The organism is Pseudomonas sp. P20 (assembly GCF_016463925.1).
Lineage (GTDB): Bacteria > Pseudomonadota > Gammaproteobacteria > Pseudomonadales > Pseudomonadaceae > Pseudomonas > Pseudomonas aeruginosa.
In genome coordinates, this window is sequence record NZ_JAEMVM010000022.1 from 54,904 (window position 1) to 168,129 (window position 113,226).

The 113,226-nt window shown below is 67.9% G+C and carries 98 protein-coding genes and 1 pseudogene (2 of these 99 cut by a window edge); 64 read left to right on the plus strand and 35 right to left on the minus strand.

The window, feature by feature from the left end; genetic code table 11:
* On the plus strand, positions 1-256 hold the final stretch of the coding sequence (locus tag JHD77_RS23250) for an SDR family oxidoreductase (RefSeq protein ID WP_003113039.1). The gene continues 434 nt to the left of window position 1, outside the view; only the last 256 of its 690 coding nucleotides appear in the window; its start codon lies beyond the left edge, outside the window; its stop codon occupies positions 254-256.
* A gap of 14 nt (positions 257-270) precedes the next feature.
* On the opposite strand, the gene JHD77_RS23255 is transcribed toward JHD77_RS23250, so the two are convergent.
* From JHD77_RS23255 to JHD77_RS23285, 7 genes are all read right to left on the minus strand, one after another.
* Positions 271-915, minus strand: coding sequence for a response regulator transcription factor (locus JHD77_RS23255; protein ID WP_003093364.1), 645 nt, complete (start codon positions 913-915; stop codon positions 271-273).
* A 644-nt stretch (positions 916-1,559) separates the two neighbouring features.
* Positions 1,560-2,705, minus strand: coding sequence for a fimbrial protein (locus tag JHD77_RS23260; RefSeq protein ID WP_003158814.1), 1,146 nt, complete (start codon positions 2,703-2,705; stop codon positions 1,560-1,562).
* Between the two features lie 99 nt (positions 2,706-2,804).
* Positions 2,805-5,861, minus strand: a complete 3,057-nt coding sequence (locus tag JHD77_RS23265; protein ID WP_031755677.1) for a two-partner secretion domain-containing protein — start codon at positions 5,859-5,861, stop codon at positions 2,805-2,807.
* Between the two features lie 87 nt (positions 5,862-5,948).
* On the minus strand, positions 5,949-6,689 hold the full coding sequence (locus JHD77_RS23270) for a fimbrial biogenesis chaperone (RefSeq protein WP_012613602.1): 741 nt from the start codon (positions 6,687-6,689) through the stop codon (positions 5,949-5,951).
* Complete coding sequence (gene cupB3, locus JHD77_RS23275) at positions 6,686-9,154, minus strand: fimbrial biogenesis outer membrane usher protein CupB3 (RefSeq protein WP_014833886.1); 2,469 nt, start codon at positions 9,152-9,154, stop codon at positions 6,686-6,688. The genes JHD77_RS23270 and cupB3 overlap by 4 nt, the downstream gene beginning before the upstream one ends.
* Positions 9,155-9,541: 387 nt before the next feature.
* Positions 9,542-10,288, minus strand: coding sequence for a molecular chaperone CupB2 (cupB2, locus tag JHD77_RS23280; protein ID WP_003118217.1), 747 nt, complete (start codon positions 10,286-10,288; stop codon positions 9,542-9,544).
* Positions 10,289-10,318: 30 nt separating this feature from the next.
* A complete protein-coding gene (locus tag JHD77_RS23285; RefSeq protein ID WP_003111034.1) occupies positions 10,319-10,888 on the minus strand; it encodes a fimbrial protein in 570 nt (189 codons plus the stop codon).
* Between the two features lie 470 nt (positions 10,889-11,358).
* Between JHD77_RS23285 and JHD77_RS23290 the strand changes: the two genes are divergently transcribed.
* The 6 genes from JHD77_RS23290 to hpaC all read left to right on the plus strand — a co-directional run bounded on the left by JHD77_RS23290 (position 11,359) and on the right by hpaC (position 17,108).
* Positions 11,359-12,183 carry a molybdenum cofactor biosynthesis F family protein gene (locus JHD77_RS23290; protein ID WP_003121942.1) on the plus strand — a complete coding sequence of 275 codons (825 nt, stop codon included), beginning with the start codon at positions 11,359-11,361 and terminating at the stop codon, positions 12,181-12,183.
* Positions 12,184-12,191: 8 nt separating this feature from the next.
* On the plus strand, positions 12,192-13,577 hold the full coding sequence (locus JHD77_RS23295) for an aspartate aminotransferase family protein (protein ID WP_003104538.1): 1,386 nt from the start codon (positions 12,192-12,194) through the stop codon (positions 13,575-13,577).
* A complete protein-coding gene (locus tag JHD77_RS23300) occupies positions 13,574-14,335 on the plus strand; it encodes an SDR family oxidoreductase (RefSeq protein ID WP_191519400.1) in 762 nt (253 codons plus the stop codon). Before JHD77_RS23295 ends, JHD77_RS23300 begins: the two co-directional genes overlap by 4 nt.
* Before the next feature lie 212 nt (positions 14,336-14,547).
* A complete protein-coding gene (locus tag JHD77_RS23305) occupies positions 14,548-14,838 on the plus strand; it encodes a DUF2218 domain-containing protein (RefSeq protein WP_003093387.1) in 291 nt (96 codons plus the stop codon).
* 165 nt (positions 14,839-15,003) lie between these two features.
* Positions 15,004-16,566, plus strand: coding sequence for a 4-hydroxyphenylacetate 3-monooxygenase, oxygenase component (gene hpaB / locus JHD77_RS23310; RefSeq protein WP_023091037.1), 1,563 nt, complete (start codon positions 15,004-15,006; stop codon positions 16,564-16,566).
* 29 nt (positions 16,567-16,595) lie between these two features.
* Positions 16,596-17,108: a 4-hydroxyphenylacetate 3-monooxygenase, reductase component gene (hpaC, locus tag JHD77_RS23315; RefSeq protein WP_003093392.1), complete on the plus strand. Its 513-nt coding sequence runs from the start codon at positions 16,596-16,598 to the stop codon at positions 17,106-17,108.
* 43 nt (positions 17,109-17,151) lie between these two features.
* On the opposite strand, the gene JHD77_RS23320 is transcribed toward hpaC, so the two are convergent.
* The gene (locus tag JHD77_RS23320; RefSeq protein WP_003111029.1) at positions 17,152-17,931 is read right to left on the minus strand and encodes a helix-turn-helix transcriptional regulator; all 780 of its coding nucleotides are present in this window, start codon (positions 17,929-17,931) and stop codon (positions 17,152-17,154) included.
* Between the two features lie 569 nt (positions 17,932-18,500).
* Here JHD77_RS23320 and JHD77_RS32450 point away from each other — a divergent pair.
* Both JHD77_RS32450 and JHD77_RS23330 read left to right on the plus strand, forming a co-directional pair.
* A pseudogene (locus JHD77_RS32450) lies at positions 18,501-18,992 on the plus strand (flavin reductase family protein); the annotation flags it as partial.
* Between the two features lie 118 nt (positions 18,993-19,110).
* Positions 19,111-20,223 (plus strand): Rieske 2Fe-2S domain-containing protein, encoded by a 1,113-nt coding sequence (locus JHD77_RS23330; RefSeq protein WP_003119104.1) that lies wholly within the window; start codon positions 19,111-19,113, stop codon positions 20,221-20,223.
* A gap of 9 nt (positions 20,224-20,232) precedes the next feature.
* Here the strand turns inward: JHD77_RS23330 and JHD77_RS23335 are convergent, their stop codons facing one another.
* Both JHD77_RS23335 and JHD77_RS23340 read right to left on the minus strand, forming a co-directional pair.
* On the minus strand, positions 20,233-20,649 hold the full coding sequence (locus JHD77_RS23335) for a PaaI family thioesterase (RefSeq protein WP_003104529.1): 417 nt from the start codon (positions 20,647-20,649) through the stop codon (positions 20,233-20,235).
* Positions 20,650-20,696: 47 nt separating this feature from the next.
* Positions 20,697-21,656: a helix-turn-helix domain-containing protein gene (locus JHD77_RS23340; RefSeq protein WP_003093398.1), complete on the minus strand. Its 960-nt coding sequence runs from the start codon at positions 21,654-21,656 to the stop codon at positions 20,697-20,699.
* A 318-nt stretch (positions 21,657-21,974) separates the two neighbouring features.
* Here JHD77_RS23340 and JHD77_RS23345 point away from each other — a divergent pair, with 318 nt between their 5' ends.
* From JHD77_RS23345 to JHD77_RS23370, 6 genes are all read left to right on the plus strand, one after another.
* The gene (locus JHD77_RS23345) at positions 21,975-22,508 is read left to right on the plus strand and encodes a 2,4'-dihydroxyacetophenone dioxygenase family protein (RefSeq protein WP_191519399.1); all 534 of its coding nucleotides are present in this window, start codon (positions 21,975-21,977) and stop codon (positions 22,506-22,508) included.
* Between the two features lie 70 nt (positions 22,509-22,578).
* Positions 22,579-23,838, plus strand: coding sequence for an MFS transporter (locus JHD77_RS23350; protein WP_003113027.1), 1,260 nt, complete (start codon positions 22,579-22,581; stop codon positions 23,836-23,838).
* Positions 23,835-24,893 carry a 2,3-butanediol dehydrogenase gene (locus JHD77_RS23355; RefSeq protein ID WP_023090343.1) on the plus strand — a complete coding sequence of 353 codons (1,059 nt, stop codon included), beginning with the start codon at positions 23,835-23,837 and terminating at the stop codon, positions 24,891-24,893. Before JHD77_RS23350 ends, JHD77_RS23355 begins: the two co-directional genes overlap by 4 nt.
* Positions 24,894-24,907: 14 nt before the next feature.
* Positions 24,908-25,633: an SDR family NAD(P)-dependent oxidoreductase gene (locus tag JHD77_RS23360; RefSeq protein ID WP_031755685.1), complete on the plus strand. Its 726-nt coding sequence runs from the start codon at positions 24,908-24,910 to the stop codon at positions 25,631-25,633.
* Between the two features lie 84 nt (positions 25,634-25,717).
* Complete coding sequence (locus tag JHD77_RS23365; protein ID WP_003093407.1) at positions 25,718-27,022, plus strand: carbohydrate porin; 1,305 nt, start codon at positions 25,718-25,720, stop codon at positions 27,020-27,022.
* A 154-nt stretch (positions 27,023-27,176) separates the two neighbouring features.
* A complete protein-coding gene (locus tag JHD77_RS23370) occupies positions 27,177-28,856 on the plus strand; it encodes a GMC family oxidoreductase (protein ID WP_003118209.1) in 1,680 nt (559 codons plus the stop codon).
* On the opposite strand, the gene JHD77_RS23375 is transcribed toward JHD77_RS23370, so the two are convergent.
* The gene (locus JHD77_RS23375) at positions 28,857-29,117 is read right to left on the minus strand and encodes a DUF2790 domain-containing protein (protein WP_031755687.1); all 261 of its coding nucleotides are present in this window, start codon (positions 29,115-29,117) and stop codon (positions 28,857-28,859) included.
* 356 nt (positions 29,118-29,473) lie between these two features.
* Between JHD77_RS23375 and bfmR the strand changes: the two genes are divergently transcribed.
* The 4 genes from bfmR to JHD77_RS23395 all read left to right on the plus strand — a co-directional run bounded on the left by bfmR (position 29,474) and on the right by JHD77_RS23395 (position 32,815).
* On the plus strand, positions 29,474-30,214 hold the full coding sequence (bfmR, locus tag JHD77_RS23380) for a two-component system response regulator BfmR (protein WP_003113023.1): 741 nt from the start codon (positions 29,474-29,476) through the stop codon (positions 30,212-30,214).
* Positions 30,211-31,515, plus strand: a complete 1,305-nt coding sequence (locus tag JHD77_RS23385; protein WP_031755688.1) for a sensor histidine kinase — start codon at positions 30,211-30,213, stop codon at positions 31,513-31,515. The genes bfmR and JHD77_RS23385 overlap by 4 nt, the downstream gene beginning before the upstream one ends.
* 129 nt (positions 31,516-31,644) lie before the next feature.
* Positions 31,645-32,274, plus strand: a complete 630-nt coding sequence (locus JHD77_RS23390) for a ferric reductase-like transmembrane domain-containing protein (protein ID WP_031755690.1) — start codon at positions 31,645-31,647, stop codon at positions 32,272-32,274.
* A 31-nt stretch (positions 32,275-32,305) separates the two neighbouring features.
* A complete protein-coding gene (locus JHD77_RS23395) occupies positions 32,306-32,815 on the plus strand; it encodes an HvfX family Cu-binding RiPP maturation protein (RefSeq protein ID WP_003113020.1) in 510 nt (169 codons plus the stop codon).
* A gap of 252 nt (positions 32,816-33,067) precedes the next feature.
* Here JHD77_RS23395 and JHD77_RS23400 read toward each other — a convergent pair whose 3' ends face one another.
* The 3 genes from JHD77_RS23400 to JHD77_RS23410 form a co-directional block, all read right to left on the minus strand.
* Positions 33,068-33,823 carry an HvfC family RiPP maturation protein gene (locus JHD77_RS23400; protein WP_003118207.1) on the minus strand — a complete coding sequence of 252 codons (756 nt, stop codon included), beginning with the start codon at positions 33,821-33,823 and terminating at the stop codon, positions 33,068-33,070.
* Positions 33,816-34,646 carry an HvfB family MNIO-type RiPP peptide maturase gene (locus JHD77_RS23405; protein WP_003118206.1) on the minus strand — a complete coding sequence of 277 codons (831 nt, stop codon included), beginning with the start codon at positions 34,644-34,646 and terminating at the stop codon, positions 33,816-33,818. The genes JHD77_RS23400 and JHD77_RS23405 overlap by 8 nt, the downstream gene beginning before the upstream one ends.
* 74 nt (positions 34,647-34,720) lie before the next feature.
* A complete protein-coding gene (locus JHD77_RS23410; RefSeq protein ID WP_003118205.1) occupies positions 34,721-35,188 on the minus strand; it encodes an HvfA family oxazolone/thioamide-modified RiPP metallophore in 468 nt (155 codons plus the stop codon).
* Positions 35,189-35,511: 323 nt separating this feature from the next.
* Here JHD77_RS23410 and JHD77_RS23415 point away from each other — a divergent pair, with 323 nt between their 5' ends.
* Positions 35,512-36,756, plus strand: coding sequence for a cyclic di-GMP phosphodiesterase (locus JHD77_RS23415; RefSeq protein WP_031756284.1), 1,245 nt, complete (start codon positions 35,512-35,514; stop codon positions 36,754-36,756).
* Positions 36,757-37,077: 321 nt separating this feature from the next.
* Positions 37,078-37,299: a hypothetical protein gene (locus JHD77_RS23420; protein ID WP_003101293.1), complete on the plus strand. Its 222-nt coding sequence runs from the start codon at positions 37,078-37,080 to the stop codon at positions 37,297-37,299.
* A 16-nt stretch (positions 37,300-37,315) separates the two neighbouring features.
* On the opposite strand, the gene ampR is transcribed toward JHD77_RS23420, so the two are convergent.
* Entirely contained in the window at positions 37,316-38,206 is an 891-nt protein-coding gene (ampR, locus tag JHD77_RS23425; protein ID WP_003101291.1) for a LysR family transcriptional regulator AmpR, read from the minus strand.
* Between the two features lie 148 nt (positions 38,207-38,354).
* Between ampR and JHD77_RS23430 the strand changes: the two genes are divergently transcribed.
* The gene (locus tag JHD77_RS23430) at positions 38,355-39,548 is read left to right on the plus strand and encodes a class C beta-lactamase PDC-8 (protein ID WP_003118203.1); all 1,194 of its coding nucleotides are present in this window, start codon (positions 38,355-38,357) and stop codon (positions 39,546-39,548) included.
* 64 nt (positions 39,549-39,612) lie between these two features.
* Positions 39,613-40,011, plus strand: a complete 399-nt coding sequence (locus JHD77_RS23435) for a hypothetical protein (RefSeq protein WP_003118202.1) — start codon at positions 39,613-39,615, stop codon at positions 40,009-40,011.
* 163 nt (positions 40,012-40,174) lie between these two features.
* Here JHD77_RS23435 and JHD77_RS23440 read toward each other — a convergent pair whose 3' ends face one another.
* The 3 genes from JHD77_RS23440 to JHD77_RS23450 all read right to left on the minus strand — a co-directional run bounded on the left by JHD77_RS23440 (position 40,175) and on the right by JHD77_RS23450 (position 46,409).
* Positions 40,175-44,428 (minus strand): PAS domain-containing hybrid sensor histidine kinase/response regulator, encoded by a 4,254-nt coding sequence (locus JHD77_RS23440; protein WP_003101286.1) that lies wholly within the window; start codon positions 44,426-44,428, stop codon positions 40,175-40,177.
* A gap of 127 nt (positions 44,429-44,555) precedes the next feature.
* Entirely contained in the window at positions 44,556-45,746 is a 1,191-nt protein-coding gene (locus JHD77_RS23445; protein ID WP_003101284.1) for a sugar transporter, read from the minus strand.
* 153 nt (positions 45,747-45,899) lie between these two features.
* The gene (locus JHD77_RS23450) at positions 45,900-46,409 is read right to left on the minus strand and encodes a GNAT family N-acetyltransferase (RefSeq protein WP_003101282.1); all 510 of its coding nucleotides are present in this window, start codon (positions 46,407-46,409) and stop codon (positions 45,900-45,902) included.
* A gap of 419 nt (positions 46,410-46,828) precedes the next feature.
* Here JHD77_RS23450 and ppnN point away from each other — a divergent pair, with 419 nt between their 5' ends.
* The 4 genes from ppnN to JHD77_RS23470 all read left to right on the plus strand — a co-directional run bounded on the left by ppnN (position 46,829) and on the right by JHD77_RS23470 (position 51,780).
* Positions 46,829-48,214 (plus strand): nucleotide 5'-monophosphate nucleosidase PpnN, encoded by a 1,386-nt coding sequence (gene ppnN / locus JHD77_RS23455; RefSeq protein WP_003121931.1) that lies wholly within the window; start codon positions 46,829-46,831, stop codon positions 48,212-48,214.
* 117 nt (positions 48,215-48,331) lie between these two features.
* On the plus strand, positions 48,332-48,919 hold the full coding sequence (locus JHD77_RS23460) for a biliverdin-producing heme oxygenase (RefSeq protein WP_003159301.1): 588 nt from the start codon (positions 48,332-48,334) through the stop codon (positions 48,917-48,919).
* Positions 48,920-48,946: 27 nt separating this feature from the next.
* Positions 48,947-51,133 (plus strand): bacteriophytochrome BphP, encoded by a 2,187-nt coding sequence (gene bphP, locus JHD77_RS23465; RefSeq protein WP_003454244.1) that lies wholly within the window; start codon positions 48,947-48,949, stop codon positions 51,131-51,133.
* Positions 51,134-51,210: 77 nt separating this feature from the next.
* Complete coding sequence (locus JHD77_RS23470; RefSeq protein WP_003101275.1) at positions 51,211-51,780, plus strand: hypothetical protein; 570 nt, start codon at positions 51,211-51,213, stop codon at positions 51,778-51,780.
* Between the two features lie 123 nt (positions 51,781-51,903).
* On the opposite strand, the gene JHD77_RS23475 is transcribed toward JHD77_RS23470, so the two are convergent.
* Both JHD77_RS23475 and hpaA read right to left on the minus strand, forming a co-directional pair.
* A complete protein-coding gene (locus JHD77_RS23475) occupies positions 51,904-52,710 on the minus strand; it encodes an APH(3')-II family aminoglycoside O-phosphotransferase (protein WP_049950167.1) in 807 nt (268 codons plus the stop codon).
* Positions 52,711-52,761: 51 nt separating this feature from the next.
* Positions 52,762-53,673, minus strand: coding sequence for a 4-hydroxyphenylacetate catabolism regulatory protein HpaA (gene hpaA, locus JHD77_RS23480; protein ID WP_003113010.1), 912 nt, complete (start codon positions 53,671-53,673; stop codon positions 52,762-52,764).
* Positions 53,674-53,892: 219 nt separating this feature from the next.
* Between hpaA and JHD77_RS23485 the strand changes: the two genes are divergently transcribed.
* The 8 genes from JHD77_RS23485 (at position 53,893) to hpaI (ending at position 61,294) form a co-directional block, all read left to right on the plus strand.
* Positions 53,893-54,552 (plus strand): fumarylacetoacetate hydrolase family protein, encoded by a 660-nt coding sequence (locus tag JHD77_RS23485; protein ID WP_003093446.1) that lies wholly within the window; start codon positions 53,893-53,895, stop codon positions 54,550-54,552.
* A 10-nt stretch (positions 54,553-54,562) separates the two neighbouring features.
* Positions 54,563-55,342 carry a fumarylacetoacetate hydrolase family protein gene (locus JHD77_RS23490; protein ID WP_031756869.1) on the plus strand — a complete coding sequence of 260 codons (780 nt, stop codon included), beginning with the start codon at positions 54,563-54,565 and terminating at the stop codon, positions 55,340-55,342.
* The gene (gene hpaE / locus JHD77_RS23495; RefSeq protein ID WP_009877075.1) at positions 55,339-56,799 is read left to right on the plus strand and encodes a 5-carboxymethyl-2-hydroxymuconate semialdehyde dehydrogenase; all 1,461 of its coding nucleotides are present in this window, start codon (positions 55,339-55,341) and stop codon (positions 56,797-56,799) included. Before JHD77_RS23490 ends, hpaE begins: the two co-directional genes overlap by 4 nt.
* 131 nt (positions 56,800-56,930) lie before the next feature.
* Positions 56,931-57,854, plus strand: a complete 924-nt coding sequence (gene hpaD, locus JHD77_RS23500) for a 3,4-dihydroxyphenylacetate 2,3-dioxygenase (protein WP_003093449.1) — start codon at positions 56,931-56,933, stop codon at positions 57,852-57,854.
* Between the two features lie 10 nt (positions 57,855-57,864).
* On the plus strand, positions 57,865-58,257 hold the full coding sequence (locus JHD77_RS23505) for a 5-carboxymethyl-2-hydroxymuconate Delta-isomerase (protein ID WP_003101265.1): 393 nt from the start codon (positions 57,865-57,867) through the stop codon (positions 58,255-58,257).
* Between the two features lie 92 nt (positions 58,258-58,349).
* Positions 58,350-59,654 carry an MFS transporter gene (locus tag JHD77_RS23510; RefSeq protein ID WP_003101263.1) on the plus strand — a complete coding sequence of 435 codons (1,305 nt, stop codon included), beginning with the start codon at positions 58,350-58,352 and terminating at the stop codon, positions 59,652-59,654.
* 17 nt (positions 59,655-59,671) lie between these two features.
* Entirely contained in the window at positions 59,672-60,475 is an 804-nt protein-coding gene (gene hpaH / locus JHD77_RS23515; RefSeq protein ID WP_003101261.1) for a 2-oxo-hept-4-ene-1,7-dioate hydratase, read from the plus strand.
* 12 nt (positions 60,476-60,487) lie between these two features.
* Positions 60,488-61,294, plus strand: a complete 807-nt coding sequence (gene hpaI / locus JHD77_RS23520; RefSeq protein ID WP_003101259.1) for a 4-hydroxy-2-oxoheptanedioate aldolase — start codon at positions 60,488-60,490, stop codon at positions 61,292-61,294.
* 81 nt (positions 61,295-61,375) lie between these two features.
* Here the strand turns inward: hpaI and JHD77_RS23525 are convergent, their stop codons facing one another.
* Both JHD77_RS23525 and JHD77_RS23530 read right to left on the minus strand, forming a co-directional pair.
* Positions 61,376-61,864 (minus strand): DUF934 domain-containing protein, encoded by a 489-nt coding sequence (locus JHD77_RS23525; RefSeq protein ID WP_003101258.1) that lies wholly within the window; start codon positions 61,862-61,864, stop codon positions 61,376-61,378.
* Positions 61,861-63,534 (minus strand): nitrite/sulfite reductase, encoded by a 1,674-nt coding sequence (locus JHD77_RS23530; RefSeq protein WP_003101256.1) that lies wholly within the window; start codon positions 63,532-63,534, stop codon positions 61,861-61,863. The genes JHD77_RS23525 and JHD77_RS23530 overlap by 4 nt, the downstream gene beginning before the upstream one ends.
* Before the next feature lie 105 nt (positions 63,535-63,639).
* Here JHD77_RS23530 and ccoG point away from each other — a divergent pair, with 105 nt between their 5' ends.
* The 4 genes from ccoG (at position 63,640) to JHD77_RS23550 (ending at position 68,891) form a co-directional block, all read left to right on the plus strand.
* The gene (gene ccoG, locus JHD77_RS23535; protein WP_074231300.1) at positions 63,640-65,361 is read left to right on the plus strand and encodes a cytochrome c oxidase accessory protein CcoG; all 1,722 of its coding nucleotides are present in this window, start codon (positions 63,640-63,642) and stop codon (positions 65,359-65,361) included.
* 97 nt (positions 65,362-65,458) lie between these two features.
* Complete coding sequence (gene mapR, locus JHD77_RS23540; RefSeq protein WP_003101248.1) at positions 65,459-66,874, plus strand: GntR family transcriptional regulator MpaR; 1,416 nt, start codon at positions 65,459-65,461, stop codon at positions 66,872-66,874.
* A gap of 263 nt (positions 66,875-67,137) precedes the next feature.
* Positions 67,138-68,565 carry a cytochrome-c oxidase, cbb3-type subunit I gene (gene ccoN / locus JHD77_RS23545; RefSeq protein WP_003093467.1) on the plus strand — a complete coding sequence of 476 codons (1,428 nt, stop codon included), beginning with the start codon at positions 67,138-67,140 and terminating at the stop codon, positions 68,563-68,565.
* An 83-nt stretch (positions 68,566-68,648) separates the two neighbouring features.
* Positions 68,649-68,891, plus strand: coding sequence for a hypothetical protein (locus JHD77_RS23550; protein ID WP_003093468.1), 243 nt, complete (start codon positions 68,649-68,651; stop codon positions 68,889-68,891).
* A gap of 15 nt (positions 68,892-68,906) precedes the next feature.
* Here JHD77_RS23550 and hpaR read toward each other — a convergent pair whose 3' ends face one another.
* Together hpaR and JHD77_RS23560 are read right to left on the minus strand one after the other, a co-directional pair.
* Positions 68,907-69,329 carry a homoprotocatechuate degradation operon regulator HpaR gene (gene hpaR, locus JHD77_RS23555; protein WP_031756871.1) on the minus strand — a complete coding sequence of 141 codons (423 nt, stop codon included), beginning with the start codon at positions 69,327-69,329 and terminating at the stop codon, positions 68,907-68,909.
* Positions 69,330-69,414: 85 nt separating this feature from the next.
* The gene (locus JHD77_RS23560) at positions 69,415-70,623 is read right to left on the minus strand and encodes a Bcr/CflA family multidrug efflux MFS transporter (protein WP_023085635.1); all 1,209 of its coding nucleotides are present in this window, start codon (positions 70,621-70,623) and stop codon (positions 69,415-69,417) included.
* Positions 70,624-70,987: 364 nt separating this feature from the next.
* Between JHD77_RS23560 and JHD77_RS23565 the strand changes: the two genes are divergently transcribed.
* Positions 70,988-72,244: an OprD family porin gene (locus JHD77_RS23565; RefSeq protein WP_003105682.1), complete on the plus strand. Its 1,257-nt coding sequence runs from the start codon at positions 70,988-70,990 to the stop codon at positions 72,242-72,244.
* 28 nt (positions 72,245-72,272) lie between these two features.
* Here JHD77_RS23565 and tyrS read toward each other — a convergent pair whose 3' ends face one another.
* On the minus strand, positions 72,273-73,511 hold the full coding sequence (gene tyrS / locus JHD77_RS23570; RefSeq protein ID WP_009877078.1) for a tyrosine--tRNA ligase: 1,239 nt from the start codon (positions 73,509-73,511) through the stop codon (positions 72,273-72,275).
* 758 nt (positions 73,512-74,269) lie between these two features.
* Here tyrS and JHD77_RS23575 point away from each other — a divergent pair.
* The 7 genes from JHD77_RS23575 (at position 74,270) to JHD77_RS23605 (ending at position 83,025) form a co-directional block, all read left to right on the plus strand.
* Positions 74,270-74,569 carry a hypothetical protein gene (locus JHD77_RS23575; protein WP_003093477.1) on the plus strand — a complete coding sequence of 100 codons (300 nt, stop codon included), beginning with the start codon at positions 74,270-74,272 and terminating at the stop codon, positions 74,567-74,569.
* Positions 74,570-74,700: 131 nt separating this feature from the next.
* Positions 74,701-76,494, plus strand: a complete 1,794-nt coding sequence (locus JHD77_RS23580; protein ID WP_003113002.1) for a cholesterol oxidase substrate-binding domain-containing protein — start codon at positions 74,701-74,703, stop codon at positions 76,492-76,494.
* Positions 76,495-76,802: 308 nt separating this feature from the next.
* Positions 76,803-77,102 carry a DUF5862 family protein gene (locus JHD77_RS23585; RefSeq protein WP_003093484.1) on the plus strand — a complete coding sequence of 100 codons (300 nt, stop codon included), beginning with the start codon at positions 76,803-76,805 and terminating at the stop codon, positions 77,100-77,102.
* Between the two features lie 96 nt (positions 77,103-77,198).
* The gene (locus tag JHD77_RS23590) at positions 77,199-78,455 is read left to right on the plus strand and encodes an HlyD family secretion protein (RefSeq protein WP_004351723.1); all 1,257 of its coding nucleotides are present in this window, start codon (positions 77,199-77,201) and stop codon (positions 78,453-78,455) included.
* A gap of 9 nt (positions 78,456-78,464) precedes the next feature.
* Entirely contained in the window at positions 78,465-80,624 is a 2,160-nt protein-coding gene (locus JHD77_RS23595; RefSeq protein ID WP_023083974.1) for a peptidase domain-containing ABC transporter, read from the plus strand.
* Positions 80,624-82,039, plus strand: coding sequence for a TolC family protein (locus JHD77_RS23600; protein ID WP_031756874.1), 1,416 nt, complete (start codon positions 80,624-80,626; stop codon positions 82,037-82,039). Before JHD77_RS23595 ends, JHD77_RS23600 begins: the two co-directional genes overlap by 1 nt.
* Before the next feature lie 95 nt (positions 82,040-82,134).
* Positions 82,135-83,025, plus strand: coding sequence for a LysR family transcriptional regulator (locus tag JHD77_RS23605; protein WP_003093500.1), 891 nt, complete (start codon positions 82,135-82,137; stop codon positions 83,023-83,025).
* Here JHD77_RS23605 and JHD77_RS23610 read toward each other — a convergent pair.
* Both JHD77_RS23610 and JHD77_RS23615 read right to left on the minus strand, forming a co-directional pair.
* Complete coding sequence (locus JHD77_RS23610) at positions 83,012-83,623, minus strand: LysE family translocator (RefSeq protein WP_003104796.1); 612 nt, start codon at positions 83,621-83,623, stop codon at positions 83,012-83,014. The genes JHD77_RS23605 and JHD77_RS23610 overlap by 14 nt on opposite strands.
* A 204-nt stretch (positions 83,624-83,827) precedes the next feature.
* The gene (locus JHD77_RS23615; protein ID WP_003104795.1) at positions 83,828-85,705 is read right to left on the minus strand and encodes a sigma-54-dependent Fis family transcriptional regulator; all 1,878 of its coding nucleotides are present in this window, start codon (positions 85,703-85,705) and stop codon (positions 83,828-83,830) included.
* 331 nt (positions 85,706-86,036) lie between these two features.
* Here JHD77_RS23615 and JHD77_RS23620 point away from each other — a divergent pair, with 331 nt between their 5' ends.
* The 6 genes from JHD77_RS23620 to JHD77_RS23645 are packed head-to-tail and all read left to right on the plus strand — an operon-like array spanning position 86,037 to position 92,137.
* Positions 86,037-86,837: an SDR family NAD(P)-dependent oxidoreductase gene (locus JHD77_RS23620; protein ID WP_003104791.1), complete on the plus strand. Its 801-nt coding sequence runs from the start codon at positions 86,037-86,039 to the stop codon at positions 86,835-86,837.
* Positions 86,834-87,874, plus strand: coding sequence for an ATP-NAD kinase family protein (locus tag JHD77_RS23625; protein ID WP_031756875.1), 1,041 nt, complete (start codon positions 86,834-86,836; stop codon positions 87,872-87,874). The genes JHD77_RS23620 and JHD77_RS23625 overlap by 4 nt, the downstream gene beginning before the upstream one ends.
* 22 nt (positions 87,875-87,896) lie before the next feature.
* Entirely contained in the window at positions 87,897-88,871 is a 975-nt protein-coding gene (locus JHD77_RS23630; RefSeq protein ID WP_003093507.1) for a thiamine pyrophosphate-dependent dehydrogenase E1 component subunit alpha, read from the plus strand.
* Positions 88,872-88,903: 32 nt separating this feature from the next.
* Positions 88,904-89,923, plus strand: a complete 1,020-nt coding sequence (locus tag JHD77_RS23635; protein ID WP_003104786.1) for an alpha-ketoacid dehydrogenase subunit beta — start codon at positions 88,904-88,906, stop codon at positions 89,921-89,923.
* The gene (locus JHD77_RS23640) at positions 89,920-91,032 is read left to right on the plus strand and encodes an acetoin dehydrogenase dihydrolipoyllysine-residue acetyltransferase subunit (protein WP_016562280.1); all 1,113 of its coding nucleotides are present in this window, start codon (positions 89,920-89,922) and stop codon (positions 91,030-91,032) included. Before JHD77_RS23635 ends, JHD77_RS23640 begins: the two co-directional genes overlap by 4 nt.
* 43 nt (positions 91,033-91,075) lie before the next feature.
* Positions 91,076-92,137: a 2,3-butanediol dehydrogenase gene (locus tag JHD77_RS23645; protein ID WP_223656448.1), complete on the plus strand. Its 1,062-nt coding sequence runs from the start codon at positions 91,076-91,078 to the stop codon at positions 92,135-92,137.
* A gap of 83 nt (positions 92,138-92,220) precedes the next feature.
* On the opposite strand, the gene JHD77_RS23650 is transcribed toward JHD77_RS23645, so the two are convergent.
* The 3 genes from JHD77_RS23650 to JHD77_RS23660 form a co-directional block, all read right to left on the minus strand.
* Positions 92,221-92,889: a TIGR04211 family SH3 domain-containing protein gene (locus tag JHD77_RS23650; RefSeq protein WP_003104779.1), complete on the minus strand. Its 669-nt coding sequence runs from the start codon at positions 92,887-92,889 to the stop codon at positions 92,221-92,223.
* A 437-nt stretch (positions 92,890-93,326) separates the two neighbouring features.
* Positions 93,327-94,634: an NtaA/DmoA family FMN-dependent monooxygenase gene (locus tag JHD77_RS23655; protein ID WP_003104777.1), complete on the minus strand. Its 1,308-nt coding sequence runs from the start codon at positions 94,632-94,634 to the stop codon at positions 93,327-93,329.
* Between the two features lie 67 nt (positions 94,635-94,701).
* Entirely contained in the window at positions 94,702-96,786 is a 2,085-nt protein-coding gene (locus JHD77_RS23660; RefSeq protein WP_023083970.1) for a TonB-dependent receptor, read from the minus strand.
* A 255-nt stretch (positions 96,787-97,041) separates the two neighbouring features.
* Here JHD77_RS23660 and JHD77_RS23665 point away from each other — a divergent pair, with 255 nt between their 5' ends.
* On the plus strand, positions 97,042-97,830 hold the full coding sequence (locus JHD77_RS23665; RefSeq protein WP_003119004.1) for an IclR family transcriptional regulator: 789 nt from the start codon (positions 97,042-97,044) through the stop codon (positions 97,828-97,830).
* A 6-nt stretch (positions 97,831-97,836) separates the two neighbouring features.
* On the opposite strand, the gene JHD77_RS23670 is transcribed toward JHD77_RS23665, so the two are convergent.
* A complete protein-coding gene (locus JHD77_RS23670) occupies positions 97,837-98,634 on the minus strand; it encodes an ABC transporter ATP-binding protein (RefSeq protein WP_003093530.1) in 798 nt (265 codons plus the stop codon).
* A gap of 126 nt (positions 98,635-98,760) precedes the next feature.
* Between JHD77_RS23670 and fepB the strand changes: the two genes are divergently transcribed.
* Genes fepB through JHD77_RS23685 form a run of 3 tightly spaced genes read left to right on the plus strand, consistent with a single transcriptional unit; the run spans position 98,761 to position 101,747 of the window.
* Complete coding sequence (gene fepB, locus JHD77_RS23675; protein WP_003093531.1) at positions 98,761-99,666, plus strand: Fe2+-enterobactin ABC transporter substrate-binding protein; 906 nt, start codon at positions 98,761-98,763, stop codon at positions 99,664-99,666.
* A gap of 30 nt (positions 99,667-99,696) precedes the next feature.
* A complete protein-coding gene (locus tag JHD77_RS23680; protein ID WP_003118181.1) occupies positions 99,697-100,719 on the plus strand; it encodes a FecCD family ABC transporter permease in 1,023 nt (340 codons plus the stop codon).
* Entirely contained in the window at positions 100,716-101,747 is a 1,032-nt protein-coding gene (locus JHD77_RS23685) for a FecCD family ABC transporter permease (protein WP_012613559.1), read from the plus strand. The genes JHD77_RS23680 and JHD77_RS23685 overlap by 4 nt, the downstream gene beginning before the upstream one ends.
* Before the next feature lie 9 nt (positions 101,748-101,756).
* Here the strand turns inward: JHD77_RS23685 and JHD77_RS23690 are convergent, their stop codons facing one another.
* Positions 101,757-102,473, minus strand: a complete 717-nt coding sequence (locus JHD77_RS23690; protein ID WP_003101310.1) for an SDR family oxidoreductase — start codon at positions 102,471-102,473, stop codon at positions 101,757-101,759.
* A gap of 304 nt (positions 102,474-102,777) precedes the next feature.
* Here JHD77_RS23690 and JHD77_RS23695 point away from each other — a divergent pair, with 304 nt between their 5' ends.
* Complete coding sequence (locus JHD77_RS23695; protein WP_003101313.1) at positions 102,778-104,487, plus strand: amidase; 1,710 nt, start codon at positions 102,778-102,780, stop codon at positions 104,485-104,487.
* Positions 104,488-104,548: 61 nt separating this feature from the next.
* Positions 104,549-104,875 carry a gamma-glutamylcyclotransferase family protein gene (locus JHD77_RS23700; protein WP_003093540.1) on the plus strand — a complete coding sequence of 109 codons (327 nt, stop codon included), beginning with the start codon at positions 104,549-104,551 and terminating at the stop codon, positions 104,873-104,875.
* A 15-nt stretch (positions 104,876-104,890) separates the two neighbouring features.
* On the opposite strand, the gene pdxR is transcribed toward JHD77_RS23700, so the two are convergent.
* Positions 104,891-106,381, minus strand: coding sequence for a MocR-like pyridoxine biosynthesis transcription factor PdxR (gene pdxR / locus JHD77_RS23705; RefSeq protein ID WP_023083969.1), 1,491 nt, complete (start codon positions 106,379-106,381; stop codon positions 104,891-104,893).
* A gap of 131 nt (positions 106,382-106,512) precedes the next feature.
* On the opposite strand from pdxR, the gene JHD77_RS23710 reads away from it, so the two are divergent.
* The gene (locus JHD77_RS23710) at positions 106,513-106,971 is read left to right on the plus strand and encodes a GNAT family N-acetyltransferase (protein ID WP_003101319.1); all 459 of its coding nucleotides are present in this window, start codon (positions 106,513-106,515) and stop codon (positions 106,969-106,971) included.
* A gap of 49 nt (positions 106,972-107,020) precedes the next feature.
* On the opposite strand, the gene dkgB is transcribed toward JHD77_RS23710, so the two are convergent.
* On the minus strand, positions 107,021-107,839 hold the full coding sequence (gene dkgB, locus JHD77_RS23715; protein ID WP_016263076.1) for a 2,5-didehydrogluconate reductase DkgB: 819 nt from the start codon (positions 107,837-107,839) through the stop codon (positions 107,021-107,023).
* 342 nt (positions 107,840-108,181) lie between these two features.
* Between dkgB and JHD77_RS23720 the strand changes: the two genes are divergently transcribed.
* Positions 108,182-110,590 (plus strand): TonB-dependent siderophore receptor, encoded by a 2,409-nt coding sequence (locus tag JHD77_RS23720; RefSeq protein WP_003093547.1) that lies wholly within the window; start codon positions 108,182-108,184, stop codon positions 110,588-110,590.
* Positions 110,591-110,654: 64 nt separating this feature from the next.
* Here the strand turns inward: JHD77_RS23720 and JHD77_RS23725 are convergent, their stop codons facing one another.
* Positions 110,655-111,083 carry an Rrf2 family transcriptional regulator gene (locus tag JHD77_RS23725; RefSeq protein WP_031756877.1) on the minus strand — a complete coding sequence of 143 codons (429 nt, stop codon included), beginning with the start codon at positions 111,081-111,083 and terminating at the stop codon, positions 110,655-110,657.
* Positions 111,084-111,163: 80 nt separating this feature from the next.
* On the opposite strand from JHD77_RS23725, the gene JHD77_RS23730 reads away from it, so the two are divergent.
* The 3 genes from JHD77_RS23730 to xth form a co-directional block, all read left to right on the plus strand.
* Positions 111,164-112,096 (plus strand): NAD(P)/FAD-dependent oxidoreductase, encoded by a 933-nt coding sequence (locus JHD77_RS23730; RefSeq protein ID WP_003118999.1) that lies wholly within the window; start codon positions 111,164-111,166, stop codon positions 112,094-112,096.
* A 135-nt stretch (positions 112,097-112,231) separates the two neighbouring features.
* The gene (locus JHD77_RS23735) at positions 112,232-112,795 is read left to right on the plus strand and encodes a type 1 glutamine amidotransferase (protein ID WP_003118177.1); all 564 of its coding nucleotides are present in this window, start codon (positions 112,232-112,234) and stop codon (positions 112,793-112,795) included.
* A 22-nt stretch (positions 112,796-112,817) separates the two neighbouring features.
* Positions 112,818-113,226 carry the 5' portion of an exodeoxyribonuclease III gene (gene xth / locus JHD77_RS23740; RefSeq protein WP_003101332.1) on the plus strand. The gene runs 392 nt beyond the window's last position, so only the first 409 of its 801 coding nucleotides appear in the window; its start codon is at positions 112,818-112,820; its stop codon lies beyond the right edge, outside the window.

The window sequence follows — 113,226 nt, forward strand, 5'->3', positions numbered from 1 at the left end:
GGCCACGATGCCGCTCTACGGCGCCAGCAAGGCGGCGCTGAACAGCCTGGTACGCAGCTGGGAGGGCGAGTTCGAGGAGTTGCCGTTCAGCCTGTTGCTCCTGCATCCCGGCTGGGTGCGTACCGAAATGGGCGGCGACAGCGCGCCGCTGAGCGTCGAGGAAAGCGCCGCCGGACTGGTCGCGGCGGTGGAGGATGCCGCGGGCGTGAATGCCTGTCGCTTCGTCGATTATCGGAACCAGCCGCTGCCCTGGTGAAGCGGGCCGATCCGTCAGGGCATCCGGCAATAGCCCTCGGCCGCATACCTGATGAGGTCGGCATCGCGCTTGATGCCGAGCTTCTTCATGGCACTGACCTTCTGCGTACTGATGGTCTGCACGCTGCGATGCGAGCGCTCGGCGATCTCGGTGATGGTCAGTCCGGAGCCGAACAGACGGACGATTTCCGCCTCCCGGGGCGTCAGCCGTTCGTTGTGCGAGGAAAGCACCTGGTTGACGAAGATGTCCCTGATCGACGGCGAGAAATACTGGTTTCGCGAATAGGCCGCGCTCACCGCCGCCAGCAGGTGACTGGTCGAGTCGGACTTGCTGAGGATGCAATTGATACCCTGCTTGAGAATGGCCCGGATAAGGCCCGGATTGTTCAGCATGGTAAAGACAACCAATTGCAGATGCGGATAACGTCGCCGCAGCAATGACAACAATGCCAGTCCATCGCCATATTTCCCGCCCGGCATCGTATAGTCGACGATAACGACATCGCAGTCGCCTTCGTCGAGCCGGCCGATCAACTCGGTAGAATTGGAAACTTGACCGAGCATCTCCAAAGAACCGCACTGACTCAGTTCGTAGGAAATACCCAGCGAAATGGCGGGATGATCATCCGCAACCATTACGCGAATGCGATGTAGGGACATCCTTGCGTCTCCTTAAGCGGTACACGGCAGGCGAAAGCGTTACCAGGAAACCTGTGGTCTCGGTCATGCCTGCCGCAGGCAGGCGGCCGCCGCTCGGCCGGCAAGGAGGAAAGCGCGGTCCGGAATCCGCCGACGCCACTGCCCCGGTTCAAAGTGAACATGTGTATTTTCTAGTGAAACCGACGATATTTAATATAGTAAAACTACTATTTTTTCGCCTCGTAAACTAACAACAAAGACACTTGAAACAGCCCCCGAAAAACGTCTACGTAGACACTTATGAAAAACGATGAAATACGAAACGGACAAGCCAGAGCAGCAAAAAGTTTGAAAAAAGAGTTCCGCGACAAGCTGAAACTATCGCCTGGAAAATAGCGTTCGTTTATTTGCGCGAAATCCTACCAAGGAAACTTGCATATCCCTCAGAAAGCCTTCGCCCATACGCAATATCGGTATTCCGTGTGCGGGAATGGCATGTGCGCACGAGACCCAGGACGAGCAGCGGAGCGATATGCAGAGCGCCTTCGGCGATCTGCAACCACTGGAGGTGAGGGGCCGAGCCTTCGCGAGGGCTGGCGCGAAAGCGGCCGACGGCGCTTCCCGAGGCGGGGCGGGAAACGCCGGGGAAAGAGCGGCGGCGCCGCTCAGGGGAAGGTAAACGTGAACTCGGCGGCGCCGTCGGCGACCCCGGCCTTCAATTCGCCCTCCGCGCCGATACGGATGTAGGCGGCACTCAGCGGGAGGTCGGCGCTGTCGCCGACACGCCGCATCGGGTAGGGCGTGCCGTCGAAACGTATCCGCTGCTGGTCCAGGCCGTTCTTCACGACGATGCCGAACCCCGCCGCGCCGCCGCTCTTCAAGCTGAGGATCGTCGGGTCCGCTTGCTGCGCCGAGACATACTTGTCGCGGAAAGCGATTTCCGGCTTGGCCAGCGCCGCACACTCGCTGAGAGAGATATCGAAGGAGCGCTCCGTGGAGGTGTCGTTGACCCGCGGGAAGTTCTTCAACGCGACGCTACCCAGTTTGACGTTGATTTCCCGTCCCACCTCGACCTTGCATTTCTTCGGGATCGGCGGCGGCGGGGGACCGCCGCCGATCCCGATGGAGGCCGGGCCGATCAGCGAATAGGGCTTTCGGCAAACCCCGGTGGGGTAGTTGTCCGCAGGCACCGCCAGGACGCTGCCGATGGACGCTTCGCCCTTCAGCCTGTCCACCGCCCAGAGATTCAGGGTGGCGCTGCCGGATACGCTGGTTACCTTCAGGTCGCCGGCAGGCAACTCGCCGGGGTCGACCGTCAGGACCAGTTCCTGCAGGTAGTCGCTGGTCGTGCTTCCGGAAAAGCTCGTGACTCGCTTGTCCAGCGCATGGGGCTGGTTGTCGACCGGAATCACCCGCTTGACGCCGTCCTGGGCATCCACCGAGATCCGATAGCCGATGCCTTTGACGTCGGACGCCACCGTGCCGTAAGGCCCCGGAAAGCCCACCCCGGACCAGTTCCCCCCGATGACCAGCTCATGCGCCTCCTGGGAAGCCTGGGGCTTGTAGTTCAGGAACAGGCTCACCGGCCTGGCGAACAGCACCGTGCCTTTCGCCGTGCCGCTGGTCAGCTCGTTCACCACACGCCAGGGCAAGCCTTTGCCATTGCCGAACGAGCAGTTCAGGGCGACCTCGTTCAGGGCCCAGGCCTGGCCGCCGGTCAGGCAGCAGAGGCCGAGAACGAGCGCCTGCCGAGCCTGCGCGCCAGGCCGGCGGCGCAGGGAAACGCGGCCGGGAAATAACCTCATGCTCATGGAACTCTCCAAGATTGCGCCTGCGGAAGAGGGCCACACTCCAGGCGAGAGCGGCCCCGGCCGGGAAGGGAGGTCCGCCAGGGACCTCCCCTGCCGGCCTTACCAGATGTTGCCGTAGTCGATACCGGCAGGCGGCAGGAGCGCCGCCTCGCCGATCACGTAGTTGCCGCCCAGGACCCCATGGTTCTCGCCGACCTGCGCACCGTAGATCTGGCCGTAATGGGACTGAGGCTTGAAGTCGATCTTGCCGCTGACGCCGGAGTACTCGATCGATCCCAGGTTGACGCCGGCCAGCCCGCCCATGGAGACGTAGTAGTCGCCACTGACGGTGCCTTCCGACATGGACGAAACGATGCGTCCCTGGATCTGGTTCTCGCCGACCAGGCCGCCGATGCGGCTGCGCCCGCCGCTGTTGACGGTACTGCTGCTGCGCGCCGACAGGATCGAACCGGCGTTGCTGCCGACCAGGCCGCCAACCGACGCACTCGCAGCGGCGCTGACCCTGCCGCTGGTATCCACGTTGACCAGTTCGCCGCCGTTGTGGCCGACGAGCCCGCCCACCAGGCTGTTGAACCCGCCGCTCACGTCGCCGCGCGAGATCGCATGGGCGACGGAACCGCCGAGGTTGTGTCCAATCAGCCCGCCGACGCGACTGTTGCTGCCGCCGCTGACCTTGCCCGTCGCCTCGGCGGTCTCGATGGCGCTCTGGCTATTGTTGCCGACCAGCCCGCCCAGATCCGCGCCGCCCTGGTCCGTGACGCTGCCGCTGGCTTTCAGGTTTCCGAGCATGCCGTTGCCTTCTGCCTTGCCGATCAGCCCGCCGGTCGCCAGGCCGCCCTTGCTGTACACCGACCCGCTCGCCTGCGAGCGGAATATCTCGCCGCCGGAACTCAGGCCGACCAGCCCGCCGGTATTCCCCGCGCCGCCGGCCTCCACCTGGCCGCTGGCGCTACTATCGGAGACGTGGCCGAACATGTTGTAGCCGACCAGGCCGCCGACGTTCAGGCCGGGCCGGTAGGTCTCGACCTTCCCCTGGCTGCCGGACGCCCTGATCATGCCCTTCGCATTCAGTCCGACCAGGCCGCCGACGCCGCCCAGGCTGTTGCGCTCGGTGGACTGTGCAGCCACATGGACGTTGCTGTGGGCGTTCTCGATGACCGCCTCCGGCCCCCAGGCAGTGGTGAAGTTCTCCCCCACCAGACCGCCGACCGCCGTGCTCGCCGCATAACCGGTGACGCCGCCGCTGACGGATGCGTTCGCGATCTGCCCGCTGATATTGCGCCCGACCAGGCCGCCCAGTGCGTTGGAGCGCAGTCGGCTGCCGACGACCGAGACCCCGCTGGCGCTGACGTTGGCGATGCGGCCGCTGTTGATCCCGACCAGGGCGCCGAGCGAAGACGGTCCGGAGCCGTAGGTGTTATCGGATACCCGCAGGTTGTTCAGCTTCAGGTTGCTCAGGGTGCCCGAGGAGCGGGCGAACAGCCCGACATTCGGCCCGGTGTTGCTGATCGAGAGATTGCCGATGCTGTTGCCGAGACCGTCCAGGGTGCCGCTGAAGACGCCGGCGGGCCCGCCGATGGATTGCAGCGCCGTGCAGTAATAGCTGCCGCCCAGGATATTGCCGCCGAGCACGTACAGGCCGTCCAGGTTCTTGTTGATCGCCTGCAACTGCGCCAGGTTCTGCACCACCGTGTAGTAATAGCCGCCGGAGACGTAGGTCGCGTTGGCCCCGGCCAGGGAGACCGACGCCGTGCCGTTCACCCGGTGGCCTTCGCCGGCATCCATGGCCAGCGCGCTGCCAGCTCCGCCGAGAACGATCTTGTCATTGATATCGATAGCGCCTTCGGCCTTCAGCTCCAGCCCAGCCTTGGCACCACTGGCATTCAGCCTGCCATTCAGCGTCAGATCGGCCGCGGAGCCCAGCCCCAGCCGGTTGCCCGATGCCCAGCTCACCGAGCCGTCGAGGTCCAGGTCGCCCTTGGTCGAAACCAGTTCGATATTGGTGCTCGCCAGGTTCCGCGACAGGGTGTCGGCATGAACGGTGACGCCATCCGACACCGTCGATGGGCGCACGTCGATCTTGTCGGCGGCAATCTTCCAGGTGCCGTTGAGGCCATTGCTGGCGAGCGTGTTCACCTGGGTGCCCAGGGCCACCTCCACCGCCTGCCCCCGGACCTCGACCGTGCCGCCGTGCCCCGGTCCGTTCAGCGCATTGGCGGACAAGGCGCCTCCCACCATGACCTTGCCGTCCGGGCCGCCATCGAGCACGATCCGCCCGTTCTTGCCGCGCAGCGAACGGGCCTCGATGGCACCCTGGGAGTTCACCACCGTGTTGAGCAGCGCATTGGCGGTCCTGGCCGCCATCAGGACTCGCCCCCCGTCGGCCTTGAGCAGGCCGCCGTTGCTTGCCAGCGCATTGGCGACCCCGGCGTCGACGCGGATGTCGAGCAGCTTGTTGCCGTCGAAATTCAGCGTCAGGTCGCTGCCCGCGCCGAGCCCGACACCGCCCATCTGCGCCAGGACCGTCCCGCGGTTGTCGACCTGCGCGCCCAGCAGGGCGATGCTGCCGCCTTCTGCCGCGGTGATGGCGCCCCCGTGGTTGAGGACACCGTTGGTAGAGGGACCCGTGAAACGGTATCTGGAGGAGTTGCCGTTGAACTCGGCATCCGTGATGTCCAGCGTGGAAGCCACCAGGCCGCCGACATTGACCTGGGCACCGCGACCGAAGAGCACGCCGTTGGGGTTGACCAGGAAGACCTGGCCGTTGGCATCGATCCGACCCTGGATATCGCTGGCCTTGGTGCCGATCACCCGATTCAGGGCGATCGAGCTACTGCTCGGCTGGTTGAAGATCACCCGCTCGCCGGCGGCAACGCTGAAGGAATCCCAGTTGGCGATGAGCTTGTCGACCTTCTGGTTGACCGACAGGCTGTTGCCGCCCGACAGGTGTATCTCCCCGTTCGCGCTCCCGCCGACCACCGTTCCCCCGCTTGGCAGCGCATAGGCCGGAGCCAGGGCCGTGGCGCCCAGCAGGGCCAGGGCGGAGGCGATCGCCGCCTTGGCGCCGGCGGGCTTGCCGCGCCTGCGACTGCCTTCGCTGACGACGTTCCAGCAGCCCTGGGATACGTTCCAGACCAGTGCATAGCATTTGTTCATGTGCTTCCTTCCTCCAGTGAAACCCCGCGACCTATTCGCAGGGCCGTGCTACGGCAGGAGCCCAACTCCCCGGGCCCTGCCGAACTCCTACGGGTATCTCTCTGCCGGCGCGTCGCCACGCTCGATCTGGCCGTCATCCCCCACCGCATCGAAATGGACCCGCGCCGCCTCGCCGGGCACGGCCGGCAGACTCAACGGGGTAAGGGCGAAAGGCGGCAGGGTGACGCTGCCGAGGGACATGGCGAGGTCGCCCTCGCCCAGCTCCAGGCGCACCAGGGAAACGTGATAGGGACTGCGGTTGTCCGCCTCCAGCAGCGCCCGCTGCCCCGGCCGTACCGCCGGACGCAGGCGCCAGACGACCTGGCGCGCGGCGGCTCGCGGATCGCCGGCCAGACCCTGCGGACGGAACAGGAGCTTCATCCGCAGGCGGTAGCTCACCAGCAGCAGGTTGCCGCTGCCGTCCTCCCGCCCCGGCACCTCCAGCAGGTTGACCCAGAACAGCGATTCCCGGTCGTCCGGCAGCGGCTCGCCGGTATGGCGAAGCTGGAGCGCCTGGGTCTCCTGCGGGTCCATACGCAACAGCGGCGGCGACAGGATGAACGGCACCGTGACAGCGCTCGGGTCCGCCGTCTCGTCGCCGCGATCGAGCCAGGCCTGGACCAGGGCCGGGCGCGTCCCGACGTTACCGACGCGGATCGTCAGCGCGGAAACGCCCGCCGGATAGATGAAACGGGTCCCGATCACAGACAGCGAGGCGGAGGCATCGGCCACCAGCGCCACCAGCAGGACCCAGGCCGTGCCGCATCGTCCCAGGCCGACGCCGGTCACAGCGTGCGCTCCCGGTCGGCGGCCGACGCCGGGCGACATGCCAGTTGCAGGACGGGAGGCGTCGTCTCGCGCGGGCCCAGCGCATAGTCGACCAGGCACTGCTGCTGCGGCTCGTTGCCCCAGCGCACCCGAACCGAGCCGCGATCCTGCTCGACCCGCAGCACCAGGCGGCTGCCCTGGCCGACGGCGCCCACCGACTGCCCGCTGTGGGCATCGAGCACTTCCGCGGCGAACGGCAGGGGCTCGCCGCTGGGCATCCGGCTATCCACCAGCAAGGGCCTTGCCACCCGCGTCGGATAGTCGAGGCGCACCACCGCTCCGGCGGTGGGCGCCACGTTGCGCGAACTGGACCTCAGTTCGATCTCGTCGGCCATGCCGTTGGGGTCGAGGTCGACGCTGTTCAACTGGTAGGGCAGCAGGTTGGGAATCACCGCATAGCCGTGGCGGTCGATCCGGCTTCCCGAGTAGCCGGCAGCCGCGCCCCTGGCATTTGGCGCGTGGACCAGGCCGATCGTCTCGCCCAGGGTTTGTGCCGCGGTGATCCCGCCGCTGTGCGCGACCAGGCCCCCCGCGGCCTTGACCGACAACTGCCGATAGCCCGGTCCCTGCGAGAGGCTGGAGCCGAGTTCGACCTGCGGCAGTCGATAGTCGAGGCTGGCGCTCTTCGAGGTCTGCCGGCTGTCGCGGTCATGGGAGGCCGACAGCGAGTAGGAGGCCTCGCCACGCTTGCCCAGCATGCCGGAAACCCCGCTGGTGAGCTGGGTTCCGCTGTTGCTGTCGCGGGTCAGGTAGCTGCTCAGGGTCGGCGACCCGCGTCCAGCGCCGCCCAGCGGAATGGACAGGTTCAGGCTGAACAGCGTGCTGGTCTCGCCGCGCCTGTCACCGCTGGAAAAGCCTTCGTACTGGCTGCGCAGGCGTTGCGCGGAAATGGAGTAACTGACGTCGCGCCACTGGTTGCTGTAGCCGACGGAGAAATTGACCGCCCGCCCGCCGCCGCTCCAGTAGCGCTGCGAGGAGCCGTTCAGGTAAAGGTTGCCGCCGTTGCCCAGTTGCTGGCTGATGTTGGCGTCGAGACGATTGCGCAAGCGCGAGAACGACTCCAGCGGCTCGCCTCGCTCTACCCGGTCCTGCATGAAGGCCGCGTCGCGCAGGCCGAGATAGCCGCCGGTGGAGTAGCGATAGGCGAGCAGCGAAAAGTTGGTGCCGGTGTTCGGCAGGTTCTTGCTGTAGGCGAGGCGGTAACTGGAGCCGCTAAGGCGGTCGCCGCCGGGAACCTCGGTACGCGCCAGCGTCACGTCACCGGAGAATCCGCCCACCGGCGTGTTCAGCGCCGCGCCCATCAATCCGGACATGTAGCTGCCGGTGAAGGCCCCGCCCGCGTATGCGGTGACGTCGTTGCCCAGGCCGCGCTGGTAGACGCCCTGCAGCATGTTCGGCCGACGCTCCAGGCTGGGATCGTTGAGCCGCCCGGCCGTCAGGCTGTAGCGCGTGGTTCCGGGGCGCAGCAGTTGCACGGTGGTGGCGAACGGCACGATGAAACTGCGGACTTCCCCGCTGGCTTCGGTCACCCGCACTTCCAGGTCCCCGCCATAGCTGGCGGTCTGCAGTTCGTCGAGAGCGAACGCCCCGGGTGCCACCGTGGTTTCGTAGATGAGGTAGCCGCGCTGGTAGACCGATACCCGCGCATTGGTACTGGCGGTCCCACGGACCACCGGAGCGTAGTAGCGCAGCGAATCCGGCAGCATCCGGTCATCGCTGGAAAGCTGCACTCCACGGAAGGACACCGCATCGAAGAACTCGCTGCTGGTGGAGTTTTCTCCCAGCAATAACTGCGCACGCCAGGCCGGCAGGTCGGTCTGCACATAGGTTGCGCTACGCTGGTAATGGCTGCCCATGCGGCGCGACCAGGTGGCCGTGCCGTTGTGGCGCAGGCGCGCCCGCCCGAAATTGAAGCCGGCGTTCATCCCGGCATAGCCGCTGGTGGCGCTCCTGCCGTGGTTTTCCCTGACGTGGAGATTGCTGTTGTAGTTGAGCAAGGCGGCGGAAATGCCGCTGTCCCAGCTCGCCGGATCGACATAGGTCTTCGAAGAATCCAGGCTCAGGTAATAGCTGGGCACCGAGACATAGACCGACTGCTCGGCGATATCGAGCTTGACCCGGGCCCCCGGCACATAGCGCTCGAGCGGGTCGCAGTGCAAACCTTCGGGCAGAGGATCGCGAGCCGAGGAACGGTCCTGGCCACGCGCGCTCTTCTCCAGGTCGATGCCCGCCCGCTCCAGCAGGCCCCGGTCGTAGCAGAAGACCGCGCTTTCCCGCCCCGGCTGGCGGCGCAGCTCGACTTCCTCAACGCCACGCCATCGGCTGTTGAGCAGCAGGTCGAGGCGATAGCGGCCTGGCTCGATGACGTCGCCGCGCTCGAAACGCGACGTATCGATCGAGCGTCCGCCCGGCCCCAGGGCCAGCATCTGCGCGTCGAAGACGATCCGCCGCGACGGTGCGTCCAACCCACCGGCCGGTGACGCAACGGCCGCCGCGGGCGCCTGCGGCTGTTTCGCCGGTGCTCCCGTCCTGGCCTCCTTCGCCTTCGCCCCGGCTACGCCGGCGGCGCCGACGGAGGACCAGGACTGGCAGGAGGACAGCGAAGGAAACAGTGCCAGCAGACAGGCGAATCGCAGGGAACGAACGGCGATCCCTCCCTGCATCGCCATTCGCAACAGGGCGACCTGCCCACCGTAAGCGGGAGCGGACAGGCACCTATGAAGAGAAACTTTGGGCATATGTAATCCCTGCAGCGATTTTAAAATCGCCACTCATATGTCGGGCCGTAAGTAGAAAGCGGGGAAACGGAGGGGTTATTTGCCGAGTGCCCTATCGAGGGTATTGCGGCCACCGTAATCGTTGATGACTTCGTATCTGACGGAAGCGGCTTCCAGGTTCTTCGGATTTCCCTGCCAGTCGAACTCCTTCGTCGAGAATGGCGCGACCATTCCCTTTCCCACGGACATGACACGGCCATCGACAATCAATTCGACGCTGGCGAACGAAACGTAGTAAGGCGTCGGATTATTTACCTGTACTACGGTCTTTTTTCCTGCTCCCCCTGACTCCAGAAACTTCCATTGAAGTTTCCCGGCAGCCGAATCGACACTCTTCAACTGGCTGGGTCGAAAGAAGAGTTTGAAGCGCGAACGAAAGGAAAACTGCAATGCATTGTTTTCGTCTTCGTCCCTGGGCGGAACTTCCAGGATATTCAGCCAGAACAGCGATTCGCGATCCGTCGGCAACGGGGCCTTCAGGTAGGCGATGCGCAATACAGCGCCGCCATTGGGGTCCACTCGCGTCACGGCCGGCGTGACACTGAAGGGAACCTGCAGTTCCTCGGGGGGAACGTCCTGCCGGCCATCGTCGATCCAGGCTTGCGCCAGCACGGGAGTGCCGGAGGTATTGCTGACCCGCAAGGTGACCTCGCGCTCGCTGGCCGGAAAGACGACGCGAGTGCCCTGTGCGATCAGCCCGGCGTGAGCCGTTCCGACGCACAGGGCGATGGCCACGGCGCTTGCCGCCACGAAAGAATGAAAACGATGCATTAGCGGCGCCATGGCCTCACCTCTTCGTCCGTCGACCGCCGCTTACTCGTACGCCAGGAGGTAGCGGATATGGGACAGGCCGGTACCCGCGATCACGGTCTTCTCGGTGGACACATAGGAGGCCTTGTACTTCAGGGTCGCCGTGTTCTTGTCGATGGTTGCCTTCTGCGGGGCGGCCTCGACCAAGCCCAGCGGGATCTTCGTGGTGTTGGCCGCCGAATTGTTGAAGATCTGGATCTGCACGCCCTTGGCTTTCGACGGCCCCATCAGCATCAGGTTGCCGCTGATACGGTCGACGTTGGTGACCGTATCGAAGGCGATGGAAACCTTCTTGTCATTGGTGCAGCCGGCACCGGAGAGGACCAGGTCGAACTCCTGGAAAGTGGAGTTGGTTCCGACGGCGGTGAAATGGGTCGGCGCCACAATACCCAGGTCGACGTTGGTGACGTTGCCCGCACCCGGCGCCTGACCGTTGATATCGCACGCGACGTCGGTGATGTTGCCCGAGAAGTTGACGATCCCATCGACCGCATGGGCCACGGGGGACATCAGCGCGAGAAGGGTGCCCGACGCAACGAGGGGCGCAAGAATTGCACGTTTGAACTTGTTCATCTGATTTCCTTTGGAGTTGTGGAACATCCTGGCTGCTCCCTGGAGAGCCGATGCAGTACGAACCGGCCAAGGTAGCCAAGCCTTTGCGCGCAACCGGGACGGCCGCCTAGAGCGCCTCCGACCATTACGCGACAGCCGAAGATTGCGCCCTGATAAACGCAGACCCAAATACTAGAAAGAAAGACAGGATTTAAAAATAATAATCATACGAAAACATATGTAGTCCATTTCCGATAACAGCCAATAGATACATAAGAATAAATTCAGAAAATACTTATAGAAGAACAGGAACCCATTAACTAAAAAACCAAAAAAGAAGAAACGAAAACTCATCTAAGACTTCATCTTCGATAACTTTCCCTTCGCCGCTCCGTACTATTTCCGTGGCATATCGACCTATCAACCATCCGGTCGATATCGGGATACTCGAAGACAGGCCAGCATGGGTTTCCCACGACGAGGAGAACCCTATGTCCGCCCACTCGCATTCCGGATGGATCACCGTCGGCGCCCTGGCCGACGGCTTCGCCCCGGACAACCACGTCCTTCCCGCCTGCGGCGATCTCGCCGGGCTCGAACGGGTCCTGCACTTCGCCAACGGCTGGGTCATCGAACATGCCTTCGACTCGCAGCGCCTGCGCTGGCGCCTGGCCGACGGCAGTGCCAGCGGCGAGTCGGACTACCGCGCCAGTTCACTGCGGGAAAACCTTTACCTGGTGGATTTCCTCAAGCAGGAAAACGGCCGGCCGGTCTCGGTCAGCCTGGTGCTGGACTTCGACAACCAGGCGTTCACCGCGGTGCTCGGCCATCTGCCCGACCGCACGGCCTGCGAACAGGGTCTGTTCTCCCGGGCCCTGGCCGGCCGGGAACTGACCGGCGTGAAGGCCGAGTTCCTGCATGGCAGCCTCGACCGCCCGTGGCAGCCCGACGCCTGCCCGCACGTCCCCAGCGACGAGTTGGTCGGCTTGCGCAACCGCTACGTCTACAGCGCCAGCGAGGCCTACGAACACGTCTACCTCAATCCCGACTTCTACACCTGGCAATGCCTGCGCGGCGCCGAGCGAGGGCTGGCCGATACCGACCGCTGCCACTGCTACCGACTGGCCGAACGCCTGTACCTGTTCGTCTGGCGCGAGAAGATCGTGCCGACCCTCGGCGTGCTGCTGATCGACCTGGAAGCCGGGCGCACCGACGGCAAGATCTTCGGCTACCAGGACGACGACTTCGCCACCCCGGTTAACTTCCCGGTCGGCGCCCTGGCCCAGGTGCTCAACCAGACCCGCCACGACCTGTGAGGACGCCCATGGACACCACCTTCGGCCTCGACCTGGCCCGCGTCGAAGCGCTGTTCAAGCGCGAGCTGCGACGCTTCGACGAACTGCATCCGCGCTCCGCCCAGGCCTACCGGGAAAACCGCCGCCACTGGCTGTACGGCGCACCGTTGCACTGGATGCAACAGTGGCCGGGCAACTGCCCGCTGCTGGTGAAGGAGGCCCAGGGCGCGCGCGTCACCGACATCGACGGCCAGCAGTACGTCGACTTCGCCCTCGGCGATAGCGGCGCCATGTTCGGCCACGCCCAACCGGCGGTGGCCGACGCCATCGCCCGCCAGGCGCGGCGCGGCTCGACCCTGATGCTGCCGACCGAGGACAGCCTGTGGGTCGGCGCCGAACTGGCGCGGCGCTTCGGCCTGCCCTATTGGCAGGTGACCACCTCGGCCACCGACGCCAACCGTTTCGTCCTGCGCCTGTGCCGGATGCTCAGCGGACGTGACAAGGTGGTGGTGTTCAACTGCAACTACCACGGCAGCGTCGACGAATCGCAGGTGGAATTCGACGCCGCCGGGCGCATGGTTCCGCGCGCGGGCGTTCACCCCAATGGCGTACGCCACGACGCCACCACCCGCCTGGTGGAGTTCAACGACCTCGACGCGCTGGAGGCCGCCCTCGCCCATGGCGACGTCGCCGCGGTGCTCACCGAACCCTTCATGACCAACGTCGGCATGGTCCCGCCGGCCGAAGGCTTCCACGCCGGCCTGCGCGAACTGACCCGCCGCCACGACGTGGCGCTGATCATCGACGAGACCCACACCATCTCCTGCGGTCCCGCCGGCTATAGCGGCGCGCACGGCCTCGAGCCGGACTTCTTCGTCCTCGGCAAATGCATCGCCGGCGGCATTCCCAGCGCCGTCTGGGGATGCAGCCAGGCGCAGGCGGAGCGGATCTGGGCGGTACTGCCGCACTTCCGACCGGGGCAGGCGATCAACCATTTCGGCTTTGGCGGCACCCTGGCCGGCAACGCGCTGCAACTGGCGGCGATGCGCGCGACCTTCGCCGAAGTGATGACGGAGGACGCCTATCGGCACATGTTCCAGCTCGCCGCGCAGCTCGAGGCGGGCGTCCGCGCGACGCTCGAGGAACTGCGCCTGCCCTGGCACGTGACGCGCATCGGCGCGCGCGTCGAGTACCTGTTCATGACCCGCGCCCCACGCAACGGCGGCGAGGCCCACCACGCACGCAACGGCCTGGTCGAGGCCTGCCTGCACCTCTACCTGCTCAACCGCGGCGTGCTCTTGACGCCATTCCACAACATGGCGCTGACCTGCCCGGCGACCCGCGCGGAGGACGTCGAACTGCACGACCGCCTGCTCCGCGATTGCCTGGGCGAACTGTTGGAGCGCCCATCGTGAGGCGCTTGGAGAACCGCGTCGCGCTGTTCACCGGCGCCGGCCAGGGCATCGGCCGGGCCATCGCCGAATGCTTCGCCGCCGAAGGCGCCAGGGTGCTGCTGGCGACGCGTACCGCCAGCCGCGGCCAGGCCGTCCTAGAGGCGATCCGCCTGGGCGGAGGCACGGCCGAACTGCTGGCCGTCGACCTGAGCGAGCACGACGCCGCGAGACGAGCGGTGAGCGCGACCCTGGAGCGCTTCGGCCAGTTGGACATCCTCCTGCACAACGCCGCTGCCTTTCCCCAGTGCGCCCTCGCGGAACTGGACGAAGGCACCCTGGAACGGACCCTGGCGGTGAACCTGAAAAGCTGCTTCCGGCTGACCCAGGCCGCCCTTCCCGCCCTGCGCCGCAGCGTGGCCGGGCGCGTCCTGGTGACCTCCTCGGTGACCGGTCCGCGCACGGCGATCCCTGGGCTCTCGCACTATGCGGCGAGCAAGGCCGGGGTCAACGGTTTCATCCGCGCCGCCGCGCTGGAGCTGGCCGGCGACGGCATCACCGTCAACGGCGTCGAGCCCGGCCTGGTCGCGACTCCGGCGCTGGGCAGCCTCGGCGACGCCGCCGCGCTGGCCGCGCACATCCCCCTCGGGCGTGTCGGCCAGCCGCTGGACATCGCCCTCGCCATGCTCTTCCTCGCCTCCGACGAGGCGAGCTACATCACCGGGCAGACCCTGGTTGTGGATGGCGGCGCGTTGCTGCCGGAAAACGGCGGGCTGGCCTGAAGCCGCTGGCGTTCGCCCTCTCCCTCCAGAGAGAGCGCCTTCCGACGTATCCGGCAAACACTTCCGCCGGCTCCGGTAGGGCGCTCGCCCTGTCCCACGGACAAGGGCCGACCATTTGCCGGGCGATTATCGAAAGCCCCTGCAAAATGGATGAATAAGAATGACTCTCAGCAGGTTAGTATCGGAAATCCCCAACCGAGAGGATTCGCTTCATGTTCCGCTCCACCTCCCATGTCCGTACCGAATCGGCGGCACGCTACGTCAATCGCCTGTGCAAGCACTGGGGCCACAAGTTCGAAGTCGAACTCACTCCCGAGCGCGGCTTCATCGACTTCGGCGACTCCAACTGCGAGCTGCTCGCCCACCCCGACCATGTCCTGATGATTCTCAACAGCCCCGACGAGGACAGCCTCGCCCACATGCAGAACGTGGTAGCCGATCACCTGCAACGCATGGCCAACAGCGAAAGCCTGGAGATTGCCTGGCAGCCCGCCGAAAGCTGAACGCGCCGCCACCCGGCCGCCCTTCGCGGCCGGACGCCGGGCGTCACGCGGGGCCATGGAAAGTGCAATTCATTCCCCGGAAAAGCCATTCAGCTCGCTCCGCCCCCGTCCCATCATCCCCTCCAGGCGCTCTCGCGCAGATAACAACAATGACTGGAGACGATGATGAAACCCGAAGATTTCCGTGCCTCTGCCACCCGTCCGTTCACCGGCGAGGAGTACCTCGCCAGCCTGCGCGACGACCGTGAGATCTACATCTACGGCGACCGCGTCAAGGACGTCACCAGCCACCCCGCCTTCCGCAACGCGGCCGCCTCCATGGCCCGGCTCTACGACGCCCTGCACGATCCGCAGAGCAAGGAAAAGCTCTGCTGGGAGACCGATACCGGCAACGGCGGCTATACCCACAAGTTCTTCCGCTACGCGCGCAGCGCCGACGAACTGCGCCAGCAGCGCGACGCCATCGCCGAGTGGTCGCGGCTGACCTACGGCTGGATGGGCCGCACCCCGGACTACAAGGCCGCCTTCGGCAGCGCCCTCGGCGCCAACCCGGGCTTCTACGGACGTTTCGAGGACAACGCGAAAACCTGGTACAAGCGCATCCAGGAAGCCTGCCTGTACCTCAACCATGCCATCGTCAACCCGCCGATCGACCGCGACAAGCCGGTGGACCAGGTCAAGGACGTGTTCATCTCGGTGGACGAGGAAGTCGACGGCGGCATCGTCGTCAGCGGCGCCAAGGTGGTTGCCACGAATTCCGCGCTGACCCACTACAACTTCGTCGGCCAGGGTTCGGCGCAACTGCTCGGCGACAACACCGACTTCGCCCTGATGTTCATCGCGCCGATGAACACCCCCGGCATGAAGCTGATCTGCCGCCCCTCCTACGAACTGGTGGCGGGTATCGCCGGATCGCCGTTCGACTACCCGCTGTCCAGCCGTTTCGACGAGAACGACGCGATCCTGGTGATGGACAAGGTGTTCATCCCCTGGGAGAACGTACTGATCTACCGCGACTTCGAGCGCTGCAAGCAGTGGTTCCCCCAGGGTGGCTTCGGCCGGCTGTTCCCGATGCAGGGCTGCACCCGCCTGGCGGTCAAGCTCGACTTCATCACCGGCGCCCTCTACAAGGCCCTGCAATGCACCGGCTCCCTGGAGTTCCGCGGCGTGCAGGCGCAGGTCGGCGAAGTGGTGGCCTGGCGCAACCTGTTCTGGTCGCTGACCGACGCCATGTACGGCAACGCCAGCGAATGGCACGGCGGCGCCTTCCTGCCCAGCGCCGAGGCCCTGCAGGCCTACCGCGTGCTGGCGCCGCAGGCCTACCCGGAGATCAAGAAGACCATCGAGCAGGTGGTCGCCAGCGGCCTGATCTACCTGCCCTCCGGCGTTCGCGACCTGCACAATCCGCAACTCGACAAGTACCTCTCCACCTATTGCCGCGGCTCCGGCGGCATAGGCCACCGGGAGCGGATCAAGATCCTCAAGCTGCTCTGGGACGCCATCGGCAGCGAGTTCGGCGGCCGCCACGAGCTGTACGAGATCAACTACGCCGGCAGCCAGGACGAGATCCGCATGCAGGCCCTGCGCCAGGCGGTCGGCAGCGGGGCGATGAAGGGCATGCTCGGCATGGTCGAGCAGTGCATGGGCGACTACGACGAGAACGGCTGGACCGTGCCGCACCTGCACAACCCGGACGACATCAACGTGCTCGATCGCATCCGCCAATGACGCCCGCGTCGCCTCCGGAGGTTATCCCCATGTCCCAGCTCGAACCCAGGCAGCAAGCCTTCCGCAACGCCATGGCGCATCTTTCGGCGGCGGTCAACGTGATCACCAGCAACGGCCCGGCCGGACGCTGCGGGATCACCGCCACCGCGGTCTGCTCGGTCACCGACAGCCCGCCGACGCTGATGCTCTGCATCAACCGCAACAGCGAGATGAACACGGTGTTCAAGGCCAACGGTCGACTCTGCGTGAACGTCCTCAGCGGCGAACACGAAGAGGTGGCCCGCCACTTCGCCGGCATGACCGAGGTCCCGATGGAACGCCGCTTCGCCCTCCACGACTGGCGCGAGGGCCTCGCCGGGTTGCCGGTGCTGCACGGCGCCCTGGCCAACCTGCAGGGACGCATCGCCGAGGTCCAGGAGATCGGCACCCACTCGGTGCTGTTGCTGGAACTGGAGGACATCCAGGTCCTCGAACAGGGCGACGGCCTGGTCTACTTCAGCCGCAGCTTCCATCGCCTGCAGCGAGCCTGCCGAGCCGCCTGACCCCTCTCTCCGGAGCCGCCCCACAGGCGGCGTCCGGCCCTCCTCAGCCCTGCACCAGGGCGAAAAGCTGGCTGCGAAAATGGATGTCCAGGCGGGCAAAGGCGCGGTTGCGGTAGGTTTTCACCGTGCTTTCCTTGAGCCCCAGCTCGGCGGCGATACCGGCATGGCTCAACCCGCGCAGCAGGTGCAGGCAGACCGCCAGCTCCTGGGGTGTCAGGTCCGTCGCCCGGTGCAACAGCGCCAGCCGCCACTCGTCGGTCGCGCTGCGTCCCCGGCGCAAGGCCAGGTGCCCCCTCAGCAGTTGCAGCAGGGCCGGCACCCACTGCTCGAAGGCGGCGATCTCGCGCTCGCTGAAATAGCCGTCCTCGCGGTGCCGGTAGAGATTGAACAGCAGCGGCCGGCCTTCCTCGTCCCAATGCAGGCTCGACAGCCGCTCGCTCAGGCCATTGTCCCGATAGATCGCCTCGCGGTAAGCATCGAACTCGATGTCCTCGGCCAGCAGGTGGCCCAGCAGCGGCACCGGGCCGCGGCGCTGGCGCTGCATGCGCAGGAACAGCGGGTCATGGCTGTGGTAGTACCGCGAATAGGCCTGCCAGCAGCGCCACACTAGTTGCGCGTCGCGATGGCGAGTGCCGGCCAGGAGCAGTTCGGGGCGCGGTGCACCGATGCGCAGCACGTTGAAATGACGGGCGGCAACCCAATGGCCAAGGGTTTCCAGCAGAGCGGCGGGGAAGCCTTCGCCACCCAAGGCGCAGGCCAGCTCGACGAAGGGGCGCAGGTCCGCCGACGGCGACCCCGGCGGGGCATTCCAGAAGCTGATCATGGTTGCGGGCACGCATCGTTGTTCTTGTTGTAATGGGTGAGGAAGGGCAGGTCCTGTCCAGGCCTCGACCGACACGTTAGCAACCGCGACGGACGCCGGTAAACCCGCTGTCCACCTCTGGGGGGACAGGCCGGCACTGGAGGAGCGCTAGCCTCGCTGCATGTCTGCCGAAGGAACCCCCGACAATGAGCGCATCGCCTTCCTCCCGCCTGCACCTGCAGGTCACCGATTTCCGCGCTGTTGCGCGCGACGTGGTGCTGGTCGAGCTGGCCGCCGTGGACGGCACCGAACTGCCGGCCTTCACCCCCGGCGCGCATCTGGAGCTTCACCTGGGCAACGGCCTGATCCGCCACTACTCCCTGCTCAACGACTGCCGCGAACGCCAGCGCTACCAACTGGCGATAGGCCTTGGCGACGACAGCCGTGGCGGCGCCCGCTTCATCCACCGCCAACTGCGCACGGGCGACCGCCTGCACGCGGCGGCACCACGCAACCACTTCATGCTGCGCGAAGACGCCGCGCGCTACTGTTTCGTCGCTGGCGGCATCGGCATCACCCCGATTCTCTCGATGGTTCGCTGGTGCCAGGCGCAGGGCAAGGACTGGCGCCTACTGTATGCGGTCCGCGAACGCCAGCGCGCAGCCTTCCTCGCCGAACTGATGACGCTCGGTGGCGAACGGACGCGGCTGCATTGCAGCGACGAAGGCGACCCACTCGACAGTACCGCGCTGATCGCCGGCCTAGGTGCCGACGAAGAACTCTACTGCTGCGGACCCGACGGGTTGATGCAGGCCATCCGCGACGCCGGGAGCGGCTGCGCGGAACGCCTGCACTTCGAACGCTTCGACGCTCCAGTAGCGCCGGCGTCCTCGTCCGGCGGCACCGACGCCTTCCGCCTGGAGTTGCGCCGCAGCGCCCTGAGCCTGCGCGTCGAAAGCCACCAGAGCATCCTCGAAGTCCTCGAGGAACAGGGCCTGGAGCCTCCCTACGCCTGCCGCGCCGGGATATGCAGGACCTGCGAGACACGCGTCTGCGCCGGCGAGCCGGAGCACTTCGACCATGTGCTTTCCGACACCGAGCGGGCCAGCGGGGAAACCTTGCTGATCTGCGTATCACGCTGCCGCGGCAACTACCTGGAACTCGATCTCCGACCCCGAAGAACAACCACGGAGACGCCTCATGAGCCTGCCCAACGCCAATCTCATCGCCAGTTCACGCAAGGCCGCCGCGCAGATGGCCACGCGCGACACGTCGTTCATCTTCAACGAGTGGTACGTCGCCGCCTTCGCCGAGGAGGTCGGCCGCGAACTGCTCGCGCGCACTCTGCTCGGCAAGCGCGTGGTGCTCTATCGCACCCTCGCCGGCCAGGCGGTAGCCCTGGAAGACCGCTGCGCGCATCGCTCCTTCCCGCTATCGCGCAGTCGCCTGGAGGGGGACGGGATCGTCTGCGGCTATCACGGTTTCCGCTACGACAGCCAGGGCGAGTTGATCGAGACACCGTCGCAGAAAGCCTGTCCGCGCGGCGTCGGCATCCGTCACTACCCGCTTCTGGAGCGCGGCCCGCTGGTCTGGATTTGGCTCGGCGACCCGCGACTGGCCGACCCGAAGCGACTGCCGCAGCGGCCCTGGCTGGAGGATCCGGGCTGGGCCTGCTCCAAGGGCTACTTCCTACACCCGGGCAACTACGTGAGCATGCACGAGAACCTGATGGACCTGACCCATCTCACCTACCTCCACGCCAATACCATCGGCACCCCGGATTACGCCGGGGCGCCCTATGAGCTGGACCTGAAGGAAGGCCACTACCGGCTGGTACGGCACGTGCTGCCGACCACCCTGTCGCCGGTCTGGGGCCGCACCACCGGCCTCGACGGCTGTCCCACGGCGGCGCGCATCACCACCTCGGAGTTTCTCTCGCCAGGCCTGCACCAGGTCAGCGCGACCTTCTACGACACAGCCCTGCCCGCCGAGCGGCGACCGGAATTCCACATCCGCACGGCGCACATCCTCACCCCGGAGACCCACGGCAGCATGCACTACTTCATCGTCCACGGACGCGATTTCGCCCAGGACGACGAGACCGTCGGCGCTTTCATGCACGAGCAACTGTTCGCCGCCTTCGTCGAGGACGTGGAAGGCCTCGGCGCGCTGGAAAAGGTACTCGCGGAGGCCGATGAGGATAGCTACGAGATCTCCGTCGCCAGCGACGCGCCGGCGGTGGCCACCCGCACCTACCTCAAGCGCCGCGCCGATGAGGAAGCGCGCCAGCGCGCGGCGCACCGGGTGGCCTGAGCGCCGCCCTCAGCGGCGGTGCGCCGGCGGGATCGAGTAGGTGCCGACCACATGGGCGACCGGTTCCGCGTCGCCTTCGGAGAACAGCGAGACCTCGCCCATCGCCAGGGTCTTGCCGACCTTCATCAGGCGGCACTCGGCGACCACCCGGCGGTCCGCCGCGGGACGCCGCAGGAAGTTGATGGTCAGGCTGGTGGTCACCGCCAGCGGGACGATGCCGATCTCGCCCAGCACCGCCACGTACAGCGCGACATCGGCGATGGCCATCAGGGTCGGCCCGGAGACCGTGCCGCCGGGGCGCAGGTCGCTGGCGTCGACCGCCTGCCAGACCGTGGCGCTACGCTCGCCGACGGCTTCGACCACGACCCGGGTCTGGGGAAATTCGCGCTGGATGAAACGGGCGATCTGCTCTTTCTTGTCGGTCACGGAACGGGTCCTTGGCAGTAGGAGGAGGAAAGGTACGGTAGTCGGGTCTAGCGGCCACGCGCCTCGCTCGGCGTCATCCCGTAGCGCGCCTTGAAGGCCCGGGCGAAATGCGCCTGGCTGGAGAAGCCGTGGCGATAGGCGACCTCGGCGACATCCAGGCGCCGGCCCTGGGGCGAAGCGAGCAACTGGCGGGCCCGCTCCAGGCGCCGCTCCTGCAGGTAGCGCCCGGGCGAGCTGCCTTCCTGGGCGAACAGCCGCGCCAGGTGCCGGCTGGAGACGCCAGTGGCGGCGGCCACCCGCTCGCAGCTCAGGGCGGGTTCGTCGAGATGCTGCTGGATGTACTGCTTGGCCGCCAGCAGGTAGGACGCGCCCAGGGCGCTGGCACGGTGCTCGCCGGCATGGTCGCTGATGATGCTCGCCAGCAGGTCGTAGGCTTCCTCCTGGTAGCGCTCGGCATCCTCGCCATGGGGGCTGTCGAGGAAATCCCGGGTACGCTCGCCGAGGGTCCGCACCAGCAGGCGCTGCACCGGGCTTTCCGCGCCGATCTTCAGCGGTCCCTTGAAGTCGCGCAGGCAGCGCTCGGCGAAATCGTCCTGGGGAATGTCGAAGATGAACTGCCGCATCGGTCCGGAAAAACCGAACAGGTAGGGCTTGTCGGTCCGGTAGATAACCAGCTCGCCCGGTTGCAGGAGGTTGCAGCCGTTGTCCTGGTAGAAGAACGACTGGCTGCCCTGCACCAGGGAGACGAAGATCGACTCCTTGGGCACTGCGCGGATCATCGAGCGGTCGCGCTCCACCACGTGCTCGTTGCCGCCGATGCGGGCCAGCCGCAGGCGTTCGAGGCAGAGGTTGTCCTGGGTGGCGGCGAAGCCGGCCTGGGAATACGACGAACATTTCAGGCCAACCAGGATGGAAGCGTTGTAGTCCTCCCAGAACGCCAGCCGCTGCTCCAGGGGAATGTCCTGGGTGCTGGCCCGCCGGGTTTCGAGCAAGGCATGTGCGGGCATTTTTATTCTTCTCGTCGAACGCTGCGTGGACCTCCCGGACCTCAGGCAAGGCCTCCGGGGCCAGGCGCCGGGCCGCTCCGCCGACCTGTCGCGGTCGGTCGGCGAGGCGCCTGGCACCCCGTCATTAACATCTGAATCCTTTCCTCCGTCAATCGCCCTCCAGCCGGCTCCGACGCTGGGCAGGCCAGCTTGGCGGCGCGTCGCGGGTCGCGCCAGGCCATGTCCGAAAAGCGCAAGCTTCCTGGCCGCCAGGGTCAAACCCGGAGGCCCGCCCATGGCTAGAGTCGGCTCGACGATAACAACGACAGAGGCCGCCCCATGCCCGAACTCGCCACCCGTGAATTCTGGAAAGACCTGCAACCGATTCCCGACTGCTTCAAGCCGGACGCCACGCCCGAGGTCTACCTGCGCAACGCGCCGACCGAGGACGAGCGCCTCTACGTGCCCTTCACCGAGACCGTGAAGTCGCGTCCGCTGTGGATCTCGCCAAGCGAAAACCGCTGGTGCGACATCCTGATGGCGACGAGCGCCGGCCTGGTCAACCGCCACTACCACCCGCACGAGGTGTTCGCCTACACCATCAGCGGCAAGTGGGGCTACCTGGAGCACGACTGGACCGCCACCGCCGGCGACTTCGTCTACGAGACGCCCGGCGAGGGCCACACCCTGGTGGCCTACGAGCACGAGCAGCCGATGCGTGCATTCTTCATCGTCAAGGGACCGCTGGTCTGGCTCGACGAGAAGGGCAACGCGGACGGCATCTTCGACGTCCACGACTACATCGCGATGTGCCGTGAGCACTACGACAAGATCGGCGTCGGCGCCGCCTACATCGACTCCCTGTTCCGCTGACCCCGGGCGCGCGCCGCCCTGGCGGACGCGCGCCTCCCCGCCGGCCGGCCCGCCCGGCCTGGAGACCGACATGGCGCATAACAACAATTCCGCCAGTTACGAAAACGTCCTGCTCTGCGTGCTGTTCCTGACCTTCGGCTTCGTCTTCTTCGACCGCCTGGCGCTGTCCTTCCTGTTTCCCTTCATGGAACAGGAGCTGCAACTGAGCAACAGCCACCTGGGCATGCTCTCCTCGGTGCTGGCCCTGGCCTGGGCGGTATCCGGCGCGCTGGTCGGCGCCTGGTCCGACCGCCGCGGGCAGCGCAAGCCGCTGCTGATCGTGGCGGTGATCCTGTTCTCGCTGTGCTCGGCGCTGTCCGGGCTGGTCGGCGGCTTCCTCAGCCTGCTGCTGTTCCGCGGCATCATGGGCCTGGCCGAGGGGCCGATCCTACCGCTCTCGCAATCGCTGATGGTCGAGGCCTCCTCGCCGCATCGCCGCGGCCTCAACATGGGCCTGCTACAGGGCTCGGCGGCCGGCCTGCTCGGCGCGGTGATCGGCCCGCCGCTGCTGGTGGCCCTGGCCGAGGCCCTCGGCTGGCGTCACGCCTTCATCGTCTCGTTGCTGCCGGGCCTGCTGATCGCCTGGCTGATCTGGCGCCATGTGCGTCCCGATCCGCCCCGCGCGCAGCGCCCGGCGCCGCGCGCGGAGGAAGCGAAAGGCAAGCGCCTGGCACTGCTGAAGAGCCGCAACATCCTGCTCTGCACCCTGATCAGTTGCGTATTCGTCACCTGGTTCATCGTGCTGATTTCCTTTACCCCGACCTTCCTGGTCAACGCCCGCGGCTTCAGCCCGGCGACCATGGGCAGGCTGATGAGCTGCCTGGGCGTCGCCTGGGTGGTCTGGGGCTTCGCCGTACCGGCGATATCCGATCGCATCGGCCGTCGGCCGACCCTGGTGGCGTTCTCCCTGCTCGCCGCGTGTTGCCCGCTGGCGCTGCTCTATGCGCCGAACGCGACCAGCCTCGGCCTGCTGTTGCTGCTGACCTACACCGGGCTCGGCTGCTTCACCCTGTTCATGGCGACCATCCCGGCGGAGACCGTCTCGCGCGGCGTCATCGCCACCGCCCTCGGCCTGATCATGGGCCTCGGCGAACTGGTCGGCGGTTTCCTCGCGCCGACCGTGGCCGGCTTCGCCGCCGACCGCTTCGGCCTGTCCATCGTCATGTGGATGTCCTGCGGCGGCGCCCTGCTCGCCGCGTTCCTCTCGCTGTTCCTGCGCGAAACCGCGCCCGCCGTGCTGGCGCGCCAGCGCAGCGCGCCTACCTCCGTCCTGCAAGGAAACCAACCATGAAAGCACTGCGCTGGCACGCCGCCCGCGACCTCCGCCTGAGCGAACTGGAACGCCAGGCGCCGCGGCCCGGCGAAGTCGAACTGGAAGTCGCCTACTGCGGCATCTGCGGCAGCGACCTGCACGAATACCAGAGCGGCCCGCACTCGATTCCCCAGGCCGAGGCGCACCCGCTGTCCGGTTGCCGCGCGCCGCTGACCCTCGGCCATGAGTTCTGCGGCGTGGTCGCCGCGCTCGGCCCTGGCGTGGAGGGACTGCGCATCGGCGACCGCGTCGCGGTGGAGCCGGAATACCGCTGCGGCGAATGCCGCTACTGCCGGGAAGGCCGCTACAACCTCTGCGAGTCGATGGGCTTCATCGGCCTGATGGGCGACGGCGGCTTCGCCGAGCGCGCGCGGGTGCCGGCCTACATGCTGCACCGCCTGCCGGACGCGGTGGGCTTCCGCCAGGCCGCCGTGCTCGAACCGGCCGCCGTGGCCCTGCACGCGCTGCGCCGCAGCAGCCTGGCGCCGGGCCAGCGCTGCGCGGTGTTCGGGCTCGGCCCGATCGGCCTGCTGCTGGTGATGCTCGCCCACCTGCGCGGAATCGAGGACATCGTCGCGATCGACGTCAGTCCCGAGCGCCTCGCCCTGGCCGGGGAGTTCGGCGCCAGCCGGGCGCTCGACGCCCGCGACGGCGACACGGCGGCGCGCCTGCGCGAGGGCGGCGCGCTCGACTGCGCCTTCGAGGCCGCCGGCAGCCAGGCCAGCCTCGACGCCGCCCTGGCCAGCCTGCGCAAGGGTGGCGAGCTGGTGCTGGTGAGCCTGATGGGCGAGGTCCGGCTGGACGCCTTCGACCTGGTCAACCGCGAACTGCGCCTGCTCGGCAGCGTCGGCTACCGCGACGCCTACCCGGAGCTGATCGCCCTGCTCGCCGACGGCCGCCTCGACCTGGCCCGCGCAGTGACCCGCAGCGTGCCCCTGGAGCAGGCCGTCGAGCACGGTTTCGAGGCCCTGCTGCGCGACAAGTCGCAGCTCAAGGTGCTGGTCAATCCCAACCCGGCCCTGGCCGACGCCTGAAGGAACGATCGCCGATGGTTTTCCAACACGATATCTACGCCGGCCAGCAGGTGCTGGTCACTGGCGGCAGCTCCGGCATCGGCGCGGCCATCGCCATGCAGTTCGCCGAACTCGGCGCCGAAGTCGTCGCCCTCGGCCTGGACGCCGACGGCGTGCACGCACCGCGTCATCCGCGGATTCGCCGGGAAGAACTGGACATCACCGACAGCCAGCGCCTGCAACGGCTGTTCGAAGCGCTGCCGCGCCTGGATGTGCTGGTGAACAACGCCGGCATCAGCCGCGACCGCGAGGAATACGACCTGGCTACCTTCGAACGGGTGCTGCGCCTCAACCTGAGCGCCGCCATGCTCGCCAGCCAACTGGCCCGGCCGCTGCTGGCGCAGCGCGGCGGCAGCATCCTCAACATCGCCTCGATGTACAGCACCTTCGGTTCCGCCGACCGCCCGGCCTACAGCGCCAGCAAGGGCGCCATCGTCCAGCTCACCCGTTCCCTGGCCTGCGAGTATGCCGCCGAGCGCATCCGGGTCAACGCCATCGCCCCCGGCTGGATCGACACGCCGCTGGGCGCCGGGCTCAAGGCCGACGTCGAGGCCACCCGCCGGATCATGCAGCGCACGCCGCTGGCGCGCTGGGGCGAGGCGCCCGAGGTGGCCAGCGCCGCGGCCTTCCTCTGCGGTCCCGGCGCCAGCTTCGTCACCGGCACCGTGCTGGCGGTGGACGGCGGCTATCTCTGCGCCTGAGCCGCCTTCGCTCCGGATGCACCTGTCCGCTTGGGGCGGACAGCGATTCGCACGACAGAACAACAACAAGACGAGTGCCTTGCCATGAAAACCCTCCGCACCTTGCCGGCGCTGCTCTGCGCCGGTTTCCTCGGTCTCTCCGCGCAGGCCGCCGAAGACAGCCGCAGCGGCCCGCTGGCCGGGTTCGGCGAACGACTCCAGCGCCACGGCGTGAAGACCCACGCGCAGTTCTGGAGCCTGTCGCTGAAGAACCTCGACACCGGCCCGCGCCAGCACAGCTTCGGCAACAGCGGCGACCTGTTCCTCGGCGCCGACCTCGACCTCGCCACCCTCGCCGGCCTGGACGGCGCCTCGCTGCACATCGAGGAAACCCTGTTCATCCTCGACCGCGGCACCGGTCAGCCCACCGGGCCGAGCTGGCAGGGCGCGGTGGGCAGCTACTTCGGCGGCGCGCCGCTGCACAACGACATCGGCGCCAACCAGCTGAGCCTGCTCACCTGGCAGCAGCAGTGGCTGGGCGGACGCCTCGACAGCCATCTCGGACGGACCAATGCGCGGCGCTATTTCCTGATCTACAACTGCGAGACCGTGGTCACCTGCAACGACCCGATCATCGACGCCTCCACCGGCATCCTGCCGCCGCCCTACGGCGCCTGGGGCGGCTACCTGAAGTACCGGGCGACCCCGACCCTGTACCTGCACGCCGGGGCCTTCGAGTCCAACCCGGTGGATTACCTGAAGAAGCGCCATGGCCTCGATTTCGGCACCGACGACGCCAGCGGCACCAGCCTGCTGCTGGGGATCGGCGACAAGCGCGAGGAAAGCCTCGATCCCTACCGCTCGCACTATGAACTCAACGCCTACCTGAACACCGCCAACCAGGTCGACCCGCTCACCGGCGCCAGCGACCACGGCAGCGCCGGCGGCTTCTTCAAGTTCCAGCAGCTGTTCTGGCGCGCCGACGGCGGCCGCCTCGATTCGCCGAGGGCGCTGGGGCTGTTCGGCTCGCTGTCGGTATCGGCCGACGACAAGCAGCCGTTCCGTCATTTCGCCGAGCTGGGCCTGACCTACCATGCGCCCTTCGACCGCACGCGGGACAAGCTCAACCTCAAGGCCAGCTACCTGCGCCTGAACGATCACCAGCTGGAGTTCCAGCGCCAGGCGCGGATCGCCGCTGGCGGCGATGCGAAACTCGGCCAGCGCGACGTGTACGCCCTGGAAACCAATGCGCACATCGCACTGACCCCGCACATCGCGCTGGAGCCGTCGGTGCAGTACATCTTCAACCCGGACAACTACTACAACCCCGGCGCTCGCGAACTGAGCGGAGACGGTTTCGTCGTCGGCCTGCAACTGATGGTCGACATGGGCTCGCTGCTGGGGCTTTAGCGCGCCGCCTGGCAGCCTCGGTCAACCCCGCCGGCAGGCTGGGACAAGCGGCCGGGCGCGCTTCCCCGTCCAATGGAGTAGCGTCGCGCCCATGGGCGCGGGGCGAAAAAGAACGCCGGGCGAGGCCCGGCAGCACACCCAGAAAGGTGCCGACATGACTTCCACTGCCCGCCGTTCGTTCGACTACATCGTGGTCGGCGCCGGCTCCGCCGGTTGCGTCCTGGCCAACCGTCTTTCCGCCGATCCCGCCGTCTCGGTCTGCCTGGTCGAGGCCGGCCCCAGCGACCGCACGCCGCTCCCCGCCGCCTACATCCGCACGCCGGCCGGGATCATCCGCCTGATCGCCAACCCGAAGTGGAACTGGATGCATCGCTTCGCCGCCCAGCCCGGCACCGCCAACCAGCCGATCGCCTGCCCGCGCGGCAAGGTCTGGGGCGGCTCCAGCGCGATCAACGGGATGATCTACATCCGCGGCGACCGCCACGACTACGACCGCTGGGCATCCCTCGGCAACCGTGGCTGGAGCTACGACGAGCTGCTGCCCTACTTTCGCCGCTCGGAACATTTCGAGCCGGGCGAATCGCCCTGGCACGGGCGCGGCGGCGAATTGAACGTCGCCGCGCAGCGCAGCCCGGGCCCGATCAACCAGGTGTTCTTCCAGGCCGCCGAGGAAATGGGCTGGCCATACAACGCCGACTTCAACGGCGAGCGCCAGGAAGGCATCGGCCCGTTCCACGTCACCCAGGTCAACGGCGAACGCTGTAGCGCGGCGCGCGCCTTCCTGCACCCGGCCCTGGCGCGGCCCAACCTCACCGTGCTCAGCTCGGCGCTGACCCTGCGCGTGCTGCTGGAAGGTACCCGCGCCACCGGCGTGGAGATCAGCCAGGCTGGCGAGGTCGTGCAATTGCAGGCACGCCGCGAAGTGATCCTCAGCGCCGGCTCGATCAACTCGCCGCAGCTCCTGTTGCTCTCCGGCATCGGCCCGGCGGCGGAACTGGCGCGCCACGGCATCGTCCAGCGCCATGAGTTGCCTGGGGTCGGCGAGAACCTGCAGGACCACCAGGACATCGTGCTGATGTACCGCACCGAGGCCAAGCTCGGCTACGGCCTGGGCTTCTCGCCGAAGGGCTGGCTGCCGCTGCTGCGCTCGCCCTGGCAGTACCTGTTCGGCCGGCGCGGGGCGCTGACCTCGAACACCGTCGAGTCCGGTGGCTTCCTCCGCCTCGACCCACAGGCAGAGACCCCGGAGCTGGGTCTGATCGTCGCCCCCGCGCTGAAGAACCAGCCGCAGCGCCTGGTCCCCTTCGGCCACGGGGTCAGCCTGCACGTCGCGGTGATGCACCCGCAGAGCCGCGGGCGGGTCCGCCTGAACTCGCCGGACCCGCACGACCGGCCGCTGATCGAAGCCAACTTCCTCAGCCACCCTGCCGACCTCGATACCCTGGTCCGGGGTTTCCAACTGGTCCGCAAACTGGCCGCCAGCCGCAGCTTCGCCCGTCACCTCAAGGGCGAGCTGGTACCGGGCCCGCAGGTTTCCAGCCGCGGCCAGATCGAGGCCTGGATCCGCGCTAACCTGGGCACCGTGTTCCATCCGGTGGGCACCTGCAAGATGGGCCACGACCAGCTCGCGGTGGTCGACGACCAGTTGCGCGTGCACGGCCTGCAAGGCCTGCGGGTGGCCGATGCGTCGATCATGCCGACGCTGATCACCGGCAATACCAACGCCCCGGCGATCATGATCGGCGAGAAGGCCGCCGACCTGATCCTCGGCAAGCCGGCGCCCCATGCACCGCCCGCGCGACAACCGGCCGTGCAGGCTCTGGCCGGCGCCTGACTAGCCGCCCTGGCTGCAGGCGCTGGCGTACTTGCGGTAGGCCAGCGAATGCAGCTTGCCGGCGGAGTCTAGGTAGTCCATCCGTGCATCGACGATCTCGCAGGTGGTCGACGCCTGTTCCTGGGTCGCCACCACCTTGTGCACATCCAGCGGCATGCCGTAGCGGTAGCTTTCGGTCGGTACCGGTGCGGCGCCCTGGGCGGCGAACGCGGGAAGCGCAAGCGCGGCGAGCAGGGTGGTGGCGAGCAGGGTGCGAGTCATGGGGGATCTCCTGGCGGCAGGACCGCGTCGGTGGAAGGCGACATGCCTTCGTCGAGGCCTATTCCAGGCCGCGGAGTTGTCCCGGATGTGTCGCTGGAATGCCCGATTCGTCAGCCGCTGTATCGCCGCTGCCGGCCGATACATCGCCGTACATTCGCCGCCCCGCTCCCGCCGGACGAATCGCGCCCGGCGCCATCCGTCGTCTCCCCCGTTCGCGACAGCGACAACCGGGCTTTTTTGCACGCCCCGGTATTCGCCCCGGCTCCGGATACAGTGCAATACAAACCCCGGCAGGCAAGCGCCGCGGGCGCGGATACACTGCTTGCAAGCACACCAACCGCCACGGGAGCCAGGCAATGGAGCATGTCGATCACATCCTGATCGTCGACGATGACCGCGAGATTCGCGAGCTGGTAGGCAACTACCTGAAGAAGAACGGCCTGCGCACCACCATCGTCGCCGATGGCCGGCAGATGCGCGCGTTCCTCGAAGCCAACACGGTGGACCTGATCGTCCTCGACATCATGATGCCCGGCGACGACGGCCTGCTGCTCTGCCGCGAGCTGCGCGTCGGCAAGCACAAGGCCACGCCGGTGCTGATGCTCACCGCGCGCAACGACGAGACCGACCGCATCATCGGCCTGGAGATGGGCGCCGACGACTACCTGACCAAGCCCTTCTCCGCCCGCGAACTGCTTGCCCGGATCAACGCCGTGCTGCGGCGTACGCGGATGCTGCCGCCGAACCTCACCGTGAGCGAGAGCAGCCGGCTGATCGGCTTCGGCCAGTGGCAACTGGACACCAGCGCCCGCCACCTGCTCGACGACGCCGGCACCGTGGTCGCCCTCAGCGGCGCCGAGTACCGCCTGCTGCGGGTGTTCCTCGATCATCCGCAACGGGTACTCAGCCGCGACCAGTTGCTCAACCTGACCCAGGGCCGCGAGGCGGACATCTTCGACCGTTCCATCGACCTGCTGGTCAGCCGCCTGCGCCAACGCCTCGGCGACGACGCCCGCGAACCGGAGTACATCAAGACCGTGCGCAGCGAGGGCTATGTGTTCTCGCTGCCGGTGCGACTGGTCGAGGCCCATCCATGAAGCTCGCCGTGCCGCGCCCGCGCAGCCTCGCCGCGCGCCTGGCGCTGATCCTCTTCGCCGGGCTGGTGCTGGCCTACGGGCTGTCCTTCGCCTCGCAGTTCTACGAGCGCTACCAGACCGCGAAGCACATGATGCTCGACAGCCTCGAACAGGACGTGGCGATCTCGGTAGCCATGCTCGACCGCCTGACGCCCGCCGAGCGCGAGGCCTGGCTGCCGCGCCTGGAACGACGCACCTACCGCTATCGCCTCGACGCCGGCGAGCCCGGCCAGCCGCTGGCGCTGGCCGACGCGCCGGTTGCCGCGCACTCCATCGAACGCGCCCTCGACGGTCAATACCCGCTGACCCTGCGCACGGTGGCCGACAGCCGTCCGCACTTCCAGGTCCTCCTGCGCCTGCGCGACGGCAGCCCGCTGACCATCGACGTCACGCCGGCCCCGGTGCCGCTGTCCGGCTGGCTGCCGCTGGTACTGCTGGTGCAGTTGCTCCTGCTGCTGCTCTGCACCGGCCTCGCGGTGCGCACCGCCATCGGCCCGCTGACCCGGCTGGTGAAGGCCGTGGAACATCTCGATCCGAATCGTCCGGCACAGCCTCTCGCGGAAACCGGCCCACGCGAAGTGGCGCATGCGGCGGCGGCCTTCAATGCCATGCAGGCGCGCATCGCCGACTACCTCAAGGAGCGCATGCAGTTGCTCGCGGCGATTTCCCACGACCTGCAGACGCCGATCACGCGGATGAAGCTGCGCGTCGAGTTCATGGACGCCTCCAGCGACAGGGACAAGCTGTGGAACGATCTCGAAGAGATGCAGCACCTGGTCCGCGAAGGCGTGGCCTATGCCCGCAGCATGCACGGCAGCACCGAAACCAGTTGCCGGGTGGACCTCGACGCCTTCCTCGACAGCCTGGTCTTCGACTACCAGGACAGCGGCAAGCAGGTACAACTCGACGGCCGTACCGGCGCGGTGATCGACACCCGTCCGCACGCCCTGCGCCGGGTGCTGGTGAACCTGGTCGACAATGCGCTGAAGTTCGCCGGCGCCGCGCGCCTGGAAGTGGAACGCCGTACCGATGGCGGCACGCGAATCCAGGTGCTGGACAATGGCCCGGGGATTCCCGCCGAGGAACTCGACGAGGTGCTCAAGCCCTTCTACCGGGTGGAAAACTCGCGCAATCGCAACACCGGTGGCACCGGCCTCGGCCTGGCCATCGCGCAGCAGCTGAGCCTGGCCCTCGGCGGCCGCCTGACCCTGGCCAACCGCGCCGGCGGCGGGCTTTGCGCGCGCATCGAGCTGGACCCCTGAGGCGCCCGTACAGAGCGATACATAACCGCCCTCGGCGGACACACTGCGGATAAACCCGCTTGCAACACTCCTGGCCACGGGAAGCGGCGGCACATCGCCGAGCCGCTCCCGGCAACCAGGAGCCCCACCATGACCGTCCCAACCTCTCAATCCGCCTGGCACGGCTGGCGACTGTTCGCCGTCCTCGCCGTCGCCGTGCTGTGCATGACCGCCCTCGTCCTGGCTCTCCAGGCGCAACCGGTGGAGGGCCTGCGCAGCGCCATCCGCGCCACCGCGCGCAGTTCCTTCGCGCTGTTCCTCGCCGCTTTCCTCGCGTCCTCGCTGGCGACCCTGTTGCCCGGCCCGGGGACCCGCGCGCTGCTCCGTGAAAGGCGCTACCTGGGCCTGGCCTTCGCCTTCTCCCACGCAGTACACGCCTTGCTGATCCTGGCCTACTGGAAGCTGTTCCCCGAGACATTCTGGAGCGGCCGCTCGGTCGCGGCGAACATCCCCGGCTCGATCGGCTACCTGTTCATCCTGCTGCTCACCCTCACCTCCTTCCGCACCCCGGCCCGACTGCTCGGCCCACGCGCCTGGAAAGCCCTGCACTCGACCGGCACCTGGGTGCTGGCGGGCATCTTCTGCCTGTCGTTCTTCAAACGCATCCCCATGGGCGGCTGGTACGTACTGGCGTTCGCCACGATCTTCTCCGCCATCGTCCTCAAGCTCACCGCCAAGCTCGCCGTGCGCTTGCGTCGTCGCGACGTACAGCCGGCCTGACCCATCCACCGCCCTCAACGAGACATCGATCATGCAAGCATCCGACCTGCGCGCCTGGCGCCGACCCTTCGCCCTGCTCGACCGCTGCGGCGGCTGGAGCGCCGACCTGTCCCTGCGACTGTTCCTGGCCTGGGAGTTCTTCGAGTCCGGTTGGGAAAAGTGGAACGGCGAGAACTGGTTCGGCGATATCCAGTCGGCTTTCCCCTTTCCCTTCGACCGCCTGCCCGCCGCCTTCAACTGGGAACTGTCGCTGTGGGCCGAACTGCTCGGCGCGCTGTTCCTCCTGCTCGGCCTCGGTACCCGCCTGACCGCCCTGGTGCTGATCGTCGTCACCCTGGTGGCGACCGCCGCCGTACACTGGCCGGCGGAGTGGTCGAGCCTGGCGGAACTGGCCCGCGGCTACTCGATCACCGACCACGGCTTCGGCAATTTCAAGCTCCCGGCTATCTACCTGGCGGCGCTGCTGCCGCTGCTGTTGGCGGGGGCGGGGAAGCTGAGCCTGGACCACTGGCTCGGGCGGCGCCTGGGCCTGTCCCGCTAGGATTCGGCCAGCCACGGAAAAACCCCGGAACGCGATCGCCTCCGGGGTTTTTCACAGCAAGCCAGAACCATCCCACCCACCGCGTAGGGCGAATAGCGCCAACGGCGCTATTCGCCGATACACCGGACCCACCCCGGCGGATAACCGCAAGCGGTTATCCGCCCTACACCAAGACCGTCCCACCCACCACGTAGGGCGGATAGCGCCAAAGGCGCTATCCGCCGATGCATCGACTCCACAAGGGCTGCGTCGTCATCCGCCCGCCCAATCGCGTTCCAGGGTTCCGAGCACGACACCCTGGGTCCGCAACGCTGCCAGCAACTCCAGCCCCGCCGCGTCGAGCGCTCCGGGCGCACTCCGCGCCTCGAGCGCCAGCGCCGCCAGGTGCTCGCGCCCGCTCAGGCGCCGTCTCGCCAGCGACTCCAGCAGGCGGTAGGCCAGCGGAGTCAGGCGCGCGGTATGCACGCGATGCGAGGAATCGCGGTGCATCAACAGCAGGGTCGGTTCCGCAGGCGCTTCGGCGAGCGCGACGTCCTCTTCGAGCCGATGCACCGGCCAGCGATAGCCCAGCGGCAGCGCCAGGCTCGACAGCAGCGGCACCCCGTCGAGCAGGTCGCCTTCACGCCGATACGGCGGATCGTCGGGCTCGGCCAGGTAGAGGCGCGTTTCGCTCCATTCGAAGTGGGCCAACTCGGCTTGCCACGCCGGCCGATACTCGCCCCGCTGCCGCAGGTAGTCGACGAAGACCCCGGCGATACGGGTGAACAGGGGGGTATGGCTTCTCTCCTCGCGATAGAACTCGCGCACCAGGCCATGCCACTGCTGCTCGCCAAGCAGCCCGCGCAAGCGCGGGAAGCCGCTGGCAAGGAGGCCTTCGATGGCGTTGTAGAACAGCTCGCGGTAGACCCGCAGGCGACGTTCTTCGATGTCCGGCGGCGGCGCATTGCCAAGCGGGTCGCGCAGGTGCCGGGCGAGGCTGAACTGCTGTTGGCGCAGGCGCTCATCCATGACGGCGTCCCTCGTCGCGTTGCCATTGGCGGATCTGCTCCACTTCCAGCAGCAGTTCGCCCAGCGGCGGATAGTTGAAGTCCCGCTCGAGCAGGGTCGGGCGCACGCCGAAGCGACGATAGGCGGCTCCGAGCAAGGCCCAGACGCCGGGCTTCACGGCGGCACCATGGGTGTCGATCTTCAGGTCCGGCGCCTCGTCGTAGTGCCCCGCCACATGGTAGGCGGCGACCCGCCCGGGCGGCAGCCGGGCGAGGAAGTCGAGGGCGTCGTAGCCGTGGTTGCAGGCGTTGACGAACAGGTTGTTGACGTCCAGCAACAGGTCGCAGTCGGCCTCGTCGAGTACCGCGTTGACGAACTCGATCTCGCTCATCTCCCGGTACGGCGCTGCATAGTAGGAAATGTTCTCCACCGCGATGCGCCGCTCCAGGCGTTCCTGCGCCTCGCGGATGCGCGCCGCGACGTGACGCACCGCGGCCTCGGTGAACGGCAGCGGCAACAGATCATAGAGATGGCCATCGTCGGAACAGTAACTGAGGTGCTCGCTGTACAACGCGACCCGGTGGCGGACGAGGAAGCGTCGGGTCTGCTCGATGAAGGCGGCATCCAGCGGTGTGGAGCCGCCGAGGGACAGCGAGAGACCGTGGCAGGTCAGTGGAAAGCGCTCCACCAGGCGCTCCAGGTCGGCACCGAAGGCACCGCCGACGCCGATCCAGTTGTCCGGCGCGCATTCGAGGAAGTCCACCGCGCCGGGCGCCATCGCCAGCAGTTGCGGAAGCAGGCCGCGCCTCAGGCCGAGGCCGGCGGCGTTGTCGATCAGGGTCATGGGATAGCTCCGGAAACGGCGACGCCCCCGCTTTCCCAGGGGAAAGAGAGGGCGCCGCCAGGGTGTGGAAAGGCTCAGTGCCGGCCTTGCTCCAGCTTGCTGAACAGCCCGGCGGGCATCGGCTTGCCGTTGGCCTCGTAGGTCTTGCGCAGGTGTTCGTAGGCCTCGGCTTCGGAAATGAAGCCGTCATGGTCGCTATCGATGCTGTCGAACTCACCGGCACGGTCCTTGGCCACCGCGAGGAACTCGGCGCGCGAGACCTTGCCATCGTGATCGGTGTCGGTTCGGGCAAAGGAGGCGTCGCCGCACTTGCCCTCCCCGCACTTGCCCTCGGCGCCGGCCTTGGCCGGGATCTTCGCGGAGCCGCCGCTACCACACTTGCCTTCTCCGCACTTGCCTTCGCCGGCGCTCGCCGCCGCCACTTGCAGCCCCTGGCCCAGCGGCTCGACGGCGAACGCCGAACCGCCGAGCAGCATTCCCCCCACCAGTACGGCACCGAGCAGGCTGGCGGAAGTCTTTTGACGCGAATCGAAAACGGACATGCTTCTTCTCCACAGTAAACGCGGCCGGGCCGCAGGCGCGGCGCTGGTGGGCGCCGGTACGAACCGGGCGGCGGGACCTTCTGGGGTCGTCCCGGGCGCCGCGGTTCGGATGTGGCCATTTCGCCTGGGAGATGTATCGGGGGTGTATCGCCCGACACGTGGATTTGTACGCCGGAGGTATCGAAACCGCGCATGGATACAAAGCGATACGCAATCGAGCGCGGGCATGCCGACGAAGTGCCGGGCATCTCTCACTCCCGCCGGCCCATCTCGGCTACCGTTAGGAGACAGCCACCTGGCCCAGTCTCGAGGTCGAGCCCATCGTGCTGAAACGCATTCCGGTAACCCAGCTTCGCCTCGGTATGTTCGTCCAGAGCCTTTGCGGCTCGTGGCTGGACCACCCGTTCTGGAAAAGAGGTGGCTTCCTGCTCGACAGCCAGGCCGACCTGCAGCGCCTGCGCGAAAGCGCCGTGAAGGAGGTCTGGATCGATGCCAGCAAGGGCCTCGACCTCCCGGAGGAAGCGGCGGTCTCGGCCGCTGCGGTCCTGCCGGTCACCATGCCGGCCGGCCCTTCGCCGGCGCGGGTCGCCCTGGAGGAGGAAATCCGCCACGCCGCCCTGCTCTGCAGCCATGCCAAGGCCGCCGTGGTCAGCATGTTCCGCGACGCGCGCATGGGCCAGGCCATCGATACCGCGCATGCATCGGACCTGGTGGACGAAATCTCCGCCTCGGTGCTGCGCCATCCCAACGCGCTGCTCAGCCTGGTACGGCTGAAGACCTCGGATGAATACACCTACATGCATTCGGTGGCGGTCTGTGCGCTGATGATCGCCCTCGCCCGCCAGCTCGAACTGCCCGACCCGCTGGTACGCGAGGCGGGGCTGGCCGGACTGCTGCACGACATCGGCAAGATGGCGGTGCCCGATCCGATCCTGAACAAGCCCGGCAAGCTCACCGACCAGGAGTTCGGCCTGGTTCGCCGGCATCCGCAGAACGGCGCGCGGATGCTGCTCGATTGCCGCCAGGTCAGCGCCCTGGTGGTGGATGTCTGCCTGCACCACCACGAGCGCATCGACGGCACCGGCTACCCCTTCGGCCTGGCGCAGGAGCAGATCAGCCTGCTGGCGCGAATGGGCGCGGTGTGCGACGTCTACGACGCGATCACCTCCGACCGTCCCTACAAGAAGGGCTGGAACGCCGCCGAGGCGATCCGACGCATGGCCGAATGGAACGGGCACTTCGACCCGCAGGTGTTCCGCGCCTTCGTCAAGGCGGTGGGCATCTACCCGGTCGGCGCGCTGGTCAGGCTGGAAAGCGGGCGCCTCGGCGTGGTCCTCGAACAACACGGCCGCTCGCTGCTGACGCCACGGGTCAAGGTATTCTTCTCGGCCCGCTCGAAGGTGCCGATCCCGCAGCAGGTGGTAGACCTGGGTAGGGCCGGACAGACCGACCGAATCGTCGGCTTCGAGCCGGCGGAAGCCTGGAACTTCCGCAATCTCGACGAGATGTGGACGGGACTGGCCAAGTCCACGGGCTCTTATTTCGACGCGGAAACCGGAAATCCGTAGACGCCTTCCGCCGGCAACGCCGGGCACCGCTCCCGTAGGGCCCATAACGCGAAGCGTTATCCGCCGCTTCGCCGCAATCTCCGCCTGCTCCGCGTTGCTTTAAGCGCACCATCGTCGATACTGCTGGCAATCCGCCGACAGTTTTCAAGAGGCCATATGAGTCCGCTCCTGGAGACAATCGAAGAGCACAGCAGAAATGGCTGTGCTCCATCCAAAGCGCTGCTTGCCCTGTGGTCCGCAGGCGCCGACCTGAGGGTTTCCCCGAGGAAGGCTGGCCGCCTATGCGAACTTGCCGTCGTTGCCGCAGCAGGGAAAGCAGGCATGCTCGAGAGCGAGATCGTTGCGGCACGCCGGGCCTATGCCGCCAGCCTGGGAGTGACGCTTAGCGGAGCGATCAGCAACGCCGACGAGCCGGTCCATATCCGCCACGCCGTCAGCAATTCCAATCACAACCCCAACGCCTCAAACCGTATCAACCTTGGGAGGGCCCGAGCGTATAAAAAAAGGCGCGAGGAAGGTGATTACTTCTTCATCGACACTTGAATCGCCTGCATAACCGTTATCTCCCCCGCGCCTCAACGGCAGCCATCTCCAGCAACCACCCCCGGAACGCCAGCATCGCGCTGGTCTCCCCCCGCGACTGCAAGCGCGTCAGCCAGTAGCTGCCGGTACTCACTTCGGTGGCGAACGGACGCCGGATGCTCTCGCTGGCCAGTTGCCGGGCAAACATCGCCGCCGGCGCCAGGGCCACGCCGACACCCTGGCGGGCCGCCTCGAGCATGGCCAGCGAGGTGTCGAAGACGATGCTCCGGGTCAGTGGCGCGTGCGCCGGCAGTCCGGCCGCCTGGAACCACAGCGGCCACTCGTCGGCGCGGTAGGAGCGCAGCAGGGTGTGCTGCAGCAGGTCGGCGGGACTGTGCAACTGGGCGGCGACCTCCGGGCAGCAGAGCACCGTCAGCGGCGCCTCGAACAACGCCAGCGCCTCGGTGCCGTGCCAGGCGCCGCCGCCGAAGCGGATCGCGTAGTCGAGCCCCTCGGCGGCGATGTCGACGCGGTTGTTGTGGGTGGACAGGCGCAGATCGATGAAGGGATGGCGCGCCTGGAAGTCCTCCAGCCGCGGCAGCAGCCAACCGACCGTGAAGGTTCCGACCGCGCCGACGGTGAGCACGTCCCGGTAGTGGCCACCCTCGAAACGTTCCAGCAGGCCGGCGATGCGGTCGAAGGAGTCACACAGCACCGGCAGCAGGCTCTCGCCCTCGTGGGTCAGCATGAGGCCGCGCGGCAGACGCTTGAACAGGGCCACGCCGAGACGCTCCTCGAGGCTCTTCACCTGGTGGCTGACCGCCGCCTGGGTCACGCACAGCTCGATGGCCGCGCGGGTGAAGCTCAGGTGCCGGGCCGAAGCTTCGAAGGCGCGCAGGGCGTTCAGCGGCAAATGGGGTCGAACCAATCTCTGCTCCAAATTTTTCTAATGGCTGCCGCGAGTATTCGTCGTTTGCCGCAAATCCTGCGCAAGCCTAGATTTTCCCCGCCCGCCGATCAAGGAGCGCTCCCGGGGCGGTTTCTCATGCAGCCAACGACAAAGGACGCCAATCCTCATGCGCGATACCAGATTCCCCTGCCTGTGCGGCATCGCCGCTTCCACACTGCTGTTCGCCACCACCCCGGCCATTGCCGGCGAGGCCCCGGCGGATCGCCTGAAGGCACTGGTCGACGCCGCCGTACAACCGGTGATGAAGGCCAATGACATTCCGGGCCTGGCCGTAGCCATCAGCCTGAAAGGAGAACCGCATTACTTCAGCTATGGGCTGGCCTCGAAAGAGGACGGCCGCCGGGTGACGCCGGAGACCCTGTTCGAGATCGGCTCGGTGAGCAAGACCTTCACCGCCACCCTCGCCGGCTATGCCCTGGCCCAGGACAAGATGCGTCTCGACGACCGCGCCAGCCAGCACTGGCCGGCACTGCAGGGCAGCCGCTTCGACGGCATCAGCCTGCTCGACCTCGCGACCTATACCGCCGGCGGCTTGCCGCTGCAGTTCCCCGACTCGGTGCAGAAGGACCAGGCACAGATCCGCGACTACTACCGCCAGTGGCAGCCGACCTACGCGCCGGGCAGCCAGCGCCGCTATTCCAACCCGAGCATCGGCCTGTTCGGCTATCTCGCCGCGCGCAGCCTGGGCCAGCCGTTCGAACGGCTCATGGAGCAGCAAGTGTTCCCGGCACTGGGCCTCGAACAGACCCACCTCGACGTGCCCGAGGCGGCGCTGGCGCAGTACGCCCAGGGCTACGGCAAGGACGACCGCCCGCTACGGGTCGGTCCCGGCCCGCTGGATGCCGAAGGCTACGGGGTGAAGACCAGCGCGGCCGACCTGCTGCGCTTCGTCGATGCCAACCTGCATCCGGAGCGCCTGGACAGGCCCTGGGCGCAGGCGCTCGATGCCACCCATCGCGGTTACTACAAGGTCGGCGACATGACCCAGGGCCTGGGCTGGGAAGCCTACGACTGGCCGATCTCCCTGAAGCGCCTGCAGGCCGGCAACTCGACGCCGATGGCGCTGCAACCGCACAGGATCGCCAGGCTGCCCGCGCCACAGGCGCTGGAGGGCCAGCGCCTGCTGAACAAGACCGGCTCCACCAACGGCTTCGGCGCCTACGTGGCGTTCGTCCCGGGCCGCGACCTGGGCCTGGTGATCCTGGCCAACCGCAACTATCCCAATGCCGAGCGGGTGAAGATCGCCTACGCCATCCTCAGCGGCCTGGAGCAGCAGGGCAAGGTGCCGCTGAAGCGCTGAAGCGCGCTCGCGAGGGCGACGGAGCGTAGCGGCGCGGGACGCCGGTCCTGGCTATGATGGTGCCATGAGCGCTTCCCCGCCCCTCCGCCAGCCCTGCCCGCCCGGCGCCTGCGTCTGCGAACGCGAGCGCCTGGAGGCGCCCGGCGCGGACCGTCGCATCCTCCTCCTGACCCGCCAGGAAGAGCAGCGCCTGGCCGCTCGCCTGGAAGCCCTGCGCAGCCTGGAAGACCTGGAACACCTGCTGCGGCGCATGGAGGAACAACTGGGCATCCGCCTGCGGATCGCCCTGGCCTTCGGCGAGGTGCGCAGCATGCGCGGCATTCGCATGCGCTTCGAGGAGCAGCCGGGGCTCTGCCGCAAGACCCGCCAGGCGATTCCCGCCGCCATCCGCCGCGGCCTGGAGAAGCGCCCGGAAGTCGCCTACGCCCTGCTCAACGCCCACGACCTGCTGCGCGACGCCTGAAGGCACTGAACGACAGGAAGAGGATGTCGCTCAACACCTGGGCGGGCTTCAGGAGTATCGGCGGATAACGCCCATGGCGTTATTCGCCCTACAGGCCGCAGCGGATGCAGGCGAGCCCCGGGTCCGCCTGAATCCTTGGCGGGACTGGCCACCGCGCCGGGGTTCAGCTCGCCGACTCCGCCTGCACGTCGCCGAACATCGCCTGCAGGCGGAGCAGGCAGGCATCGCACAGGGTGCGCAGTTCGTCGAGGCGGATGCCGGCGAGGATTTCCATGCCGCGCAGCGGATCGGCGCGGCGCAGGGCCTGCTCCAGCTCGCTGGCACGGCCGGCCAGGGCGCTGGCGCCAACGGTGGAAGCGCTGCCCTTGATGGTATGCAGGGTCGCGGCGCTGCCCTGGACATCGCCCTCGCCGAGCTGGCGTTCGAGCTGGGCGAAGAGGTCCTGCATGTCCGGAACGAAGCGCCGCAACACCTGGACGATCAGCTCCAGGCTACCGCCGAAACGCCCGACGATATCGCCCCGCGCCTCGACCAGTTCGCCCGCGTCCGCTGCCGTTGCCGGCGCGCCCCTGGCGCCGCTCCTGCCGAGATGACCGAGCAGGCAAAGCACCAGGCGCTCCTTGTCGATCGGCTTCGCCACATGGTCGTTCATGCCCGCCGCCAGGCAGGCTTCGCGGTCGGCCAGCGAGGCGTTGGCGGTCATGGCCAGGATCGGCAGCCCGGCGAAGCGCCCGTCGGCGCGGATTCTCCGGGTCGCCTCGAGACCATCGATATCCGGCATCTGCATGTCCATCAGCACCGCGTCGAACGGCACGCTCGCCTCCAGCACCTGCTGAACGCCCGCCAGCCCGCCGTCGGCGAGGGCCACCCGGGCGCCCTCGCTGCTCAACAGCTCGGCGGCGACCTGGCGGTTCAGCGCGTTGTCCTCCACTACCAGCAGACGCACGCCCCGCAACCGCTGGGTGCGCTCCACCGGGCGCGGCGGCGGGTTGGCCGGGGCGCCCTGTTCGCCGTGCAACGCATGCAGCACCGAGTCGGCCAGTTGCTTGGGCGTGACCGGCTTGGTGAGAAAATCGACGAAGGGCGGCGCGCTGTGGTCGCGCGCATCGGCCAGCACCTCGCGGCCATAGGCGGTGATCATGATCACCATGGGCGGCGGCAGGTCGCCCTGCAACTGGCGGATCAGTTGCGCCGCGCTGAGGCCGTCGAGATCGGGCATGCGCCAATCCATCAGCACCACGTCGTAGCGACGGCCCTCGGCCATCGCCGCCTGGACCCGCGCCACTGCCTCGCTGCCGCTGCCGACGCAGTCGGCGCGCCAGCCGAGGGCGCCGACCGTGCGTTCGAGCAGCTCGCCGGCCACCAGGTTGTCGTCCGCCACCAGCAGCCGCAGCGGTTCGCCGGCCCCGGGGCAGGCCGCACGCAGCGGTTGGTCGTGGGCGACGTCGAGGTCCAGGTCGAACCAGAACCGGCTACCGCTGCCCGGCGCGCTCTCGACCCGCAATTCACCGCCCATCAGGTCGACCAGGCGTTTGCATATGAACAGGCCGAGGCCGGTGCCGCCGAAGCGTCGCGAGGTGGACGCCTCGGCCTGGGTGAAACCTTCGAAGATGCGCTGCTGCTGTTCCGCGCTGATGCCGATGCCGGTGTCCGCCACCAGCACCCGCAGGCGCACCAGGTGGGCGTCGTGCGCCAGACGCCGCAAGCTCACCAGGACGTGCCCGCGGGCGGTGAACTTCAGTGCGTTGCCGGCCAGGTTGATGAGGATCTGCTGCAGGCGCAGGCGGTCGCCGACCACCGCGCTGGGCAGCTCGGGATCGATGTCGAAGATCACCTCGACGTCCTTGTCGCCCTGGTTGCCGGAGAGCACCACGGCCAGGTCCTGCATCAGCGGCTCCAGCTCGAAGGGGAGCATTTCCAGGACCAGTTTGCCGGCCTCGATCTTCGAGTAGTCGAGGATGTCGTTGAGCAGGCCGAGTAACGAGGTTGCCGCCGAGCTGGCCTTGTCCAGGTAGTCGCGCTGGCGTTCGTTGAGATCGGTCTGCCGGGCCAGTTGCAGCATGCCCAGCACGGCATTCATCGGCGTGCGGATCTCGTGGCTCATGTTCGCCAGGAACGACGACTTCGCCGCGCTGGCGGCGTCCGCCTGCTCCTTGGCCTCGCGCAGGCGCGCCTGCAGTTGCTGGTCGCTGGTGATATCGATATTGATCCCGGTGACCTGCAGCGGGTTGCCGTCGGCGTCGCGCTCGACCTGCGCGCCGGCCTGGATGAAGCGGATGCCGCCGTCGGGCAGCACCACGCGGAAGATCACATCGTAGTTGCCGCGCCCCTCCACCGCCGCGCGCAGGCTGGCCTCGGTGCGCTCGAGGTCTTCCGGATGCAGGCGGCTGCGCCAATGCTCGTAGACCAGGCCGCCGTCGCGCAACGCCAGCGGCTGGCCATACAGCTCGCACATGCGCTCGTTCCACTGCAGGCTGTCGTCGGCCAGGTTCCAGCGCCAGATGCCCAGGCGCGCCACGTCGGCGGCCATTTGCAACTGGTCGCGCGCCGCGGCCATCTCGCGCTCGGCGTTGCGCCATTCGGTGACATCGACGGCGATGCCCAGGTAGCCGTTGATCGCCCCAGCCTCGTCGCGCAGGACGGTAACCGAAAGCGTCACGCTGAGCGGCGAGCCGTCCTTGCGCAGATAGGTCCATTCGCGGGTCTCGGCGCCCTCCTGTTCGGCCCGCGCCACCAGCACGCGGAAACCCTCCTCGCCCAGCTCCTGGCCGCGGGCGAGCAACTCCCGCTCGCTGTGCAGCAGGGTCGGCGAGGCCTTGCCGACCACCTCGTCGGCGCGGTAGCCGAGCATCCGCTCGGCACCGAGATTGAAGCCGCTGATGATGCCGTCGCGGTCGAGGGTGATGATCGACACCTCGGACGCCGCCTGCAGCACGCTGCCGAGCAGTACGTTCAACCGACGCAGTTCGGCGGTACGCTCGGCGATCTGGTGCTCCAGGCCGGTATTGAGCTCGCGGATGCGGGCCTCGGCGGCCTTCTTCGCGGAGATGTCGCGTACGGTCTTCGAGGCGCCGACCACGCCGCCGTCCGGACCGAGGATCGGCGAGACGGTCACCGCCACGTCGAGCAGGTGGCCATCCTGGTGCCGGCGCACGGTATCGAAGCTGACCACCTGTTCTTTACGGGCGATGCGGGCGAGGATGTCGAGTTCCTCGTTCTCCTTGGATGGCGGCACCAGCAGGTCCACCACCCGCCGCCCGACCGCCTGCTCCTCGCGGTAGCCGAACAACGCCTCGGCCCCGCGATTCCAGTCGCTGATGACGCCGTCGAGGCCGACGCCGATGATGCCGTCCGCCGAATTGCCGACGATCGCCGCCAGCCGCGCCTGGGTCGCCGCCTCCCGACGCCGGCGCAGGCGGCCGAGGGCGCTGGCGTTGACCAGCGCCGCCAGCAACAGGCTGACCAGGCTGCCGGCCAGGAACAGGATGCGCGGCGAAGGCTGGTGCAGGCGCTGGACGAACAGCGGCAGTGCGCTGAACGCCATCTGCCAGTGCCGACCGTAGATCTCCCGCCGCAGCATGTGGCCGAACAGGCGTTGAGCCGGCGCCGCGGCGCCGTTGACGAAGAAGGGCACGGCAGCGCCGTCGCCGGTGACGTCGCTGAGTTCGAGGTGGATCGCCGCGTTGTCGATGGGCAACCCGGCCAGCACCTCGCCGGTCAGCAGCGGCGCATAGCTCCAGCCGAAGCCTTCGAGTTCGCGCTGGGGCCCCGGCGGTGGAGTGATGCCGCTGCGGTAGATCGGCATCAGGATGAGGAACGATTGCTGGCGCAAGCCGCTGGCCTGGACCAGGGTGATCGGCCCCGTCAGGCGCACCTGCCCGGTCTCCAGGGCGGCGCGGGCGGCCTCCCGGCGATTGGCTTCCGAGGCGATGTCCAGGCCCAACGCCTGGCCGTTGCGCGCCACCGGCTCGATGTACTGGATGACGTAGCGCTCGCCATCGTGCGGAGTCAGTTGCTGGATGCGGAACTCCGGCTGGCCGTCGGCCCGCGCCTGGCGCAGGAACCCGGCCTCGTCGGCGGCCGCCACCCGGCGGATGAAGCCGAAGCCGCGGGCGCCGGGAAACTCGCGGTCGATGTCGCGGGTCAGGCTGTAGCGGCGGAACAGTTCGCGGTCGATGTGCGCCTCGCCCGCCGTCAGCAAGGCACCGCGCACCCCACGCAAGCCATACTGGTAGAGTTCCACGCGGCGGGTCACCGCCTCGGCCAGCAGTTCCGCCTCGCGTTCCAGCGCCATCCGCGCCTGTTGCTCGTTGACCAGCGCCAGCCCCCAGGCGCCCAGCCCGGACAGCAGCAGTCCGAGCGCCAGTGTCGCGCCCGCCCAGCGGCTCAGCCTGAACTTGCTCTGTTGTACGTTCACCCGATATTCCGTCCCTGCGCCGGCCCGGCGCGGGGCAATCCCGCACTCCCTGCGCCTTTTCGTCACAGAAGACTAGATCAAGCGGGCGGATTCCTCCGCCGAATCATCCGGGCCAGTGAATGAGCACTCACAACGACGTGGTTTTCAGCGCCTCCGCGTAGCGCAGTGCGGCGAACAGGGCGAGCAGCAGGCCGGCCAGCGCCAGCGCGGCGCCGACGTTGCCGATCGAGGCCAGGCCCATGCGTTCGCTGACCACGCTGCCGAGCAGCGCGCCGGCGCCGATGCCGACGTTGTACAGGCCGGAGAACAGCGCCATGGCCACGTCGGTGGCGTCCGAGGCGAGGCGCAGGACGCGGGACTGCTGGGCCAGGCCGAAGCACATGATCGACATGCCCCAGAGCAGGCTGAGCGCCATCAGCCAGGTCGGCTGCGCGGACAGCGGCAACAGCAGCGCCAGGCTGCTGCCCAAGGCGAGGATCGCGGCCAGCAGGAAGCCTCGCGGGAAAGCCTCGCTGTAGCGGCTGAAGAGGATCGAACCGAAGATCCCGGCGCCGCCGAACAACAGCAGCAGCAGGGTGGTCGCCTCGCCGCTCATCTGCGCCACCTGCTTGGCGAAGGGCTCGATGTAGCTGTAGGCGGTGAACTGGGCGCTGATCACCACCACGGTCAGCACGTACAGGCAAACCAGCGCCGGGCGTCGGAACAGCATCGGCAGGCTGCGCAGGGAACCGGAGTTCTGGCTTGGCAGCAGCGGCAGGGAGCGCGCCAGGTAGAGCAGGGTCAGCACCGAGAGTCCGGCGATGGCCATGAAGGTGGTACGCCAGCCCAGGGCCTCGCCGACCACCCGCCCCAGCGGGATGCCCAGGACCATCGCCAGGGTGGTGCCGGTGGCCAGCAGCCCTAGGGCCTTGGCCTGCTGTCCCGGCGGCGCCACGCGCACCGCCAGCGAAGCGGTGATGGCCCAGAACACCGCGTGGGCGAAGGCAATGCCGATCCGGCTGAGCATCAGCACCTGGAAGCTCCAGGCCAGCCCGGACAGCACGTGACTGGCGATGAACAGCAGGAATACCCCGACCAGCAGCTTGCGCCGCTCGATATTGCGGGTCAGCAGCATCATCGGCAACGAGGCCAGCGACACCACCCAGGCATAGATGGTCAACATCAGGCCGACCTGCGAGGTGGGCATCTCGAAGCTGTGGCCGATGTCGCTGAGCAGGCCGACCGGGACGAACTCCGTGGTGTTGAAGATGAAGGCGGCCAGGGCCAGGGCGATCACGCTCAGCCAGCTGCCGCTGCGGGTTTCGGAGGTGCTGTCCATGGGGCGTTCGGTTCCGGAGCAGGGGGCGGACGGGCAGGTCCCGCGACCCTCGCCACGCACGACGGAAAACGCCCCGGACGCAAAGGTCCGGGGCGGCGATGTGCGTTGGATGGTCGTTATAGGTATTGGAGGGAACTGCCGAATCCCGCGATTCTACGCCGGGACGCCGTGCGCTGCACGCCCGCCCGGCGCTCCGGCGACCTTCCCGGAGCGATGGGACGGCTCCGGCAGCATCAGGCAGGCCATCGTCTCGCCCCAAGGCGCGAGGCCCTGTTCGACGAAGCCGGCGTCCCGATAAAGCTGGCGGGCCACGTCGTTGTCGACGGCGTAGGCGACCATCAGGCGATCGCTGCGCCGCCTCGTCCGGCGCACGCTGGCGATGATCCGTTGCAGGGCGGCGCGGCCATGCCCCTTGCCCTGGTAGCGGCGGTCGATCATCAGGCGGTAGAGCCAGTAGTGGCCGTCGTCGGCGTCGGGGCCGTAGAGGGCGAAGCCGACCATGCGCCCGCCGTGGTGGATGCCGACCGCGCGGAACCCCGGCAGGAAGCGGCTCTGGGCCAGCGAATAGAGGTTGGAAGCGACGAAGTGCGCCTGGTGGCGGGCGACCTTCAGGTCAATGCAGGTTTCCCAGTCGTCGCGGGTGATGGTTCTGAGTTCGATCATGGATGACAGGCTCTTGGAAAAAGGAGGAAAGAAAGTCGCTAGGTACGCTGCTGGACTGTTCATACGACATGCTTCGTTCCTCCCTTCGACTGGCCGAGCATCCGGCGGAAACGCAACGATATCAGGAGAAGAGTCGATTATCCCAGCCGATGCCGGATTTTTTCGCCCATGGCTAGTGGCAGGATTTCCCCGGTGCCAGGCCGGCGACAGATAAATTCGAGATTTTCCTTGTCAGATCAGTCAGGTTCTCGCTATTACATTTAACCAAGACCCTGGAGCCAAGCCCCAGCGCACGGTTGCCTCGTCGCCCCACTCCGACGGCTGATCGCCCTCTCCCCCGGCACGCAACCTGCCCGGCGCTCCCTTATCCGGATGCCGCGGCTCTTCTACGCCGCCGCATCCCCTGCATGGAATCGCACATGTCTCATCGCCCTGTGATCAACGCCTCGGTCAGTCCGAAAGGCACGCTGGAAACCCTCTCCCAACGCGAAGTGCAACAACTGAGCGAAACCGCCAACGGCAAGACCTACCAACTGTTCCGCCAGTGCGCCCTGGCGATCCTCAATACCGGCGCCCACAGCGACAACGCCAAGACCATCCTCGACGCCTACAAGGACTTCGAGGTGCGTATCCACCAGCAGGACCGCGGCGTGCGCCTGGAGCTGATCAACGCGCCGGCCGACGCCTTCGTCGATGGCGAGATGATCGCCAGTACTCGCGAGATGCTGTTCAGCGCCCTGCGCGACATCGTCTATACCCAGAGCGGGCTGGACAGCCAGCACGTCGACCTGGACAGTTCCCAGGGCCTCACCGACTACGTCTTCCAGCTGCTGCGCAACGCCCGTACGCTGCGCCCCGGCGTCGAGCCGAAGATCGTCGTCTGCTGGGGCGGTCATTCGATCAGCAGCGAGGAATACAAGTACACCAAGAAGGTCGGCCATGAGCTCGGCCTGCGCAGCCTGGACGTCTGCACCGGCTGCGGACCGGGGGTGATGAAGGGACCGATGAAGGGCGCCACCATCAGCCACGCCAAGCAGCGCATCGTCGGCGGTCGCTACCTGGGCCTGACCGAACCGGGAATCATCGCCGCCGAGGCGCCGAACCCGATCGTCAACGAACTGGTGATCCTGCCGGACATCGAGAAGCGCCTGGAAGCCTTCGTCCGCGTCGGCCACGGGGTCATCATCTTCCCCGGCGGCGCCGGGACCGCGGAAGAGTTCCTCTACCTGCTGGGCATCCTCATGCACCCGGACAACCAGGACCTGCCCTTCCCGGTCATCCTCACCGGTCCCCGCAGCGCCGAAGCCTACCTGCAGCAGCTCCATGAATTCGTCGGGGCGACCCTCGGCCATGCGGCGCAGCGCCACTACCGGATCGTCATCGACGACCCGGCCGAGGTGGCCAAGCAGATGGCCCAGGGCCTGAAGGAAGTGAAGCAGTTCCGCCGCGAGCGCAACGACGCCTTCCACTTCAACTGGATGCTGAAGATCGATGAAAGCTTCCAGCGCCCGTTCGAGCCGACCCACGAGAACATGGCCAGCCTCCAGCTCAGCCGCAGCCTGCCGCCCCACGAGTTGGCGGCCAACCTGCGCCGCGCGTTTTCCGGGATCGTCGCCGGCAACGTCAAGGACAACGGCATCCGCATGATCGAGCAATACGGGCCCTACGAGATCCACGGCGACCCGGCGGTGATGCTGCCGCTGGACCGCCTGCTGCAGGCCTTCGTCAAGCAGCACCGGATGAAGCTGCCCGGCGGCGCGGCCTACGTCCCCTGCTACCGGGTGGTGCAGACCGAGGCGGCCTGAGCGCGCCCGCTCCGGCATCCCTGCGCCGCGCGCGGGGATGCCCATTTATTCCGAGCCGGGCGTACGGCTTCCTGCTACTCTTTTCCGTTCATGCCTCGAATCGCTGGCCCTGACCTCATGTCCCCATCTCCATCGCCAGCCCTCGCCGCACTCCGCGACGCCACCCGTGACCTGCACGCAGAACTGGACCGCCGTTCGCCGTTGGGCGACGACGATCTCGACGACCGCGCCTACCTCGACCATGCCGGACGCATCCTTGGCTGGCTGGAGCCTCTGGAGCGCGCGCTGCGCGACAACCGCAGCGGCTGGCCGGCGGCGCTGCGGGCCGACGCGCGGCTGGTCAAGAGCACCTGGCTGGAAAGCGACCTGCTGGCCGGCGGCATGAGCCGCGCGCAGGTGGAGGCGCTACCGCGCTGCGCCGACCTGCCGAATGCGACACGGGCCGCGGAGGTCTTCGGGGTGGCCTACGTGATGGAAGGCGCGACGCTGGGCGGCGCGTATCTCTACAAACGACTAGCTCCACGCCTGCCCGGTCTGCCGCTACAGTGGTTGCAGGGCTACGGCCAGGCAACCGGGGTGCGCTGGCAGGAGTTTCTCGAACAGCTCGCCCGGCAGATCGACAGCCCCGAAGCCATCGGCCTTGCGCAGGATGCGGCACAGGCTACATTCCTTTCGTTTCGTCGATGGGTTCTCGACGAAGCCTGACTGCCTGGAGACCAGGCTGGACGATAGATGACGAGCATCACCCCGGTTACCCTGGCGAACTGCGAGGACGAACCCATCCACGTGCCTGGCGCGATCCAGCCGCACGGGGCGCTGATCGCCCTGCGCGCGGACGGCATGGTCCTCGCGGCAAGCGAGAACATCCAGGCGCTACTGGGTTTCGTCGCCTCGCCGGGTTCCTACCTGACGCAGGAGCAGGTGGGGCCGGAGGTCCTGCGCATGCTCGAAGAGGGACTGACCGGCAACGGCCCATGGTCGAACAGCGTCGAGACGCGGATCGGCGAACACCTGTTCGACGTGATCGGCCACAGCTACAAGGAAGTGTTCTACCTGGAGTTCGAGATCCGCACCGCGGACACGCTGTCGATCACCTCCTTCACCCTCAACGCCCAGCGCATCATCGCCCAGGTCCAGTTGCACAACGACACCGCCAGCCTGCTCAGCAACGTCACCGACGAACTGCGCCGGATGACCGGCTACGACCGGGTGATGGCCTACCGTTTCCGCCATGACGACTCCGGCGAGGTGGTCGCCGAGAGCCGTCGCGAAGACCTCGAAAGCTACCTGGGGCAACGCTACCCGGCCTCGGACATCCCGGCCCAGGCGCGTCGCCTGTACATCCAGAACCCGATAAGGCTGATCGCCGACGTGGCCTATACGCCGATGCGCGTGTTTCCCGCGCTGAACCCGGAGACCAACGAATCGTTCGATCTCAGCTACAGCGTGCTGCGCAGCGTTTCGCCGATCCACTGCGAATACCTGACCAACATGGGCGTGCGCGCCTCGATGAGCATCTCCATCGTGGTCGGCGGCAAGCTCTGGGGACTGTTCTCCTGCCATCACATGTCGCCCAAGCTGATTCCCTACCCGGTGCGCATGTCGTTCCAGATCTTCTCCCAGGTCTGCAGCGCCATCGTCGAGCGCCTGGAGCAGGGGCGTATCGCCGAACTGCTGCGCGTGTCCACCGAGCGCAGGCTGGCCCTGGCTCGCCGCGCGCGGGACGCAGACGACCTGTTCGGCGCACTGGCCCACCCGGACGATGGCATCGCCGCACTGATTCCCTGCGACGGCGCCCTGGTCATGCTCGGCGGCCGCACCCTGAGCATCCGCGGCGACTTCGAGCGCCAGGCCGGGAATGTCCTGCAACGCCTGCAGCGCGACCCGGAACGGGACATCTACCACACCGACAACTGGCCGCAGCCCAGCGAGGACTCTCCGGACGGCGGCGACTGCTGCGGTGTGCTGGCGATCCGTTTCCACCGCCAGGAATCGGGCTGGATCTTCTGGTTCCGCCACGAGGAAGTGCACCGCATCCGCTGGGGCGGCAAGCCGGAAAAGCTGTTGACCATTGGCCCCTCCGGCCCGCGGCTGACCCCGCGCGGCTCGTTCGAGGCCTGGGAGGAAGTGGTCCGCGGCCACTCCACGCCCTGGAGCGAAACCGACCTGGCGATCGCCGAAAAGCTGCGCCTGGACCTGATGGAACTGTGCCTCAACCATGCGGCCGAGGTCGACCGCATGCGCCAGCGCCTGATCGCGGTGCTCGGCCACGACCTGCGCAACCCGTTGCAGTCGATCTCCATGGCGGCGGCCCTGCTGTCCTCCAGCGACACCCGCACCACCGAACTGCGCCAACACATTTCCGCGTCCAGCAGCCGCATGGAACGGCTGGTCAGCCAGATCCTCGACATGAGCCGCCTGCAATCGGGCATCGGCCTCACCGTGAACCCGGTCGACACCGACGTCTCGCAACTGGTGCGGCAGATCGTCTGCGAAACCGACGTCGCCTATCCCGGCCTGGTGATCGAGATCGCCATCGACCCGCAGGTTCGTGCCGTGGTCGACCCGGACCGCTACGCCCAGGTCGCCGCCAACCTGCTGAGCAACGCCCGTCATCACGGCCTGCCCGGCCGGCCGGTGCTGGTCACCCTGACCCGCCAGGGCGACGAGGTGTGCCTGAGCGTGCTCAACGAAACCAGCGGCCTCTCCGAAGCGCAACTGGCCAACCTGTTCGAACCGTTCAAGCGCGAGTCGGCGGACAACCAGCGCAACCGCAACGGCCTCGGTATCGGCCTGTACATCTCCCAGGCCATCGCCCAGGCCCACCAGGGGCGTATCGACGTGGACTGCCGCGACGACGTCATCACCTTCTGCCTGCGCCTGCCGGTGCGCCAGGCGGAGACCGGCTCCTCGTCCTGACGACGAGGACCGTGCACAATGCAACGCTTGCAGGTATCTTCGGCAGCCATCGCCGTCTGACAGGATCGCCCCGTTCCATGCCCCGCCTCCGCCTCCGGACCGTCCTCGCCTGCCTCGCCGTGTTCTGCGCGGCTCCCGCACTGGCCAGGGTCGAAGTGCATTCGCTGCAACACAAGAGCATGGGGCGGGTGCTGACGGTCCGCGTCTCGGAGGAGATCGCGCCGGGCGACTACGAGACGCTGCTCAAGGGTTTGCGCAACAATCCGGGAACCTACTCGCGCAAGCTGCTCCTGCTGAACAGCATCGGCGGCAGCGTGCCGGAGGCGATCCGCATGGGCCGCCTGCTGCGCGAATCCGGCTTCGACGCGCTGGTGCCGTCGAGCAGCGTCTGCCAGGGCACCTGCGTCTACCTGCTGGCGGCCGGCAAGCGCAAGACCGTACGCGGCTACGTCGGCCTGCACCGTCCCTACTACGCCCACGGCGACTCGCTGCACTCGCGCTCGGCCAACGGCATGCGCTACGACTCCGCCGCCTACTTCCGCGAAATGGATATCCCCAGCACCTTGGTACAGGCCATGCAAAGCACCGATCCCAAACGGATGCGCGTGCTTTCGGCGAAGGAACTGGCGCAGTACCGGCTGAACTGAACCGGCGACTCCGCGGAACGAGCGAGGGCGCGCGGTGGCGTTGGCGATAGTGGCCGATGCCGTTGTACCTCGTTTTCGTGCAACGGCAGGCCGAATCCAGTCCGGATCCGAACCGGCCCTACTCTAGAAGAACTCGTCCAATAGCCTGAAGTACGCCAGCCGTTCGCCGTCGATATCGCCGCCGTATTCGACGAGGAAGGCCTCGGCCCAGGCCGCGCCGAGTTCGGCCTCGATGTCCCGCGCGGCCAGGGCCAGGTCCTGGTGCCGGTCGGCGACGCCGAGCCGCCCGCAATCGATGAAGCCGCTGAAGCGCCGCCCCTCCGCCAGCAGATTTGGCAGGCAGGCGTCGCCATGGGCGACCACCAGGTCTTCGACCGCCGGACGCCGGTCGAGCAGCAGGCGGTACAGCTCCGTGGCGCTGCGACCGCGATGGTCGTCGTCGAAGTCCGCCTCGTCCACCAGCCCGGCCTCGACCCGCTGGCGCACGGTGTCCAGACGCCGTTCCAGGCGATGGTCGAAGGGACAGGCGGCCGGATCGAGATCGTGCAGCCGGCGCAGGGCGGCGGCCACCAGGCGCACCAGGCGCTCGGGCTCCAGCTCGCCGCGCTGCGCCAGCGCGGACAGCGTGTCCCCCGGCACGGCGCTCATCAGCAGCCATTGCCGGCCGTCGCTCTGGGTTTCGTTCAGCACCTGCGGGCAATCGATGCCGGCACCGTGCAGCCAGCGCAGGCGGGCGATTTCGGCGGGCAGCTCGGCATGTGCGGACAGCACTTCCTGCTTGACGAACAGGGTCGGCCGCCGCGCAGCCTCCAGGCGGTGGACAGTGGCCGCGGAACATCCTTCGCCCTGCCCTCGCCAGCGGTAGCCGGCAAGGTAGTCGGCCCAGGTAGCGCGAGCCTGCGGCGGCATGGAGGTGGCTGCATCATGCATGGAGAAACGCTTCCTGTTCGAGTGGGAGCGCGAGTATACCCGCCCACCCGCTCAGCGACGGGACTCCCCGTCGGCCTGTCGCTGGCGGTAAGCGCTGGGGGTGAGCCCCGCATAACGCACGAAGAAACGACTGAAGTAGGCCGGGTCCTTGAAGCCGAGCTGGTAGCAGATCTCGTTCACCGAGCCGCCGGTGAACAGCAGCAGGCGCTTGGACTCCTGCATAAGCCGTTCGTACACCAGGCGCTTCGACGGCAGGTCGGCGATGCGCCGGCAGACGTCGTTGAGGCGCGCCTCGGTGACGCCGATCCGGCTGGCGTAGAGCGACAGCGGCCAGTGCTCGGCATAGCGCTCCTCGATCAGCGCGTTGAAGCGCTGGAAGATTTGCAGGTCTTCGTGGCGCATCGGCCGCGCAGCCACCGAATTGGCCGAGAGACGCAGCAGGCTGATCATGACCAGCCGGGTCAGCGCCAGCAGCGCCTGCTGGCGGCCGGAGCGGCTGGCCATCGACTCGCTGCGCAACTGCTCGAAGAGCAGCGCCAGGCGCGCCGCCTCCTCGGCCGCGCCGCCCTCCAGGTTGCCCAGCGCCACGCAGGCCGGCGCCACCTGCGGGCCGGGCGCCAGGCCCGGCTCGGCCTCGGTGAGGCTCCACACCAGTTGCTGGCGCACGGTCAGCACATGGCCATCGGCGTCCGCCTCGGTGACGAAGGCGTGCGGCACGGTCGGCGGGGTGAGGAAGAACATCGGCCCCGACTCCAGGTACTGGCGCTCGTCGAGATAGACCCGCACCGCGCCGTTCTTCACGTAGTGCACCTGGAAGAAACGGTCGTGCCGGTGCGCCGGCATGTTACGGCCGAAGAATCCGGCCAGGTTGCCCAGCGCATCGTAGTGCACCTCGGCGTCGGCATAGCGCTGGTCGTAGACCTGCCCAATGTTGATGTTGGGGATCGGCTGGCGCTCTGGCATGGCGATCTTCTCTTTGTTGTTCTTCCCGGCTGCGCACGCAAGCCGTCGCGGGCATCCGTATACCGCAGACGGCGCCTCTTGCCACCTCCCCGGGACGAATGGCGCAGCAGCCGGGGTTGACGATCATTAACATGTTAAATATAACGTTAACACATTAACGAGTTTTCGCCAGGACGGCCCCCTCGCCGTTCGCTTATCGCGCCAGGAGACACCACCACAATGAGCCGCGCACTGAATGACGTCGCCGCCGGCACCCTGTTCGGCGTCGCGCTGAACTACAAGGGCCTGCTCGACAGCCGCCTGCCGGAGTTCCAGCAGCCGCCCTACCAGAAGCCGCCGGTGAAGCCGGTGTTGTTCATCAAGACACCGAATACCCGCAACGAGCACGACGCCCCGGTGCTCTTCCCGCGCGGCGTCGAGCGCCTGCAACCGGGCCCGGCGCTGGGCGTGGTGATCGCTCGCGACGCCAGCCGGGTGAAGGAGGAAGAGGCCATGGCGCATGTCGCCGGCTACGTGATCGTCAACGAGTTCAGCCTGCCGGAAGACAGCTACTACCGTCCGGCGGTGAAAGCCAAGTGCCGCGACGGCTTCTGCCCGTTCGGTCCGCAACTGGTGCCGGCGCAAGAGATCGCCGATCCCCATGCGCTGGAGCTGAAGCTGTACGTCAACGGCGAACTGCGCCAACGCAACAACACCGCCAACCTGGTGCGCGACATCCCGCGGCTGATCGCCGAGATCAGCGAGTTCATGACCCTGCACGCCGGCGACGTGCTGATCACCGGCACCCCCGAAGGGCGCGTCGACGTGCATCCCGGCGACCGCGTCGAGGTCGAGATCGACGGCCTCGGCCGCCTCGCCAACAGCATCGTCGCGGAATGAGGAACCGACCATGAAACACGCACGCATCCGCTACCAGGGCCGGGTTCACCAGGTCACCGTGGAAGACGCCAACGCCGTCCGCCTGGCCGACGGCACCCTGCTCGCCGAGGACCGGGTGGAGTGGCTGCCGCCGGCCACCGGGAGCATGTTCGCCCTCGGCCTGAACTACGCCGACCATGCCGCCGAACTGTCGTTCAAGGCGCCCAGCGAACCGCTGGCGTTCATCAAGTCGCCGGGCACCTACACCGGCCACTGCCAGGTCAGCTGGCGTCCGGACAACGTCGACTACATGCACTACGAGTGCGAACTGGTAGCGGTGATCGGCAAGCCGGCGCGCAACGTCCGCCGCGAGGACGCCCTCGGCTACCTGGCCGGCTACACGGTGTGCAACGACTACGCGATCCGCGACTACCTGGAGAACTACTACCGGCCCAACCTGCGGGTGAAGAACCGCGACGCCACCACCCCGGTGGGGCCGTGGATCGTCGACGCGGCCGAGGTTCCCGAGCCGAACCGGCTGGTCCTGCGCACCTGGGTCAACGGCGAGCTGCGCCAGGAAGGCAGCACCGCGGACATGATCTTCGACATTCCCTACCTGATCGAATACTTCTCCAGCTTCATGACCCTGCAGCCGGGCGACATGATCGCCACCGGCACCCCGGAAGGCCTGTCCGACGTGGTCCCCGGCGACGAAGTGGTGGTGGAGGTGGAAGGCGTCGGTCGCCTGGTCAACCGAATCGTCAGCGAGGCCGAATTCTTCCGCGCCCGCGCACAGGAGCACGCAGAATGATCAAACACTGGATCAATGGCCGCGAGGTCGAAAGCAAGGACGTCTTCGAGAACTACAACCCGGCCACCGGCGAGCTGATCGGCGAGGTTGCCAGCGGCGGCACGGCGGAAATCGACGCGGCGGTGGCGGCGGCCCGGGAAGCCTTCCCGAAATGGGCCAATACCCCGGCCAAGGAGCGCGCGCGCCTGATGCGCCGGCTCGGCGAGCTGATCGACCGGAACGTGCCGCACCTGGCGGAACTTGAGACCCTCGACACCGGCCTGCCGATCCACCAGACGAAGAACGTACTGATCCCGCGCGCCTCGCACAACTTCGAGTTCTTCGCCGAAGTCTGCACGCGGATGAACGGGCACAGCTATCCGGTCGACGACCAGATGCTCAACTACACCCTGTACCAGCCGGTGGGCGTCTGCGGCCTGGTCTCGCCGTGGAACGTACCGTTCATGACCGCCACCTGGAAGACCGCGCCGTGCCTGGCGCTGGGCAACACGGCGGTGCTGAAGATGTCCGAGCTGTCGCCGCTGACCGCCAACGAGCTGGGCCGCCTGGTGCACGAGGCGGGCATTCCGCCGGGGGTGTTCAACGTGGTCCAGGGCTACGGCGCCAGCGCCGGCGACGCGCTGGTTCGCCACCGCGACGTGCGCGCGGTGTCCTTCACCGGCGGCACCGCCACGGGGCGACGAATCATGGAGGCGGCCGGGATCAAGAAGTACTCGATGGAACTGGGCGGCAAGTCGCCGGTGCTGGTCTTCGAAGACGCCGACCTCGAGCGGGCGCTGGACGCCGCGCTGTTCACCATCTTCTCGCTGAACGGCGAGCGCTGCACCGCCGGCAGTCGCATCTTCGTCCAGGAAAGCGTCTACCCGCAGTTCGTCGCCGAGTTCGCCGCGCGCGCCAGGCGCCTGATCGTCGGCGATCCGCAGGACCCGAAGACCCAGGTCGGCTCGATGATCACCCAGGCCCACTACGACAAGGTCACCGGCTACATCCGCATCGGCCTCGAGGAAGGCGCCACCCTGGTGGCCGGCGGCCTGGAGCGTCCGGCCGGCCTGCCGGCGCACCTGAGCAAGGGGCAGTTCATCCAGCCCACGGTGTTCGCCGACGTGGACAACCGCATGCGCATCGCCCAGGAGGAGATCTTCGGCCCGGTGGTCTGCCTGATCCCGTTCAAGGACGAAGCCGAGGCGCTGCGCCTGGCCAACGACGTGGAATACGGCCTGGCCTCCTACATCTGGACCCAGGACATCGGCAAGGCCCATCGCCTGGCACGCGGCATCGAGGCCGGGATGGTCTTCATCAACAGCCAGAACGTGCGTGACCTGCGCCAGCCGTTCGGCGGGGTGAAGGCCTCGGGCACCGGACGCGAAGGCGGGGAATACAGCTTCGAGGTATTCGCCGAGATCAAGAACGTGTGTATATCCATGGGCAGCCATCACATCCCCCGCTGGGGCGTGTAGGGCGCGCTCGTGCAGAGCGGCCGCCCGAGGCCGCCAGCAGCGCCGGCGTGCAGACACAATCAGAAGAATCCGGGCCAGCCGCCAGCGGCCGCGCCCGCTGCCAGGCCCAACGGGCCACCAGGAGAATCGTCATGGGCAAAGTCGCTCTGGCTGCCAAGATCACCCACGTACCCTCGCTGTACCTATCCGAGCTGCCCGGCCCGCGCCACGGCTGCCGCCAGCCGGCGATCGACGGGCACCGCGAGATCGGCCGGCGCTGCCGCGAACTGGGGGTCGACACCATCGTGGTGTTCGACACCCATTGGCTGGTCAACGCCGGCTACCACATCAACTGCGCGCCGCACTTCGAGGGGCTCTACACCAGCAACGAGCTGCCGCACTTCATCGCCAACATGGAGTACGGCTTCCCCGGCAACCCGGAGCTGGGCCGCATCCTCGCCGAAGGCTGCAACGCGCTCGGCGTGGAGACCCTGGCCCACGACGCCACCACCCTCGGCCCGGAGTACGGCACCCTGGTACCGATGCGCTACATGAACCAGGACCGCCACTTCAAGGTGGTCTCGGTCTCCGCCCTGTGCACCGTGCATTACCTGAACGACAGCGCGCGCCTGGGCTGGGCCATGCGCAAGGCGGTGGAAGAGCACTACGACGGCACGGTGGCGTTCCTCGCCAGCGGCTCACTGTCCCACCGCTTCGCCCAGAACGGCCAGGCGCCGGACTTCTCCGACCGCATCTGGAGCCCGTTCCTCGAGGTCCTCGACCATGAAGTCGTGCAGATGTGGCAGGAAGGCCGCTGGGCGGAATTCTGCGGGATGCTCCCCGAGTACGCCTCCAAGGGCCATGGCGAAGGCTTCATGCACGACACCGCGATGCTCCTCGGCGCCCTCGGCTGGTCGGCCTACGACGGCAAGGCGGAGGTCGTGACGCCCTACTTCGGCTCTTCCGGCACCGGGCAGATCAACGCGGTATTCCCGGTCACCGCCCAGGACGGCTCGGCGATCCCCGCCGCCCAAGCCGGCAACCCGGCCGGCGCAAGTTGCGCCAGCCGCCTCTGAGGACGCCACCATGCCGCACTTCATCGCCGAATACACCGACAACATCGAAGCCGAAGCCGACCTGCCCGGCCTGTTCGAGAAGGTCCACGCCTGCCTCGGCGCCAGCGGCGTTTTCCCGCTCGGCGGCATCCGCAGCCGCGGCGTGCGCCTGGACACCTGGCGCATGGCCGACGGCAGGCACGACTACGCCTTCGTCCACATGACCCTGAAAGTCGGCGCCGGTCGCGACCTGGAGACTCGCCGGCAAGTCGCCGAGGCACTTTTCGAGGTGATCACCGCGCACTTCGCCGAGCTCCAGGCGCGACGCCTGCTGGCGCTGTCCTTCGAACTCACCGAACTGGACGCGGAGCTGAACTACAAGCGCAACAACGTGCATGAATTCCTGAACAACCCGGCGGACTGACCAGCCCGCCATAACGCTGCACTCACCCAGCTCGCCTCCCGGCCACCGACAGGTCGCCGGGACGTCCGGGCGCTCACAAAAAGTACAAGATCATGAGCACAGCCAGCACCCTGAACAGCACCACCCTGCCTCTCAGCGACAGCACCCACGACCGCGTCACCTGGCGGCTGATGCCGCTGCTGCTGGTGTGCTACGTCTTCGCCCATCTGGACCGCATCAACATCGGTTTCGCCAAGTTGCAGATGAGCGCCGACCTGCACTTCAGCGACACCGTCTACGGTCTCGGCGCCGGGCTGTTCTTCATCGCCTATGCGCTGTTCGGCCTGCCCAGCAACCTGATGCTGGAACGGATCGGCCCGCGCCGCTGGATCGCCTGCCTGATGCTGGTCTGGGGCTGTCTCTCCACCGCCATGCTGCTGGTGGAGACCGCGCGCGGCTTCTACCTGCTGCGCTTTCTCCTGGGGGTCGCCGAGGCCGGCTTCTTCCCCGGTATCCTGGTCTACCTGAACCGTTGGTTCCCGGCGCGCCGACGCGGGCAGATCACCGCCCTGTTCGCCATCGCCGTGCCCATGGCCGGGGTGATCGGCGGACCGCTTTCGGGCTGGATCCTAGAAGGCTTCCATGACGCCCTCGGACTGCGCGGCTGGCAGTGGATGTTCCTGATCGAAGGCCTGCCGGTTGTGTTGCTCGGCGTGGTGGTCTGGTGCTCGCTGCCGGAAAGCTTCGAACGGGTGACGTGGCTCAGCGACGAACAGAAGCACCTGCTGCGCGAGGAACTGGCCGGCGAGGAGCAGCGCAAGACCATCACCTCCTTCTCCGGCATCTTCAGCAATCCGCAGGTGTGGCTGCTGGTGGCGATCTATTTCGCGGTGATGCTGGCGGTGAACACCATCGCGTTCTGGATGCCGAGCCTGATCCACGGCGCCGGCATCGCCCAGGACAGCCGCATCGGCATGCTCAGCGCGGTGCCCTATCTCGCCGGCTGCGCCTTCATGATCTTCATCGGCCGTTCCTCCGACCGCCTGCGCGAGCGCCGCTGGCACCTGGGCATTCCGTTGCTGATGGCCGCCGCCGGGCTCAGCCTGGCGGCCCTGGCACCGACCAGCGCCTGGCTGGTGATGGGCGGTCTGGTGATCGCCGGGATGGGCGCCAGCGCCGCCCTGCCGATGTTCTGGCAACTGCCGCCGGCCTTCCTTTCCAGCGCCACCCTGGCCGCCGGAATCGCCCTGATCAGTTCCTTCGGCAGCATCGCCGCCTTCCTCGCGCCCTACCTGATCGGCTGGATGCGCGACACCACCCAGAGCGCCAGCCTGGCCCTGTACCTGCTGGCCATCCTCATCGCCCTCGGCGCCGGCCTGGTCCTGCGGACCCCCGCCGCCGTGGTCAACCCACGCTGAACCGAGAGACCCCGACCATGCTCGATCCCCGTCTGATCCAGGAAGCCGCCAACCGCCTCGACGCCGCCGAACGCTCGCGCCAGCAGGTAAGGCAGTTCTCCCTCGACTACCCGGACATCGCCATCGAGGACGCCTACGCCATCCAGCGCGCCTGGGTCGAGCGCAAGATCGCCGACGGGCGCGTGCTCAAGGGCCACAAGATCGGCCTGACCTCGCGCGCCATGCAGGTCTCGTCGAATATCAGCGAGCCGGACTACGGCGCCTTGCTCGACGACATGTTCTTCGAGGAGGGCAGCGACATCCCCTTCCAGCGCTTCATCGTGCCGCGGGTCGAGGTGGAGCTGGCGTTCATCCTCGGCAAGCCGCTGAAGGGACCGGGCTGCACCCTGTTCGACGTGCTCGAGGCCACCGAGTGGGTGATCCCGGCGCTGGAGATCATCGATGCGCGCATCCAGCAGGTCGACCCGCAAACGAAAGTCACGCGCAAGGTCTTCGACACCATCTCCGACAACGCCGCCAACGCCGGCGTGGTGATGGGCGGCCGGGCCGTACGGCCAGGCGATATCGACCTGCGGCGGGTACCGGCGATCCTCTACCGCAATGGCGTGATCGAGGAGTCTGGCGTCTCCGCCGCGGTGCTCAACCACCCGGCCAAGGGCGTCGCCTGGCTGGCCAACAAGCTGGCGCCCTACGGCGTCTGCCTGGAGGCCGGCCAGGTGATCCTCGGCGGCTCCTTCACCCGCCCGGTGGCGGCCGCGCCGGGGGACACCTTCCACGTCGACTACGACCTGCTCGGCAGCATCTCCTGCCGTTTCGTCTGAGGAGGCATTTCCATGGACCTGCCCGTCAATCGCTTCAAGCAACGCCTGCGCAGCGGCGAGGCGCAGATCGGCCTGTGGCTCGGCCTCGCCGATCCCTACTGCGCGGAGCTGGCCGCCAACGCCGGCTTCGACTGGCTGCTGCTGGACGGCGAGCACGCGCCCAACGACCTGCGCAGCCTGCTCGGCCAGTTGCAGGCGCTGGCGCCCTACCCCGGCCAGCCGGTGATCCGCCCGGTGCAGGGCGACACTGCGCTGATCAAGCAATTGCTCGACATCGGCGCGCAGACCCTGCTGGTACCGATGGTCGACAGCGCCGCCCAGGCCGAAGGGCTGGTGCGCGCCGTGCGCTATCCGCCGGCGGGCGTACGCGGGGTCGGCAGTGCGCTGGCCCGGGCCTCGCGCTGGAACAGCGTGGCGGAGTACCTGGACCACGCCGACGAGCAGATGTGCCTGCTGGTCCAGGTGGAAAACCTGGAGGGCCTGGCCAACCTCGACGCGATCGCCGCCGTCGAGGGCGTCGACGGCGTGTTCATCGGTCCGGCCGACCTCAGCGCAGCCATGGGCCATCGCGGCAATCCAGGCCATTCCGAGGTGCAGGCGGCCATAGAGGACGCCATCCACCGCATCCGCACGGCCGGCAAGGCCGCCGGCATCCTCTCCGCCGACGAGACACTGGCGCGGCGCTACCTGGAGCTGGGCTGCGCGTTCGTCGCGGTGGGCGTGGACACCAGCCTGCTGATGCGTTCGCTGCGCGAGCTGGCGGGGCGCTTCAAGGGCGGCGCGCCGGCGCCGTCCGCCAGTTCCTCGGTCTACGGCTGAGGGGTGCGCCCCGCTCCCGCTGCGGGAGAGGGGCCAGGTCGGCGTTGCGGCAGGTATCGGCGTCGGTCCGGGGGCGTATGCCTAGCGTCGGCGGAACAACGGTCGCGGCTCGATCGCCGAGCGGCCGTAGAGCACGCTCAAGCCCGCCAGCCCCTTGAGCGCATCCTCGACGTTCTTGTCCTCGCGCACCGCGAAGGCATCGAAGCCGCACTGGCGCATATGGCTGAGCTGGTCGCGCAACACGTCGCCCACTGCGCGCAACTCGCCGCTCCACCCCAGGCGCACGCGCAGCAGGTAGGCCAGGCTGTAGCCACGACCGTCGCGGAAGCTGGGGAAATCGACGGCGACCAGCGGCAGCTCGGCGAAGTGCGGCAGCAAGGCCTCCACCTCATCGTCCGGCGCCAGCCAGGGCGCGGCGGCTCCGGCCTCGCCGCGGCGCTCCAGCCAGGCCGCCAGAGGCAGCAGCAACGGCCCCGGCGGCAGCGCGTCGGGCAACTCGCGCAGGAGTTGCCAGGGATCGTCGCGGCAGACCTCGGCGACGCCATCGCGCAAACGGATCAGGTTGTTCATGCCGGTTCCTCCATCCTGGCGTAGACCCGGGCCTTGAACGGCTCCAGGCCGACCCGGTTGAAGGTGTCGATGAAACGTTCCGGGCCGACCCGCAGGTCGGTGAAGGTTTCGACGATCCGTTCGATCACCGCCGGCACCTCGGCAGCGCTGAACGATGGCCCGATCACCTTGCCCAGCGCGCTGTCCTTGCCCTGGGCGCCGCCGAGGGTGACCTGGTACCACTCGCTGCCGTTCTTGTCGACGCCGAGGATGCCGATGTTGCCGATGTGGTGGTGGCCGCAGGCGTTCATGCAGCCGGAGATGTTCAGGCTAAGCTCGCCGATGTCGTGCAGGTGGTCGAGGTCCTCGAAGCGCTGCTGGATACCCTGGGCGATGGGGATCGACTTGGCGTTGGCCAGCGCGCAGTAGTCGCCGCCGGGACAGGCGATGATGTCGCTGAGCAGGCCTTGGTTAGGCGTGCCGAGGCCGGCTGCGCAGGCCTCGCGCCACAGCGCGTGGAGGTTCTCCAGGCGCACGTCGGGGAGCACCAGGTTCTGTTCGTGGGCCACACGGATCTCGCCGAAACCGTAGCGCTCGGCCCAGTCGGCGACGCGTTCCATCTGCTCCGCGGTGACGTCGCCCGGCGGCGCGCTGGCGCCGGGCTTGGTCGACAGCACCACCGAGGCGTAGCCCGGCACCTTGTGCGCCTGGACGTTGCGCGAGGCCCAGCGGGCGAAGGCCGGATCGGCCGCACGGGCGCTGCCGTAGGCCAGCTCGCCGCCGGCCGGCGGCAGGTAGCGCGGCAATACGAAGCGCTCGGCGACCCGCTGGCACTCCTCGGCAGTCAGTTGCGCCGGGCCGTCGCGCAGGTGCTGCCACTCTTCCTCCACCTCGCGGGCGAAAGCCTCGATGCCCAGCGCCTTGACCAGGATCTTGATCCGCGCCTTGTACTTGTTGTCGCGCCGGCCGTAGCGGTTGTAGACCCGCAGGATCGCCTCGACGTAGGACAATAGGTGCTGCCAGGGCAGGTCGTCGCGGATCACCTGGCCGAGCATCGGCGTGCGTCCCAGGCCGCCGCCGACCAGGACCCGCAGGCGCAACTCGCCGGCGTCGGGGTGGCGGTAAAGGTACAGGCCGATGTCGTGCATCTGCACCGCGGCGCGGTCTTCCACCGCCGAACTGAGGGCGATCTTGAACTTGCGCGGGAGGAACAGGAACTCCGGGTTCACCGTCGACCACTGGCGCAGGATCTCGGCCAGCGGCCGGGGGTCGGTCCATTCGTCCGCGGCGACCCCGGCGAAGGCTTCGGTGGTGATGTTGCGCACGCAGTTGCCGGAGGTCTGGATCGCATGCATCTGCGCGCCGGCGAGGTGTTCGAGGATATCGCCGACCTGCTCCAGTTCGATCCAGTTGAACTGGATGTTCTGCCGCGTGGTGAAGTGCCCGTAGCCGCGGTCGTAGTGCCGGGCGACGTGCGCCAAGGCGCGCAGTTGCGGCGACGAGAGGGTGCCGTAGGGAATCGCCACGCGCAGCATGTAGGCGTGCTTCTGCAGGTACAGGCCGTTCTGCAGGCGCAGCGGGAGGAACTCCTCCTCGCTCAGTTCGCCGTCGAGGCGGCGGGCGATCTGGTCGCGGAACTGCGCCACCCGCTCGCTCACCAGCGCCTGGTCGTATTCGTCGTACTGGTACATCGCAAAGCCCTCATCGACAGGGTTTCTCCACCGATGACGGGCAGGGTGCGTGGCGAAGAAACCGGGGACCGGCTGCGCCCCTGTTTCTGGCGACAGGATGGGCCGGTGTTCACTGGCACCCACTATCGCCCGCGTACAGACAGCGAAACAGCGGCAGATTCCGCCGAAAAAAACACATCAGATGGCCGACGGTGGCGAATTCGTGCCGCCTGCGACCGGTTGCCACGGGGCGCATATCTGTACTGCCCGAGGTCGCTCGGCATCCCGCGGCAATGCTGGGCCGCTGCTTTCCGGAGGCATCTGATACGGTTTTTCCCGCTCGATCTGCCGCTGTTTCGCCCATCAGCCGGTTCCTATAGTCGCAACCGCCTCTCCAGCCTGATGGGCCTACGAAAAATGAGCGAAAGAATTCCCGCGATCCAGGTCGAGCCCGCCGCACCGGCCGCTCCGTCGAAACAGCCGCCCGCGCCCGGCAAGCTGCCGTCGGCGGTGAACGGCCCGATCTACACCCGCAGCTTCACCGGTCTGTTCCGCAACTTCCGCCGCCTCGGCGGCGGCCTGCTGTTCCTGCTGTTCTTCGGCACCCTGTGGCTGAACTGGAACGGCCGCCAGGCGGTGCTCTGGGACCTACCCGAACGCAAGTTCTACATTTTCGGCGCGACCTTCTGGCCGCAGGACTTCATCCTGCTCTCGGCGCTGCTGATCATCGCCGCCTTCGGCCTGTTCTTCATCACCGTGTTCGCCGGCCGCGTCTGGTGCGGCTATACCTGCCCGCAGAGCGTGTGGACCTGGGTGTTCATGTGGTGCGAGAAGGTCACCGAGGGCGACCGCAATGCGCGGATCAAGCTCGACCAGGGTCCGGCGAGCGCCGCCAAGCTCTTGCGCAAAACGGCCAAGCACGCGCTGTGGCTGGGTGTGAGCCTGGTCACGGCGATCACCTTCATCGGCTACTTCACTCCGGTGCGGCCGCTGGTGGCCGACCTGTTCAGCTTCCAGCTGGACCTGGAAAGCCTGTTCTGGGTGCTGTTCTTCACCGCCGCCACCTATGTCAACGCCGGCTGGCTGCGCGAGCAGGTGTGCATCCACATGTGCCCCTACTCGCGCTTCCAGAGCGTGATGTTCGACAAGGACACCCTGATCGTGTCCTACGACGCCGCCCGCGGCGAGTCCCGCGGCGCCCGCAAGAAAGGCAGCGATCCGCGCGCCCAGGGGCTCGGCGACTGCATCGACTGCCAGCAGTGCGTGCAGGTCTGTCCCACCGGCATCGACATCCGCGACGGCCTGCAGATCGCCTGCATCGGCTGCGCCGCCTGCGTCGACGCCTGCGACTCGATCATGGACAAGATGGGCTATGAACGCGGCCTGGTGCGCTACACCTCGGAACGCGCCCTGGAAGGTGGCCAGACCCGCTTCCTGCGTCCACGCCTGGTCGGCTACGCGGCGGTGATGCTGGCGATGATCGGCGCCTTCGTCGTCGCCCTGGATGCCCGCCCGCTGGCCTCGCTGGACGTGACCCGCGACCGTGGGCTGTTCCGCGAGAACGCCGCCGGGCAGATCGAGAACATCTACACCCTCAAGGTCATCAACAAGACCCAGCAGCCGCAGCGCTATCGCCTGCAACTCGACGACGCGCCGGAGTTCCGCCTGCAGGGTGAGCACACCCTGAGCCTGAAGCCCGGCGAGATCCTCGACTTCCCGGTGTCGGTGGCCTCTACCGCCGAACGCGCCAGGGCCGGCTCGCAACCGCTGGCGTTCAGCCTGCGCGGCATCGACGACCCGAGCCTGGCGGTCGGCAGCACCAGCACCTTCGTTTCGCCGGCGCGCTGAGGAGGCCGCGATGAGGCATGACAACACGGTCCCGGCGCGCATAGAGTGGGCGCCAGCGGCCGTGCCCACGGCCAGCCAGGACAGCGGCCAGGACAAGATGAAGCGCTACGAGAAATTCGCCGACGAGATTGCCGAGCTGATCCGCACCGGCGTCCTCGCCCCCGGGCAGAAGGTGCCCTCGGTACGGCACGCCAGTCGTACCTACGGGGTCAGCGCTTCCACCGTGTTCCAGGCCTACTACCTGCTGGAAAGCCGTGGGCTGATCATGGCCCGCGCACGCTCCGGCTACTTCGTCTGCCAGCACGTGCAGCGGCCGCTGCCGGAACCGGAGATCAGCCCGCGCCAGGCCGACGCCACCGAGGTCGACGTCAGCGAGCTGGTGTTCTCCGTACTCAGTTCGATCAAGGACCCGGACACCGTGCCCTTCGGCTCGGCGTTCCCCAGCCCGCAACTGTTTCCCCTGCCGCGCCTGGCGCGCTCGATGGCCCACGCGGTGCGCGACATGGACCCGCAGTCGGTGGTCGCCGACATGACGCCGGGCAACCATGGCCTGCGCCGGCAGATCGCCCTGCGCTACATGGTCGGCGGCCTGCTGCTGCCGGTGGAAGAACTGGTCATCAGCAACGGCGCGCTGGAGGCACTCAACCTCTGCCTGCAGGTGGTCACCCGTCCCGGCGACCTGGTGGCCATCGAGGCGCCGGCGTTCTACGCCACCCTGCAGGTGCTGGAACGGTTGAAGCTGAAGGCGGTGGAAATCCCCGTGCATCCGCGTGAAGGCATCGACCTGGAAGTGCTCGCCGACAGCCTGGAGCGCCTGCCGATCAAGGCCTGCTGGTTCATGAGCAACTTCCAGAACCCGATGGGCGCGAGCATGGACGACGAGAAGAAACGCGCCCTCGCCGAGCTGCTGGCGCGCCACCAGGTGCCGATGATCGAGGACGACGTGTACGCCGAACTGTACTTCGGCCAGCAGGCGCCGAAACCGGTCAAGGCCTACGACCAGGAAGGCCTGGTGATGCACTGCAGTTCCTTCTCCAAGAGCCTGGCGCCGGGCTACCGGGTCGGCTGGGTGGCCGGCGGACGCTACGCCGAGCAGATCGAGCGACTGAAGCTGATGACCAGCCTGTCGGCGTCGATCCCGGCCCAGGCGGCCATCGCCGACTATCTCCAGCACGGCGGCTACGACCGCCACCTGCGCAAGCTGCGCTACGCCCTGGAGACCCAGCAGAACGCCATGCTCGCGGCGGTGGCGCGTTACTTCCCCGAGCAGACCCGGGTCAGCCGTCCCAGCGGCGGCTACTTCCTCTGGCTGGAGTTGCCCGAGGCGGTCGACTCGCTGCGCCTGTTCCAACTGGCCCTGGCCCAGGGCATCAGCCTCGCCCCGGGGCCGATCTTCTCCGCCACCCGCCGCTTCGCCCATTGCGCCCGGCTCAACTACGGGCACCCGTGGAGCGCGCGGCAGGAGAAGGCGATGGAGACACTCGGGCGGATCGCCCAGTCGCTGGCGGGATGACGCCCCGCAGACGGAAAGCCACCCCGGCGTAGGGCGGATAACCGCGCGCGGTCATCCGCCATGATCGGCTCGCGTCCCCCATCCTGGTATGCGCCGCCGCCCTGCACGAACGCCTTCCCCCGCCCCATCTGATACCCAAATTCCATATCGACCTGAAGCTGTTTTACCCCCGCCCCAGCCCTTAGATTGCAGGCTCCGGCCGGCGCCCCGTCTCCCCCCTCGACGGCGGTCGCCGGCTGTTCATTTCTTTCGGGACTGTACAGATGAACAAAGCAACGACGGAACCTGCCTACAACTACAAGGTGGTTCGCCAGTTCGCCATCATGACCGTGGTATGGGGCGTGATCGGCATGGGGTTGGGCGTACTGATCGCCTCGCAACTGGTCTGGCCCCAGATGAACTTCGACCTGCCCTGGACCAGCTTCGGCCGCCTGCGGCCGCTGCATACCAACCTGGTGATCTTCGCCTTCGGCGGCTGCGCGCTGTTCGCCACCAGCTACTACACGGTGCAGCGTACCTGCCAGGTGCGACTGTTCTCCGACACCCTGGCCGCCTTCACCTTCTGGGGCTGGCAGGCGGTGGCGGTGATCCTGCTGGTCAGCCTGCCGCTGGGCAACACCACCACCAAGGAATACGCCGAGATCGAGTTCACCGGCGCGATCTGGCTGGCGATCGTCTGGGTCGCCTACGCGGTGGTGTTCTTCGGCACCCTGATCAAGCGCAAGGTCAAGCACATCTATGTCGGCAACTGGTTCTTCGGCTCGTTCATCCTGACCACCGCGATGCTGCACATCGTCAACCACATGTCGCTGCCGGTGAGCTGGTTCAAGTCCTACTCGATGTACTCCGGCGCCACCGATGCCATGGTCCAGTGGTGGTACGGGCACAACGCCGTAGGCTTCTTCCTGACCACCGGCTTCCTCGGCATGATGTACTACTTCGTGCCCAAGCAAGCCGGGCGCCCGGTCTACTCCTACCGGCTGTCCATCGTCCACTTCTGGGCGCTGATCACCCTGTACATCTGGGCCGGCCCGCACCACCTGCACTACACCGCGCTGCCGGACTGGGCGCAGTCGCTGGGCATGGTGATGTCGCTGATCCTCCTGGCGCCGAGCTGGGGCGGCATGATCAACGGCATGATGACCCTCTCCGGGGCCTGGCATAAGCTGCGCGACGACCCGATACTGCGCTTCCTGGTGGTGTCCCTGGCGTTCTACGGCATGTCCACCTTCGAAGGCCCGATGATGGCGATCAAGACCGTCAACGCCCTCTCCCACTACACCGACTGGACCATCGGCCACGTCCACGCCGGCGCCCTCGGCTGGGTCGCGATGATCACCATCGGCTCGCTCTACCACCTGATTCCCAAGGTCTACGGGGTCGAGAAGATGCACAGCGTCGGCCTGATCAATGCGCACTTCTGGCTGGCCACCATCGGCACCGTGCTGTACATCGCCTCGCTGTGGGTCAACGGCATTACCCAGGGCCTGATGTGGCGCGCGGTCAACGAGGACGGCACGCTGACCTACTCCTTCGTCGAGTCGCTGGTGGCCAGCCATCCGGGCTTCATCGTGCGCCTGGTCGGTGGCGGGTTCTTCCTCACCGGCATGCTGCTGATGAGCTACAACACCTGGCGCACGGTACGCCAGGCGCGCCCGGAAGGAATCCTCGCGGCGGCCCGCATGGCCTGAGCCGCGACAGCGCGTCCCTTCCCTTCCCGAGCCTCGCCCGCCACGCTGCGGGCAAGGCTCGACAGCCGACGAGGAGAATCATCATGGAATTCAGCTGGAGCGAGATCCTGCTGGAGCTGCTGGCGGTCGCCGTGCTGTTCTTCGGCGTGCATTGGAGCCTGCGCCACGCCAAGACCCTGGACCAGGCGAGCATGCTGCCGTTCGCCGACGACGAGGAGGTGGCCCGCCGGGTCGAGCGGGAAACCGGCAGGAGCCGCACCGGCTGCGGCTGTCCCGGTCGCTGCCAGGGCGACTGCCGGCACTGGGACAAGAATTGGCCGGCATGACGCCGGCCAGTCGCTTCAGGGCTTTATCTTCTTCAGCTCGTTGAGCAGTTCCAGCAACTGCGCGAGCTTTTCCTCGCCGAACCGCTCCTGGATGCGCTGGTAGTTCTTCTCCATGTCGCCGCTCATGGAGACGAAGCACTGATGGCCCTTTTCCGTCAGGTTCACGTAGACCCGCCGCTGGTCCTTGGGCGCCTTCCAGCGCCGGACGATGCCGTCGCGCTCCAGGCGCGCCAGCACGCCGGTCATGCTCGGGCGCAGGATGCAGGCCTGGTTGGCCAACTGGTAGCTCTCCATCTCGCCCTGCTGGCGCAGGATGCGGATCACCCGCCACTGCTGCTCGGTGAGACCGTGCTGGTTGAGGGAGGGGCGGAAGAAACTCATCGCGGCTTCGCGAGCCTGCAACAGGGTCAGGGTCAGGGAGGGTCTTGGCGTTGACATAGGGTCCGAGCTTGGATGACTGGTTTCGAAAGTGCAGAAGAGTAGCGGAAAAAACACAGGCTGCATGCGGGTATGCAGAAGGAAATCAACGGTTTCCGCCGTGCAGGGCCAAGCCCAGCGCGAGCAGGCTGCCGACGCCGCAGACGGCCATCACCAGCGCCATCGGCAGCACGCCGGGCAGCGCCAGCCAGCCGACCGCCAGGCTGGCCAGGCAGCCGAGGCCGAACTGCCCGGACACCGCCACCGCCGAAGCCGCCCCGGCCTGTCCGGGATACAACGCCAGCAGGCTGGCGATGCAGTTGGCGCCGAGCAGGCCGGTGACGCTGACGAAGCACAGCAGGCCGGGCACCAGCGCCCACAACCCGCCCCGCTCGCCGAGCGCCGCATAGCCGAGGAGGAACAGCCCGGACACGCAGGCCAGCAGGCTGCCGGCCCGCAGCAGCGGCCGCGGACCGTGGCGGCGCACCAGGCGCGCGCTGCACCAGGTGGCGAGCATCACGCCGAGGATGTTCAGGCCGAAGAACCAGCCGAAGCGCTCCGCGCGCACGCCGAAATGCTCGATGAACACGAAGGGCGCGGCGCTGATGTAGGCGAACATCCCGGCGAACGCCAGCCCCATGCACAGCACGTAGCCCAGCGCGCGACGGTCGCCGAGCAGCCGCCCATAGGCGAGAAAGGCCTGGGCCAGGCTGCCGCCGCGGCGCTCCGGCGGGTGGCTTTCGGCGACCCGCCAGACCGCCAGCAGGCAGAGCCCGGCGAACAGCGCCAGGACCACGAACAACGCGCGCCAGCCGGCCCAGAGCATCAGGTAGCCGCCGAGCAGCGGCGCGGCCAGCGGTGCCAGCATGGTCACCATGTGCATCAATGCCAGCATCCGGGCGGCCTCGCCCAACGGATAGAGGTCACGCACCATGGCCCGCGCCAGCACCGACGCGGCGCCGCCGCCGAGGGCCTGGAGCACCCTCAGCAGGACCAGTTGCCCCGCGCTGTCGGCCAGCGCGCAGGCCAGACTGCTGAACAGGTACAAGGCGATACCGGCCAGCAGCACCGGGCGCCGGCCGAAACGGTCGGACAAGGGGCCGTAGAACAGCATGCCGACGCAGAAGCCGACCAGGAAGCCGCTGATGCTCCGCTGCACCTGGGCATCGCTGGCGCCGAGATCGGCGGCGATCGCCGGCAGGCTCGGCAGGTACATGTCGATCGACAGCGGGCCGAACGCCACCAGCGCCGACAACAGCAGCAACAGGCGTCGTTCGCCGCTTCCGACCTGAATCTTCGATGCACTCGCAGGCACGCTCGCCCTCCTCTTCTTCGCCTTTCGGTCCAGACGACACCGCCGTGCACGCGGATGCAAGTTCGCCGTCCGGGAAATCCTCGCGCCGCGACCTCGTTCACCCTGGCAGCGCGCGGGCCTGGCTCCTTTCGCGGGCCGACAACGTTAACAGATTAACCAAATGCGCAGAAGGCGAAAGATTCCAGGCTGGCTTCGCTCTCCAGCGCCTTACCGTCAATGCTCGATGAGCATGGAAAGGGGCAGAGGCTAGCGAAGCTTCCGGGAGGATCGCCAACACTTCATTAACAAGTTAACAATATGCTAAAACTCACCGTGCAATCGGCGTCACCCATACCTACAAGAACAACAACCAAGGGAAGAATCGATGATCACGGCATGCCCCCGCCCGTGCGCCTGGCGCAGCTATGCGCTTGGCCTCGGCCTCCTGCCCCTCGCCGCGCAAGCGGAATTCCTCGCGGACAGCAGCGCCCACCTCGACCTCCGCAACTTCTACCAGTTGCGCGACTACCGCCAGCACGATGCGCCCCAATCGCAGGCCGGCAACTGGTCGCAGGGCTTCGTCCTGCGCCTGCAATCCGGTTTCACCGGCGGCCCGCTCGGCTTCGGCCTGGACGCTACCGGGCTGCTCGGCGTCAAGCTCGACTCGGGACGCGGGCGTAGCAACGATGGCACGCTGCCGTTCGGAGCGAATTCGAAGGAGCCGGTGGACGACTACAGTCACCTCGGCCTGACCGCCAAGCTGCGCTATTCGCAGACCCAGCTACAGGTCGGCATCCTCATGCCGCAACTGCCGGTGGCGTTCCGCGACGACGTGCGCCTGTTGCCGCAGACCTTCGACGGCGCGCTGCTGACCTCCAGCGAGATCGAGGGTCTCACCCTCACCGCGGGGCAATTGTGGAAGTCGCGCACTCGCGAGTCGGCCGGCAGCGACGACATGTACATCATGGGCCGCGACAAGGCCCACGCCAGCGACGAGTTCAATCTCGCCGGCGCGACCTACGCCTTCACCCCTCGGCTCAGCGCCAGCTATTACTACGGCCAGCTCAAGGACATCTACCGGCAGCACTATCTCGGCCTGCTGCACACCCTGCCGCTGGGCGAAGGGCTGTCGCTGCGCAGCGACCTGCGCTACTTCGACAGCGGCGAAGACGGCGCGGCGATCTCCGGGCCGGTGGACAATCGCAACCTCAACGCCATGCTCACCCTGCGCGCCGGCGCCCACGCCTTCGGCATCGGTGTCCAGAAGATGATCGGCAACGACGCCTTTCCGGTGCTCAACGGCTACACCACGCCCTACGTGGCCAACCTCATGGCCTACCAGACCTTCACCCGACCGCAGGAGAAATCCTGGCAACTGCGCTACGACTACGACTTCGCCGGCCTCGGCCTGCCCGGCCTGAACCTCATGACCCGCTATGTACAGGGCCGCGACATCGACCGCGGCGCCGGCCGTGCCGACGACAGCGAATGGGAGCGCAACACCGACCTGTCCTACGTGATCCAGAGCGGACCGCTGAAGAGCGTCGCCTTGAAATGGCGCAACATCACCTACCGCAGCCGCTACGGTGCGGACCTGGACGAGAACCGCTTCATCGTCAATTACACGCTAAAGCTCTGGTGAAGCGCGGCCCCTTGGGGCCGCAGGCACCTCAATCCTCGAGTCGCAGTTGCAAATGCTGCTTCTTGCCCAGGCTCAGGCGCAGCCCGTCGACCTCACCCGCCAGCGGCGCGTCCGGATCGCTGACCGGCGTGCCGTCCAGGCGCAGGCCGCCGCCGGCGGCGAGGCGGCGGACCGCGCTGCGGGAGGGCTGGATCGCGTGTTCCAGCAGCAGGTCGGTCAGCGACAGTCCCTGCGCCAGGCGCGCGCGGGATAGCTTCATCACCGGCAGGCCGCTGTCCCGCGTACCGTCGGCGAACACCCCGCGCGCGGCATCGGCGGCGGATCGCGCGGCGTGCTCGCCGTGCGCCAGGGCGGTGGCGGCATTGGCCAGGACCACCTTCGCTTCGTTCAGCTCGGCGCCCTGCAAGGCGCCCAGGCGGCGCACCTCATCCATCGGCAGTTCGCTGAACAGGGCGAGGAAGCGACCGACGTCGCGATCATCGCAGTTGCGCCAGAACTGCCAGAAGTCGAACGGCGCCAGGCGCTCGGCGTTGAGCCATACCGCACCCTGCGCCGACTTGCCCATCTTGCGCCCGTCACTGGTGGCCAGCAGCGGCATGGTCAGGCCGAACAGCTGGGCGCCGCCCTGGCGTCGCGACAGCTCCACGCCGTTGATGATGTTCGCCCACTGGTCGGCGCCGCCGAGTTGCAGGGTGCAGCCGCGCCGGCGCGACAGTTCGACGAAATCGTAGGCCTGCAGCAGGGTGTAGCCGAACTCGAGGAACGACAGCGAATGCTCGCGGTCCAGGCGCTGCCTGATGGCATCGAAGGTCAGCAGGCGGTTGATCGAGAAGTGCCGGCCGACCCGGTCGAGGAACTCCAGGTAGCCGACGCCGTCCAGCCATTCGGCGTTGTTCACCAGGCTGTCGTCGTGCAGTTCGACGTAGCGCGAGAAAACCCGGGCGATGCCGTCGATATTGGCCTGGATCTGCGCCTCGGTGAGGATCGGCCGGCTCGAATCGCGGAAGCTCGGATCGCCGATCCGGGTGGTCGCGCCACCGATCAGCAGCAACGGGCGGTGCCCGGCCTTCTGTAGCCAGCGCATCAGCATCAGGCCCTGTAGGTGGCCGACGTGCAGGCTGTCGGCGGTGGCGTCGAAGCCCAGGTAGGCGGTTGCCGGACCGGCGGCCAGGTGCGCGGCGAGGCCGTCGCGGTCGGTGCACTGGTGGACGAAGCCACGCTCTTCGAGCAGGGCGATCAGGTCTTGCTGATGGGTCGGGACGGACACGGGTATCTCCTTTGGCACGGTGGATGCCCGAGGAGACAGGTTGGGAGGGAGTTCACCGGACCGCCGCCTCGGGCGGTTCGGGAATGCAGCGACGCATCTACCGCCTCAATGAGGGAGCAGATAGGCGTAATAGCGCTTGAAGGTCAGGGCTGCACGATTCATGCGCGGCACTCTACGCGCCTGTGCCGGGCTGTCAAGACTGGAAAGCGCCTCGACACGAACCGAAGCACTTCCCCGCAACAGAAGCGCAGCCTGGGAAAGTTTGCCCGCCAGTTATCCGCACAAATTTATGACGCCGGTTTCTCTACTTTGAAAAACAACGCAAGACCGGACATGGACCTCAATAACTCGACCGGAAGAAACCTATCAGCAAGGCAGTTGAATTTTTTCCGAAAGCAATAATTCGATACTTTTCTGGATTGGCGCATCATCTCGTAAAAATAGCGAACCGCTTCCCAGTACCCACGAATATCAATGGATCAGCAATATCCAGATGCTTATCGCGGCATTCGAAAAAACATCGACCAATTCCACTGACAGAATATCGGCGTCATTTGCCTAGCATGGATATTCCAGGTTCACCCTATCAACTTCCCAGATTGACACTCTCGCCGGCAGATCAGTAATTTTCAGCGACCAGCCGGCAAAGTACTTTTCCAGAGCGGCTGGCAACCGATAGTCACTCTATCTTCGCAAACCGATGTTTATGCGAGAGGGCCGGCTATCGCTCAAAACTTGATTGATGAAGGAATAGCGCCATGCAACTCGCCACACTTCAGGAACTGAGCTTCGATGAAATCGACCAGGTATCGGGCGCCGGACTCTTCAGCTTCGTCGGCGATGCCATCGTCGATGTGGTCAAGGTGTCCAACGACCTGCTCAACACGTCGGTCATCTCTTCGGTCGGCAAGGTGTTCAACGCCGTCGGCCTGACCCCCATCCATCAACTGGCCGACACCCTCGGCTACGGCGTGTTCAAGGGCGTCGCCGCGGTCGGCGGCCTGCTCGGCGGCGACACCAGCCGCATCGATTACCACTACGACACCGAGTGGACCTGATCCCAGGACCTCGGCCCGCTCCCGTCGCGGAGCGGGCCTCCACCGTCGCCGGAGACCCGGACGCCCCCGGCGGCGACCTAGGACCCGGCAACCGGGAAGGGGCGACCAGCGCCCCGATCAGGAGAACCGCCATGCACGACCTCATCCAGCACGCCGACGCCTTCGTCGGCGATCCCGACCAGGAATCCGGCGGCCTGTCGCGCCGCAGCTTCCTCGGCAAGAGTGCCACGCTCGGCGCGGTCGGCCTGGTGGCCGGCTGGACCCCGGCCTTCGTCATCCAGCCCGCCGAAGCCGCCGCCAGCAGTTGTCCGGCGCCGGCAGGCTTTCCGGCCGGCCTCGAACTTTATCGGCGGGCGTTCCGCAACTGGTCGGGGGAAATCGCCGCCGACGACCTCTGGAGCTGCGCCCCGCGCACTAACGAAGAGGTTCTCGCGGTGGTCAACTGGGCCTGGCAGAACGGCTTCAAGGTGCGCCCGCGCGGCATGGGTCACAACTGGTCCCCGCTGCTGCTGAAAGGCGGCGAGAACTGCGAGAGCCGCATCGTGCTGGTGGAAACCAGCCGTTACCTGACCCGCGTACGGATCGACGCCCAGGGCGAGTTCGGCCTGTTCAGCGCGCAGACCGGCGTCACCATGGAAGCCCTGCTGAAACAGCTGGAGCGGGTCAAGCTCGGCTTCGTCGCCACGCCGGCGCCGGGCGACCTGACCCTCGGCGGGGTGCTCGCCATCGACGGCCACGGCACCGGCATCCCGGCGCAGGGCGAAAGCCGCCTGCCGGGGCAGAGCTACGGCTCCCTGAGCAACAGCATCGTGGCGCTGACCGCGGTGGTCTGGGACGGCGCCGCCGGACAATACGTGCTGAAGACCTTCCGCCGCGACGATCCGGCCTGCGCGCCGTTCCTCGTCCACCTCGGACGCGCCTTCATTGTCGAGGCGACCCTCCAGGCCGGGGTCAACAAGCGCATGCGCTGCCAGAGTTACGTGAACATCCCGGCGAGCGAGATGTTCGCCGCAGCCGGCAGCGGCGGAAGGACCTTCGACAGCTTCCTGCAGAAAAGCGGACGCGCCGAGGCCATCTGGTTCCCCTTCACCGACAAGCCCTGGCTGAAGGTCTGGACGCCGACCCCGCGCTGCCCGTTCGGCGCCCGCGCGGTCAACGGCCCGTTCAACTACCCCTTCTCCGACAACATTCCCAAGGCGCTGTCCGACCTGCTGGCGGCGATCAACACCGGCCACCCGGAACTCACCCCGCTGCTCGGCAAGCTGCAGTACGACCTGGTAGTGGGCGGCATGGCGCTGACCCTGGGCTACGACCTGTGGGGCTGGAGCAAGGACCTGCTGCTGTACATCAAGCCCAGCACCCTTCGCGTCACCGCCAACGGCTACGCGGTGCTGACCCGGCGTCGCGACGTGCAGCGGGTGATCAACGAGTTCTACCTGCAGTACCAGACGATGGTCGCCGCCTACCGCGCCAACGGCCACTACCCCATGAACGGCCCGGTGGAGATTCGCGTCAGCGGGCTCGACCAGCCCGGCGAGTCGATCGTTCCCGGCGCCCAGGTGCCCAGCCTGTCGGCGATCCGTCCGCGCCCCGACCAACCGGAGTGGGACACGGCGATCTGGCTGGACATCCTCAGCCTGCCCGGTACCCCGCAGGCCAATGCCTTCTACCACGAGTTCGAGGCCTGGCTGTTCGACCACTTCAGCGGCGACTACGCCTCGCTGCGGGTGGAGTGGAGCAAGGGCTGGGGCTACAGCCCCGCCGCCGCCTGGGACGAGCCGACGGTGGTCGACCAGTTGGTGGCGCAGTCGCTACGCCAGGGCCTGGTCGCAGACAACGATTGGGACAGCGCGGTGCGCCAGTTGAACGAAGCCGATCCGCATCGGCTGTTCAGCTCGCCGCTGCTCGACCGGCTGATGCCATGAAATGCCGCTATGCGAGGCCGTACTGACTCGGACGAAGAGCGGTTGGCCGGAGCCGATATGAATGAGCCCTCGATACGGCGTTGACTTGTTCAACAGGTCTTATCGAGGTGTCGCACGAACCGGCCTTAATCATTCGCAAAGTTTACCCGGAGTGGCAAACCTTCATCCGCCGAATATTGAAACTCATTGTCAAACGAATTATCGAGCCCATGAAAAACCGCTAATCCTGGCAGTTCATCCCACTCTTTCGGATTAGTACCATCGAATGGCTTTCCAGACTCACGGGAAGCCTAAAGGAGATATATGAAATGAAAGAACTCAATGACATTGAAGTCACCTGCGTTTCGGGTGGAACTCTTTCCGGCATGATCGTAGGCGCCGTCGACGGCGCCGCGACGGGCATGGCAATCGGCGGGAAATGGGGCGGTGCCGGCGGCTTCGGCTTCGGCGCTCTTTCCCAGTTGGTCGGCCTGATCGTGCCAACCGCAATGGGCGCTATTGCCGGGGGCACGGTCGGTCTCTTCACCAATGCAGAGACGGCTGTCGGTTACTTGGGCCAATACCGGGAAAACTTCGGTCCCGGTGATGTAGGCCGCACCACCATCTAATTAGAAAAGTCGCACTCCGGCACTTCATGCGTTTGAACTTTCGCAAGGGTGTCGGAGTGTCATGCAAGTATTATTCGAATCCAGGATCCAGCCACCATGTTTCGCCAGGAAGCCCTCGACGCCCAGCATGCCGGCGGCCTGGGCGAGATCGTGCTGATCCGCCCGGTCTCCTTCACTTTTCTCACCCTGCTGGCCGCGGCGATGGCGCTGCTGGTGGTGGGCTTCTTCCTGTTCGGCAGCTACACCAAGCGCAGCACCGTCAGCGGCCAATTGGTGCCCGCCAGCGGCCAGGTCAAGGTGCACGCGCCGCAGGCCGGCATCGTGCTGCGCAAGTTCGTCCAGGAAGGCCAGGCGGTACGACGCGGCGAGCGCCTGATGGTGCTTTCCAGCGAACGCTACGGCAGCGATGCCGGGCCGGTGCAGGCCGGCATCAGCAGGCGCCTGGAACAACGCCGCGACTCCCTGCGCGACGAACTGGAAAAGCTTCGCCGCCTGCAAGACGACGAGCGCGACAGCCTGACCAGCAAGGTCGCCAGCCTGCAGCGCGAACTCACCACCCTCGCCGCCCAGACCGACAGCCAGCGACGCCTGCTGGCGCTGGCCAGCGACGCCGCCGCGCGCTACCAGGGGCTGATGGACAAGGGCTACATCTCCATGGACCAGTTGCAGCAGCGCCAGGCCGAGCTGCTCGGCCAGCGCCAGACCCTGCAAGGCCTGGAGCGCGAACGCACGTCGCTGCGGCAGCAGTTGACCGAGCGCCGCAACGAACTCGCCGGGCTTTCCGCGCGCCAGGCCAACCAGCTCGCGGAAACCCGCCGCCAGCTCAGCGCGGTGGAGCAGGACCTGGCCGAAAGCGAAGCCAAGCGCACCTTGCTGGTCACCGCGCCGGAGAGCGGCATCGCCACCGCCGTGCTCGCCGAAGCCGGGCAGACCGTCGACAGCTCGCGTCCGCTGCTGAGCATCGTTCCCGCCGACACCCCGTTGCAGGCCGAACTCTACGCGCCGAGCAAGTCCATCGGTTTCATCCGGCCGGGCGACGCGGTGCTGATCCGCTACCAGGCCTATCCGTACCAGAAGTTCGGCCAGTACCACGGCAAGGTGCAGTCGATCTCCCGCGCCAGCGTCTCCTATGCCGAGCTTTCCAGCATGGTCGGCGGCGTACCGGGGCTCGGCCAGGATGGCGAGCAGCTGTACCGGCTGCGGGTAACCCTCGACGACCAGGCGGTGACCGCCTACGGCCAGCCGCGTCCGCTGCAGAGCGGCATGCTGCTGGACGCCGACATCCTCCAGGACACCCGGCGCCTCTACGAATGGGTGCTGGAACCGCTCTACAGCCTGACCGGCAAACTCTAGGAACGACCCATGGCCTTTCTCGACGCTCTCGCCCTGCGCCTGGGCCGCCGCCTGCCGCTGGTGCTGCAGACCGAAGCCACCGAATGCGGCCTGGCCTGCCTGGCGATGATCGCCGGCTACCACGGCCACCACACCGGCCTGATGGAACTGCGCCGGCGCTTCTCCGTATCGCTCAAGGGCATCTCCCTCAAGCAACTGATCCAGACCGCCCACCGCCTCGGCCTGGGCACCCGCGCGGTGAAGCTCGACCTCGGCGACCTCGGCAAGCTCAAGCTGCCCTGCGTGCTGCACTGGAACTTCAACCACTTCGTCGTGCTCAAGGCGGTCGACGGGCGCGGCGCGGTGCTCCACGACCCCGCCCACGGCCAGCGCCGGCTGGGCCTGGAGGAAGTCTCGCGGAGCTTCACCGGGGTAGCCCTGGAACTCTGGCCGGAGAGCGGCTTCGAGAAACAGGAGGCGCCGCCGCGGATCAAGCTGCTGGGCATGCTCGGCAAGGTCACCGGGCTGTACCGCTCGCTGGCCCAGGTGCTGCTGCTCGCCGGCGCGCTGGAAGTGTTCTCGCTGATCAGTCCGTTCTTCCTGCAATGGACCATCGACAACGTCATCGTCAGCGAAGACCGTGACCTGCTCAGCACCCTGGCCATCGGCTTCGGCCTGTTGCTGCTGATGCAGCAGGCGGTCAGCGGGGTGCGCGCCTGGGTGATGATGCACATGAGCACCCTGCTCGGCGTGCAGTGGCAGGCCAACGTCTTCAGCCACCTGCTGCGGCTGCCCGCGCAGTATTTCGAGAAGCGCCACCTGGGCGACGTGGTGTCGCGCTTCGGCGCGGTGAACAGCATCCAGCAGACCCTCACCGCGGCCTTCCTCTCGGCGGTGCTGGACGGCCTGATGACCGTCGCCACCCTCGGCATGATGCTGCTCTACAGTCCGCCACTGGCGGCCATCGCCATCGCCGCCATGAGCCTCTACACCCTCGGCCGCTGGATCTGGTACCGGCCGTTGCGCAACGCCACCGAGGAGCAGATCGTCCACGCCGCGCGCCAGCAGAGCCACTTCCTCGAGACGGTGCGCGGCATCCGCCCGTTGAAGCTGTTCCAGCGCCAGGACGAGCGCCGCTCGGTATGGCTCGGCCTGCTGGTGGAACAGATCAACGCCGGCCTGCGTACGCAGAAGCTGCAACTGTTCTACCAGCAGCTCAACGGCCTGCTGTTCGGCGTGGAGAACCTGCTGGTGATCTGGCTCGGCGCGACCATGGTGATGGACGGCCAGTTCAGCGTCGGCATCCTGATGGCCTTCAACGCCTACAAGTCGCAGTTCGACAGCCGCGTCGGCAGCCTGATCGACAAGTTCTTCGAGCTGCGCATGCTCCAGTTGCAGGGCGAGCGCCTGGCCGACATCGTGCTCCAGGCCCCGGAGGTCAGCCACGGCGACATCCTCCCGGAGAACCTCCGCGAGCGCGAGGCGAGCATCGAGATCCAGGGCCTGCGCTACCGCTACGCGGAACAGGAGCCCTGGGTCCTCGACGGCCTCGACCTGCGCATCGCCGGCGGCGAGTCGGTGGCCATCGTCGGCCCCTCGGGCTGCGGCAAGAGCACCCTGTTCAACGTCCTGCTGGGCATCCTCCCGCCAGTGGAGGGACAGATCCGCATGGCCGGCCTGGACCTTGCGCAACTGGGCCTGGACGGCCTGCGCGAACTGGTCGGCACGGTGCTGCAGGACGACGTGCTGTTCGCCGGTTCGCTCAGCGACAACATCAGTTTCTTCGACCCGCAACCGGACATGCCCTGGCTGCTGCAGTGCGCGCAGATGGCTGCCATCCACGATGACATCCAGGCCATGCCGATGGGCTACAACACCCTGGTCGGCGACATGGGCACGGTGCTCTCCGGCGGCCAGAAGCAACGGGTGATGCTGGCCCGGGCGCTGTACAAGAAGCCGCGCATCCTGTTCCTCGACGAAGCCACCAGCCACCTCGACGTACACTGCGAACAGCGGGTCAACGCCGCCATTCGCGCGCTGCGCATCACCCGCATCATGGTCGCCCATCGGCCCGAGACCATCGCCTCGGCGGACCGCGTGATAGTCCTCGGCCAGGGCAAGGTAAGCCTCGACGAAAGCACCGCGCGCCTGGCCGAACGCCAGGCCGCCGCGGCGCGGGAGCAGGCCTGATGCGTGCCCTCGCCGGCCTGTTGTGCGGCCTGCTCGGCCTGGTTCCCGGCGCCGCCGCCTACGAGCCGGACGTGTTCGGCACCGCCCGCCAGGTCGCCGGCCAGGCGGTCTACGACCTCGGCGGCAGCGGTTTGCCCTGCCGCGGCGGGCCGCCACCGACCGAGCTGAGCCTGGAGGAAGCCATCGAGCGAATCCTCTGCCACGACCCACAGACCCGCCTCGCCTGGGCCAATGCCAAGGCCCAGGCGGCCCAGGTCGGGATCGGCAAGTCCGCCTACCTGCCGCGCCTGGACGGCCGTCTCGACGCCAGTCGCGGCTACAGCGACATGGATTATCGCGATGCCCCCTACCTCTCCGGCGACGGCCATCGCCACCGGCGTGGCGCCAGCCTCCAATTGAGCTGGGTGCTGTTCGACTTCGGCCGCCGCAGCGCCGCCCTGCGCAACGCCCAGCAGTTGCTGCTGGCGGCCAACGCCAGCCAGGACGCGACCCTGCAGAACACCTTCGCCCTCGCCGCCCAGGCCTACTACGACGCCCTCGCCGCCCAGCGCAGCCTGGCCGCCTCGCGGCAGGTCGCGGAGCTGGCGGCGCAGAACCTGGAAGCCGCCGACGCCAAGTACCGGGCCGGCGCCGCCGCCCTTTCCGATCGTCTGCAGGCGCAGACCGCGCTGTCCCAGGCGAGCCTCGCCCAGGTCCGCGACGAAGGCGCCCTGAGCAACGCCCTCGGCGTCATCGCCCTGCGCATGGGCCTGGCGCCGGATACCCCGCTGCGCCTCTCCGGCGAGCTGGAGGCGCAACCCGACACCGGCTTCGTCAAGGCCATCGACGAGATGCTCGCCGAAGCCCGCCGCGAGCATCCGGCGCTGCTCGCCGCCCAGGCGCGGCTGAAAGCCGCCGCCGCCTCGGTGGAGGAAAGCCGCGCCGCCGGCCGGCCGAGCCTGGCGCTGAGCGCCAACCTGGCACGCAGCCATAGCGACCAGGCGATGGCGTTCAACGGCGATACCCGCGAACGCGACCGCAGCATCGGCCTGCAACTGAACATCCCGTTGTTCGAAGGCTTCGAACGCACCTACCAGGTCCGCAACGCCCTGGCCCGCCGCGAAGCCAGCGAAGCGGAGCTGGCCGACACCGAGCAGCAGGTTTCGCTGGAGGTGTGGAACAACTACCAGTCGCTCAGCGTCGAGACCCGCAGCCTGGCGCGCACCCGCGAACTGGTCGAACAGTCGCGGCAAAGCCTGGAGGTGGTGCAGGGCCGCTACCGCTCAGGGGTCGGCAGCATGATCGAGCTGCTCAACGCCCTGACCGCCTACGCCAGCGCCGAGGACCAGCACATCCGCGCCCTCGGCAACTGGCAGACGTCGCGTCTGCGACTGGCGGCGAGCCTCGGTCGCCTGGGTTTCTGGAGCCTGCGCTGAAAAGCCCGGGAAGCGCCGCCGCTCTCTACCTCTCGCGCTTGTCCGGCTGGCCGCCATCGCGCAGGATGCACCCAGCCCCCGCGACGAGAGACCGCATGATCGACGACATCCGCTACCTGATCGTATTCGCCAAGATCGCCGAGACCGGCTCCGTCTCCGGCGGCGCCGAGGCGCTGGGCCTGAGCGCCGCGACCGCCAGCCTGCACCTGTCCAGGCTGGAACGGAACCTGGGCCGTGCGCTGCTCTACCGCAACAGCCGCAAGCTGTCGCTGACCCAGGACGGCACGCAGTTGCTGGACACCGCCCGCTCCATGCTGGAACTCTACGAGAAGGGCTTCATCGAGTTCCGCCAGCGCGCCGTCTCGACCCGCAACAGCCTGCGCATCTCGATGCCCGCGGTGTTCGTCAACGGCGACTTCACCCGTCACCTGGCAGCCTTCATCGAGGAGCATCCCGACCTCGACCTCGGCATCGCCTGCGACGACAGCCGCCACGACATCATCGGCGACGGCATCGACATCGCCTTCCGCATCGGCGACCTGCCGGACAGCTCGCTGAAGGCCCGTCACCTGTTCCTGCTGCCGCGCCAGGTAGTGGCGGCACCGGCATTCCTGGCCCGGCACGCGCCGCTGGAACACCCGCGCGACCTGCAGCGGCTGGAATGGATCGGGCTCGGCATGCGCCCCGACAGCCGGCTATTCCGTCATGCGCGGGACGACGAGGAGGTACGCGTCGACTACACCCCGCGGGTGCGCGTCGACAGCGTCGAAGCCTCCTGCCGCCTGGCCCGCCTCGGCGTCGGCCTGGCCGCGCCGCCGACCTACCTGAGCGACGAGCCGATCCGCCGCGGCGAGTTGCGCGCGGTGCTGCCGGAATGGCGCCTGGAGCCGTTGAAGGTGTATGCGGTGTGGCCGCCCAACGTACCCGCCAGCAGCATCGCCTATACCCTCATCAATCGCCTCTACGAGGCCTTCAATCCGGGCTAGCGGCGAGCTGCAGGTAGAGCATGTAGCCAGCGGTCAGCACCAGGGTGCCGCCCATCGCCCGATTGAACAGGCGCACCCGCCGGGGGCTGTCGAGCAGCAGCGCCACGCGGTCACCGAGCAGTGCCCAGGCGGCCAGCGAGAGGTAGCAGACCACCAGGTAGATGGCCATGAAGACCAGCAGCGGCGCGTGCGTGCTCGGGCTGGCGAACAAGGCCACGCCGGAAGCGCAGGCGATCCAGGCCTTGGGATTGAGCCATTGCAGGAGCACGCCCTGGAAGAACCCGGGGACCCCGTTTTCCTCCAGGGCCAGGCGTGGATCCGCGGTGGCGATGCGGTAGCCCACATGAGCGATGAACGCCGCGCCGGCCATCCCCAGGTAGTCGAAGAAGCGCGGGTAGGCCTCGATCGCGCGGACGAACCAGAAGCCGACGAAGGCCAGCAGCAGGACGAAGCCGAGGGTGGCGCCGGTGACGAACGGCAGGGTCCGGCGGAAACCATGGTTGGCGCCGGAAGCGACGATGGTCAGGTTCACCGGACCGGGGGAAATCGACAGGCTCAGGGAGAACGCGCCCATGGCGAGCAGCAGGGCTAGCGGCATGGGTCGAACTCCCCGGTCGGATTGCGGGCTGGCTGGTGCGGGGCGGGCATGGGTTTCCTCCGTAGGCTCCTGGCGGGGCGCGACCGAACGGGTTGCGCCGCTGCCCGGAACGCTACAGGGAAAGCCCACCGGCATTAACGGGGCAAGGCTCAAGGCTGGTTTTGATTTTCCGCGCTTGACGACTGCGCCGGCCGCCGGCGCACCTCAGTCGTCCGCCTGGCCCGGCATGCGGATGCCATGCCGGCGCACCCGCCGATACAGGGTCGCTCGCGAGATACCCAGTTCCCGCGCCGCGGCCATGGGTTTCCAGCGATGCCGCACGAGGGCGTCGAGCAGGGCGTCGCGCTCCGGACCGCCGCCGCTCTCGCACGCACTGGCCGGTGTCCGGCCTTCGCCACGCAGCTCTGCCGGAAGGTCGGCGAGTTGCAGGGTGGCGCCGCCGCACAGCGCGCAGGCGTAGCGCAACACATGCCGCAACTGGCGGACATTGCCCGGCCAGCGATAGCCGAGCAGGCATTCCAGGGCTGCCTCGCCGAGTTCGATGCGTACGCCGCAGTGCGCGGTTTCCTCGTCGAGGATGCGCCGGATCAGCGCCAGCCGGTCGCTGCGTTCGCGTAGCGGCGGCAGTTCGAAGCGGGCGCCGCCGAGGCGGAAGTAGAGATCCTCGCGGAAGCCGCCGGCCGCCACCAGCGCCGCCAGGTCGCGGTGGGTGGCGCAGATCACCTGGATATCCACAGCCTGCCGGCGCGCAGCCCCCAGCGGCGCCACCTCGCCCTCGGCCAGCACGCGCAGCAGGCGGGTCTGCAGGCCCAGCGGCATGTCACCGATCTCGTCGAGGAACAGGGTACCGCCATCGGCCTGCTGGAGCAGGCCGCGCATCCCTTTCGCCGCCGCGCCGGTAAAGGCTCCGCCAACGTAGCCGAACAGCTCGCTCTCGATCAGGCTTTCGGGAATCGCCGCGCAGTTGAGCGCGACGAAGGGTTTGTCGCGACGGGCGCTGGCCTGGTGCAACTGGCGGGCGAAAACCTCCTTGCCGGCGCCGGTCTCGCCCTGGATCAGCACCGGCAGGTTGCGGTCCTTGACCCGCACCGCCAGGCGCAGGCTTTCGGCGATGCGCGGGTCGAGCGCAGCGTCGTCGGGCACCTCGCGCTCCAGCCGCCGCGCCTTGGCCCGCGGCGCGCTGAGACGCACGTGCAGCTCGCCGGCCTGGCCGCGCAGCAGGCACGGCGCCTGGTCGGCGGCGGCGTGCAGGGCGTCGAGGTCGAACACCTCGCCGATGTGGCTCGGCACCTGCCCCAGGCGCTGCCGCAGGTAGTGCCGCGCCGCCGGGTTCAACGCCAGCAGGCGCCCATCGGCGTCCCAGGCGAACAGGTAGTCCGGCTGGCTGTCGACGTAGCCCGGCGCACGGTGCGCGCGCAGCACCCAATGGCCCTGGGCGCTGTGCATGAAGAAGGCGTTCTCGATCTCCCGCGCGCTCTGCGCCACCATCTGCCGGATCAGATGCTGGCTACGGCGGTCGTCCGGCGATTGCACGGCGGAAACGTCGAGCACACCGAGCAACTCGCCCTGCGGATCGAAGACCGGCGCCGCGGAACAGGTCAGGTCGATGAAGGCGGCGCGGAAGTGATCGCGCTTGTGCACCGTCACCGCAGTCCTGTCGGTGAGTACGGCGGCCACCCCGCAGGTACCCTCCTCGCCTTCCGACCAGCAGGTGCCGAGGTACAGCCCGGCCTTGCGGCAGTCGTTGCGGATGGTCGACTCGACACGGTAGTCGATGGTCCGCCCCTGGGCATCGGTGAGCAGTACGCAGTAGTCGGCATCGCGCACCCGTCCATGCAGTCGCGCCACCTCTTCGCTGGCGATGCGCAGGAACAGTTCGGAACGCTCGCGACATTCGTCGAGGAGGGTCTGCGAGAGAATCCGCGGCCCTTGCAGGGACCCCGGGTCGAGACGGTGCTGCTCCATGGAGCGGCGCCAGGAGTCGAGGATCGGCGTCGGCACCGGCGCCTGCGGCAGGCGCGCGGCGTTCCTCAGGACACGGCTGACACAGTCCACATGGTCCTTCGAGTGTGCGGAAAGCATGGGGCCTCCGTTGCTCGGCATCTTGTTGTTGTGCCGCCCATTAAGCGCCCATCGGCGACCCTCGACAAGCGCCGGGCCGCCACAGCCGACGACTGAGACGGAGCGTCTCAGCGTCTCGCCGGGAACCCGTGCGCGATGACATGGGTTGTCTCGCCGGACGTCGCCCCGGCGGTCGCCGGCCTTCCCATGCCGGCGCTCTACGACGGGACTTCCGGCCGCCACGCCGCAACCTGGCATCGGCCTTGCTCCAGCCACGGCGACGGCAGGGCGGACTGTCCGCTCCTCCCAACGCCCTGCCGCATACACCTACAAGAACAATCAGAGGTGAAGCATGCACGCTACGTCGTCCGACGATTTCTCCCTGTCTTCCCGGGTCGCGCTGGTGACCGGCGCCGGACGCGGCATCGGCCGGGGCATCGCCCTCGCCCTGGCGCGCGCCGGCGCCGACGTGGCGGTGGCCGACCTCGATCCGCAGGTCGCCGAGGAAACCGCCGCCGCGATCCGCAGCCTCGGTCGCCGCAGCCTGGCCCTTGGGGTCGACGTCAGCGACGGCGACAGCGTCCGGGCGATGGTCGAGCGGGTCGCCACGGAGTTCGGCCGGCTCGACGTGGCGGTGAACAATGCCGGGGTGATCAGCATCCGCAAGGTCGCCGAACTCAGCCTCGCCGACTGGGACCGGGTGATGAACGTCAACGCCCGCGGCGTGTTCCTCTGCTGCCAGGCCGAACTGCCGCTGATGCAGGCGCAGCGCTGGGGGCGGATCGTCAACCTGTCATCGATCGCCGGCAAGGTCGGTCTCCCCGACCTCGCCCACTACTGTGCCTCGAAGTTTGCCGTGATCGGTTTCAGCAATGCCCTGGCCAAGGAGGTCGCGCGCGACGGGGTGACGGTCAACGCGCTCTGCCCGGGAATCGTCGGCACCGGAATGTGGCGCGGCGAGGACGGCTTGTCGGGCCGCTGGCGGCAGGCCGGCGAAAGCGAGGCGCAGTCCTGGGAACGCCACCAGGCCAGCCTGCTGCCCCAGGGCGAGGCGCAGACCGTCGAAGACATGGGCCAGCTCGTCGTCTACCTGGCCTGCGCGCCGCACGTCACCGGCCAGGCCATCGCCGTCGACGGCGGATTCTCGCTATGACCCCGCCCTCGCCGATCGTCGGCATCATCGCCAACCCGGCCTCCGGTCGCGACCTGCGTCGCCTCACCGCCCATGCCGGGCTGCACTCCAGCACCGACAAGGCATCGGTGGTGCAACGCCTGCTCGCCGCCTTCGGCGCCACCGGCATCCGCCATGCGTTGCTGCCGCCGGACATGACCGGCATCGCCGCCGCCGTGCTCCGGGCCAGCCAGACCCGCCAGGCCCGCGACGGCCACTGGCCGTTCCTGGAGTTCCTCGACATGCCGCTGCGCCAGAGCGTCGAGGATACCCGCCTGGCGGCGCGGCGCATGGTCGAGCGCGGCGTGGCGCTGATCGCCGTGCTCGGCGGCGACGGCACGCACAAGGCAGTGGCCGCCGAGGTCGGCGACGTCCCCCTGCTGGCGCTGTCCACCGGGACCAACAACGCCTTCCCGGAGCTGCGCGAAGCCACCGGCGCGGGGCTCGCCGGCGGCCTCTGCGCCAGCAACCGGGTGCCGCCGGAGATCGGCCTGCGACGCAACAAGCGCCTGCTGGTGCGCGAGCCGCGCCGCGGGCTCTGCGAGTGGGCGCTGGTGGACGTCGCGGTGTCGCCGCAGCCGTTCATCGGCGCCCGCGCCATCAGTCGCGCCGAAGACCTCGCCGAAGTCTTCGTCAGCTTCGCCGAACCCCACGCCATCGGCCTTTCGGCGCTTTGCGGACTGTGGTCGCCGGTGAGCCGCGAGGAGCCCCACGGCGCCTGGATGCGCCTGCATCCGGACGCCCGCGAGAGCCTGCTGGTGCCGCTGGCGCCGGGCCTGCTGGTGGGCTGCGGGGTCTCTGCCGCCGGCTACCTGCAACCCGGCGTGGCCCACGCACCGAGCCTGTCCAGCGGGACCCTGGCGCTGGACGGAGAGCGCGAGATCGAGTTCAGCGTCACCGACCGCCCGAGCATCACCCTCGACCCTTCCGGCCCGTTCAGCGTCGATGTGCCGGCCACCCTCGCCTACGCCGCCCGCCATCGCCTGCTGGCCGGCCAGCGAACCCCGATGACCCCGTGAAGACAACCTGGAGAACAACAAGATGTCCACTCTGAGCACCGACCAACTGCTCCATGCCTACCGCGTGATGCGCACCATCCGCGCCTTCGAGGAACGCCTGCACGTCGAGTTCGCCACGGGCGAGATACCCGGCTTCGTCCACCTCTACGCCGGCGAGGAAGCCTCCGCCGCCGGCGTGATGGCGCACCTGCGCGACGACGACTGCATCGCCTCCACCCATCGCGGCCACGGCCACTGCATCGCCAAGGGCGTAGACGTGCACGGCATGATGGCGGAAATCTATGGCAAGAAGACCGGGGTCTGCCAGGGCAAGGGCGGCTCCATGCATATCGCCGACCTGGAGAAAGGCATGCTCGGCGCCAACGGAATCGTCGGCGCCGGCGCGCCGCTGGCCGCCGGCGCCGCGCTGGCGGCCAAGCTGAAAGGCAGCGATGCGGTGGCGGTGGCCTTCTTCGGCGATGGCGGCTCCAACGAAGGCGCGGTGTTCGAGGCGATGAACCTGGCCGCGGTGTGGAACCTGCCGTGCCTGTTCGTCGCCGAGAACAACGGCTATGCCGAGGCCACCGCGGCCAACTGGTCGGTGGCCTGCGACCACATCGCCGACCGCGCCGCCGGTTTCGGCATGCCCGGGGTGACCGTCGACGGCTTCGACTTCTTCGCCGTCCACGAGGCTGCCGGCGCCGCCATCGAGCGCGCCCGCGCCGGCGAGGGGCCGTCGCTGATCGAAGTCAAGCTGACCCGCTACTACGGACACTTCGAGGGCGACGCACAGACCTACCGCGATCCCGACGAAGTAAAGCACTACCGGGAAACCCGCGACTGCCTCAAGCAGTTCCGCGAACGCACCTGCCACGCCGGCCTGCTCTCCGCCAGCGACCTGGACGCCATCGACGCCGAGGTCGAGGCGCGCATCGAGGATGCCGTGCAGCGCGCGAAGAACGATCCCAAGCCGGAGCCGGACGACCTGCTGCGCGACGTCTACGTGTCCTATCCCTGAGCCGCCCGAAAACAAGAACGAGGAGAACCATCATGGCGAGAAAGATCAGCTACCAGCAGGCCATCAACGAGGCGCTGGCCCAGGAAATGCGCCGCGACCCGAGCGTCTTCATCATGGGCGAAGACAATGCCGGCGGCGCCGGCGCGCCCGGCGAGGACGACGCCTGGGGCGGCGTGCTGGGGGTCACCAAGGGCCTCTACCACCAGTTCCCCGGCCGCGTGCTGGATACCCCGTTGTCAGAGATCGGCTATGTCGGCGCCGCGGTCGGCGCCGCCACCCGCGGCATGCGCCCGGTGTGCGAACTGATGTTCGTCGACTTCGCCGGTTGCTGCCTGGACCAGATCCTCAACCAGGCCGCCAAGTTCCGCTACATGTTCGGCGGCAAGGCGGTCACCCCGCTGGTGATCCGTACCATGGTCGGCGCCGGCCTGCGCGCCGCCGCCCAGCATTCGCAGATGCTCACTTCGCTATGGACCCACATCCCCGGCCTCAAGGTGGTCTGCCCGTCGTCGCCCTACGACGCCAAGGGCCTGCTGGTCCAGGCGATCCGCGACAACGACCCGGTGATCTTCTGCGAGCACAAGCTGCTCTATTCGATGCAGGGCGAGGTACCCGAGGAGCTGTACAGCGTACCCTTCGGCGAGGCGAACTTCCTCCGCGACGGCGACGACGTCACCCTGGTGACCTACGGCCGCATGGTCCACCTGGCGCTGGACGCCGCCGCCAGCCTGGCGCGCCAGGGCATCTCCTGCGAAGTACTGGACCTGCGCAGCACCAGCCCGCTGGACGAGGACAGCATTCTCGAAAGCGTGGAAAAGACCGGCCGCCTGGTGGTGGTCGACGAAGCCAACCCACGCTGCTCGATGGCCACCGACATCGCCGCGCTGGTCGCCGAACGGGCCTTCTCCGCGCTGCGCGCGCCGATCCGCCGGGTCACCGCGCCCCATACGCCGGTGCCTTTCTCCGACGCCCTGGAAGACCTCTACATCCCCGACGCGGCGAAGATCGAGGCAGCCGTGCGCCAGGCCCTGGAAGGGAGGGACGCGGCATGAGCCGGATCCATACACTGACCATGCCCAAGTGGGGCCTGTCGATGACCGAGGGTCGGGTGGACGCCTGGCTCAAGGAAGAGGGCGCGCATATCGAGAAAGGCGACGAGGTGCTCGACGTGGAGACCGACAAGATCTCCAGCAGCGTCGAGGCGCCCTTCTCGGGCGTGCTGCGGCGCAAGGTGGCGCGCGAGGACGAGACCCTGGCGGTCGGCGCGCTGCTCGGCGTGGTGGTCGAGGGCGAGGCGAGCGACGAGGAGATCGACGCACTGGTGCAACGCTTCCAGGCCGAATTCGTACCCGCCGACGAGGACGCTGGGGATAGCGGACCGGCACCGCGGAAAGTCGAGCTGGACGGGCGCCTCCTGCGCTATTTCGACCGCGGCGAGGGCGATCCGGCGCTACTGCTGATCCACGGTTTCGGTGGCGACCTGAACAACTGGTTGTTCAACCACGAGGCGCTGGCCGCCGAGCGGCGGGTGATCGCTCTAGACCTGCCGGGCCACGGCGAGTCCGGCAAGGCCCTGGTGCGCGGCGACCTCGATGAACTCAGCGGCAGCGTGCTGGCCCTGCTCGACCACCTCGACCTGGAACAGGTACACCTGGCCGGTCACTCCATGGGGGGAGCGGTGGCGCTGAACTGCGCGCGCCTGGCGCCGCAGCGGGTGCTGTCGCTGAGCCTGATCGGCAGCGCCGGCCTCGGCGAGGAGATCAACGGCGACTACCTGCGCGGCTTCGTCGAGGCGGCCAACCGCAACGCGTTGAAGCCGCAACTGGTGCAGTTGTTCTCCGACCCCGCGCTGGTCACCCGGCAGATGCTCGAGGACATGCTCCGCTACAAGCGCCTGGAAGGCGTCGATGCGGCCCTGCGCCAGTTGCTGGACAACCTGTTCGCCGACGGTCGCCAGCGCAACGACCTGCGTGCCGTGGCGAGCGACGGCCGCCAGCCGGTCCTGGCGATCTGGGGCAGCGATGACGCGATCATCCCGGCGCGGCATGCCGAGGGCCTGCCAGCCCAGGTGGAGATCATTCACGGACAGGCGCACATGGTGCAGATGGAAGCCGCCGAGCAGGTCAACCGCCTGCTGCTCGACTTCCTCCGCCAGCATTGAGGAGACGACCGACATGAACAGTTCCCCGCAAGCCAACGCGGCGATGCGCGCCGCCGTCTGGCACGGCCGCCACGATATCCGCGTGGAAGACGTGCCGCTCCCGGCCGAGCCGCCGCCCGGCTGGGTGCAGATCCGTGTGCACTGGTGCGGCATCTGCGGCTCCGACCTGCACGAATACCTGGCCGGCCCGGTATTCATCCCCGTGGAGGCGCCGCACCCGCTCACCGGCCTCAAGGATCAATGCATCCTCGGCCACGAGTTCAGCGGCGAAATCGTCCGCCTCGGCAACGGCGTGACCAGCTTCGCCGTCGGCCAGGCGGTCGCCGCAGACGCCTGCCAGCATTGCGGCACCTGCTACTACTGCCGGCATGGGCTGTACAACATCTGCGAGAACCTGGCCTTCACCGGGCTGATGAACAACGGCGCCTTCGCCGAATACGTCAACGTACCGGCCAACCTGCTCTACGCCCTGCCGGCCGGATTTCCCAGCGAGGCCGGCGCGCTGATCGAGCCGCTGGCGGTGGGCATGCACGCGGTGAAGAAGGCCGGCAGCCTGCTCGGGCAGAACGTGGTGGTGGTCGGCGCCGGCACCATCGGCCTGTGCACCATCATGTGCGCGCGCGCCGCCGGCGCGGCACAGGTGATCGCCCTGGAGATGTCCTCGGCGCGCAAGGCCAAGGCCCTGGAGGTCGGCGCCAGCCAGGTGCTCGACCCCTCGCGGTGCGACGCCCTAGGCGAAATCCGCGCCCTCACCGGCGGGCTTGGCGCCGACGTCAGCTTCGAATGCATCGGCAACAAGCACACCGCCAAGCTGGCCATCGATGCCATCCGCAAGGCCGGCAAATGCGTGCTTGTGGGAATCTTCGAGGAGCCCAGTGAATTCAATTTCTTCGAGCTGGTTTCCACCGAGAAGCAGTTGCTCGGGGCCCTCGCCTACAACGGCGAGTTCGCCGACGTGATCGCCTTCATAGCCGACGGCCGCCTCGACATCGCACCGCTGGTGACCGGTCGCATCGGCCTGGAAGAAATCGTCGAGCGCGGTTTCGAAGAGTTGGTGAACAACAAGGAGCACAACGTGAAGATCATCGTCTCGCCGGGCGGCTGACGCTTCAGCCCTTGTCGCGCTTGCGACACAGCCCCGCGGCCGGCGGGGCTTGCTTTACGAAACGCAGAGACGCGGGCGGAGGCTCAGAACCACTTGTCGTTGCGCTTGCGCCGCACCCTCAGCAGCGACGGCAGGATCAGCCCGGCGAACAGGCCGGCGCCGGCGATGCTGCCGCCGTAGACCATGTAGCGCATCAGCACCTGCTTGTTCTCGTCGCCCAGTTGCGCCTGCACCGCACGCAGGTCGGAGCGGGCCTTGCCGAGCTCGGCGTCCAGGTTGCTGCGCGCCGCCTGCAATTCGTCGATCAGCTTCTTGCGCGTGTCGAGGGTTTCCTGCATGCCCTGCACGCGGGTCTTCCAGGTGTCGTTGATGCCGTCCAGCTCGGCGGTCAGGGCGGCCACCTTCTGTTCCAGTTGCGGCAGGCGCTCGGCCTGGCCGGGAACCTCCTGCAAGTCGCGGCTGGGAATCCACACGGTGCTGCCGTTCTCGCCGCGCACCTGGCTGTAGTTGCCCTGGGTGCCAAGCAGCTCGACCTTCTGCCCGGAGGTGAGGGTGCCGACGATGCGATAGCCATCGGTGGGGCCGCTGCGCACGAAAGTGGTCAGGCTGTCGCTCACCCAGCGCGCGTTGCCGGTCGCCTCCTCGGCCTGCGCCGGGGCGCCGGCCGCCAGCAGGCCGCCGAGCAGGCAGGCTCCGATGACGCGGTTCTGGAACGGGGAAAGAGCGGCGGGGATGCGACGGGATAGGGACATGGCAATCTTCACATGGCGAGAGAACGAAACCCGCAAAGGGGAGCGAAAAAGCCGGCCAGTCGAATTGTTATGGACAAGCGCGCGACCGGGGCGGGGCTACCGCATGGCCAAGGGCCATGCGCCCGGCCCGGTTGGGCCGACGGCTGACAGACAGCGCTCGGGGCGATTGAGTTCACTCGTTTCCGCAGGAATGGATGGATGGTTGTAACAGCAGAATGCCAGGCCTGCCGACGGCCAGCGCTGCCCAGGCTGCGACCTGTCCGGATGATCCCCGGGGTACGACGGTATCTACGCCAAGGCAGAGGCTCCCTCGCCTGTACCACGTCCCACCGGTCGGATGGCGTGCTGCGATACAGCGGGCCCGTCAGGCGGCCAATCCGCAGGCGGTCACTCGCTCGCCATCGCCGCCAGGACGCGGCCGTCGCCGGCCCTTTCCATCATTCCTCTGCCAGGTGCCCGGCGAAGGTAGTGGCGCTGTAGCGCTCGCGGAACAGCCCCTTTTCCACCAGGCGCGGCACCACCTGTTCGAGGAACAGCCGCAGCGAGCCGACCGAGCCTCCCGGCGCGGCGATGAAACCGTCCATGGCGCCGGCGGCGGCCCAGTCGACGATCTGCTCGACGGCATCGTCCACCGTACCGATGACCTGCCAGTGCGCCGCGGAAACCACCTCGGGGCGCAGCAGCAACTGGTCCAGGCGTAACGTCTCGCGCTCGATCAGGCGCCGCAGCAGGTCGGTGTGGGTGCGGCTGCCGGGGTTGGCCACCGGCGGCGGCAGGTCGGCCGCGGAAATCGGCCGGTCCAGCGGCCAGTCGCTGAGGTCGAGGCCGAGCATCTGCCTGATCGTGGCGAACTTGCGCGCGCGGTCCAGGCGCGCGTGGGTCTGCATGAAGATTTCCCGCGCCTCCTCGCGGCTCTCCGCCAGGTACAGGCTGAAGCCCGGCAGCAGGCGCACGTCGCGCGGCGAGCGACCGTGGCGTTCGGCGCGGCGGGAAAGGTCGCGGCGCAGTTCCAGGGCAGCCTCCTTGTCCGGGGTCGGCGCGAACACCAGGTCGGCCACCGAGGCGGCGAAGTCGCGCCCGCTCTCGGAGGCGCCGGCCTGCACCAGGGGAATCCGCGCCTCGCCGAAGGCCGGCAGGTTGAGCGGTCCCTTGACCTTGAGGAATTCGCCGTCGTGGTCGACCGGGTGCACCCGGGAAACGTCGGCGTAGCGGCCGCTCTCGCGGTCGACCAGGAGTGCCTCGCGGGGGAAGCTGTCCCACAGGTCGTGCACCAGCCGGGTGAACTCGGCGGCGCGCGCGTAGCGCTGCTCCGCATCGGGCATCGCGTCCAGGCCGAAGTTCTCGTGGCCCTGCAGCGCGGTGACGATGTTCCAGCCGGCGCGGCCGTTGCTGATCCAGTGCAGCGATTGCAGCTGCCGGGCCACCACGTAGGGCGGATAGAACGTGGTGGAGACCGTCGACACCAGGCCGATCCGCGAGGTTTCGCGGGCGACCGCGGCAAGCAGTACGGTGGGATCCAGGCTGGCGAAGCCGGAGCCGGTCTCCAGCACGTCCAGTGGCAGGCTGCTGACGTCCGGGCGAAACACGAAGTCGAGGTGGGCGGCTTCGGAGCGCCTGGCGATGTCGACGGCGAAATCGCTGCCGAAGATGCCTTCGATATTGCTGTCGGGGCGCCGCCAGGCATCGCCGCTGAGCCAGGTGGGGGCCAGCGACATGCCGATGTGCAGGCGTTTCGGGGTACTCATCGTGCCAATCTCCTGTATGGGCTCTGGGGCTGGGCCGGCCCTGCGCGGGGCCGGCTTCTCGGGGCGCCTAGAAGGTGCCCTTGATGCCGATGCCGAGGGTCCGCGGCTGCGTCATGCTCGCCTCGATGCCGCCGATCCCCCGGTTTTCCTGCATGTAGGTGGGCGAGCGGTCGTCGAACACGTTCTTCACGTAGCCATAGAGCTGCACCTGGTCGTTGAAGCGGTAGCTGGCGCGGGCGTCGGTGAGGGTGTAGGCCTTGATCGAGTAGGCCTTGGTGTTGGCGGTGTCCGAGTAGTAGCCGTCCAGGTAGCGCACCTGGGCGTTCAGGTTGAGGCGCTCGGTGACGTCCCAGCTCGGTCCGAAGCTGAGGGTATAGCCCGGCGAGCGGGCGAACTCGTTGTGCTCGTAGCCGGTATTGCCGGACATCTCGTCGATCCGGGTGCGTAGCACGCCGGCGCTGGCCTTCAGCCGCAGGTCGTCGCGCAGGCGATAGTCGAGGTCCAGCTCCATGCCGTAGGCGTGGGCCTTCTCGGCGTTGATGGTGTACGACTGCGCCACCCCCGGCGAAACCACCACCGGGATGTTGTACTGGGCGTCCTTGAAATCCATGAAGAACAGGTTGCCGTTCAGCAGCAGGCGGCCGTCGAGCAGGCTGGCGCGGGTGAACAGTTCGTAGTTCCAGATGGTTTCTTCCTTGAAGTAGGCCCAGTTGCGGGTGGTCAGGTTGAGCGACACGCCGCCGGGGTTGTAGCCGCGGCTGACCAGGCCGCCGACGGTCCAGTCCGGGGTCGCGGCGAAGGCCAGGGAGACTTTCGGCAGGAAGGCCGAGAAGGTCTTCTGGTAGTCCAGCGGACGCGGCGCCAGCACCGAGTTGCCGCTGCGCTCGATGCGATCCTCCTGGTAGCGCAGGCCGGTGGTCAGGGTCCAGCGGTCGCTCAGGCGGTAGTTCAGCTCGCCGAACACACCGAGGTTCTTCTTCGTGTCGTCGAAGGCCGACAGCCCGCGCAGGTGCAGTGTCTCGTCGGTGCGGGTGCGGGCGTAGTAGACCCCGCCCATGCCGCTGATCCGGTCCTCCTGCTCGCCGAAGCTGATCCGCGATTCGTTGGAGGCGTTCTTCTGGCGGATATCGGCGTCGCCCTCGCCGCCCGCGCCGGTGGTGCGGTGCACCGAGGACAGCGAGTACTGCGCCTGGTTGAACAGGCGGATGCCGTTGTCGAGGTCATAGGCGACGTCAAGGATGCTGGTGTTGGTGTCCTGCTCCCAGCTGGGCATGGTGGTCGAGCGATGGTCGAGCTTGTCGAACGGGCGGGTCGCCGCTTCCTGGGTCGGGCGGTTGCTGTCGTTGTGGGAGAAGGTGAACTTGCTCTCCAGGCCCGGAATTCCGCTGGGCAGCCAGAGCAGCTTGGCGCGCGCGTTGAGGGCGCGGAAGTCCTGGTCGGTGCCGCTGTCCTGGAACTTCGGGTTGTCGTAGTCGATGAAGGTGTCGCGACCCGCGTAGTCCACCGCCAGGCGCCCGGCGAAGTCCTGCGCCAGCGGGCCGGACACTGCGATCGAGCTGCGCCGCGAATGGTAGCTGCCGATCTCCGCCTGGTAGGCAGCCTCGGGGCTGAAGGTCGGGTCCTTGGTGTTGACGATGATCGCCCCGGCGATGGCGTTGGCGCCCTGGGAGGTGGTCTGCGGGCCGCGGAACACCTCGATGCTGTCGACGTCCCAGACCGAGGTCGCGCCGAAGAACATCTCGTTGTAGTTCAGGTAGTGGCCATCGAGGTTGATCGTCGCCCGCGGCACTGTGCCGCCCCAGAACACGTTCTGCCCGTTGTTCGGGCCCTGGGTGTCCTGGCCGCGGATGATCGGCGCGCCCACCGAGTCGGTGTAGACCACGTTGGGACTGCCATTGATCACCTCGGCGACCGAGGCGTTGCCGGTCTGCTTGCGGTCGATGTCGCGGGCGCTGGTGAGCGATACCGAGGACGCCGTGTCCTTCAGCGAGCGTTCACGTTTCTCGCCGGTCACGACCAGCGCCTCGAGGGCGGCGGGTTCGTCCTCGGCGGGCGGGTTTTCCCGGGCCAGTGCCGATGGCGAGGCGAGCAGGGTGGACAGCGTGACGACGCCGATTCCCCGGTTGAGCTTGCGGTGCGTGCGGGCGTTCAAGGATCTTCTCCAAATGGGAATGACTCTCTTTTCCATTCAGGCTATCACGCCACCAGAACATTCCTCAATGGGGAATAGATTCCTCATTGCGAAATATGAAATCTCCTACGCCCGTCCCTTCCGCGGCGCCCCACCGCCCCGGGGAATCGGTATCATGGGCGCCGCCCGCGCCACCGCAGCGCGGACCGAAGCCTATGGATCAACCGTGGTGAGGAGACCGAGCCGTTGAATACTTCGCAGCCCCCGGCGGACGAGATGCCGGACGCCCCGGGCGAAAAGCGCTCCGGCACCATCCAGTCGGTGTCCATCGCCGCGCGCTTCCTGAAGACCCTGGCCAACGCCGAAGGCGAACTGGCCCTCGGCGAAGTGGCCCGGCGCACCGGCACCGGCGGCTCCACCGCGCACCGCTACCTGCAGAGCCTGGTGAAGGAAGGCCTGGCCCGCCAGGACCCGCTCAGCGGTCTCTACGACCTCGGGCCGGCGGCGCTGAGCATCGGCATAGGCGCGCTGAAGCGGATCGACGCGGTGGATATCGCCGCCCGCCACATGAAGGCCCTGGCCCAACGGCATGCCGCCAGCGGCGGGGTGGCGATCTGGACCGAGCGCGGCCCGACCCTGGTGCGCTGGTACCGCAGCGCCTATTTCTCGATCAACCCGCTGGCCCTGGGCGATATCCTGCCCATCGACAATACCGCTTGCGGCCTGGTGTTCCAGGCCTTCCTGCCGAAGGCCGTGGTCGACGCCGCGCGCAAGCAGCAACCGGCGCACTTCCGCGGCAGCCCGCCGAGCCGCGCGCTGCTCGACGAGGTGCGTGAGCGCTGCTGGGCCGAACTGACCAGCCACCTGCTGTCGAATGTCACCGGCCAGGCGGCGCCGGTGTTCGACGCCCAGCAGGAGATCGTCTGCGCCATGACCACGGTGACCGATCTCGGCCAGTTGCAGTCGGCGGAAGACCGCGACGCGCTGTTCCACGAGGCGCTGCAGGTCAACCAGTCCACCGGTGGCCTGGTACTCCACCCCGGCATGCGGCCGCCGCCGCGCTGAGCCACCTCAGCCCGGCGCGTCGGCGGCGATCCCGCGCGGCACCAGCAGCGGCGTGCCGCTGACCGGGTCGGCGATGATCAACGAGCGCAAGCCGAACACCTCCTCCACCAGACGCTCGGTGAAGATATGCGCCGGCGCGCCCTCGGCGAGGATCGCGCCGTCACGCATGGCGATCAGGTGCGAGGCATAGCGGCAGGCCTGGTTGAGGTCGTGCAGCACGGCGACGATGGTGCGCCCCTGGCGATTCAGCTCGGCGAGCAGTTCGAGCAATTCGATCTGGTGGACGATATCCAGGTAGGTGGTTGGCTCGTCGAGCAGCAGCAACGGGGTTTCCTGCGCCAGCACCATGGCGATCCACACGCGTTGCCGCTGGCCGCCGGAGAGCGCATCGAGCGGTCGCTCGGCCAGGCCGTCGACCCGCGTGGCGCGTAACGCCGCCGCTACCGCGCGCTCATCCGCCGGCGACCACTGGCGCAGGAACGACTGGTGCGGATAGCGCCCGCGCGCCACCAGCTCGGCCACCGTGATGCCATCCGGCGCCAGCGCGCTCTGCGGCAGCAGGCCGAGACGCCGCGCCACTTCCCGTCCCGGCAGGCTGTGGATATCCCTGCCGTCCAGCACCACCCGGCCCTCGGCCGGCGCCAACAGGCGCGACAATGCCGCCAGCAGGGTCGACTTGCCGCAGGCGTTGGGCCCGACGATCACACTGAACGAACCCTCGGGGATGGCCAGCGAGAGATTCCGCGAAACGGTCCGCGCGTCGCGGCGCAAGGTCACGGCGTCCGCGTGCAGGCGATGGGTCATGGGAGGTTCCTGGATAAGAATGGCTCGAATATGTGGAATCGATTCTACATTATGGAATAGACTGCATGAGAAGCATTATCATATGAATCCGTCCGCCCGGCTTCCCCTACAGCGAAAACAGCCTTCATGCCGACCCGCCGCCGCTCCGCCCTGCCGTTACTCGCCCTCGCCCTGAGCCTGTTCGCCACCCTCGCCGCGGCCGGGGAGCCGAAGCCAGCGCGGATCGTCTCCACCACCCCGAGCGTCACCGGCATCCTGCTGGCGATGGACGCACCGCTGGTGGCCAGCGCCGCCACCACGCCAAGTCGCCTGACCGACGCCAAGGGCTTCTTCTCGCAATGGGCGAAGGTCGCCGACCAACGTGGCGTCGAGGTGCTCTACCGCAACCTGCGCTTCGACATCGAAGCGGTGATCGCCCAGGATCCGGACCTGCTGGTCGCCTCCGCCACCGGCGCCGACAGCGCCGCGCCATACCGTGCGGAGCTGGAGGCGCAGGGCGTACCGACGCTGGTGGTCGACTACTCGAAACACAGCTGGCAGGAACTGGCTACCGAGCTGGGCCGGCACACCGGCCTGGAACGCCAGGCGCAGGCCGCCATCCAGCGCTTCGACGCCTACACCGCCGAAGTCGCCGCGGCCATCGCGCCGCCGCAGGGCCCGGTCAGCGTGGTCGGCTACAACATCGCCGGCAGCTATTCCATCGGCCGCCAGGCCAGCCCCCAGGCACGCCTGCTCGAGGCCCTCGGCTTCCAGGTGGCGGAACTGCCGGAGGCGCTGGCGGGCAAGGTGACGCGCGCCTCGGACTTCCAGTTCATCTCGCGGGAAAACCTGCCCGCCGCCATCGCCGGCGACAGCGTGTTCCTGCTCGGCGCCAGCGACGACGACGTGCAGGCGTTCCTCGCCGACCCGGTGCTGGCCAACCTGTCGGCGGTCCGCGAAAAGCGCGTGTACGCCCTGGGCCCCAGTTCCTTCCGCATCGACTACTACTCGGGACGGCAGATGATCGACAACGTCGCCCGCCATTTCCGCTGAGCCATGCGCCCGTTCGCCGGAAGTCCGCTCATGCAGGCGTCCCCGATGCGCCGCCGGCGCCTGCGCGCCTGGGGCCTGCTCGCCGGCGCGCTGCTGCTCGCGCTGGCGGCCCTGGCCAGCCTGGCGCTGGGCTCGCGGCCGGTGCCCCTGGCGGTCACCCTGGACGCCCTGCAAGCCGTCGATCCGCACGATGATCGCCACCTGGTGGTACGCGAACTGCGCCTGCCACGCACCCTGGTGGCGCTGCTGGCCGGCGCGGCGCTGGGAGTGGCCGGCGCGCTGATGCAGGCGCTGACGCGCAATCCGCTGGCCGAACCCGGCCTGCTGGGGATCAACGCCGGCGCGGCGCTGGCGGTGATCGTCGGGGTCGCGCTGTTCGACCTGGCGAGCATGGGCCAGTACCTCGGTTGCGCCTTCCTCGGCGCCGGCCTGGCCGGCATCGCCGTATTCCTTCTCGGCCAGGCCCGCGAGACCGGCACCAACCCGGTGCGCCTGGTGCTGGCGGGTGCCGGCTTGTCGGTGATGCTCGCCTCGCTGACCGGGATCATCGTGCTGAACGCCCCGCCGGAAGTCTTCGACCGCTTCCGCCACTGGGCCGCCGGCTCGCTTTCCGGCAGCGGCTTCGCCCTGCTCGGATGGCCGGGCCTGGCCATCGGCGCCGGGCTGGCCGCCGCCTTCGCCCTCGCCGCCAGGCTCAATGCCCTGGCCCTGGGCCAGGAGATCGGCCGGGCGCTCGGCGTCGACCTGCGCCTGACCTGGCTGCTCGCCTGCCTGGCGGTGATGCTGCTGGCCGGCGCGGCGACCGCCCTGGCCGGGCCGATCGCCTTCGTCGGCCTGGTCGCCCCGCACCTCGCGCGACTGCTGGCCGGACCGGACCAGCGCTGGATCCTGCCTTTCTCGGCGCTGATCGCCGCCGGCCTGCTGCTCGGCGCCGACATCCTCGGGCGGCTGCTGGCGGCGCCGGCGGAGATCGCCGCCGGAATCGTCGCTTTGCTGCTCGGCGGACCGGCCTTCATCGTCCTGGTCAGGCGCTTCCGCCTGAGCCGCCTGTGAACGGTCTCCACGCCCTGCGCCTGGGCTCCCTGTCGCTGCGTTGGCGGCCACGGGCGGCGCTGGCCTGCCTGGTCCTCGCGGGGGTCGGACTGGCGCTGGCGGCGGCGCTGCTGGGGACCGGCAGCCTGGCGCTGGGCCCGGCAGAGGTGTTCGCCAGCCTGCTCGGCCAGGGCCAGGACCCCACCGCCCAGCGCATCGTCCAGCGCGTACGCCTGCCACGGGTGCTCACCGCCTGCCTGGTCGGCGCCGCGCTGGGCATGGCCGGGGCGATCTTCCAGTCGATCTCGCGCAATCCGCTGGGCTCGCCCGACGTCATCGGTTTCACCACCGGCGCCGCCAGCGGCGCCATCGTGCAGATCATCCTGTTCGATGCCGGCCCGCTGGCCACCTCGCTGGCGGCGCTGGCCGCCGGCCTCTGCACGGCGCTGGCGGTGGTGCTGCTGGCGCGCCGGGGCGCCACCGCCGGCGGCTACCGCCTGGTGCTGGTGGGCATCGGTGTCGGCGCCAGCCTGTCGGGCCTGAACAGCCTGCTGCTGGTCACCGGCAACCTCGACCAGGCGATGTACGCCCAGCTCTGGCTGGCCGGCTCGCTGAACACCCGGACCTGGTCGCACGTCGTCCCGGCATCGCTGGGCCTGCTCGCCAGCGTGCCGCTGGCGCTGTACCACGGTCGTCGCCTGGAAGTGCTGGAGCTGGGCGATGCCAGCGCCGCCCAGCTCGGCGTGGCGGTGGAGCGCGTGCGCTTGCAGATGGTCCTGGTCGCCGTCGGCATGACCGCCATCGCCACCGCCGCGGCCGGCCCCATCGCCTTCATCGCCCTGGCCGGCCCGCAACTGGCCCGGCGCCTGACCCGCTCGGCCGGGGTGCCGTTGCTGTCCGGCGCATTGATGGGCGCGGTCCTGCTGCTGGCCGCCGACCTGCTCGGCCAGCGCCTGGCATACGTCGCCAACCTGCCGATCGGCCTGATGACCGGCCTGCTCGGCGGTTTCTACCTGCTCTGGCTACTGCTGCGCAGCCGCCGGATCTGAGCCCCGGCCTCAACGACCGCCCAGGCTGCCGCCGCCGTCGACACCGATCACCTGGCCGGTGACGAACGAAGCGCCCTCGCTGAGCAGGAACTCGATCAGCGCGGCCACTTCGTCCGGCCGCCCGAGCCGCTGCATGGGGATGGTCGAGAGAATCCGCCGTTCCTCCTCGCCGCCGACCGGGCGGGTCTGGCGGAACAGCTCGGTCTCGATCGGCCCGGGCGCCACCGCGTTGACCGTGATGCCCAGCGGCGCCAGCTCCAGCGCCCAGGTGCGAGTCACCCCGACCAGCGCGCTCTTCGCCGCGGCGTAGGCGGTGCGTTCGCGGGCGCCGTGGATCGCCCGGCTGCACAGGTTGACGATGCGGCCCGCCGGCGAACGCTTGAGCCCCGGCAGGCAGGCCTGGGCAAGCTGCACGGCGACCCGCACGTTGAGGTCGAAGACCTGTTGCAGAGCGGCCAGGTCGAGGTTCTCCAGGCTTTGCGGCAAGGCGATCCCGGCGTTGTTGACCAAGGCATCCACGGCGCTTTCCGAGAGCAATCCGCGCAGCGTCTCGGCGGTTTGCGCAGGATCGGCCAGGTCGCAGCACAGCAGACGCCCAGGAAAGTCGTCGCTGGCATGGCGGGCGATGCCCACTACACTCCAGCCGGAGGCCGCCAAGCGCCTGGCCAGGGCCAGGCCGATGCCACGGGTGGCGCCGGTGACCAGCGCGGTACGATGATTCGTCATGACGATTCCCCTGTGTGAAATGGTCCCCCCGACGCCGCACCTTACGCCTCGCCGGCGGCCGGCGACAGCCCGCGGACTTTCTCCGACGCCGCGCTTCGGCGGCAACCCCAGACACTGGCCAGGACCTGCGAGGCCGTTGCCGCGCCCCGCCAGGGAAGCCGCGAGCGCCGGCCAGGATGTACACTGCATCCCCTGTATCGACCCGGCCGCCTCGCGGCCCCCGTCGCAGCAAGCAGAGAACAAGAGGAACGATGATGAGCGTCGCTAACGGTCTCCCCGTCTCCATTCGCCAGGCGGTGACAGCATGATCGAGGTCACCGAGGTTTCCATCGCCGAGCTGCGTGACGCGCTCGAGTCCGGTCGTACCACGGCGGTCGAACTGGTCCAGGCCTACCTGGCGCGGATCGACGCCTACGATGCACCCGGCACGCCCACCGCGCTGAACGCGGTGGTGGTGCGCAATCCCGATGCGCTGGCCGAAGCGCAGGCCTCCGACGCCCGCCGGGCGCGTGGCGAGCCCCTCGGTCCGCTGGACGGCATTCCCTACACCGCCAAGGACAGCTACCTGGTCAAGGGCCTCACCGCGGCTTCCGGCAGCCCGGCGTTCAAGGACCTGGTGGCCCAGCGCGATGCCTTCACCGTCGAGCGCCTGCGCGCCGCCGGGGCGATCTGCCTGGGCAAGACCAACATGCCGCCCATGGCCAACGGCGGCATGCAGCGCGGCGTCTACGGCCGCGCGGAGAGCCCGTACAATGCCGCCTACCTCACCGCGCCCTTCGCCTCGGGGTCCTCCAATGGCGCCGGCACCGCCACCGCGGCCAGCTTCGCCGCCTTCGGCCTGGCCGAGGAAACCTGGTCGAGCGGGCGCGGCCCGGCGTCGAACAACGGCCTGTGCGCCTACACCCCTTCGCGCGGGGTGATCTCGGTGCGCGGCAACTGGCCGCTGACGCCGACCATGGACGTGGTGGTGCCCTATGCGCGGAGCATGGCCGACCTGCTGGAAATCCTCGACGTAGTGGTCGCCGACGATCCCGATACTCGCGGCGACCTCTGGCGCATGCAGCCCTGGGTGCCGATCCCCAAGGCCTCCGAGGTACGCCCGGCGAGCTACCCGGCCCTGGCCGCAGGCGCCGAGGCCCTGGCCGGCAAGCGCTTCGGCGTGCCGCGCATGTTCATCAACGCCGACCCCGATGCGGGCACCAGCGAGTCCCCCGGGATCGGCGGCCCGACCGGCCAGCGCATCCATACCCGGCCCTCGGTCATCGCCCTCTGGGAACAGGCGCGCAAGGCCCTGGAAGCCGCCGGCGCCGAAGTGATCGAGGTGGACTTCCCGCTGGTGTCGAACTGCGAAGGCGACCGACCCGGCGCGCCCACCGTGTTCAACCGCGGCCTGGTGTCGAAGGAATTCCTCCACGACGAGCTGTGGGAACTCTCGGCCTGGGGCTTCGACGACTTCCTGCGCGCCAATGGCGATCCGAAGCTGAACCGCCTGGCGGATGTCGACGGCCCGCAGATCTTCCCCCACGACCCCGGCACCCTGCCCAACCGCGAGGGCGACCTGGCCGCCGGCATGGACGAATACGTGCGGATGGCCGAGCGCGGCATCAAGCCCTGGGACCGGATCGCGACCCTCCCCGATGGCCTGCGCGGCCTCGAGGAAACCCGGCGGATCGACCTCGAGGAGTGGATGCGACGCCTGCGCCTGGACGCCGTGCTCTTCCCCACCGTCGCCGACGTCGGCCCGGCGGACGCCGACGTCAACCCGGCCTCGGCCGACATCGCCTGGAGCAACGGTGTCTGGGTCGCCAACGGCAACCTCGCCATCCGCCACCTCGGCGTGCCGACGGTCACCGTACCGATGGGGGTGATGGCCGACATCGGCATGCCGGTGGGCCTGACCTTCGCCGGCCGCGCCTACGACGACTCGGCGCTGCTGCGCTTCGCCGCGGCCTTCGAGTCGACCGGCTCGCGGCGTATCGTGCCGCCGCGTACTCCACCGCTGGCAAGCAAGTGAAAGGCGCGGGCGGAAGGCTTCGCGTCTTGCGCCCACGCTCTTCCGTTCAAGGGAGTTATCGATGCAGCGACTCTTCGTCTACGGCAGCCTCGGCCCCGGCCGTCCCAACGAACACCTGATGCAGAAGATCGGCGGGCAATGGCAGGCGGCCAGCCTCCGCGGTCGCCTGCTGGAAAAGGGCTGGGGTGCCGGGATGGGCTTTCCGGGCCTGGCGATCGACGCCGACGGCGAGGAAATCCACGGCCATGTGTTCGTCTCCGACCGCCTCGCCGAGCACTGGCCCGCGCTGGATGAATTCGAAGGCACCGAATACCGGCGCGTGGCGACCCGGGTAACGCTGGCCGACGGCGCCCAGGTCGATGCCTACGTCTACGCCCTGCGCGACTGAGCGCTTGCCGGCGGCCTAGGGATTCGCACGCAAACCGCGCAGGGTCTTCGCGAGGACCCCGACCGCCGCCTCCAGCTCGTCCGTGGTGTAGGCGGCGAAGCCCATCAGGAAACCCGCTCGCGGTGGCGCGGCGAGATGCAGGGCGCTGAGCCCGACCAGCTCGACACCGGCGCGGTATGCCGCCGCGATGGCGCGCGTTTCGTCGATTCCCGCGCAAAGCAGCCCGGGCATCTGTAGCCCGCCGGCCGGCACGCGCGGCTCGACCAGGCCGCCCAGACGCTTGCCCACCCGCTCCGCGAGGAATCCCAGGCGCTCGCCGTAGAGATTGCGCATGCCGCGCACATAGGCGCCGAAATGGCCGCCGGCGATGAAGCGCGCCAGGGTCAGTTGCGCCAGCGAGGCGTTGTGCCCGTCCTGCAGGGAGCGGGCGACGGTCATCGGCGCCACCAGCGCCGGCGGCAGGACCATGTAGCCGATGCGCAGGCCGGGAAACAGCGACTTGGTGAACGTGCCGATGTAGAGCGTCCGCTCGTGGGCGTCCAGGCCTTGCACGCAGGCGGTGGGCCGGCCGGCGTAGTGGAACTCGCTGTCGTAGTCGTCCTCGATGATCCATGCCTGCTGCCGCTGCGCCCATTCGATCAGCGCCAGGCGGCGCTCCAGCGACAGGGTCACGCCGGTCGGGTAATGGTGCGACGGGGTCAGGCACAGCGCCCGCGCCGCCTGCGGCTGGGCGAGGATCGGCTCGGGCCGCAGGCCCTGTTCGTCGACCGGGACCGGCAGGCACTCCAGGCCTGCGGCCTCGAAGGCCTTGCGCGCGCCGTAGTAGGCCGGGTCCTCGACGAATATCCGCTCGCCGGCGTCGAGCAGCACGCTGGCGCAAAGACCCAGCGCCTGTTGCGAACTGGTCAGCACCAGTACCCGGTCGGCCGTGGCCCGTGCGCCACGCTCCAGGTTGACGTAGTCGGCGATCGCCTGGCGCAGCGGTTCGGCACCCTGCGGGTCGCCATGGGTCAGGGCGCGCGCGCTGTATTCCTTGAGGACCTGGCGCTGCAGGCGCTCCCAGGTCGCCAGGGGAAAGGTGCGGGTCTCCGGCACGCCGGGAGCGAAGGGGCGCGGGACGAGCTGCTCGCGAACCCCGCCGCCAGCCTGCATCGCCTCGCCACGCCGGCTCAGTCGCGGCGCGCCGCCGCCCCGTCGTGGAGCGCCCGCGCCGCGCCGGCCGGGGGACAGCCGGGTAGCCGCGGCGACCACGCTGCCGCTGCCGACCCGACGCTCGATGAAGCCCTCGGCATGCAGGTGCGAATAGGCCGCTTCGACGGTGTCGCGGGATACCCCCAACGACTGCGCCAGCGCCCGCGAGGCCGGCAACGGATTGCCCGGCGCCAGCGCACCGTCGAGGATCAGTTGGCGGATCGCGCGCTGGATTCGCGCATGCAGCGGCAGGGCCTGGAGCTGTGGATGGAGGAGGCGCGCCTTGACCGACTCGAGCAGTGACTGCCTGAACAAATGGTCTGCCCTCGATTATCTAATTGGTGGGGTATGGCAAGCCATTAGGCGGCTATAAAAACAGCCGGGTCAAGACCCTCGGTCCCGGCCTCCGCCGGATCGCCCCATCAAGCCAAAGAAGGAAGCACTGGATGCAATCCCTGCACACACTGGTATCGGTACGCCCCGTGGCACACGAGGACTTCGAGCAGTGGCTCGAATACTGGAAGGCCTACCAGGCGTTCTATGAAGTCGAACTCTCGGCACAGGCCACCGAGGCCACCTGGCGGCGCTTCTTCGACGAGGGCGAACCGATGCACTGCGCCGTGGCCAGCGACGGTAGCCGCCTGCATGGCATCGTCAACTTCCTCTACCACCGCTCGACCTGGGCGGCACAGGACGTCTGCTACCTGGAAGACCTCTATGTCTCGCCCGACGTGCGCGGCCAGCAGATCGGCAAGCAGTTGATCGAGTACGTCCGCCGGCAGGCCGAGGAACGTCGCTGCGCGCGGCTCTACTGGCATACCCAGGAAAGCAACCACAGGGCGCAGCGCCTGTACGACTGGGTGGCGGACAAGCCGGGGGTGATCGAATACCGCATCGAGCTCTGAACCGGCCGCGCGACCGGAGCCTCGGCGCGGCGGACCCTCGACGCGGTTCTCAGTCCCAGGCCGGCGCCAGGCCCTGCGGACTGACCTCGCGGCCGTTACGCTCGAGGCCGGCGATGCGCGCCATGTCCTCGGCGTCCAGGCGCAGGTCGCGCGCCAGCAGGTTGCTGGCGAGGTTCTCGCGGCAGGTCGAGGACGGAATCACCGCGTAGCCCAGTTGCATCGCCCAGGCCAGCGCCACCTGGGCGACCGTGGCCCGGTGCCTGGCGGCTATCCCGGCCAGCGTCGGGTCCTTCAGCACCTTGCCGTAGGCCAGGGTCATGTACGAGGTGACCGCGATGCCCTGCTCCTCGAGGTAGGCGGTCAGCGCGCGGTTCTGCAAGTAAGGGCTGAGTTCGATCTGGTTGGTGGATATCTCGCCCGCACCGACCGCGGCGATGGCCTGGCGGGTCAGTTCGATGTTGAAGTTGGAGACGCCGATCCGCCGGGTCAGGCCCAGGGACTTGGCTTCCGCCAGCGCCGCCATGTACTCCGCCAGCTCGACGCCGTTGCCGGGTGCCGGCCAATGGATCAGGACCAGGTCCAACCGGTCGGTGCGCAGTTTCTCCAGACTCTCGCGCAGGCTGGCGAGCAGCTTTTCGCGGGCGTAGTTGTCGACCCAGACCTTGGTGGTGAGGAACAGCTCGGAACGCGGTACGCCGCTCTCGGCGATCGCGCGGCCGATATCCGCCTCGTTGCCGTAGATCTGCGCGGTATCGATGGCGCGATAGCCCAGTTCGAGGGCGCTGCGCACCGAGTCGACGACGACCTGGCCGGTAAGGCGGAAGGTGCCGAGACCGAAGGACGGGAGGGGGTGGATGGTGGACGACATGGCTGCGCTCCGTGGACGGGATGGCTCGAATGAAGCGCAGTGTGGCGGCTTACATCTCTTCGATTAAGACCCGAATCGAGCAAATTCATTTGCGCTGGAGTCACGAATCCAGACGGCCTTCACGGGAGGTATCCAGCGGAAATCCCCGTCAGCCGCTGGCAGGACGCAGTTCATCGGATTCCTGCGAATACTACTGATAACGATAATCTATATCATTTACTCCATTTTTACATTTACATACACTTGCCCCGCCGCGAATTCCTACGCCGGTTTCCCACATAAACAAGAAACGCAGCCGGTCGCGCCAACGGCCTGCCTGCGCCGCCATCCAGGACACTGCAGATGAAACACGTCGTTTCCAGTGCGTTATTGCTCGGTCTCTCCTCGCTTTCCCTGGCCGCCCAGGCCGCTCCCATCGCCCTTGACCTTCCCGCCCAGCCCCTGGCCGCATCCCTCGAGCAATTGCAGGGCGCCAGCGGCCTGCGCATCCGTTTCGACCGCGCGGCCGTGGCCGACCGGCGCGCACCGGCCCTACGCGGCACGCTGGAGCCAAGCGAGGCACTGCAGCGTCTGCTCGCAGGTTCCGGACTGAGCGGGGAGGTTCGGGGCGGCGACGCCTGGGTCGAGGCCGCGGCGACAGGTGCCGGCATCGCCCCCGGCGACAGCGTCGACCTCGGCGCGCTCAGCGTGGTCGCCACCCAGGACCCGGCCACCGCCGCCATCACCGAAGACAGCGGCTCCTACACCACGCGGGCGATGCGCACCTCGACCAAGCTTGCGATGTCGATCCGCGAGACCCCTCAGTCGGTCAGCGTGGTCACCCGCCAGCGCATGGACGACCAGGGCATGCGCGACCTCAACGACGCGGTGAAGGGCGTCACCGGCCTCACCGTGCAACAGTACGGGCCGGCCCGGGTGAAGTACGCGGCGCGCGGCTTCGACGTCGACAACATCATGTACGACGGCCTGCCGACGAGCATTTCCACCTATACCCAGGACGTCATTTCCGCCGCCGACCTGGCCATGTTCGACCGCGTCGAAGTGGTGCGCGGCGCCACCGGACTGATGCAGGGCGCAGGCAACCCGGCGGCGGCGATCAACATGGTGCGCAAGCGTCCGACCCAGGACTTCCGCGCCTCCCTGCAAGGCAGCGTCGGCACCTGGGACCGCTATCGCAGCGAGGCCGACGTTTCCGGCCCGCTGAACAGCGAAGGAACCCTGCGCGGCCGCGCGGTGGTCGCCTACCAGAAAGGCAACAGCTTCCAGGACCACGTCAGCAGCGAACGCGGCGTGTTCTACGGGATCGCCGAAGCCGACCTGAGCCCGGACACCACCTTCGCCATCGGCGCCTCGAACCAGAACGACAACCGCAACGACAACTGGGTAGGCCTGCCCAGCCCGCTGGGCGGCCGCCACCTGGACCTCAAGCGCTCGTCCTATTACGGCGCCGACTGGTCCTACTGGGATACCGACACCACCCACCTGTTCAGCGACCTGACCCACCGCTTCGCCAACGGTTGGCAGATGAAGCTGGCCGCCGACAAGCTGTGGGCGCGAATCAACATGCTCGGGCTGTACAACGACTGCTACTACTCGACCACCGGCTGCGCCAGCATGACCCAGAACCCCGGCGACTACAGCTACACCGACGACCACGACAGCTATGACGCCTATGCCAACGGTCCCTTCCAGTTGCTCGGCCGCGAGCACGAGCTGGTGGTCGGCGCCAGCTATCGCCAGGAACGCTTCGACGGCCACGGCGGCTGGGGCAGCCTGTTCAACAAGGACGGCACCCCCACCGGGCCGATGGACCCGACCCAGTGGGACCCGAGCTCGACTCTCAAGCCGAGGCTGAACACCAGCCTGTGGGGCATGAAGCTCGACCAGGAACAGAAAGGCGCCTACCTCACCACCCGGTTGAACCTCGCCGACCCGCTGAAAGTGATCCTCGGCGGGCGCCTGGACTGGTACAAGGCCGACGCCGATACCGACAGCTACAAGGTCACCCGCAACGTCACCCGCTATGCCGGGGTGATCTACGACCTGAACCAGACCTACTCGGTCTACGCCAGCTATACCGACATCTTCAAGCCGCAGAGCAACTTCGACGCCGGCGGCGGCCTGCTCGACCCGATCACCGGCAAGAACTACGAGATCGGCCTGAAGGGCGAACACTTCGGCGGCGCGCTCAATTCGCAGATCGCGCTGTTCCAGATCGACCAGGAAAACCGCGCCACCGAGGACGTCGGCGGCCCCTCGCCATGCCCCTTCAGCCCCACCTCGCGCTATTGCTCGCGCGCTTCGGGCAAGGTCCGCAGCCAGGGCGTCGACCTGGAGCTGAGCGGTGCGCTGAGCGACGACTGGCAGATGATGGCCGGCTATACCTACGTCGACGCCAAGTACAAGCACGACAGCAACAAGGCCAACGAGGGCAAGCCATTCGACGCGGCCAAGCCACGCCACCTGTTCAAGCTCGCCACCAGCTATACGCTACCCGGCGAACTGCACAAATGGCGCGTCGGCGGCGACCTGGCCACCCAGAGCAAGACCGAGGACAGCAGCACCGGTTTCCAGCAGGGCGGCTACACCGTGGTCAACGCCATGCTCGGCTACAAGGTCAACGAACGGATCGACACGCGGCTGAACTTCAACAACCTGTTCGACAAGTACTATTACAGCGGCATCGACTTCGGCAACCTCAACTACGGCGAGCCGCGCAACCTGATGTTCACGGTGAAGTACTCGCTCTGATCCCGGACCGCCGGCGTGCCTCCGCAGGCGCGGCGGCGGTGTCCGAACGGCCCTTCGAGGCGCCTCAGCAGGGCCGATAGCGGCGCTCGAACTCGCTCGCCAACTGCTCCAGCGTGACGCTCCCCAGGCGCTCCAGGAGCAACGCCTGCGCCGCCTCGAACGCCTCGCTGAGCGCTTCGTTGACCGCCTGCTCGACCAGGCATTCCGGATGATCGGTAGACAGGCCGATGGCGAAGATCGAGGACGCTCCCAGCGCCTGGTGGATATCCAGCAAGGTGATGTCCGCCAACGGCTTGGCCAGCCGCCAACCGCCGCGATGGCCCTTCTCCGAACTCACGTAGCCTTCGTTCTTCAGCAGCGCCATGGTCCGTCGCACCACCACCGGGTTGGTGCCGAGCATCTGCCCGATGGCTTCGGACGTCGCCGGCCCTTCGTGGCGGGCCATATGGATCAGCACATGGAGCATGCGCGAGAGGCGGGTGTCGTTTCTCATGAACGGCGGGCTCGTGACGGAAAGACCATGAGTATGTCTCGCTACAGAAAAAGTTACGAGAGCGTTGACAAGCGCATCTCATGAAACTTACGTTGTTTCGTGACTATCCGAATGGGAGATACGCCATGACTTTCGACGTGATCATCGTGGGTGGCAGCTACGCCGGCATCTCCGCGGGCATGCAACTGGCGCGGGCGCGGCGCAGGGTGCTGGTGATGGATACGGGACTGCGACGCAACCGCTTCGCCCGGGCCTCCCACGGCTTTCTCGGCCAGGACGGCCGCGATCCGGCGGCCATCGCCGATGACGCCCGCGCGCAGTTGCTGGCCTATCCCAGCGTCGAGTGGCTGTCCGAAGCCGCCGTCGCGGCGAAGAAGGAGGCGGACGGTTTCGTGGTGAAGGCCGCCAACGGAGAACGTTTCACCGCGCGCCGGCTGATCCTCGCCAGCGGGGTCGCCGACGAGCTGCCGGAGATCCCCGGTCTTGCCGAGCGCTGGGGACGGCACGTGTTCCATTGCCCGTATTGCCACGGCTACGAACTGGACGGCGGGCCGATTGGCGTACTGGCGGCCTCACCGCTGGCCATCCACCACGCCCTGATGTTGCCCGACTGGGGAGCGACCACCTTTTTCCTCAACGGCGTCTTCGAACCGGATGCCGAGCAAATGTCCAGGCTGGACCGGCGCGGCGTGACGATCGAGCGCGAAGCCGTGGTCGCGCTGGGCGGCGCGCGCGCCGACGTGACCCTGGCCAGTGGCCGCACGATTACGCTCGCGGGGTTGTTCACCCAGCCGCGTACGCGCATGGCCAGCCCGCTGGCGGCGTTGCTCGGCTGCGAGTTCGAGGACGGCCCGAGCGGGCCGTTCATCAGGACCGACGGCATGCGCGAAACCAGCGTTCCCGGCGTCTTCGCCTGCGGCGACGCGGCGCTGGCGGCCGGCAACGTCGCCATCGCGGTGGGCGACGGCGCGCGCACCGGTGGCGCGGCGCATCATTCGCTGCTGTTCCGCTGACGCCGGAGGCTGACAGGCCAAGGATCCGGCCCACCGCCCGGCAAATCTTTCGAACTCCCCGGCGCTCCAGCTTTCCACTCTCCTGCATGTCACGCCACGGCGCCCGCCACGGGCGCCCCAGCAGAGGAGAAAACCATGAGCGCGAAGCTGCAAGGCAAGAACGTCCTGGTCATCACCGCCAACACCGGCATCGAGCGCGACGAGCTGCTCGAACCGCTGAAGACCCTGAAGCAACAGGGCGCCACGGTCACCCACGCGACCATCGAGGGCGGCGAAGCGCAGACCTGGGTGCACGACAGCGAGAAGGACCTGATCGTCAATTCCGACGCCAGGCTGCAAGGCCTGCGCGCCGAGGACTACGACTTGCTGCTGGTTCCCGGCGGCACGGTGAATGCCGACACCCTACGCCAGGACAGCGAGGCCCGGCGCCTGGTCAGGGAATTCAGCGACGCAGGCAAGACGGTCGCCGCCATCTGCCACGGCCCCTGGCTGCTGATCGACGCCGGTGTCGCCCGCGGCAAGACCCTGACCTCCTATTCCAGCGTGCGTATCGACCTGACCAACGCCGGCGCGGACTGGGTCGACACGCGGGTGAAAGTCTGCCCGGCGAACGGCTGGACCCTGATCACCTCGCGCAACCCGGGTGACTTGCAGGCGTTCAACGAAGCCATCGGCGAAGCCCTGCAGGCGGCCGCCTGATCGTCATTCGCGGAGGCGACCGGTGGACACCCTGAAGATCGCCACCTTCAACGTCAACGGCATCCAGACCCGGCTGGCCGCGCTGCTGGCCTGGCTGGAGCGGGAAGCGCCGGACATCGTCTGCCTGCAGGAACTGAAAACGCCCGACGCGCGCTTCCCCGCCGCGGCGCTGGAGAAGGCCGGATACGGCGCGATCTGGCAGGGCCAGTCGGCGTGGAACGGCGTCGCCATCCTCGCCCGCGACAGCCAGCCGCTGGAGGTACGCCGCGGCCTGCCGGGCAACGCCAGCGATCCCCACAGCCGCTACCTCGAAGCGGCCGTCGACGGCCTGCTGGTGGCCAGCCTGTACCTGCCCAATGGCAATCCCCAGCCGGGACCGAAGTTCGACTACAAGCTGGCCTGGTTCGAGCACCTCATCCGACACGCCGCCG

What these genes read in the sequence shown, in the direction of transcription:
- JHD77_RS23390 (WP_031755690.1), top strand. Translation starts at nt 31,645, where the DNA reads ATGACCGTCCCAACCTCTCAATCCGCCTGGCACGGCTGGCGACTGTTC.
- JHD77_RS23650 (WP_003104779.1), bottom strand. Translation starts at nt 92,889, where the DNA reads ATGTCCCTATCCCGTCGCATCCCCGCCGCTCTTTCCCCGTTCCAGAAC.
- JHD77_RS23350 (WP_003113027.1), top strand. Translation starts at nt 22,579, where the DNA reads ATGGCGCATAACAACAATTCCGCCAGTTACGAAAACGTCCTGCTCTGC.
- hpaE (WP_009877075.1), top strand. Translation starts at nt 55,339, where the DNA reads ATGATCAAACACTGGATCAATGGCCGCGAGGTCGAAAGCAAGGACGTC.
- JHD77_RS23470 (WP_003101275.1), top strand. Translation starts at nt 51,211, where the DNA reads ATGCCCCGCCTCCGCCTCCGGACCGTCCTCGCCTGCCTCGCCGTGTTC.
- dkgB (WP_016263076.1), bottom strand. Translation starts at nt 107,839, where the DNA reads ATGTCGTCCACCATCCACCCCCTCCCGTCCTTCGGTCTCGGCACCTTC.
- JHD77_RS23305 (WP_003093387.1), top strand. Translation starts at nt 14,548, where the DNA reads ATGTTCCGCTCCACCTCCCATGTCCGTACCGAATCGGCGGCACGCTAC.
- JHD77_RS23600 (WP_031756874.1), top strand. Translation starts at nt 80,624, where the DNA reads ATGCGTGCCCTCGCCGGCCTGTTGTGCGGCCTGCTCGGCCTGGTTCCC.
- fepB (WP_003093531.1), top strand. Translation starts at nt 98,761, where the DNA reads ATGCCGACCCGCCGCCGCTCCGCCCTGCCGTTACTCGCCCTCGCCCTG.
- cupB2 (WP_003118217.1), bottom strand. Translation starts at nt 10,288, where the DNA reads ATGGCGCCGCTAATGCATCGTTTTCATTCTTTCGTGGCGGCAAGCGCC.
- JHD77_RS23730 (WP_003118999.1), top strand. Translation starts at nt 111,164, where the DNA reads ATGAAACTTACGTTGTTTCGTGACTATCCGAATGGGAGATACGCCATG.
- JHD77_RS23510 (WP_003101263.1), top strand. Translation starts at nt 58,350, where the DNA reads ATGAGCACAGCCAGCACCCTGAACAGCACCACCCTGCCTCTCAGCGAC.
- JHD77_RS23670 (WP_003093530.1), bottom strand. Translation starts at nt 98,634, where the DNA reads ATGACCCATCGCCTGCACGCGGACGCCGTGACCTTGCGCCGCGACGCG.
- JHD77_RS23585 (WP_003093484.1), top strand. Translation starts at nt 76,803, where the DNA reads ATGAAAGAACTCAATGACATTGAAGTCACCTGCGTTTCGGGTGGAACT.
- JHD77_RS23565 (WP_003105682.1), top strand. Translation starts at nt 70,988, where the DNA reads ATGATCACGGCATGCCCCCGCCCGTGCGCCTGGCGCAGCTATGCGCTT.
- ppnN (WP_003121931.1), top strand. Translation starts at nt 46,829, where the DNA reads ATGTCTCATCGCCCTGTGATCAACGCCTCGGTCAGTCCGAAAGGCACG.
- JHD77_RS23290 (WP_003121942.1), top strand. Translation starts at nt 11,359, where the DNA reads ATGTCCGCCCACTCGCATTCCGGATGGATCACCGTCGGCGCCCTGGCC.
- JHD77_RS23355 (WP_023090343.1), top strand. Translation starts at nt 23,835, where the DNA reads ATGAAAGCACTGCGCTGGCACGCCGCCCGCGACCTCCGCCTGAGCGAA.
- JHD77_RS23395 (WP_003113020.1), top strand. Translation starts at nt 32,306, where the DNA reads ATGCAAGCATCCGACCTGCGCGCCTGGCGCCGACCCTTCGCCCTGCTC.
- cupB3 (WP_014833886.1), bottom strand. Translation starts at nt 9,154, where the DNA reads ATGCTGGCCCTGGGGCCGGGCGGACGCTCGATCGATACGTCGCGTTTC.
- JHD77_RS23265 (WP_031755677.1), bottom strand. Translation starts at nt 5,861, where the DNA reads ATGAACAAATGCTATGCACTGGTCTGGAACGTATCCCAGGGCTGCTGG.
- JHD77_RS23645 (WP_223656448.1), top strand. Translation starts at nt 91,076, where the DNA reads ATGCGCGCCGCCGTCTGGCACGGCCGCCACGATATCCGCGTGGAAGAC.
- JHD77_RS23735 (WP_003118177.1), top strand. Translation starts at nt 112,232, where the DNA reads ATGAGCGCGAAGCTGCAAGGCAAGAACGTCCTGGTCATCACCGCCAAC.
- JHD77_RS23710 (WP_003101319.1), top strand. Translation starts at nt 106,513, where the DNA reads ATGCAATCCCTGCACACACTGGTATCGGTACGCCCCGTGGCACACGAG.
- hpaH (WP_003101261.1), top strand. Translation starts at nt 59,672, where the DNA reads ATGCTCGATCCCCGTCTGATCCAGGAAGCCGCCAACCGCCTCGACGCC.
- JHD77_RS23370 (WP_003118209.1), top strand. Translation starts at nt 27,177, where the DNA reads ATGACTTCCACTGCCCGCCGTTCGTTCGACTACATCGTGGTCGGCGCC.
- JHD77_RS23525 (WP_003101258.1), bottom strand. Translation starts at nt 61,864, where the DNA reads ATGAACAACCTGATCCGTTTGCGCGATGGCGTCGCCGAGGTCTGCCGC.
- JHD77_RS23295 (WP_003104538.1), top strand. Translation starts at nt 12,192, where the DNA reads ATGGACACCACCTTCGGCCTCGACCTGGCCCGCGTCGAAGCGCTGTTC.
- JHD77_RS23340 (WP_003093398.1), bottom strand. Translation starts at nt 21,656, where the DNA reads ATGCCCGCACATGCCTTGCTCGAAACCCGGCGGGCCAGCACCCAGGAC.
- JHD77_RS23405 (WP_003118206.1), bottom strand. Translation starts at nt 34,646, where the DNA reads ATGACCCTGATCGACAACGCCGCCGGCCTCGGCCTGAGGCGCGGCCTG.
- JHD77_RS23665 (WP_003119004.1), top strand. Translation starts at nt 97,042, where the DNA reads ATGCCGGACGCCCCGGGCGAAAAGCGCTCCGGCACCATCCAGTCGGTG.
- JHD77_RS23345 (WP_191519399.1), top strand. Translation starts at nt 21,975, where the DNA reads ATGCCCGAACTCGCCACCCGTGAATTCTGGAAAGACCTGCAACCGATT.
- JHD77_RS23375 (WP_031755687.1), bottom strand. Translation starts at nt 29,117, where the DNA reads ATGACTCGCACCCTGCTCGCCACCACCCTGCTCGCCGCGCTTGCGCTT.
- JHD77_RS23575 (WP_003093477.1), top strand. Translation starts at nt 74,270, where the DNA reads ATGCAACTCGCCACACTTCAGGAACTGAGCTTCGATGAAATCGACCAG.
- JHD77_RS23400 (WP_003118207.1), bottom strand. Translation starts at nt 33,823, where the DNA reads ATGGATGAGCGCCTGCGCCAACAGCAGTTCAGCCTCGCCCGGCACCTG.
- JHD77_RS23725 (WP_031756877.1), bottom strand. Translation starts at nt 111,083, where the DNA reads ATGAGAAACGACACCCGCCTCTCGCGCATGCTCCATGTGCTGATCCAT.
- JHD77_RS23445 (WP_003101284.1), bottom strand. Translation starts at nt 45,746, where the DNA reads ATGGACAGCACCTCCGAAACCCGCAGCGGCAGCTGGCTGAGCGTGATC.
- JHD77_RS23330 (WP_003119104.1), top strand. Translation starts at nt 19,111, where the DNA reads ATGAGCCTGCCCAACGCCAATCTCATCGCCAGTTCACGCAAGGCCGCC.
- JHD77_RS23630 (WP_003093507.1), top strand. Translation starts at nt 87,897, where the DNA reads ATGTCCACTCTGAGCACCGACCAACTGCTCCATGCCTACCGCGTGATG.
- JHD77_RS23615 (WP_003104795.1), bottom strand. Translation starts at nt 85,705, where the DNA reads ATGCTTTCCGCACACTCGAAGGACCATGTGGACTGTGTCAGCCGTGTC.
- JHD77_RS23625 (WP_031756875.1), top strand. Translation starts at nt 86,834, where the DNA reads ATGACCCCGCCCTCGCCGATCGTCGGCATCATCGCCAACCCGGCCTCC.
- JHD77_RS23550 (WP_003093468.1), top strand. Translation starts at nt 68,649, where the DNA reads ATGGAATTCAGCTGGAGCGAGATCCTGCTGGAGCTGCTGGCGGTCGCC.
- JHD77_RS23530 (WP_003101256.1), bottom strand. Translation starts at nt 63,534, where the DNA reads ATGTACCAGTACGACGAATACGACCAGGCGCTGGTGAGCGAGCGGGTG.
- JHD77_RS23505 (WP_003101265.1), top strand. Translation starts at nt 57,865, where the DNA reads ATGCCGCACTTCATCGCCGAATACACCGACAACATCGAAGCCGAAGCC.
- hpaD (WP_003093449.1), top strand. Translation starts at nt 56,931, where the DNA reads ATGGGCAAAGTCGCTCTGGCTGCCAAGATCACCCACGTACCCTCGCTG.
- JHD77_RS23620 (WP_003104791.1), top strand. Translation starts at nt 86,037, where the DNA reads ATGCACGCTACGTCGTCCGACGATTTCTCCCTGTCTTCCCGGGTCGCG.
- JHD77_RS23485 (WP_003093446.1), top strand. Translation starts at nt 53,893, where the DNA reads ATGAGCCGCGCACTGAATGACGTCGCCGCCGGCACCCTGTTCGGCGTC.
- JHD77_RS23595 (WP_023083974.1), top strand. Translation starts at nt 78,465, where the DNA reads ATGGCCTTTCTCGACGCTCTCGCCCTGCGCCTGGGCCGCCGCCTGCCG.
- mapR (WP_003101248.1), top strand. Translation starts at nt 65,459, where the DNA reads ATGAAGCGCTACGAGAAATTCGCCGACGAGATTGCCGAGCTGATCCGC.
- JHD77_RS23460 (WP_003159301.1), top strand. Translation starts at nt 48,332, where the DNA reads ATGTCCCCATCTCCATCGCCAGCCCTCGCCGCACTCCGCGACGCCACC.
- bfmR (WP_003113023.1), top strand. Translation starts at nt 29,474, where the DNA reads ATGGAGCATGTCGATCACATCCTGATCGTCGACGATGACCGCGAGATT.
- JHD77_RS23605 (WP_003093500.1), top strand. Translation starts at nt 82,135, where the DNA reads ATGATCGACGACATCCGCTACCTGATCGTATTCGCCAAGATCGCCGAG.
- JHD77_RS23720 (WP_003093547.1), top strand. Translation starts at nt 108,182, where the DNA reads ATGAAACACGTCGTTTCCAGTGCGTTATTGCTCGGTCTCTCCTCGCTT.
- JHD77_RS23385 (WP_031755688.1), top strand. Translation starts at nt 30,211, where the DNA reads ATGAAGCTCGCCGTGCCGCGCCCGCGCAGCCTCGCCGCGCGCCTGGCG.
- hpaA (WP_003113010.1), bottom strand. Translation starts at nt 53,673, where the DNA reads ATGCCAGAGCGCCAGCCGATCCCCAACATCAACATTGGGCAGGTCTAC.
- JHD77_RS23255 (WP_003093364.1), bottom strand. Translation starts at nt 915, where the DNA reads ATGTCCCTACATCGCATTCGCGTAATGGTTGCGGATGATCATCCCGCC.
- hpaR (WP_031756871.1), bottom strand. Translation starts at nt 69,329, where the DNA reads ATGTCAACGCCAAGACCCTCCCTGACCCTGACCCTGTTGCAGGCTCGC.
- JHD77_RS23640 (WP_016562280.1), top strand. Translation starts at nt 89,920, where the DNA reads ATGAGCCGGATCCATACACTGACCATGCCCAAGTGGGGCCTGTCGATG.
- JHD77_RS23410 (WP_003118205.1), bottom strand. Translation starts at nt 35,188, where the DNA reads ATGTCCGTTTTCGATTCGCGTCAAAAGACTTCCGCCAGCCTGCTCGGT.
- bphP (WP_003454244.1), top strand. Translation starts at nt 48,947, where the DNA reads ATGACGAGCATCACCCCGGTTACCCTGGCGAACTGCGAGGACGAACCC.
- JHD77_RS23450 (WP_003101282.1), bottom strand. Translation starts at nt 46,409, where the DNA reads ATGATCGAACTCAGAACCATCACCCGCGACGACTGGGAAACCTGCATT.
- JHD77_RS23365 (WP_003093407.1), top strand. Translation starts at nt 25,718, where the DNA reads ATGAAAACCCTCCGCACCTTGCCGGCGCTGCTCTGCGCCGGTTTCCTC.
- JHD77_RS23320 (WP_003111029.1), bottom strand. Translation starts at nt 17,931, where the DNA reads ATGATCAGCTTCTGGAATGCCCCGCCGGGGTCGCCGTCGGCGGACCTG.
- JHD77_RS23590 (WP_004351723.1), top strand. Translation starts at nt 77,199, where the DNA reads ATGTTTCGCCAGGAAGCCCTCGACGCCCAGCATGCCGGCGGCCTGGGC.
- hpaI (WP_003101259.1), top strand. Translation starts at nt 60,488, where the DNA reads ATGGACCTGCCCGTCAATCGCTTCAAGCAACGCCTGCGCAGCGGCGAG.
- ccoN (WP_003093467.1), top strand. Translation starts at nt 67,138, where the DNA reads ATGAACAAAGCAACGACGGAACCTGCCTACAACTACAAGGTGGTTCGC.
- hpaC (WP_003093392.1), top strand. Translation starts at nt 16,596, where the DNA reads ATGTCCCAGCTCGAACCCAGGCAGCAAGCCTTCCGCAACGCCATGGCG.
- JHD77_RS23695 (WP_003101313.1), top strand. Translation starts at nt 102,778, where the DNA reads ATGATCGAGGTCACCGAGGTTTCCATCGCCGAGCTGCGTGACGCGCTC.
- JHD77_RS23420 (WP_003101293.1), top strand. Translation starts at nt 37,078, where the DNA reads ATGCTCGAGAGCGAGATCGTTGCGGCACGCCGGGCCTATGCCGCCAGC.
- JHD77_RS23610 (WP_003104796.1), bottom strand. Translation starts at nt 83,623, where the DNA reads ATGCCGCTAGCCCTGCTGCTCGCCATGGGCGCGTTCTCCCTGAGCCTG.
- JHD77_RS23635 (WP_003104786.1), top strand. Translation starts at nt 88,904, where the DNA reads ATGGCGAGAAAGATCAGCTACCAGCAGGCCATCAACGAGGCGCTGGCC.
- JHD77_RS23360 (WP_031755685.1), top strand. Translation starts at nt 24,908, where the DNA reads ATGGTTTTCCAACACGATATCTACGCCGGCCAGCAGGTGCTGGTCACT.
- JHD77_RS23655 (WP_003104777.1), bottom strand. Translation starts at nt 94,634, where the DNA reads ATGAGTACCCCGAAACGCCTGCACATCGGCATGTCGCTGGCCCCCACC.
- JHD77_RS23260 (WP_003158814.1), bottom strand. Translation starts at nt 2,705, where the DNA reads ATGAGCATGAGGTTATTTCCCGGCCGCGTTTCCCTGCGCCGCCGGCCT.
- JHD77_RS23285 (WP_003111034.1), bottom strand. Translation starts at nt 10,888, where the DNA reads ATGAACAAGTTCAAACGTGCAATTCTTGCGCCCCTCGTTGCGTCGGGC.
- JHD77_RS23435 (WP_003118202.1), top strand. Translation starts at nt 39,613, where the DNA reads ATGAGCGCTTCCCCGCCCCTCCGCCAGCCCTGCCCGCCCGGCGCCTGC.
- JHD77_RS23580 (WP_003113002.1), top strand. Translation starts at nt 74,701, where the DNA reads ATGCACGACCTCATCCAGCACGCCGACGCCTTCGTCGGCGATCCCGAC.
- JHD77_RS23690 (WP_003101310.1), bottom strand. Translation starts at nt 102,473, where the DNA reads ATGACGAATCATCGTACCGCGCTGGTCACCGGCGCCACCCGTGGCATC.
- hpaB (WP_023091037.1), top strand. Translation starts at nt 15,004, where the DNA reads ATGAAACCCGAAGATTTCCGTGCCTCTGCCACCCGTCCGTTCACCGGC.
- JHD77_RS23475 (WP_049950167.1), bottom strand. Translation starts at nt 52,710, where the DNA reads ATGCATGATGCAGCCACCTCCATGCCGCCGCAGGCTCGCGCTACCTGG.
- JHD77_RS23490 (WP_031756869.1), top strand. Translation starts at nt 54,563, where the DNA reads ATGAAACACGCACGCATCCGCTACCAGGGCCGGGTTCACCAGGTCACC.
- JHD77_RS23680 (WP_003118181.1), top strand. Translation starts at nt 99,697, where the DNA reads ATGCAGGCGTCCCCGATGCGCCGCCGGCGCCTGCGCGCCTGGGGCCTG.
- JHD77_RS23700 (WP_003093540.1), top strand. Translation starts at nt 104,549, where the DNA reads ATGCAGCGACTCTTCGTCTACGGCAGCCTCGGCCCCGGCCGTCCCAAC.
- JHD77_RS23430 (WP_003118203.1), top strand. Translation starts at nt 38,355, where the DNA reads ATGCGCGATACCAGATTCCCCTGCCTGTGCGGCATCGCCGCTTCCACA.